111 protein-coding genes and 1 riboswitch (2 of these 112 running past the window's edge) are annotated in these 113181 nt (G+C 61.0%); of the genes, 70 read left to right on the top strand and 41 right to left on the bottom strand.

All coding sequences use genetic code 11. The features are described from left to right. The 15 genes from KKO72_RS04840 to KKO72_RS04910 all read left to right on the top strand — a co-directional run. Window positions 1–207, top strand: partial view of a cobyrinate a,c-diamide synthase gene (locus tag KKO72_RS04840; protein WP_214935988.1) — the 3' end only. Its footprint begins 1137 nt before the window's first position; the window shows 207 of its 1344 coding nt (coding positions 1138–1344); its start codon lies off the left edge, out of view; it ends in the stop codon at window positions 205–207. Continuing rightward, window positions 204–1052 (top strand): ABC transporter substrate-binding protein, encoded by an 849-nt coding sequence (locus tag KKO72_RS04845; protein WP_371736819.1) that lies wholly within the window; start codon window positions 204–206, stop codon window positions 1050–1052. Before KKO72_RS04840 ends, KKO72_RS04845 begins: the two co-directional genes overlap by 4 nt. Further along, window positions 1045–1689 (top strand): bifunctional adenosylcobinamide kinase/adenosylcobinamide-phosphate guanylyltransferase, encoded by a 645-nt coding sequence (locus KKO72_RS04850; RefSeq protein WP_214935990.1) that lies wholly within the window; start codon window positions 1045–1047, stop codon window positions 1687–1689. The genes KKO72_RS04845 and KKO72_RS04850 overlap by 8 nt, the downstream gene beginning before the upstream one ends. Beyond that, the gene (locus KKO72_RS04855) at window positions 1689–2594 is read left to right on the top strand and encodes an ABC transporter substrate-binding protein (RefSeq protein ID WP_371736825.1); all 906 of its coding nucleotides are present in this window, start codon (window positions 1689–1691) and stop codon (window positions 2592–2594) included. The genes KKO72_RS04850 and KKO72_RS04855 overlap by 1 nt, the downstream gene beginning before the upstream one ends. Before the next feature lie 11 nt (window positions 2595–2605). Beyond that, window positions 2606–3670: an iron ABC transporter permease gene (locus tag KKO72_RS04860; protein WP_214935992.1), complete on the top strand. Its 1065-nt coding sequence runs from the start codon at window positions 2606–2608 to the stop codon at window positions 3668–3670. Beyond that, window positions 3667–4443 carry an ABC transporter ATP-binding protein gene (locus KKO72_RS04865; RefSeq protein ID WP_371736820.1) on the top strand — a complete coding sequence of 259 codons (777 nt, stop codon included), beginning with the start codon at window positions 3667–3669 and terminating at the stop codon, window positions 4441–4443. Before KKO72_RS04860 ends, KKO72_RS04865 begins: the two co-directional genes overlap by 4 nt. Before the next feature lie 4 nt (window positions 4444–4447). Beyond that, window positions 4448–5017: a cob(I)yrinic acid a,c-diamide adenosyltransferase gene (gene cobO / locus KKO72_RS04870; protein WP_214935994.1), complete on the top strand. Its 570-nt coding sequence runs from the start codon at window positions 4448–4450 to the stop codon at window positions 5015–5017. Window positions 5018–5068: 51 nt separating this feature from the next. After that, window positions 5069–5539, top strand: a complete 471-nt coding sequence (locus KKO72_RS04875) for a hypothetical protein (RefSeq protein ID WP_214935996.1) — start codon at window positions 5069–5071, stop codon at window positions 5537–5539. Between the two features lie 49 nt (window positions 5540–5588). Next, window positions 5589–6626 (top strand): biotin synthase BioB, encoded by a 1038-nt coding sequence (gene bioB, locus KKO72_RS04880; RefSeq protein ID WP_214935998.1) that lies wholly within the window; start codon window positions 5589–5591, stop codon window positions 6624–6626. 5 nt (window positions 6627–6631) lie between these two features. After that, window positions 6632–7675: an adenosylcobinamide-phosphate synthase CbiB gene (cbiB, locus tag KKO72_RS04885; protein ID WP_214936000.1), complete on the top strand. Its 1044-nt coding sequence runs from the start codon at window positions 6632–6634 to the stop codon at window positions 7673–7675. Beyond that, complete coding sequence (locus KKO72_RS04890; RefSeq protein WP_214936002.1) at window positions 7672–8694, top strand: aminotransferase class I/II-fold pyridoxal phosphate-dependent enzyme; 1023 nt, start codon at window positions 7672–7674, stop codon at window positions 8692–8694. Before cbiB ends, KKO72_RS04890 begins: the two co-directional genes overlap by 4 nt. Continuing rightward, window positions 8691–10190 (top strand): cobyric acid synthase, encoded by a 1500-nt coding sequence (locus tag KKO72_RS04895; RefSeq protein ID WP_214936004.1) that lies wholly within the window; start codon window positions 8691–8693, stop codon window positions 10188–10190. Before KKO72_RS04890 ends, KKO72_RS04895 begins: the two co-directional genes overlap by 4 nt. A gap of 20 nt (window positions 10191–10210) precedes the next feature. Next, window positions 10211–10403, top strand: a riboswitch (cobalamin riboswitch). 46 nt (window positions 10404–10449) lie between these two features. Next, window positions 10450–11538 carry a nicotinate-nucleotide--dimethylbenzimidazole phosphoribosyltransferase gene (gene cobT, locus KKO72_RS04900; RefSeq protein ID WP_251140454.1) on the top strand — a complete coding sequence of 363 codons (1089 nt, stop codon included), beginning with the start codon at window positions 10450–10452 and terminating at the stop codon, window positions 11536–11538. A gap of 436 nt (window positions 11539–11974) precedes the next feature. Continuing rightward, on the top strand, window positions 11975–12817 hold the full coding sequence (locus tag KKO72_RS04905; protein WP_214936008.1) for an adenosylcobinamide-GDP ribazoletransferase: 843 nt from the start codon (window positions 11975–11977) through the stop codon (window positions 12815–12817). Next, a complete protein-coding gene (locus KKO72_RS04910; protein ID WP_214936010.1) occupies window positions 12814–13392 on the top strand; it encodes a histidine phosphatase family protein in 579 nt (192 codons plus the stop codon). Before KKO72_RS04905 ends, KKO72_RS04910 begins: the two co-directional genes overlap by 4 nt. Before the next feature lie 15 nt (window positions 13393–13407). On the opposite strand, the gene KKO72_RS04915 is transcribed toward KKO72_RS04910, so the two are convergent. The 3 genes from KKO72_RS04915 to KKO72_RS04925 are packed head-to-tail and all read right to left on the bottom strand — an operon-like array spanning window position 13408 to window position 15690. Further along, on the bottom strand, window positions 13408–14241 hold the full coding sequence (locus tag KKO72_RS04915) for an HDOD domain-containing protein (RefSeq protein ID WP_214936012.1): 834 nt from the start codon (window positions 14239–14241) through the stop codon (window positions 13408–13410). 5 nt (window positions 14242–14246) lie between these two features. Beyond that, window positions 14247–14885, bottom strand: coding sequence for an endonuclease III (gene nth, locus KKO72_RS04920; protein ID WP_214936014.1), 639 nt, complete (start codon window positions 14883–14885; stop codon window positions 14247–14249). A gap of 4 nt (window positions 14886–14889) precedes the next feature. Next, window positions 14890–15690, bottom strand: a complete 801-nt coding sequence (locus tag KKO72_RS04925; protein ID WP_214936016.1) for an HDOD domain-containing protein — start codon at window positions 15688–15690, stop codon at window positions 14890–14892. Window positions 15691–15823: 133 nt separating this feature from the next. Here KKO72_RS04925 and KKO72_RS04930 point away from each other — a divergent pair, with 133 nt between their 5' ends. Beyond that, entirely contained in the window at window positions 15824–17017 is a 1194-nt protein-coding gene (locus KKO72_RS04930; protein ID WP_214936018.1) for a PLP-dependent aminotransferase family protein, read from the top strand. A 33-nt stretch (window positions 17018–17050) separates the two neighbouring features. Here KKO72_RS04930 and KKO72_RS04935 read toward each other — a convergent pair whose 3' ends face one another. Next, complete coding sequence (locus tag KKO72_RS04935) at window positions 17051–17914, bottom strand: amidohydrolase family protein (protein ID WP_180127933.1); 864 nt, start codon at window positions 17912–17914, stop codon at window positions 17051–17053. A 114-nt stretch (window positions 17915–18028) separates the two neighbouring features. On the opposite strand from KKO72_RS04935, the gene KKO72_RS04940 reads away from it, so the two are divergent. The 10 genes from KKO72_RS04940 (at window position 18029) to KKO72_RS04985 (ending at window position 30005) form a co-directional block, all read left to right on the top strand. Then, a complete protein-coding gene (locus tag KKO72_RS04940; RefSeq protein ID WP_214936021.1) occupies window positions 18029–18811 on the top strand; it encodes a crotonase/enoyl-CoA hydratase family protein in 783 nt (260 codons plus the stop codon). Between the two features lie 55 nt (window positions 18812–18866). Next, window positions 18867–20768, top strand: a complete 1902-nt coding sequence (locus tag KKO72_RS04945) for a feruloyl-CoA synthase (RefSeq protein ID WP_214936023.1) — start codon at window positions 18867–18869, stop codon at window positions 20766–20768. Between the two features lie 80 nt (window positions 20769–20848). Further along, window positions 20849–21634, top strand: coding sequence for an SDR family NAD(P)-dependent oxidoreductase (locus tag KKO72_RS04950; RefSeq protein ID WP_214936025.1), 786 nt, complete (start codon window positions 20849–20851; stop codon window positions 21632–21634). Between the two features lie 69 nt (window positions 21635–21703). Beyond that, window positions 21704–22837, top strand: coding sequence for an ABC transporter substrate-binding protein (locus KKO72_RS04955; protein WP_214936027.1), 1134 nt, complete (start codon window positions 21704–21706; stop codon window positions 22835–22837). 82 nt (window positions 22838–22919) lie between these two features. Beyond that, entirely contained in the window at window positions 22920–23957 is a 1038-nt protein-coding gene (locus tag KKO72_RS04960) for a branched-chain amino acid ABC transporter permease (protein ID WP_214936029.1), read from the top strand. A 1-nt stretch (window position 23958) separates the two neighbouring features. After that, window positions 23959–25755, top strand: coding sequence for an ATP-binding cassette domain-containing protein (locus KKO72_RS04965; protein WP_214936031.1), 1797 nt, complete (start codon window positions 23959–23961; stop codon window positions 25753–25755). Window positions 25756–25776: 21 nt separating this feature from the next. Further along, window positions 25777–26523 carry an ABC transporter ATP-binding protein gene (locus KKO72_RS04970; RefSeq protein ID WP_214936033.1) on the top strand — a complete coding sequence of 249 codons (747 nt, stop codon included), beginning with the start codon at window positions 25777–25779 and terminating at the stop codon, window positions 26521–26523. A 140-nt stretch (window positions 26524–26663) separates the two neighbouring features. Continuing rightward, a complete protein-coding gene (locus KKO72_RS04975) occupies window positions 26664–27782 on the top strand; it encodes a porin (RefSeq protein ID WP_214936035.1) in 1119 nt (372 codons plus the stop codon). A gap of 17 nt (window positions 27783–27799) precedes the next feature. After that, window positions 27800–29509: an acyl-CoA dehydrogenase family protein gene (locus tag KKO72_RS04980; protein ID WP_214936037.1), complete on the top strand. Its 1710-nt coding sequence runs from the start codon at window positions 27800–27802 to the stop codon at window positions 29507–29509. Window positions 29510–29549: 40 nt separating this feature from the next. After that, the gene (locus tag KKO72_RS04985) at window positions 29550–30005 is read left to right on the top strand and encodes a MarR family winged helix-turn-helix transcriptional regulator (RefSeq protein ID WP_214936234.1); all 456 of its coding nucleotides are present in this window, start codon (window positions 29550–29552) and stop codon (window positions 30003–30005) included. A 61-nt stretch (window positions 30006–30066) separates the two neighbouring features. On the opposite strand, the gene KKO72_RS04990 is transcribed toward KKO72_RS04985, so the two are convergent. From KKO72_RS04990 to KKO72_RS05000, 3 genes are all read right to left on the bottom strand, one after another. Continuing rightward, window positions 30067–31692 (bottom strand): diguanylate cyclase domain-containing protein, encoded by a 1626-nt coding sequence (locus tag KKO72_RS04990; protein ID WP_214936039.1) that lies wholly within the window; start codon window positions 31690–31692, stop codon window positions 30067–30069. A gap of 154 nt (window positions 31693–31846) precedes the next feature. After that, entirely contained in the window at window positions 31847–33640 is a 1794-nt protein-coding gene (locus KKO72_RS04995; RefSeq protein ID WP_214936041.1) for an N-acetylglutaminylglutamine amidotransferase, read from the bottom strand. Beyond that, complete coding sequence (locus KKO72_RS05000; RefSeq protein WP_214936043.1) at window positions 33640–34950, bottom strand: hypothetical protein; 1311 nt, start codon at window positions 34948–34950, stop codon at window positions 33640–33642. The genes KKO72_RS04995 and KKO72_RS05000 overlap by 1 nt, the downstream gene beginning before the upstream one ends. Before the next feature lie 300 nt (window positions 34951–35250). On the opposite strand from KKO72_RS05000, the gene KKO72_RS05005 reads away from it, so the two are divergent. Continuing rightward, a complete protein-coding gene (locus KKO72_RS05005; RefSeq protein WP_214936046.1) occupies window positions 35251–35724 on the top strand; it encodes a low molecular weight protein-tyrosine-phosphatase in 474 nt (157 codons plus the stop codon). 97 nt (window positions 35725–35821) lie between these two features. Here the strand turns inward: KKO72_RS05005 and KKO72_RS05010 are convergent, their stop codons facing one another. The 3 genes from KKO72_RS05010 to KKO72_RS05020 are packed head-to-tail and all read right to left on the bottom strand — an operon-like array spanning window position 35822 to window position 37866. Continuing rightward, window positions 35822–36379 carry a hypothetical protein gene (locus KKO72_RS05010; protein WP_251140455.1) on the bottom strand — a complete coding sequence of 186 codons (558 nt, stop codon included), beginning with the start codon at window positions 36377–36379 and terminating at the stop codon, window positions 35822–35824. Between the two features lie 21 nt (window positions 36380–36400). Further along, the gene (locus tag KKO72_RS05015) at window positions 36401–37087 is read right to left on the bottom strand and encodes an alpha/beta hydrolase (protein WP_214936048.1); all 687 of its coding nucleotides are present in this window, start codon (window positions 37085–37087) and stop codon (window positions 36401–36403) included. Further along, window positions 37084–37866: a class III extradiol ring-cleavage dioxygenase gene (locus tag KKO72_RS05020; RefSeq protein WP_214936049.1), complete on the bottom strand. Its 783-nt coding sequence runs from the start codon at window positions 37864–37866 to the stop codon at window positions 37084–37086. The genes KKO72_RS05015 and KKO72_RS05020 overlap by 4 nt, the downstream gene beginning before the upstream one ends. Before the next feature lie 116 nt (window positions 37867–37982). Here KKO72_RS05020 and KKO72_RS05025 point away from each other — a divergent pair, with 116 nt between their 5' ends. Further along, window positions 37983–38882, top strand: coding sequence for a LysR family transcriptional regulator (locus tag KKO72_RS05025; protein WP_214936051.1), 900 nt, complete (start codon window positions 37983–37985; stop codon window positions 38880–38882). Between the two features lie 94 nt (window positions 38883–38976). Next, entirely contained in the window at window positions 38977–40371 is a 1395-nt protein-coding gene (locus tag KKO72_RS05030; RefSeq protein ID WP_214936053.1) for a DUF3422 family protein, read from the top strand. 47 nt (window positions 40372–40418) lie between these two features. Here the strand turns inward: KKO72_RS05030 and KKO72_RS05035 are convergent, their stop codons facing one another. After that, window positions 40419–41411 (bottom strand): cytochrome-c peroxidase, encoded by a 993-nt coding sequence (locus tag KKO72_RS05035; protein WP_214936055.1) that lies wholly within the window; start codon window positions 41409–41411, stop codon window positions 40419–40421. Between the two features lie 187 nt (window positions 41412–41598). Between KKO72_RS05035 and KKO72_RS05040 the strand changes: the two genes are divergently transcribed. The 3 genes from KKO72_RS05040 (at window position 41599) to KKO72_RS05050 (ending at window position 44161) form a co-directional block, all read left to right on the top strand. Next, on the top strand, window positions 41599–42504 hold the full coding sequence (locus KKO72_RS05040; protein ID WP_078366140.1) for a hydrogen peroxide-inducible genes activator: 906 nt from the start codon (window positions 41599–41601) through the stop codon (window positions 42502–42504). A 192-nt stretch (window positions 42505–42696) separates the two neighbouring features. Continuing rightward, entirely contained in the window at window positions 42697–43647 is a 951-nt protein-coding gene (locus tag KKO72_RS05045; RefSeq protein WP_214936057.1) for a ZIP family metal transporter, read from the top strand. Window positions 43648–43666: 19 nt separating this feature from the next. Next, window positions 43667–44161 (top strand): Dps family protein, encoded by a 495-nt coding sequence (locus KKO72_RS05050; RefSeq protein ID WP_214936059.1) that lies wholly within the window; start codon window positions 43667–43669, stop codon window positions 44159–44161. A 5-nt stretch (window positions 44162–44166) separates the two neighbouring features. Here KKO72_RS05050 and KKO72_RS05055 read toward each other — a convergent pair whose 3' ends face one another. After that, window positions 44167–44520 carry a hypothetical protein gene (locus KKO72_RS05055; RefSeq protein WP_214936061.1) on the bottom strand — a complete coding sequence of 118 codons (354 nt, stop codon included), beginning with the start codon at window positions 44518–44520 and terminating at the stop codon, window positions 44167–44169. Here KKO72_RS05055 and KKO72_RS05060 point away from each other — a divergent pair. Next, a complete protein-coding gene (locus KKO72_RS05060) occupies window positions 44519–44764 on the top strand; it encodes a hypothetical protein (RefSeq protein ID WP_214936063.1) in 246 nt (81 codons plus the stop codon). The two genes, KKO72_RS05055 and KKO72_RS05060, sit on opposite strands and share 2 nt — an antisense overlap. A gap of 230 nt (window positions 44765–44994) precedes the next feature. Here KKO72_RS05060 and KKO72_RS05065 read toward each other — a convergent pair whose 3' ends face one another. The 12 genes from KKO72_RS05065 to KKO72_RS05120 form a co-directional block, all read right to left on the bottom strand. Beyond that, entirely contained in the window at window positions 44995–45294 is a 300-nt protein-coding gene (locus KKO72_RS05065) for a FeoC-like transcriptional regulator (RefSeq protein WP_214936065.1), read from the bottom strand. A gap of 18 nt (window positions 45295–45312) precedes the next feature. Next, window positions 45313–47652: a Fe(2+) transporter permease subunit FeoB gene (gene feoB, locus KKO72_RS05070; protein WP_214936067.1), complete on the bottom strand. Its 2340-nt coding sequence runs from the start codon at window positions 47650–47652 to the stop codon at window positions 45313–45315. Beyond that, complete coding sequence (locus KKO72_RS05075; protein ID WP_078366134.1) at window positions 47649–47882, bottom strand: FeoA family protein; 234 nt, start codon at window positions 47880–47882, stop codon at window positions 47649–47651. The genes feoB and KKO72_RS05075 overlap by 4 nt, the downstream gene beginning before the upstream one ends. Window positions 47883–47918: 36 nt before the next feature. Further along, window positions 47919–48257: a FeoA family protein gene (locus KKO72_RS05080; protein ID WP_214936069.1), complete on the bottom strand. Its 339-nt coding sequence runs from the start codon at window positions 48255–48257 to the stop codon at window positions 47919–47921. A 153-nt stretch (window positions 48258–48410) separates the two neighbouring features. After that, window positions 48411–49673, bottom strand: coding sequence for a DUF1513 domain-containing protein (locus KKO72_RS05085; protein WP_214936071.1), 1263 nt, complete (start codon window positions 49671–49673; stop codon window positions 48411–48413). After that, window positions 49627–50832, bottom strand: a complete 1206-nt coding sequence (locus KKO72_RS05090; protein WP_214936073.1) for an imelysin family protein — start codon at window positions 50830–50832, stop codon at window positions 49627–49629. Before KKO72_RS05090 ends, KKO72_RS05085 begins: the two co-directional genes overlap by 47 nt. A gap of 57 nt (window positions 50833–50889) precedes the next feature. After that, window positions 50890–52269, bottom strand: coding sequence for a di-heme oxidoredictase family protein (locus tag KKO72_RS05095; RefSeq protein WP_214936238.1), 1380 nt, complete (start codon window positions 52267–52269; stop codon window positions 50890–50892). Window positions 52270–52681: 412 nt separating this feature from the next. Then, window positions 52682–52990 carry a DUF2149 domain-containing protein gene (locus tag KKO72_RS05100; RefSeq protein WP_214936240.1) on the bottom strand — a complete coding sequence of 103 codons (309 nt, stop codon included), beginning with the start codon at window positions 52988–52990 and terminating at the stop codon, window positions 52682–52684. A gap of 2 nt (window positions 52991–52992) precedes the next feature. Then, window positions 52993–53469 carry a MotA/TolQ/ExbB proton channel family protein gene (locus tag KKO72_RS05105; protein ID WP_251140456.1) on the bottom strand — a complete coding sequence of 159 codons (477 nt, stop codon included), beginning with the start codon at window positions 53467–53469 and terminating at the stop codon, window positions 52993–52995. A gap of 11 nt (window positions 53470–53480) precedes the next feature. Beyond that, complete coding sequence (locus KKO72_RS05110) at window positions 53481–54401, bottom strand: ChaN family lipoprotein (protein WP_214936075.1); 921 nt, start codon at window positions 54399–54401, stop codon at window positions 53481–53483. After that, window positions 54398–58450: a cobaltochelatase subunit CobN gene (cobN, locus tag KKO72_RS05115; RefSeq protein ID WP_251140457.1), complete on the bottom strand. Its 4053-nt coding sequence runs from the start codon at window positions 58448–58450 to the stop codon at window positions 54398–54400. Before cobN ends, KKO72_RS05110 begins: the two co-directional genes overlap by 4 nt. 9 nt (window positions 58451–58459) lie before the next feature. Next, entirely contained in the window at window positions 58460–60691 is a 2232-nt protein-coding gene (locus tag KKO72_RS05120; protein ID WP_214936077.1) for a TonB-dependent hemoglobin/transferrin/lactoferrin family receptor, read from the bottom strand. A 195-nt stretch (window positions 60692–60886) separates the two neighbouring features. Here KKO72_RS05120 and KKO72_RS05125 point away from each other — a divergent pair, with 195 nt between their 5' ends. After that, entirely contained in the window at window positions 60887–61228 is a 342-nt protein-coding gene (locus KKO72_RS05125; protein ID WP_214936079.1) for a c-type cytochrome, read from the top strand. Between the two features lie 192 nt (window positions 61229–61420). On the opposite strand, the gene KKO72_RS05130 is transcribed toward KKO72_RS05125, so the two are convergent. Then, window positions 61421–62626 carry an imelysin family protein gene (locus tag KKO72_RS05130; RefSeq protein WP_214936081.1) on the bottom strand — a complete coding sequence of 402 codons (1206 nt, stop codon included), beginning with the start codon at window positions 62624–62626 and terminating at the stop codon, window positions 61421–61423. Between the two features lie 301 nt (window positions 62627–62927). Between KKO72_RS05130 and KKO72_RS05135 the strand changes: the two genes are divergently transcribed. From KKO72_RS05135 to KKO72_RS05165, 7 genes are all read left to right on the top strand, one after another. Then, window positions 62928–65135, top strand: a complete 2208-nt coding sequence (locus KKO72_RS05135; protein ID WP_251140458.1) for a TonB-dependent siderophore receptor — start codon at window positions 62928–62930, stop codon at window positions 65133–65135. Between the two features lie 5 nt (window positions 65136–65140). Beyond that, complete coding sequence (locus tag KKO72_RS05140; RefSeq protein ID WP_214936085.1) at window positions 65141–65821, top strand: Fe2+-dependent dioxygenase; 681 nt, start codon at window positions 65141–65143, stop codon at window positions 65819–65821. After that, a complete protein-coding gene (locus KKO72_RS05145) occupies window positions 65818–66969 on the top strand; it encodes an alpha-hydroxy acid oxidase (protein WP_214936087.1) in 1152 nt (383 codons plus the stop codon). Before KKO72_RS05140 ends, KKO72_RS05145 begins: the two co-directional genes overlap by 4 nt. Before the next feature lie 156 nt (window positions 66970–67125). Continuing rightward, window positions 67126–67809, top strand: a complete 684-nt coding sequence (locus KKO72_RS05150) for an energy transducer TonB (protein WP_251140459.1) — start codon at window positions 67126–67128, stop codon at window positions 67807–67809. 29 nt (window positions 67810–67838) lie between these two features. After that, window positions 67839–68555 (top strand): MotA/TolQ/ExbB proton channel family protein, encoded by a 717-nt coding sequence (locus KKO72_RS05155; RefSeq protein WP_214936089.1) that lies wholly within the window; start codon window positions 67839–67841, stop codon window positions 68553–68555. Window positions 68556–68557: 2 nt separating this feature from the next. Beyond that, a complete protein-coding gene (locus KKO72_RS05160) occupies window positions 68558–68968 on the top strand; it encodes a biopolymer transporter ExbD (RefSeq protein WP_214936091.1) in 411 nt (136 codons plus the stop codon). Continuing rightward, window positions 68968–69177 carry a hemin uptake protein HemP gene (locus KKO72_RS05165; RefSeq protein WP_214936093.1) on the top strand — a complete coding sequence of 70 codons (210 nt, stop codon included), beginning with the start codon at window positions 68968–68970 and terminating at the stop codon, window positions 69175–69177. The genes KKO72_RS05160 and KKO72_RS05165 overlap by 1 nt, the downstream gene beginning before the upstream one ends. A gap of 62 nt (window positions 69178–69239) precedes the next feature. Here the strand turns inward: KKO72_RS05165 and KKO72_RS21355 are convergent, their stop codons facing one another. Next, a complete protein-coding gene (locus KKO72_RS21355; protein ID WP_214936095.1) occupies window positions 69240–70490 on the bottom strand; it encodes a DUF2325 domain-containing protein in 1251 nt (416 codons plus the stop codon). 192 nt (window positions 70491–70682) lie between these two features. On the opposite strand from KKO72_RS21355, the gene KKO72_RS05175 reads away from it, so the two are divergent. The 4 genes from KKO72_RS05175 (at window position 70683) to KKO72_RS05190 (ending at window position 74985) form a co-directional block, all read left to right on the top strand. Beyond that, window positions 70683–71690, top strand: coding sequence for an extracellular solute-binding protein (locus KKO72_RS05175; protein ID WP_214936097.1), 1008 nt, complete (start codon window positions 70683–70685; stop codon window positions 71688–71690). 33 nt (window positions 71691–71723) lie between these two features. Next, complete coding sequence (locus tag KKO72_RS05180; protein WP_214936099.1) at window positions 71724–73373, top strand: iron ABC transporter permease; 1650 nt, start codon at window positions 71724–71726, stop codon at window positions 73371–73373. Between the two features lie 5 nt (window positions 73374–73378). Further along, entirely contained in the window at window positions 73379–74446 is a 1068-nt protein-coding gene (locus tag KKO72_RS05185; RefSeq protein ID WP_214936102.1) for an ABC transporter ATP-binding protein, read from the top strand. A gap of 71 nt (window positions 74447–74517) precedes the next feature. Beyond that, a complete protein-coding gene (locus KKO72_RS05190; RefSeq protein WP_214936106.1) occupies window positions 74518–74985 on the top strand; it encodes a PaaI family thioesterase in 468 nt (155 codons plus the stop codon). Window positions 74986–74995: 10 nt separating this feature from the next. On the opposite strand, the gene KKO72_RS05195 is transcribed toward KKO72_RS05190, so the two are convergent. Then, entirely contained in the window at window positions 74996–75964 is a 969-nt protein-coding gene (locus tag KKO72_RS05195) for a LysR family transcriptional regulator (RefSeq protein WP_214936109.1), read from the bottom strand. Window positions 75965–76126: 162 nt separating this feature from the next. On the opposite strand from KKO72_RS05195, the gene KKO72_RS05200 reads away from it, so the two are divergent. Both KKO72_RS05200 and KKO72_RS05205 read left to right on the top strand, forming a co-directional pair. Next, window positions 76127–77197, top strand: coding sequence for a YeiH family protein (locus KKO72_RS05200; protein WP_251140460.1), 1071 nt, complete (start codon window positions 76127–76129; stop codon window positions 77195–77197). Between the two features lie 123 nt (window positions 77198–77320). Further along, entirely contained in the window at window positions 77321–77848 is a 528-nt protein-coding gene (locus KKO72_RS05205; protein WP_214936115.1) for a hypothetical protein, read from the top strand. 145 nt (window positions 77849–77993) lie between these two features. Here the strand turns inward: KKO72_RS05205 and KKO72_RS05210 are convergent, their stop codons facing one another. Then, window positions 77994–78152, bottom strand: a complete 159-nt coding sequence (locus KKO72_RS05210; protein WP_214936118.1) for a DUF3309 family protein — start codon at window positions 78150–78152, stop codon at window positions 77994–77996. Then, window positions 78149–78721, bottom strand: a complete 573-nt coding sequence (locus tag KKO72_RS05215; RefSeq protein ID WP_214936121.1) for a bacterioferritin — start codon at window positions 78719–78721, stop codon at window positions 78149–78151. Before KKO72_RS05215 ends, KKO72_RS05210 begins: the two co-directional genes overlap by 4 nt. A 211-nt stretch (window positions 78722–78932) precedes the next feature. On the opposite strand from KKO72_RS05215, the gene KKO72_RS05220 reads away from it, so the two are divergent. Further along, window positions 78933–80498, top strand: a complete 1566-nt coding sequence (locus tag KKO72_RS05220; RefSeq protein WP_214936124.1) for a PAS domain-containing methyl-accepting chemotaxis protein — start codon at window positions 78933–78935, stop codon at window positions 80496–80498. Between the two features lie 81 nt (window positions 80499–80579). On the opposite strand, the gene KKO72_RS05225 is transcribed toward KKO72_RS05220, so the two are convergent. After that, on the bottom strand, window positions 80580–81932 hold the full coding sequence (locus KKO72_RS05225) for a sigma-54-dependent Fis family transcriptional regulator (RefSeq protein ID WP_214936126.1): 1353 nt from the start codon (window positions 81930–81932) through the stop codon (window positions 80580–80582). 238 nt (window positions 81933–82170) lie between these two features. Here KKO72_RS05225 and petA point away from each other — a divergent pair, with 238 nt between their 5' ends. The 8 genes from petA (at window position 82171) to rlmD (ending at window position 90025) form a co-directional block, all read left to right on the top strand. Continuing rightward, a complete protein-coding gene (gene petA / locus KKO72_RS05230) occupies window positions 82171–82797 on the top strand; it encodes a ubiquinol-cytochrome c reductase iron-sulfur subunit (protein WP_214936128.1) in 627 nt (208 codons plus the stop codon). A gap of 259 nt (window positions 82798–83056) precedes the next feature. Next, window positions 83057–83674, top strand: a complete 618-nt coding sequence (locus KKO72_RS05235) for a hypothetical protein (protein ID WP_214936130.1) — start codon at window positions 83057–83059, stop codon at window positions 83672–83674. A gap of 3 nt (window positions 83675–83677) precedes the next feature. Continuing rightward, the gene (gene ccoG, locus KKO72_RS05240) at window positions 83678–85120 is read left to right on the top strand and encodes a cytochrome c oxidase accessory protein CcoG (protein ID WP_214936132.1); all 1443 of its coding nucleotides are present in this window, start codon (window positions 83678–83680) and stop codon (window positions 85118–85120) included. Between the two features lie 145 nt (window positions 85121–85265). Then, complete coding sequence (locus tag KKO72_RS05245) at window positions 85266–86054, top strand: sulfite exporter TauE/SafE family protein (protein ID WP_214936134.1); 789 nt, start codon at window positions 85266–85268, stop codon at window positions 86052–86054. A gap of 39 nt (window positions 86055–86093) precedes the next feature. Then, the gene (gene surE, locus KKO72_RS05250; protein WP_078366106.1) at window positions 86094–86867 is read left to right on the top strand and encodes a 5'/3'-nucleotidase SurE; all 774 of its coding nucleotides are present in this window, start codon (window positions 86094–86096) and stop codon (window positions 86865–86867) included. Next, a complete protein-coding gene (locus KKO72_RS05255; RefSeq protein ID WP_214936136.1) occupies window positions 86867–87661 on the top strand; it encodes a protein-L-isoaspartate(D-aspartate) O-methyltransferase in 795 nt (264 codons plus the stop codon). The genes surE and KKO72_RS05255 overlap by 1 nt, the downstream gene beginning before the upstream one ends. A 13-nt stretch (window positions 87662–87674) precedes the next feature. After that, the gene (locus KKO72_RS05260) at window positions 87675–88529 is read left to right on the top strand and encodes a peptidoglycan DD-metalloendopeptidase family protein (RefSeq protein WP_214936138.1); all 855 of its coding nucleotides are present in this window, start codon (window positions 87675–87677) and stop codon (window positions 88527–88529) included. A 56-nt stretch (window positions 88530–88585) separates the two neighbouring features. Further along, window positions 88586–90025, top strand: coding sequence for a 23S rRNA (uracil(1939)-C(5))-methyltransferase RlmD (gene rlmD / locus KKO72_RS05265; protein WP_214936142.1), 1440 nt, complete (start codon window positions 88586–88588; stop codon window positions 90023–90025). 50 nt (window positions 90026–90075) lie between these two features. On the opposite strand, the gene KKO72_RS05270 is transcribed toward rlmD, so the two are convergent. Continuing rightward, window positions 90076–90420, bottom strand: a complete 345-nt coding sequence (locus KKO72_RS05270; protein ID WP_214936144.1) for a hypothetical protein — start codon at window positions 90418–90420, stop codon at window positions 90076–90078. A 132-nt stretch (window positions 90421–90552) separates the two neighbouring features. After that, window positions 90553–91248 (bottom strand): Bax inhibitor-1/YccA family protein, encoded by a 696-nt coding sequence (locus KKO72_RS05275; protein WP_078366102.1) that lies wholly within the window; start codon window positions 91246–91248, stop codon window positions 90553–90555. Window positions 91249–91433: 185 nt separating this feature from the next. Between KKO72_RS05275 and KKO72_RS05280 the strand changes: the two genes are divergently transcribed. Beyond that, window positions 91434–91841, top strand: coding sequence for a heme-binding protein (locus KKO72_RS05280; RefSeq protein WP_214936147.1), 408 nt, complete (start codon window positions 91434–91436; stop codon window positions 91839–91841). Between the two features lie 15 nt (window positions 91842–91856). Here KKO72_RS05280 and KKO72_RS05285 read toward each other — a convergent pair whose 3' ends face one another. Both KKO72_RS05285 and KKO72_RS05290 read right to left on the bottom strand, forming a co-directional pair. Beyond that, complete coding sequence (locus tag KKO72_RS05285; RefSeq protein ID WP_214936150.1) at window positions 91857–92378, bottom strand: energy transducer TonB; 522 nt, start codon at window positions 92376–92378, stop codon at window positions 91857–91859. Window positions 92379–92600: 222 nt separating this feature from the next. Continuing rightward, window positions 92601–93422 carry a pyruvate, water dikinase regulatory protein gene (locus KKO72_RS05290; RefSeq protein WP_214936153.1) on the bottom strand — a complete coding sequence of 274 codons (822 nt, stop codon included), beginning with the start codon at window positions 93420–93422 and terminating at the stop codon, window positions 92601–92603. Between the two features lie 222 nt (window positions 93423–93644). On the opposite strand from KKO72_RS05290, the gene ppsA reads away from it, so the two are divergent. From ppsA to dnaB, 7 genes are all read left to right on the top strand, one after another. Next, entirely contained in the window at window positions 93645–96038 is a 2394-nt protein-coding gene (ppsA, locus tag KKO72_RS05295) for a phosphoenolpyruvate synthase (protein ID WP_214936156.1), read from the top strand. Between the two features lie 48 nt (window positions 96039–96086). After that, window positions 96087–98390, top strand: a complete 2304-nt coding sequence (locus KKO72_RS05300) for a VC_2705 family sodium/solute symporter (protein WP_214936160.1) — start codon at window positions 96087–96089, stop codon at window positions 98388–98390. A 116-nt stretch (window positions 98391–98506) separates the two neighbouring features. Further along, window positions 98507–98872, top strand: coding sequence for a 30S ribosomal protein S6 (gene rpsF / locus KKO72_RS05305; RefSeq protein WP_078366096.1), 366 nt, complete (start codon window positions 98507–98509; stop codon window positions 98870–98872). A gap of 22 nt (window positions 98873–98894) precedes the next feature. Further along, complete coding sequence (gene priB, locus KKO72_RS05310; RefSeq protein ID WP_214936163.1) at window positions 98895–99191, top strand: primosomal replication protein N; 297 nt, start codon at window positions 98895–98897, stop codon at window positions 99189–99191. A gap of 29 nt (window positions 99192–99220) precedes the next feature. Continuing rightward, a complete protein-coding gene (gene rpsR, locus KKO72_RS05315; RefSeq protein WP_011464487.1) occupies window positions 99221–99505 on the top strand; it encodes a 30S ribosomal protein S18 in 285 nt (94 codons plus the stop codon). Between the two features lie 12 nt (window positions 99506–99517). Next, the gene (gene rplI, locus KKO72_RS05320) at window positions 99518–99970 is read left to right on the top strand and encodes a 50S ribosomal protein L9 (protein ID WP_078366094.1); all 453 of its coding nucleotides are present in this window, start codon (window positions 99518–99520) and stop codon (window positions 99968–99970) included. A 178-nt stretch (window positions 99971–100148) separates the two neighbouring features. Further along, entirely contained in the window at window positions 100149–101558 is a 1410-nt protein-coding gene (gene dnaB, locus KKO72_RS05325; protein WP_214936166.1) for a replicative DNA helicase, read from the top strand. A 93-nt stretch (window positions 101559–101651) separates the two neighbouring features. Here dnaB and KKO72_RS05330 read toward each other — a convergent pair whose 3' ends face one another. The 3 genes from KKO72_RS05330 to KKO72_RS05340 all read right to left on the bottom strand — a co-directional run bounded on the left by KKO72_RS05330 (window position 101652) and on the right by KKO72_RS05340 (window position 104488). After that, on the bottom strand, window positions 101652–103340 hold the full coding sequence (locus KKO72_RS05330; protein WP_214936168.1) for a PhoH family protein: 1689 nt from the start codon (window positions 103338–103340) through the stop codon (window positions 101652–101654). Window positions 103341–103532: 192 nt separating this feature from the next. After that, window positions 103533–104018, bottom strand: a complete 486-nt coding sequence (locus KKO72_RS05335; protein ID WP_078366091.1) for a peroxiredoxin — start codon at window positions 104016–104018, stop codon at window positions 103533–103535. A 101-nt stretch (window positions 104019–104119) separates the two neighbouring features. Further along, complete coding sequence (locus tag KKO72_RS05340; RefSeq protein WP_214936170.1) at window positions 104120–104488, bottom strand: Mth938-like domain-containing protein; 369 nt, start codon at window positions 104486–104488, stop codon at window positions 104120–104122. 129 nt (window positions 104489–104617) lie between these two features. Between KKO72_RS05340 and KKO72_RS05345 the strand changes: the two genes are divergently transcribed. The 6 genes from KKO72_RS05345 (at window position 104618) to KKO72_RS05370 (ending at window position 110781) form a co-directional block, all read left to right on the top strand. Continuing rightward, window positions 104618–105844, top strand: a complete 1227-nt coding sequence (locus KKO72_RS05345) for a pyridoxal phosphate-dependent aminotransferase (RefSeq protein ID WP_078366089.1) — start codon at window positions 104618–104620, stop codon at window positions 105842–105844. 78 nt (window positions 105845–105922) lie between these two features. Then, on the top strand, window positions 105923–107272 hold the full coding sequence (locus KKO72_RS05350; RefSeq protein WP_214936172.1) for a homoserine dehydrogenase: 1350 nt from the start codon (window positions 105923–105925) through the stop codon (window positions 107270–107272). Beyond that, on the top strand, window positions 107272–108699 hold the full coding sequence (gene thrC / locus KKO72_RS05355) for a threonine synthase (protein ID WP_214936174.1): 1428 nt from the start codon (window positions 107272–107274) through the stop codon (window positions 108697–108699). The genes KKO72_RS05350 and thrC overlap by 1 nt, the downstream gene beginning before the upstream one ends. A 16-nt stretch (window positions 108700–108715) precedes the next feature. Then, window positions 108716–109954 carry a gephyrin-like molybdotransferase Glp gene (gene glp, locus KKO72_RS05360; protein ID WP_214936176.1) on the top strand — a complete coding sequence of 413 codons (1239 nt, stop codon included), beginning with the start codon at window positions 108716–108718 and terminating at the stop codon, window positions 109952–109954. Next, window positions 109951–110202 carry a MoaD/ThiS family protein gene (locus tag KKO72_RS05365; protein ID WP_214936179.1) on the top strand — a complete coding sequence of 84 codons (252 nt, stop codon included), beginning with the start codon at window positions 109951–109953 and terminating at the stop codon, window positions 110200–110202. Before glp ends, KKO72_RS05365 begins: the two co-directional genes overlap by 4 nt. Window positions 110203–110292: 90 nt before the next feature. Beyond that, a complete protein-coding gene (locus KKO72_RS05370; RefSeq protein WP_214936183.1) occupies window positions 110293–110781 on the top strand; it encodes a molybdenum cofactor biosynthesis protein MoaE in 489 nt (162 codons plus the stop codon). Between the two features lie 31 nt (window positions 110782–110812). Here KKO72_RS05370 and KKO72_RS05375 read toward each other — a convergent pair whose 3' ends face one another. The 4 genes in view from KKO72_RS05375 to KKO72_RS05390 are tightly spaced (at most 13 nt apart) and all read right to left on the bottom strand, a layout consistent with a single transcriptional unit that may run on beyond the window. Further along, a complete protein-coding gene (locus KKO72_RS05375; protein WP_214936186.1) occupies window positions 110813–111133 on the bottom strand; it encodes a DUF3325 domain-containing protein in 321 nt (106 codons plus the stop codon). Further along, window positions 111126–112808: a PepSY domain-containing protein gene (locus KKO72_RS05380; protein ID WP_214936251.1), complete on the bottom strand. Its 1683-nt coding sequence runs from the start codon at window positions 112806–112808 to the stop codon at window positions 111126–111128. Before KKO72_RS05380 ends, KKO72_RS05375 begins: the two co-directional genes overlap by 8 nt. A 13-nt stretch (window positions 112809–112821) precedes the next feature. Beyond that, window positions 112822–113145: an iron uptake protein gene (locus KKO72_RS05385; protein WP_214936189.1), complete on the bottom strand. Its 324-nt coding sequence runs from the start codon at window positions 113143–113145 to the stop codon at window positions 112822–112824. Continuing rightward, window positions 113145–113181, bottom strand: partial view of a TonB-dependent receptor gene (locus KKO72_RS05390; RefSeq protein WP_251140461.1) — the 3' end only. Its footprint extends 2411 nt past the window's final position; the window shows 37 of its 2448 coding nt (coding positions 2412–2448); its start codon lies off the right edge, out of view; the stop codon is at window positions 113145–113147. The genes KKO72_RS05385 and KKO72_RS05390 overlap by 1 nt, the downstream gene beginning before the upstream one ends.

Here is a 113181-nt window from a genome sequence, read left to right on the forward strand (position 1 = left end):
GGACACACCTTCCATTACTCGACCACCGAAACCGCTTTGCAGCCGGTGGCCCGCACCGCCCGGCCCGATACCGACCCCTTGCCTGACACGGGTGAGGCGCTGTGGCAACTGGGTAGTGTGCGTGCCAGCTATTTCCATGCCTGGTTTGCCTCCTGCCCGGAAGCGACGGTAGAACTGTTTTCGCCGCCCGAAGGAGCAGTTTGGTGACGGGTCAAGCTACGCTGGCTTCCCAGGCGCCCGCCTGGGCTCAAGCGCCGCTGGGTCCGCAGCGCATCGTCTGCCTGACCGAAGAAACAACCGAGTGGCTCTACCTGCTGGGGCAGGAACACCGCATTGTGGGCATCTCGGGCTACACCGTGCGGCCAGCGCGGGCGCGCCAGGACAAGCCGCGTGTGAGCGCTTTCACCAGCGCCAAACTCGACAAGATTCTGGCGTTACAACCCGACTGCGTGCTGGGCTTTTCCGACATGCAGGCCGACATCGCCAGCAGCCTGGTGCGCGCCGGGGTGCAGGTCACCATCTTCAACCAGCGCAGTGTGGCGGGCATCCTGGACATGCTGTTTCAGCTGGCGGCGATGGTGGGTCAGGCTGAGCCGGGCCGTGGCTTGATGCAAAAAATGCAGCAGAACCTGCTTGATACACAAGGGCTGGCGGCCAATTTGCCTCGCAGGCCTCGGGTGTTTTTTGAAGAGTGGGACGAACCGCACATCAGCGCCATCCAGTGGGTGTCCGAGCTGATGGGCATCGCGGGCGGTGACGACATCTTCCCTGAGTTGGCGGTTCAGTCATTGGGCAAACACCGCATCATTGCCGACGGTGCCGAGATCGTGTCGCGCAACCCCGACATCATCATCGGCTCCTGGTGTGGCAAGAAGTTTCGCCCCGATAACGTGGCGGCGCGTGTCGGCTGGAGCGAGGTGACGGCGGTCAAGACCGGGCAGTTGTTCGAGATCAAGTCGTGCGACATCCTGCAACCCGGCCCGGCCGCGCTGACCGATGGTGTGGCGCAGTTGCATCGCATCATGTCAAACTGGAGCCGTCAGTATGGTTGAGACCTTTTCCATTGCCCGCAGCGAACTGATCCTGGGTGGTCAGAAAAGTGGCAAAAGCCGCCGCGCCGAGCTGCTCGCGCGAGACTGGCTGGTGCAGAGCGGTGAGCACCGCGCCGTGATGCTGGCCACCGCCCAGCCCTGGGACGAGGAAATGCGCCAGCGCATCCTGCGCCACCAGGCCGACCGGGCCGAGCGTGTGCCCGGCATGTCCACGGTGGAAGAACCCCTGAAACTGGCCGAAGCGATTGCGACCCACAGCCGTGCGGACACCCTGATCGTGGTCGACTGCCTGACCTTGTGGCTCACCAATACCATGATGCCCGCTGATGCCCCTCTGGCCACAGACACCGCCGTGGCCGAGGCCAGCCCGGCATCTGCCCAAATTTTTATGAGAAATAACCCTCAAGCCCTTAGCCATCAAGAGCAGGTAGCTCTTCTTTTGGAAGCGATCCGGCAGGCACCGGGTCCGCTGGTGCTGGTGGGCAACGAGATTGGTTTGGGGGTGATCCCGATGGGCCGCGAGGTGCGGGCCTTTGTGGATGCGCTGGGCCTGCTCAACCAGGCGGTGGCTGGAGTTTGCCAGCGCGTCACCCTGTTGGCGGCCGGTCTGCCCCTGACTTTGAAGGACGCTGCATGATGTTGAAGTTTTGGCGCCGTGTCCCACACGGGCTGATGGGCCTGCTGGTGTTGGCCTGCTGCGGCCTGGGTGTGGCCCAGGCGTACGAGGTCACCGACGACCGGGGTGTGACGGTAAGTTTTGCCCAGCCGCCACAACGTGTGGTCAGCTTGCTGCCCTCGCTGGCTGAGACCGTGTGTGAGCTGGGCCAGTGCGCCCGTCTGGTGGGCGTGGACCGCTACTCCAATTACCCGGCCAGCCTGCAAAGCCTGCCGCAAGTCGGCGGTGGGCTGGACCCCAACATCGAGGCCATCGTCGCCCTGCGCCCGGATGTGGTGTTGATGGCTGTGTCCTCGCGCGCCAGTGAGCGCCTGCGTGCGCTGGGCCTCAAGGTGCTGGCCCTGGAGCCAAAAACCCATGCCGATGTGCAGCGTGTGGTGTTGAAACTGGGCGAGGTTCTGGCGGTGCCCGATGCTGCCAAAGTCTGGCGCGCCATCGATGCCGGGGTATCGGCGGCGGCCCAGTCGGTGCCGGCCTCGGCCAAAGGCACGCGGGTGTATTTTGAGGTCAACCAGGGGCCGTTTGCGGCTGGTGAGTCCTCGTTCATTGGTGAAACCCTGACCCGCCTGGGGGCGAAAAACATTGTGCCCGCCAAGCTCGGCCCGTTCCCCAAGCTCAACCCCGAGTTCATTGTGCGTGCCAACCCGGACCTGATCATGGTGGGTGCGCGCAACGCCGCAGGCCTGACGCAGCGCCCGGGCTGGCAAGGCATCCGTGCGGTGCGCGACAACCGGGTGTGTATTTTTGATGCCGAACAGGCCAACACCCTGGTGCGCCCGGGCCCGCGCATGGGGGAGGGCGCGCGGCTGATGGCGCAGTGTCTGAGTGACAAGGCGCCCAAGCAAGCGGCGGGGGCTAAGCGGTGAGGCAGGGCCGCATGTCGTTTCTGGTGGCGCTGTTGCTGCTGCTGAGCCTGGCGCTTTGTGTGCTGGGTGTGTGTGTGGGCAGCACCGGTTTTGAGAACCTGATCGGCCCGCTGCTGCACCCGGACATCGACCCGACGGCCACCGCCATGGCGCAGCAGATTGTGGTCGACATCCGCCTGCCGCGCACCCTGGGTGCCTGGGCGGCCGGGGCCCTGCTGGGGCTGGCCGGGGCGGTGGCGCAGGGCCTGTTTCGCAACCCGCTGGCCGACCCGTATCTGCTGGGCAGCGCTTCCGGTGCCTCGCTGGGTGTGGCGCTGACCTTGGCGGTGCTGGGTGGCAGCGGCGGCATGTTGGCGGGCGCCAACATGATGAATGGTGGCGAGGTCAGCGCGTTTTCCGGCAGCCTGCTGGTGCGCCTGGGCCTCACCGGTGCCGCCTTCTGTGGTGCGGTGCTGGCGGTGCTGCTGACACTGGCCTTGTCGCGCGGCGTCCAGCACACGCTGCGGCTGCTGTTGGCCGGTGTGGTAGTTGGGGTGGTGCTGGGTGCGGCCACACAGATGCTGCTGCTGCTGTCGCCCGACTCGCTGCAGGCCATGCAGGCCTTCATGTTGGGCTCGACCGCGTTCATTGGCTGGGCCGCCTGTGCCCTGATGGCCGGGGTGTGGCTGCTGTGCGTGTTAGCGGGTGGTTTGTTGGGCCGTGTGCTCGATGGCCTGAGCCTGGGTGAAGCCACAGCCCACAGCCTGGGTTTGCCGCTGGGCAGCCTGCGCATCGCGCTGGTGGCTGTGCTAGCGCTGGCCACCGGCACCGCCGTGGCGCAAACCGGGCTGATCGCTTTTGTTGGCCTGGCCGCGCCCCATCTGGTGCGCTCGGTCATCAAAACCACCCATGGCCGCCTGATGCTGCTGGCCAGCCTGATGGGGGGCGTCTTGTTGCTGGCCGCAGACACCTTGGCGCGTTGGCTGATTGCGCCGCAGGAGTTGCCGGTCGGTGTTTTGACGGCGGTGCTGGGTGGCGGCTATTTGTTGTGGTTGATGCGCCGCAACAGCGCTGGTTTTGCCGGAGGTGCCCAGTGACAAGTGCTGCATCTTCCATAGCTATTCAGGCAAGCAGCATCAGGGCAAACATCGGAAATACCGAGATACTGCACAACATCACGCTGGGTTTGCCACAAGGCCGCTGGACCAGCATCGTCGGCCCCAACGGCGCGGGCAAATCAACCCTGCTCAAGGTGCTGGCCGGGCTGATACCCCACAGCGGCACGGTGCAGCTGCTGGGGCACGATCTCCACAGTTTGGCTCACCGCACCCGCGCCCGGCAACTGGCCTGGCTCGGGCAAAACGAGTCCTCTGGCGACGATTTGACGGTGTGGGACGTGGCCCTGCTGGGCCGCCTGCCACACCAGGCCTGGCTGGCCGGGCCCAGCCCGCAGGATCTGGCAGCGGCAGAAATCGCCCTGAAATCGACCCAGGCCTGGGACTGGCGCCATCGCAGCCTGGGCCAGCTCTCGGGTGGTGAACGCCAGCGGGTGCTGCTGGCGCGCGCGCTGGCGGTGCAGGCGCAGGTGCTGCTGATGGATGAACCGCTGGCCAATCTGGACCCGCCGCACCAGGCCGACTGGCTCGGTGTGGTGCGCTGCCTGCTGGAGACCGGTGTGACGGTGGTCAGTGTCCTGCACGAAATTTCCATGGCCTTGCACGCCTACGAGATGGTCATCATGGCCTGTGGGCGTATCACCCACCAAGGCGCCTGTGCCAACCCAGAGACGCACCGTGCGCTGGAAGCCGTGTTTGACCACCGCCTCACCATTCACCCGCTGGCCAATCAGTGGGTGGCTTTACCGAATTAACACCATGCAAACCGAAACACCCCCCACCGACAAGCGCTACGAAAAACCCGAGGGCGAACGCCGTGGCCTGGTCATCGTCAACACCGGTGACGGCAAAGGCAAAAGTACCGCCGCCTTTGGCCTGGCACTGCGCGCCCATGGCCGAGGCAAGGCCGTGAAGATTTTCCAGTTCATGAAAGTGCCCTCGGCGCGGTTTGGGGAACACCGCATGTTTGAGCAGCTCGGTATTCCGATTGAAGGCCTGGGCGATGGCTTCAGCTGGAAAAGCCAGGACCTGGAGCACTCGGCCCAGCTGGCACGTGACGGCTGGCTCAAAGCCAAAGCCGCCATCCTGAGCGCTGACTACTTCATGGTCACGCTCGACGAGATCACCTACCCGCTGATCTACGGCTGGTTGCCTTTGGACGATGTGTTGCAGACGCTGCGCAGCCGTCCCAAGGATGTGACGGTGGTGCTGACCGGGCGGCGTTGCCCGCCTGAGATCATTGCGCTGGCCGACACTGTGACCGAGATGACCCTGGTCAAACACGCGTTTCAGGCCGGTGTGCCGGCGCAGCGTGGGATTGAAGACTGAGCGACGACTGAAACACAACAGGCGCTGCTTTTTCAACAGGACACAAACCTCATGAACTACATCACCTGGTTCCTGGACCACGACCAAAAGCACCGCAGCATTGTGGACAGGCTCAAGCAGGATGGCTTGTCCTCTGAGCAGATCATGGATTACTTCGAGTTCAGCAACATGCTGGCCAAGGAGCCGGACTTTTGCCTGCTGTATGCCGAGGGCAAGAAGTGCCACAACATCGCCTACCTCAACTGCTACATGTGTGCCTGCCCGTTTTTCAGGTTCAACGACGAGGGTGTGCCCGACGGCGAGGGCATTCTGGTCAAAAGCCAGTGCGCCATCCACTCCACCAAGTCAGACCGTTTTGTCTACCAGGGTGTGGCGCATCTGGACTGCTCACGCTGCACCGTGCCCCACACCCGGACCTTCATCAAGAACAACTTCAACGAGGCCTGGCACGAGATGATGAAAAATTGTGCCCCACCCGAGCCAGACGCCCACGCGCATGACGTGGTTTCGGCGGCGCGGTAGTGGCTTTGGCCCGTGACGGCTTTCTTTGAACAACTTTTTTGCAAATCCCATGACCCAAACCACCACTGACTTCACCACCAGCCCGTTGCACTTTCACGCCTGCCTGGACCAACACCCCGAGCGCCCCGCCTCTGGCCAACCGGTCTGGACGGTGGAGCAGGTGCTGGCGCTGTTTGATCTGCCGTTCTCCGACCTGATCTTTCAGGCCCAGACGGTGCACCGCGCCCACTTTGACCCGAACCTGATCGAGCTGGCCACACTGGTGTCGGTCAAAACCGGCGGCTGCCCGGAAGACTGCAGCTACTGCCCGCAGTCGGTGCACTTTGACACCGGTGTGCAGGCCAGCAAACTCATGGGCGTGGAGACGGTCCGCCAGGCCGCTGTGGCCGCCAAAGAAGCCGGGGCCAGCCGTTTTTGTATGGGTGCCGCCTGGCGTGCGCCGAAAGACCGCGACATCGAAGCAGTGGCCGAACTGGTGCGCACCGTCAAAGCCACCGGGCTGGAAGCCTGCGCCACCCTGGGCATGTTGTCGAACGGCCAGGCCCAAACGCTGCGCGACGCCGGGCTGGATTACTACAACCACAACTTGGATAGCGCCCCCGATTTTTACGGCGACATCATCTCCACCCGCGACTACCAGGACCGCCTGGACACCCTGGCGCGGGTGCGCGAGGCGGGCATCAGCGTCTGTTGTGGCGGCATCGTGGGCCTGGGCGAATCGCGTTTGCAGCGTGCCGCACTGGTGGCTGAGCTGGCCAATTTATCGCCGTACCCGGAGTCGGTGCCGATCAACCACCTGGTCAAGGTGGCAGGCACACCGCTGGCTGACCAGCCGGACCTGGACCCGCTGGAGTTTGTGCGCACCATTGCGGTGGCACGCATCACCATGCCGATGGCACGGGTGCGTTTGTCGGCCGGGCGTCAGAGCATGGGTGACGCGGTGCAGGCCCTGTGTTTTGTGGCCGGTGCCAACTCGATTTTTTACGGCGACAAGTTACTGACCACCGACAACCCGCTAGGCAGTGAAGACCAGGCCCTGCTGGCACGTCTGGGGCTGCAAACCGGCAAACCAATGCCCAGAGCCTGATAAGCATGAGTCTGCTCGTTCCCGCCCTGGCCATGCTGCTGGCTTTGCTGGTTGACCGCTGGTTCGGCGAGCCACCGCTGCGCTTGCACCCGGTGGTGTGGATGGGCAATTACTTGGGCTGGGCCGGGGGGCGTTTGCAGCGTGGTTTGCGCTCGGCCGTGCCGGTGGTGGTGAGCAACGCGCCGCTGGCAGCGCGTGAAGAGGCTGCAGATTACAAGGCCTTTTGGCTTGGGGCCCTTTATTGGACAGGGGGACTAGCTCTGTTTACCGTAGCGGCCGTGTGGCTGGAGAACATGCTCAGGATGCTCGGACGCTGGGCGGCAAGCCTGGTCACAGACGCTGGCATCGCCGGGTGTTTGGCCAGCGCAGTGGTGGTTGTGTTGTTGGCACTGCTGCTCAAACCCATGCTGGCCTGGGCCATGCTCAAAGGTGAGGTGTTGGCGGTAGAGGTTGCTTTGGGGCAGTCTTTGCAAGCCGGGCGCGACCGCCTGAACTGGCTGGTCAGTCGCGACACCACCAGCCTGAGTGAGGCCGAGGTGCGTGAAAGCGCCATCGAGTCGCTGGCCGAGAACCTCAGCGACTCGGTGGTGGCGCCAATTTTCTGGTTTGTGCTGCTGGGTCTGCCCGGGGCGGTGGCCTACCGCTTTGCCAACACGGCGGATGCGATGTGGGGCTACAAAGGCATTTACAAAGGCCAGAACTGGGAGTGGGCCGGCAAATGGGCGGCACGCTTCGACGATGTGCTGAACTGGCTGCCGTCCCGCCTGACCGGGCTGCTGCTGGCCCTGACTTGTGGTCTGCGTCTGAACAGCTTGCGGCGTGAGGCTATCAAAACGCCGTCGCCCAACAGCGGCTGGCCGATGGCCGCGATGGCGCTGGCTTTGCACATCCACCTGGGCAAACCGGGTGTGTATGTGCTCAACCCTGGGGGAAAGGATGCGTTGGCCGTGCATACCGGCCAAGCTGTCGTGTGTGCATCCAAAGTGCTGCTGGCCCTGATACCTGTTGCGCTGCTAGCTCTTTATTTCAGAGCGATCATTCTTTCATGACACACATACCACACAGCTCCTGGACCCATGGCGGCGCCGATGCCCTGGGCGCGGCGCGCTTTGATTTCTCGACCAACAGCAACGCCTGTGGCCCGTGTCCGCAAGCGCTGGCAGCGGTGCAGGCGGCAGATGCCAGCCATTACCCCGACCCGGCCTACACGACCCTGCGCCAAAGCCTGGCGGCCTTTCATGGGGTGGCGCCTGAGCGGGTGCTGCTGGCCAGTAGCGCCAGTGAGGCCATCTTTCGGCTCACCGCCTGGGCGAAGCAACAGGGTGTGGGCAGCGTGTGTCTGCCCGACCACCATTACGGTGACTACGCGCGCGCTGCCCAGGCCTGGGGCTTGTTGCACCGTGATGACCCGACGGATGCCTTATGCTGGGCCTGTGAGCCGTCGAGCCCGCTGGGCCAGTCCCATGAACCCTGGTTTCTGGACACAGCGCGGTTCACGGTGTTGGACCGCGCGTATGCGCCTCTGCGGCTCAGCGGCGAGGCATCTTTGAACGCAGCTCAGCTGGACCAGGTCTGGCAGCTGTTCACCCCCAACAAGGCACTCGGTCTGACCGGTGTACGTGCAGCGTATTTGATAGCGCCTAGCCCTTTTGAAACAAGGGATGGAGGCCAAAAAGACCTGGATTTTGAGCGACTCAAGCTGATGGCGCCCTCGTGGGTGCTTGGTGCCCACGGCGTCGCCTTGTTGCAATCCTGGGTATCCCCTGAAGTGCAAGCCTGGTTGGCCGACAGCCTCACATGTTTGCGCGACTGGAAAGCCCGGCAGATCGACCTGTTGCAACAGCTGGGCTGGCAAGTGGCGCCCAGCGAAGCCAACTACTTCTGCGCCCGGCCACCTGTGCCGATGGATCTGGCGACTCTGCGCCAGCACGGCATCAAGCTGCGCGATGCCACCTCCTTTGGTCTGCCCGGCTGGTACCGGCTGGGCGTGCTGGCACCACAGGCGCAGGACGCGCTGGTGGCCGCGCTGACCAACACAACAACAACGATTTTGGAAACCTCCACATGACCGCCAAATGCATCATGGTCCTGGGCACCACCAGTGGCGCCGGCAAAAGCTGGCTGGCCACCGCACTGTGCCGCTACTACGCGCGCCAGGGTCTCAAAGTGGCGCCGTTCAAGGCGCAGAACATGAGCAACAACGCCAGGGTGGTGAATGGCCAGGGCGAGATCGGTTCCGCCCAGTACTTCCAGGCCCTCGCCGCCAAGGCCGTGCCTGATGTGCGCATGAACCCGCTGCTGCTCAAGCCCGAAGCCGACACCCACAGCCAGGTGGTGCTGATGGGCGAGGTCAGCGCCGAACTCACCGCCTTGCCCTGGCGCGGGCGCAGCCTCAAGGTCTGGCCACAGATTGCCGCCGCCTTGGACGCCCTGCGCGCCGAGAACGATGTGGTGGTGATCGAGGGCGCTGGCTCGCCCGCCGAGATCAACCTGTCGGGCAGCGACATCGTCAACATGCGGGTGGCGCAGCATTGCAACGCGGCTTGCCTGCTGGTCACTGACATCGACCGCGGTGGCGCCTTTGCCCACCTGTACGGCACCTGGGCGCTGCTGCCGCCCGAGCAGCGTGGCCTGATCAAAGGCTTTGTGCTCAACAAGTTCCGTGGCGACGCCAGCCTGCTGGCACCGGCGCCGCAGATGCTGCAAGACCTGACCGGCATTCCGACCGTGGCCACGCTGCCGATGTGGTGGCAACACGGTCTGCCCGAGGAAGACGGTGTGTTTGATGACCGCTCGGTCGCTAAAGGTTCGGTCAACCTCACCGTGGCTGTGGTGGCTTACCCGCGCATCAGCAACCTGGACGAGTTCCAGCCGCTCAAGAACATCCCCGGTCTGCGTCTGAAGTGGGTGCGTTCACCGACCGAGCTGGCGGGCCTGAGCACGTCTGACTGGATCGTGTTGCCTGGGTCGAAGAGCACCAGTGCTGACCTGGCCTGGCTGCGTTCCCAAGGGCTGGACGCCGCCGTGGCCCAACATGCCGCGCGAGGTGGGGCGGTGCTGGGTGTGTGTGGGGGTCTGCAGATGCTCGGTGAGGCGCTGATTGACACCCATGGGGTCGACGGCAACGCACCGGGTCTGGGCCTGTTGCCGCTGGTCACACAGTTCGACATGGCCAAAACCGTGCAGCACACCCACAGCACCTTTGCCACCCACATGCTGGGCCAGCAAACGGGCGCTGCGGCCAACCCCTGGGCGGCGTTGGCGGGTGTGTCGGTGTCCGGCTACGAAATCCACCATGGTCAGACCAGCCAGCACCCGGCCATGGCGCAGGCCGGTGACGTGGCGCACGCGGTGTTGCCCGATGGCTTGGGCTGGCAAAACGCGGCGGGCAATGTGCTGGGCATTTATTTGCACGGCCTGATGGAGCATCCGGCGGCGTTGCAGGCGCTGTTTGGCGCACGCCTGAGTGGCCCTGTGCCCACACTGGAAACGGTGTTTGAGCGCATGGCCGACTTTGTTGAAACCCATTTTGAGCCGGGGGCGCTCGACAGCCTGGTGCGCTGAAAACAGGCCTGCGCGGGCTGCTATGATTCTGCGCTTCAGGTGCCCGCAGGCTATTGGCCTGCAGGAGAATCGGGAAGACGGTGTAAATCCGTCGCGTGCCCAACGCTGTAAGGCTGATGCCCTTCACAAATAACCACTGGCTGCCAGGCCGGGAAGGTGTGACGGGGCAGATGACGCCAAGCCAGAAGACCGGCCTGATGTTGTTATGGGTGCTGCAAGGCCGGGCAGCGCCTCCACCATTCACGCACAGGGGACTGCTTTGAATACCACTCTTCCCGTCCTGACGGACATCTCTTCGCCTGCTCTGACCACGGCACTGCAGGCCAAAATCAACAACAAAACCAAGCCACTCGGCTCTTTGGGCCGGATTGAAGATCTGGCGCTCAAGCTCGGCCAGATCTTGGGCACGGACAACCCGGTGCTGGACCAAGCCCAGATGGTGGTGTTTGCCGCCGACCACGGTCTGGTGGCACGGGGTGTGTCGGCCTTCCCCAAAGAGGTGAGCTGGCAGATGGTCGAGAACTTCCTGGCCGGTGGCGCAGCGGTGAGTGTGTTCTCCAAACAGAACGGCATCGCCCTGAACGTGGTCGACTGCGGTGTGGACCACGACTTTCTGGCCGGTTTGCCATCGGACGCACAACGCCCGGGCTTGATGGTGCGTAAGGTGACGGGTGCCGAAGGTGGCACTGCGGATGCTTCGGTGCAGCCCGCCATGACCATCGCTCAGTGCCAGCAGGCCTTACAAAACGGCATGGACATCGTCAAGAGCCTGCCCGGCAACGCCGTGCTGCTAGGTGAAATGGGCATTGGCAACACCTCGGCCGCATCGCTGTTGCTGGCCCGCCTGACCGGGCTGGACATCGATGTCTGCACTGGCGCTGGCACCGGCCTGGACGCCCCGGCGGTGCAACGCAAGGCGGCGGTGCTGCGTGAGGTGTTGACCCGCCATGCGGGTGTGACCGAACCGCTGGAAGTATTGGCCGCTATCGGCGGGCTGGAGATTGCCACCATGGTGGGTGCGGTGATGCAGGCCGCGCACGAGCGCCGGGTGGTGGTGGTGGACGGCTTTATTGCTACCAGTTCGATCCTGGTGGCCCATGCCCTGCAGCCGCTGGTGTTGCAGCGTTGTGTGTTTGCCCACCGCTCTGGTGAGCGCGGCCATGAGTTCATGTTGCAGCATCTGGGTGTACAAGCCTTGCTGGATCTGGGTCTGCGTCTGGGTGAAGGCTCAGGCGGTGCGTTGGCCTGGCCGTTGCTGCAGTCGGCCTGCACCATGTTGCGCGAGATGGCGAGTTTTGCGTCGGCTGGTGTGGCCGAGCAGGAGAACAAAGACAGCGTCAAGGTGTAATCACGCGTGTTGCGCTGCCAGCTGACCATGAGCCATGGGCTGTTTCTTTGGTAACTGGCCTTTGACAGCGCAACGTCAACCACAAAACCAGGCGGGGATGGGCTCAAGGTTTGGGCCGATTTTAAAAAGCGAAGCGTCATGAGGCCCGGGCCTTGAGCCTGTCCCCGCCTGCGCGTGCTGAGGGTTTTGTCTTTTTGAAAGCAGGCATACCAAAGACCGGTCTGTGGCCTAAACCGCGCCGCGGGCAGGGCGGACGCCGAGGCCTCATGACGCTTCGCTTTTTAAAATCGGCCTCGACATCCGCCCTACCCACGACCCTTGGCATGGGTGGACATGATGCTCATCGATGCTCAAACCTAAACCACGGTCAGTGTCACAGCCTGCGCTTTTGCCACTGCCGCACAATTCTTCACTTCAGGTCACCTTGGACTTTGCCATGACCCAATTCATTCGCCACTACCTGCTGAGCCTGCAGTTCTTTACCCGTATACCAATCACCGGGCGTTTGTCGGACTGGGTGGGTTACAGCCCGGCCATGCTGCGGGCCAGTGCCGGGCATTTTCCCGGTGTGGGGGTGCTGGTGGGCGGGCTGGTGGCCGCAGCGACCGCCGGGTTGCTGATGGCCTTGCCCGCCACCGGCTCGGCACCGCTGGTGGCGGCGGCGCTGGGCACGGTGCTCTCGGTGTTCATCACCGGCGCCTTCCATGAGGACGGCCTGGCCGATGTGGCCGACGGCCTGGGTGGCAGCCTTGACCGGCAACGCGCGCTGGACATCATGAAAGACTCGCGCGTGGGCGCTTTTGGGGCCATCACCGTGGTGCTGGCGTTGCTCTCCAAGGTGACGCTGCTGGGCCTGCTGGGCGACGTCAGTGGCCCGCTGATGGTGGTGGCGCTGTTTGTGGCACATGTGGTGTCGCGCACCTGGCCGCTGCTGACCATCCGGCTGCTCCCACATGTGGGCAATACCGCCACCTCCAAGTCCAAGCCGCTGGCCGATCAGATCAGCCCGGGTGCGCTGGTGATTGGGCTTTTATGGTGTTTTATGGCCTTGGCCCTTACTACATATGGGCAAATAGCTACTGACTTCATAGCGATTGACCTGGAGACAGACAGCCTGCTGCTGGCTTTTGCCAACGGGCTGCTGGCCTCCCTGGTGGCTTGGGGGCTGATGACACGCTGGTTCTGGCGTCGCCTGCAAGGTTTCACCGGCGACTGTCTGGGTGCCACCCAGCAGGTGTGTGAACTGGCGTTTTACCTCGGGCTGGCGGTGAGTTTGTGAACTTGCTATTGCTGCGCCACGCCCAGCCGTTGGTGGCGCCCGGGGTGTGTTACGGCGCGCTGGATGTGCCAGCGGATCTGGCCGCCACCCAGCAGGCGGCGCAGACCCTGGCGTCGGGTTTGCCGCCGGGTGCTCAGTTATGGGTTTCGCCGCTACAAAGATGCGAGCTACTAGCCCAGACGATCAAAGGGCTCAGGCCGGATGTGACATGTATCACGGATGCCCGGTTGGCCGAGATCAATTTTGGTTGTTATGAAGGCCAGCCCTGGGCCGACATTCCGGTGGCAGCCTATGAGGCCTGGACAGCTGACTTCTGGCAACACCGTTTTGGTGGCATGGAGAGTCTGGCCGATGTCATGGCGCGTGTGAGCAGCGCCTGGCAAGAGGTTTTGCTGGCAAATCAAGCGCCGGTCTGGGTCACCCATGCGGGCGTGATCCGGGTGGCCAGCTTGCTGGCGCAAGGGGTGCAGCGTGTAAACCGGGCACAGGACTGGCCGAAGGTCGCGCCGGGTTTTGGCCAGAGTGTGGTGTTGTCCCTGTCGCCGTCGGACAGTCTTGCCCCTGGCGCGCCCTGAAGTCGATCAGCTCAACTACAAAAACATCGACACATCCGCCACCGCGCCGGCATCGGGCTGGGTGGCCAACAGAGTGATGCTGTCCAGTGCCAGGGTCTGCAGCAGCAGGCTGGGCAGTTCTGCCGCACTCTGGCAAGTCACCGAGTCGTTGTCGGCCAGCCGCGCCGCCAGATGCAGCACGGCGGCCAACCGCGACAACTCAGGCGCTGCGAGCGGCTGCGCACAGTGGCGCAGGCCGCGCACCAGGGCCTGCGGCAGATCCCAGTGTTGTGCCAGTTCGGCGGTCACTTCACCTTCGTCAAAACCGACCAGACGACGCTGGAGCTGCCAGCGTTCGGCGCTGGTCATGCCAGGGGTGTCCAGTCCCTGCAGCAGATCCGGGCGGGCCTGCACCACACTCAGATCTCCCAGGCGCAGCAGCATGCCGCACAGCCAGGCCTCCTGGTCGTCCACCTCACACAGCTCGGCCAGCCACTGCGCGTAGCCGGCGCAACGCAGGCTGTAACGCCAGAAGGCCAGGCGGTCCAGGCCCGGCGGAAACGGGCTGGTTTGCGCCATACACAGTGACAGCGCGCGGGCCCGCACCTTGGCCAAACCCACCACCTTGACGGCACGCTCCAGGGTATCGACCTGGCCCGACAGGCCAAACAGTGCGCTGTTGGCCATGCGCAGCAGGTTGGCGGTCAGGGTGGGGTCTTTTTTGATGATGCGGCAGATCACAAAGGTGTCGGCCTGCTCGTTGTTCAGGGTCTGGATCAGTGCCTGGCCCACCTCGGGCATCACCGGCCAAACCACCGATTTGGTCAAGCTGTTGAGGTCGGCAAAGGGTGTGCGGTCAGACGCAGTCATGGTGTTTATCCGCTTTGGGTTTTGGGGCTGAAGTCGCAGCAGGGCGCCACCGCACACTGCCAGCAGCGCGGTTTACGCGCCTGGCAGACATAACGCCCGTGCAGGATCAGCCAGTGGTGGGCATCGACCAGGAAAGCCTGGGGAATGCGTTTGAGCAACGCTTGTTCCACCGCCAGCGGTGTTTTGCCCGGCGCCAGGCCGGTGCGGTTGCTGACACGAAAGATGTGCGTGTCCACGGCCATGGTGGGTTCACCAAAGGCCACGTTGAGCACCACATTGGCGGTTTTGCGGCCCACGCCGGGCAGGGCTTCAAGTGCCTCACGCGTGCGCGGCACTTGGCCGCCGTGCTGGTCAATCAGCATTTGGCAGGTTTGCAGCAGGTGTTTGGCCTTGCTGTGGTACAGGCCGATGGTCTTGATGTAGCCCTCCAGCCCCTCCAAGCCTAGGTCAAGCATCTTCTTCGGTGTGTTGGCCACCAAAAACAGGCTACGCGTGGCTTTGTTGACACTGACATCGGTGGCCTGGGCCGACAACAGCACGGCGGCCAGCAGCTCAAACACGCTGGCAAATTCCAGCTCGGTCTGAGGCTGCGGGTTGGCGGCGGCCAGGGTGGCAAAAAAGGTCTGAATTTGAGCGGGCTTCATGGGCTTAATGCAACTGCAAAAAGGTATCGGGCGCGGGGAAGGTGGCTTTCATCCAGCGCACCTCCAGGCCCAGGGTGTTGATCACGTCATTCGGCAGCGCATCTACTGCCAGTTCGTCAGCATCCGGCGTGTCAGCCAGCAGCCCGGCCAGGTTCACGACTGCGCCTAGGCGCGAATAAGCCTGTTCCACCAGCGGGTCGTAGGCGCGTTCCAAGGCTTGGACGATTTGCATCGGAAAGTTCCAGCGGCGCGCCAGCTCGGCGGTGATTTGTCCTTCGGAGAAACCAATCAAACGCTTTTCGCGTTCCCAGCGGGCACCGGGCGGATGGGGTAGGCGTTCGATCTCGGCCAGCGCCTGCGGGTTGGCCTGGCCAATCAGCAACTCGCCCAGGCGCAGCATCATGCCGGTCAACCAAGCCTGCTGGCCATCCATCTCCAGTGGGGCTGTCAGCCATTGCGCGTAGGCGGCGCAAGCCATGCTGTGACGCCAGAAGGCAGGAAGATCCAGCCCTGGTAGTGGCTCGAAAGCATCGCTCATGCAGGCGCTCAGGGCCAGCGTGCGCACTTGTGCTAGCCCCACCATCTGTATCGCCTCGTCGATGGAATACACACCACGCTGCAGACCGAACTGGGCGCTGTTGGCCAGCCGCAGCAGGCGTGCGCTCAAGGCCGGGTCGCGGCTGATGAGGTCGTGCACCTCGTGCAGACTGGTGTTGTCGTCATTAAGCGTCTGAATCAGTCCATGTGCCACTTCGGGCATCGAGGGCAGCCTGACCGCGGCAAAAAAAGCATCAAGACTGTGCATCGGTGTTCCTGTGAGCGGTGGCTTGCATATCGGTCACAATTTACCCCAATTACGGGTTGCCAAGTGGCGCAAGCTGCGGCGGCCACGGCCACAGAATCACTTATTGACATCTATTTCCTGAAAGTTTTGCGCTATGCAATTTGCCGACCGCCTCCAGAACGTTGAAACCTCCGCCATCCGTGAACTCTTCAAGCTGCTGGGCAAACCCGGCATCATCAGTTTTGCCGGTGGTTTCCCCGACCCGGCTTTGTTTGACGCTGAAGGCATTGCCCAGGCCAGCGCCGCGGTGTTGGCCAACCACCCCGGCCCGGTGCTGCAATATGGCGCGACCGAAGGCTACGGCCCGCTGCGCGAGGGCATTGCTGGTTTTATGGCGGGCAAGGGCGCCACGGTGGCGCCTGAGGGGCTGGTTGTCACCACCGGCAGCCAGCAGGCACTCGACCTGCTTGGCAAATGCATGATTTCCCCGGGCGACAAGGTGATTGTGGAGGCGCCTACCTTTTTGGCCACCATCCAGTGCTTCCGTCTCTATGGCGCCCAGGTGATTGGTGCACCGATTGATGCCAACGGTGTGGATGTCGACAAACTCGAAGCCCTGATCGAAGAACACCAGCCGAAACTGGTTTACCTGATCCCGACCTTTGGCAACCCGAGCGGCGCCACCCTGAGCCTGGAACGGCGCAAACGCATTCTGGAGATTGCAGTGCGCACCCAGACGCTGGTGGTGGAAGACGACCCCTACGGCGAGCTGTACTTTGATGCGGCGCCACCACCAAGTCTGCTGGCGCTCAGCAACCAGGTGCCCGGCAGCCGCGATTGGCTCGCGCATTGCGGCAGTTTCAGCAAGATTTTGAGCCCTGGCCTGCGTGTGGGCTGGCTGATTGCACCGCCCGAGCTGCTGGCCAGGGCGGTGATGTGCAAACAGTTCAGCGACGCCCACACCAGCAACCTGACCCAGGCCATTTGCGCCCAGTACCTGACGATGGATCGCCTGAATGACACGCTGGCCGTGGTGCGTAAAACCTATGCCGAGCGCGCCCGCGTCATGGCGCAGTGTTTGAAGCGTGACCTGGGGGATGCGATTGACTTCAACGCGCCTCAGGGTGGCATGTTCTTCTGGGCGCGCCTGACAGGTGCCCACGGCAAATCAGCCAACGCCGCCGACTTTGCCAAACGCGCCATCGAGCAGCTGGTGGCTTTTGTGCCCGGCGCGCCGTTTTACGCGCATGACCCCGATGTGGCCACGCTGCGCCTCTCGTTTGCTACCGCAGATGTGGCCAAGATCGAGGAAGGCATTGGCCGCCTGAAGCTGGCGCTGGGTCAGTAAACCAACCCCAGCGTCTGGTCCTGGTGAATACGCTCAGGCCAGGCCCAGCAAACGCACCGCGTTGTCTTTCAAAATCCCGGGCATCACTTCGGGTTTGAAGCCTGCGTCTTCAAAGTCTTTCATCCAACGCTCAGGTGTGATCAGTGGGTAGTCGCTGCCAAACAGGATGCGATCTTTGAGCAGGGTGTTGGCGTATTGCACCAGCTGCTTCGGAAAATACTTGGGGCTCCAGCCCGAGAGGTCAATCCAGACATTGGGCTTGTGCGTGGCCACACTCAGCGCCTCGTCTTGCCACGGAAAACTCGGGTGCGCCATGACGATTTGCATGTCGGGGAAATCCACCGCCACATCGTCCAGGTGCATCGGGTTGCTGTAGGCCAGGCGCAGGCCACCGCCGCAGCGCATGCCGCTGCCAATGCCACTGTGGCCGGTGTGGAAGATGGCGGGCATCTTGTGTTCGGCAATCACCTCGTAGATCGGCCAGGCCATCTTGTCGTAGGGGTGGTAACCCTGCACCGTCGGGTGGAACTTGAAGCCCTTGATGCCGTACTCCTCAATCAGCTTGCGCGCTTCGCGTGCGCCCATCTTGCCCTTGTGTGGGTCGATGCTGGCAAAGGCCATCATCATGTCCGAGTTGGCTTTGGCAGCCTCGGCTACTTCTTCGTTGGGCACCCGCCTGCGGCCCATCTGCGACTCGGCGTCCACGGTGAACATCACCAGGCCAATTTTTCGCTCCCGATAGTAGGCAATCGTCTCCGCAATGGTGGGCCGACGGCTGTTGCGAAAGTACTTGTCGGCGGCGCGGTCGTATTCCTCTCCATAGTTGTCAAACGGGTTCCAGCAACTCACCTCGGCATGGGTGTGGATGTCGATGGCAACCAGGTTTTTGTAGTCCATGAAAGTCTCCTGAAATGTTGTCTAACTAGGGGAAACACTTAGAAAAATGGCCGAAAAGGCACTTGATTGTAATTATATTTAATAACCATAATCCAGCCATCGAAAGTCCTGACCATGACCAAAAAAGACATCCAACTTGAACTGTACGGCGACACTTCCGAGGTCGCCGTGATCCGCCTGACACGGCCTAAAAAACGCAACGCGATCAACGACGGCCTGATTCTGGCGATTCGCGATCTGTTCGAGAAGCTGCCCAAGAGTGTGCGCGCTGCCGTCATCGATGGCGAAGGTGAACACTTCTGCGCGGGCCTGGATTTGAGTGAATTGCAGGAACGTGATGCGGCCCAGGGCGTGTTCCATTCCCGCATGTGGCATGCCGCGCTGGAGCATGTGCAGTATGGCCCGGTGCCGGTGGTGGCCGCTTTGCACGGTGCGGTGGTGGGCGGTGGTCTGGAGCTGGCCAGTGCCTGCCATATCCGTGTGGCCGACGAGACCACGTTTTATGCGCTGCCCGAAGGTTCACGCGGCATTTTTGTCGGCGGTGGTGGTGCGGTGCGTATTCCGCGCTTGATTGGCACGGCGCGTATGACCGACATGATGTTGACGGGGCGTGTCTACAACGCACAGGACGGCGAGCGTATCGGCCTGGCGCAGTATCTGGTGCCCACCGGCACCGCCTTTGACAAAGCGCTGGAGTTGGCGCTGCGCATTGCCAGCAACGCCCCCATGACCAACTACGCGTTGACCCATGTGTTGCCGCGGATTGCCGATCAGCCCGCTGACCAGGGCTTCATGACCGAAGCCATGATGGCTGCCATTGCCCAGAGCGCCCCCGAGGCCAAAGACCGGGTGCGAGCCTTTCTGGAAGGGCGGGCCGCCAAAGTGCAGAAGGCCTGAGCCCGCAGCCGCTGACCTCAAAAAACAAAAAAACGAGACCCGAGCGAGACCCCACATGACCCCAGCAAAATACCGTCCCCTGACGTTTGGAGTGACCCGTGTTGTCTTGCGTGACGGCGTGCCGGGTGTGCGTTATCTGCGTGCCGAACAGCCGCTGCAAGGCTACCCTGCACGCATGACGGACCGCCTCCAACACTGGGCGCAGGTGGCACCAGACCGCACGTTCCTGGCGCGCCGTACCAGGCTGGCGGATGGCCAAACCGGTGACTGGCAGCATGTGACCTATTCACAGGCCTGGACGGCGGCACGCAGCATTGCCCAGGCGCTGATCAACCGCCATCTGAGTGACAAACACCCGGTGCTGATCCTGTCGGGCAACGACCTGGAACATGCCTTGTTGTCGCTGGGTTGTCTGGTGGCGGGTGTTCCTTTTGTGCCTACCTCGCCAGCCTACTCACTCATTGGCTCGGACTTTGGCAAGCTGCACCACGTGCTGCGCACGGTGACCCCGGGCTTGGTGTTTGCCGCCGATGCCATGCAGTTTGGCAAAGCGATCTTGGCTGAAGTGGATCCCAATCGGGAGGTGGTCTTGACCCGTGGCCAGATCGAGGGGCGCAGCAGCACCACCTTTGCCGAGTTGCTGGCCACACCGGTGACCGACCAGGTGGATGCCGCCATGTCAGCCACCGGGCCCGACACCATCGCCAAGTTTCTGTTTACCAGCGGCTCCACCAAACTGCCCAAGGCGGTGATCAACACCCACCGCATGTGGTGCGCCAACCAGCAGCAGATGGCGCAGTCCATGCCGGTGTTGGCCCAAGATCCCTTGGTGCTGGTGGACTGGCTGCCCTGGAACCACACCTTTGGTGGCAACCACAATTTCGGTATGGTGCTCTACCACGGCGGCACGCTCTATATTGACGACGGCAAACCCACGCCCGCGCTGATGGCGGAAACTCTGCGCAACCTGCGTGAGATTTCACCCACGGTGTATTTCAATGTGCCCACCGGTTTTGAGGCGATTGCCAACGCCATGAAGACCGATGCCCAGTTGCGCAAAACCCTGCTGTCGCGCGTCCAGATGTTTTTCTACGCTGGGGCCTCGCTGGCACAACCGATCTGGGATGCATTGTTTGAGGCGCAAGAACGGGAAATTGGTGAGCGCATTGTCATGACCACCGGCTTGGGCATGACCGAGTCCGGCCCGTTTGCCATTTTTGTCACCAACCCCCACATCAAGGCGGGGGACCTGGGAGTGCCAGCCCCCGGGGTGGAACTCAAACTGGTGGATGTGGGTGACAAAACCGAGGTGCGTTACCGCGGGCCCAACATCTCGCCGGGCTACTGGCGTGCACCGTTCGAGACCGCCGAGCACTTTGACGAAGAAGGCTACTTCTGCTCGGGCGATGCGGTCAAGTGGATTGACGAGACCGATGTGCACCAGGGGCTGAAGTTTGATGGCCGCATTGCCGAAGACTTCAAGCTCGCCACCGGCACTTTTGTCAGTGTCGGGCCGCTGCGGGCCAAGATCATCGCGGCCGGTGCGCCCTACATCCAGGACGTGGTGCTCACCGGCATCAACCTCAAAGAGGTGGGTGCCATGGTGTTTCCAACCCAGAAAGTGCGGGAACTCAGTGGTCTGGCAAACAACGCACCGATGGCCGAGGTGTTGGGCAGCGCACCGGTGCTGGCACATTTCCAGCGCGTGGTGGATGACCTGGCCAAAAGCGCTACCGGCAGTTCCAGCCACATCGCCCGTTTGTGCCTGCTGGCCGAGCCACCCACCATTGAGAGCAGCGAGGTCACCGACAAAGGCTCGATCAACCAGCGGGCAGTCCTGACCCACCGCGCCCAGACTGTGGCGCAATTGCATGACGACAGCCTGCCCACCATCCTGAAACCTCAGCCAGTCCAAAGCAAGCACAGGAACCAGCAACAAGTGTTGACCAGCAATTAGCAATGAAAAATGCCTCTAGCCCTTATCAATCAAGCGCTTATAGCTATGAAAAATAAAGCATTTCAACCAAGGAAACCCGCATGAAGATTGAAGGACAGGCTGCACTCGTCACGGGCGGCGGCTCCGGCCTCGGGGAAGCCACCGCACATGAGCTGGCCCGCCTGGGCGCCCGGGTGGCTGTGCTTGATGTGAATCTGGCCGCTGCCCAACAGGTCGCCACCACCATCAATACCCGTTACGGCGACGGACGCGCCATCGCCTGCCAGTGCGACATCACCCACACCGAGAGCCTGCAGGCGGCGCTGGACCAGGCCACAGCGGCGCAGGGTCCGGCCCGGATCCTGATGAGCATTGCCGGCATCGGCACCGCCAAACGCATCATTGCCAAAGACGGCACAGCCGCGCCACTGGAAGACTTTGTGCGGGTGGTTAACGTCAACCTGGTGGGCAGCTACAACGTGGCGCGCCTGTTTGCCGCGGCCTGTGCCAAGCTGGCGCCGCAAGAAGACGGTGAGCGCGGTGTGATGGTGCTGACCGCCTCCGTGGCCGCTTTTGACGGCCAAGTTGGCCAGGAGGCCTATAGCGCGTCCAAGAGTGGTGTGGTCGGCATGACGCTGCCGCTGGCGCGTGACCTGGCCCAGCACGGCATCCGGGTCTGCACCATTGCCCCGGGTCTGTTTGCCACGCCGCTCATGGCCACCTTGCCTGAAGCGGTGCAACAGTCGCTGGCCGCCAGCATTCCTTTTCCGGCGCGTTTGGGTAAACCGCTGGAGTTTGCCCAGCTGGCCACCCACATCGTGACCAATGGCCATCTCAATGGCGAAGTGATCCGCCTGGATGGCGCACTGCGCCTGGCACCCCGTTAACCCCCGTCAGCACAATAAAAACAGCCTTTCCTTCCTCAGCTTGACAACAGACCCTTTGGAGACAAACCCATGAAACTGATCAAAACCCTCATCACCACCGCGACCGCCACCCTGCTCAGCAGCGCCGCCCTGGCCGACATCACCATTGGTGTTAGCCTGCCTTTGACCGGTCCGGCCTCCGGCCTGGGCATTCCGCTTGGCAACCAGCTCAAGCTGTGGCCCAGCAGCATCGCGGGTGAAAAAGTCAAACTCATTGTTCTGGACGATGCTTCCGACCCCACCAACGGTGTCAAAAACGCCAAACGTTTTGTGACCGAGGACAAGGCCGACCTCATCATGGGCTCTGCCGCCACACCGGTGGCGATACCGATGGCGGCCGTGGCGGCTGAGGCCGACACGGTGCAGCTGGCGTTTTCACCCGCTGTGTTGCCGCCTGGCAAAGACGGCTGGACCTTTCGGCTGCCGCAGTCCAACAACGTCATGGCCCATGCCTTGGTCAGCCTGATGAAAAAACAAGGGGTCAAAACCGTGGGCTTTCTGGGTTACACCGATGCCTACGGTGAGAGCTGGCTCAAGGATTTCACGGCCGAGGCTGACAAAAACGGCATCAAGGTGGTGGCCACCGAGCGTTTTGCCCGATCCGATGCCAGTGTAATGGCGCAGGCCTTGAAATTGACCGCCGCCAACCCGGATGCGATGTTGATCGTGGCCTCGGGCAGTGGTGCCGCCATGCCCCAGATGGCGGTGGTGGACCGGGGCTACAAGGGCAAGATTTACCAGACCCATGCGGCCGCTTCGCGCGACCTGATGCGTGTCGGTGGCAAAGCGGTGGAAGGCGCCTATGTGGTGTCTGGTCCGGCGGTGATTGCCGAACAGCTGCCCGACAGCCACCCCTCCAAAAAACCGGCCGTCGACTTTGTCCAGCAGTATGAAAAAGCCTATGGCCCGGGCTCACGCAACCAGTTTGCCGCCCATGGTTTTGATGCGCAGATGGTGCTGGAAAAAGCCATTCCGGTGGCCCTCAAAAAAGCCAAACCTGGCACCAAAGAGTTTCGCACTGCCTTGCGCGACGCCCTGGAGACGATGGGGCGCACGGTGATCTCCCAAGGCGTGTTGAATTGGACCAAAGATGACCACTGGGGTTACACCAACGAGACCGGTGTGATGCTCAAGGTGGTCAACGGTGACTGGAAGGTTGAATAAGCCGTTGCCCTCCAGCTCGCAGGGCTGGAGGCTTTTCCAGCCGGGTGGTGCCGGGCTCTCTTTTCATTTTTTCTAGGTCGTCATGGACTTTTCAATAGCCAGCATTTTGATGCTCGATGGTTTCACCAACGGCGCGGTGTATGCCTTGCTGGGTTTGGCCACAGTGCTTGTGTTTTCGGTGACGCGAGTCATCTTCATTCCCCAGGGTGAGTTTGTCGCCTATGGCGCACTCACCCTGGCGATCTTTCAAACCGGCAAAGTGCCGGGCACGGTCTGGCTGCTGCTGATCATGGCGGCGTTGGCCGCGCTGCTCGATGCCCGCCTGAGCTGGCAGCACAGTGGGGATTTCAAACGTGCCGCCAAAGCGGCGCTGGTCACGCTGGCCGCGCCGGTCGTGGTGTCTGGTCTGGCGATCTGGGCGGCACCGTTGCAGTTGCCCTTGCTGGTGCAGGCCTTGCTGACGGTGGCGATCGTCACCGCCTTTGGCCCGCTGGTCTACCGGCTGGCCTACCAGTCGCTGGCCGATGCCAGCGCGCTGGTGTTGCTGATTGTGTCGGTGGGTGTGCACTTTGCCTTGACGGGTCTGGGCCTGCTGTTTTTTGGCGCCGAAGGTTTTCGCAACCCCTCGTTCTGGGACACCCGCCTGAACCTCGGGCCGTTGGTCATCAGTGGGCAGGCGATCATCATCATGCTGACCTCACTGGCCCTGATCGTGTTGCTGTACCAGTTCTTCAGCCGCACGTTGTACGGCAAGGCGTTGCAGGCCACGGCGGTGAACCGCCTGGGCGCCCGGCTGATGGGCATCTCCACCCATGGTGCGGGTCAAGCCAGCTTGGCCATGGCGGCGCTGATTGGTGCGTTGTCAGGCCTGTTGATTGGCCCGACCACCACGGTGTTTTACGACTCCGGTTTTCTGATCGGCCTCAAAGGTTTTGTGGCGGCGGTGATGGGTGGCCTGCACAGCTACCCGCTGGCGGCGCTGGGTGCGCTGTTTGTGGGCTTGGCCGAGTCGTTTGGTTCGTTCTGGGCCAGCGCCTTCAAGGAGGTGATTGTGTTCACCCTGGTGTTGCCCATTCTGCTCTGGCGCTCGGTCGCTGACGGCCACTCAGAGGAGCATTGAGATGCAGCTCACCACACAACTTCAGCACTTGGCGCACAACGCCAACCTTCAGCGTGTGCTGGTCGTAGTTGGCATGCTGCTGTACGCCGTGTCACCAGTGCCCGAGTTCTGGATCACCCAGCTCAACTACATCGCGCTTTACAGCCTGGTGGTTCTGGGCCTAGTGTTGCTCACCGGCATTGGTGGGCTCACCTCGTTTGGCCAGGCCGCGTTTGTCGGCATCGGGGCTTACACCAGCGCCTATCTGACCGTCAACATGGGTTGGTCGCCCTGGCTCACGCTATGGGCCGGTTTACTCATCACTGGCATCAGCGCGTTGCTGGTGGGCTGGGTCACGTTGCGTATGTCGGGCCACTACCTGCCTTTAGCAACAATAGCCTGGGGCTTGTCGCTGTATTACCTGATGGGTAACCTGGATGCCTTGGGCAAGTACGACGGCATTTTGGGCCTGCCCGCGATCACCTTGTGGGGTTGGGACATCAGCCAGGGGCGCAGCTTTTTTGTGTTGGCCTGGGGTTTGGTGCTGTTTGGGGCGTTTGCGTTGCTGAACCTGATGGACTCCCGCACCGGGCGCGCCATCAAAGCGATGCGTGCCAGCACTTTGATGGCCGAGGCCATGGGGGTCCATACCCTGCGCCACAAGGTTGGTATCTTTTTGATAGCGGCGCTGTTTGCCAGTCTGTCGGGCTGGTTGTTTGCCCACTTTCAGCGTTCGGTCAACCCATCTCCCTTTGGCCTGAAGATGGGCATTGAGTACCTGTTCATGACGGTGCTCGGTGGCGCCGGTTATGTTTGGGGTGCCATCAGTGGTGCGGTGATGACCAAGCTGCTGGAAGACGAGTTGCAGGTTCTTTTACCCAAACTGCTGGGCACCAGCGGCAGCTACGAGGTGATTGTGTTTGGCATCGTGCTGGTGCTGGTGTTGAAGTACCTGCCCGATGGGGTTTGGTCGCTGGTTGGTCGCTTTTTGCCCAAGCCGGCTCGGGTGCAAGACTGGCACAACGCGGCCCCGCTGCCTGAGCGCAGCAAACCCGCACCAGGCGATCTGGTGCTTGAAGTCAAGGACATCCGCAAACAGTTTGGTGGCCTGGTGGCGGTGAAAGACATTGGTTTTTCCATCCAGGCGGGCCAGATCGTCGGGCTGATTGGCCCCAATGGCGCAGGCAAGTCCACCACCTTCAACCTGATCACCGGTGTGCTGGGCCTGAGCGCGGGTGAGGTCAAGTTCCGCGGGCAGACCATCAGTGGCCTGTCCTCGCGCGAGATTGCGGCGCGCGGCATGAGCCGCACTTTTCAACACGTCAAGATGATTCCCGAGATGACGGTGTTGGAGAACGTGGCACTGGGCGCACAACTGCGCGGCCACAAAAACGCCTTGTCGTCGATGCTGCGCCTGGATCGGGCCGAGGAGCAAAGCCTGCTGCGCGAAGCGGCACGCCAACTCGAGCGTATTGGCATGGGCCACTCTCTGCATGAACAGGCCGGCAACCTGGCCATGGGCCCGCAGCGTTTGCTGGAAATTGCCCGCGCCCTGTGCAGTGACCCGGCCTTGCTGCTGCTTGACGAGCCCGCTGCAGGTTTGCGCCACAAGGAAAAGCAGGCGCTGGTCAATGTGCTGCGGCAATTGCGCAGCGAGGGCATGAGCATTTTGCTGGTGGAGCACGACATGGACCTGGTGATGGATGTGACCGACCACATCGTGGTGATGGAGTTTGGCACCAAGCTGATGGAGGGCACCCCCGAAGAGGTGCAGCAAAGCCCCAAGGTGCGCGCCGCCTACCTCGGCATGGAACATTGAACCCAGCTTGAAAGCCACACCATGAACCCACCTGTTTTAACTGTTACAGGCCTGCGCGCCGGTTATGGCCGCGCCGAGGTGTTGCACGGCATCAACCTGCAAGCGCCCCAGGGCAGTGTGATCACCGTGATTGGCCCCAACGGTGCGGGCAAGTCCACGTTTTTGAATGCCTTGATGGGCGTCTTGCCTGCCCAAGGTTCTCTGGTTTTTAACGGCCAGCCTATCCATGGGCTGTCGCTGGAAGAGCGCGTGATGCTGGGTATGGCCCTGGTGCCAGAGAAACGCGAGTTGTTTGGCAGCATGTCGGTCGAGGACAACCTGGTGCTCGGTGCGTTTCGCCAGGTGCGCCTCAACAACCCCAAGTGGCGGGACCAGATGGAGGTGGTGTACCAGCTGTTTCCACGCTTGAAAGAACGCTGCCAACAGGCCGCTGGCACCTTGTCGGGGGGGGAACGTCAAATGTTGGCGGTGGGCCGGGCCCTGATGTCGCGCCCAAGCCTGTTGATGCTCGATGAGCCCAGCCTGGGCTTGGCCCCGCTGGTGGTCAAAGAGATTTTTCGCACCATTGATACCTTGCGCCAGACCGGGGTCACCACGCTGCTGGTAGAGCAAAACGCCCGAGCCGCCCTGGAGACGGCGGACTTTGCCTATGTGCTCGAGATGGGCGAGATTGCCCTGAGCGGCCCCGCCAAAGACCTGGCCACCGATTCACGCGTGATCGACACCTACCTGGGTGCGGCGCGCAAAAAATACACAGCGGCTGCTTAGCCCCACACCGATTTCAGCAGAGGCAAAAACAACACATGCAACGAATGACACGGGTCGGCTGAAAGACCCTGTTGCTCACCACAACAAACATTCAGAGACTGTGTTTGGCCAATCCCACCACTATGAATTAGGAGACACGCATGAAGAAGATTGCAAGTTTGCTCAGCCTCACCGGACTGGTTGTTGCGGGTGCCGTTCAGGCACAAAGCGTCACCATCTACGGCATGATGGATGTCGGTATCGAATCGGTCAGCAAGGTCAACGGGGTGGGCACCTTGAACCGCATGCCGTCCAACACCGGCATGCTGCCCTCACGCTTGGGTTTTCGTGGCAAAGAGGATCTGGGTGGTGGTCTGAGCGCCATCTTCACGATGGAGATGGGTTTGGCCCCGGACACCGGCGCATCGGGCCAAGGCGGGCGCCTGTTCGGGCGCCAGTCGACGGTGGGGTTCAGTGGTGACTGGGGTGCGGTGACACTGGGGCGCCAATGGACCATGCTGTTCTGGACGCTGCTGGACTCGGACATTGTGGGGCCATCCGTTTATGGGCTGGGTTCGCTGGACAACTACATCCCCAACTCCCGCATCGACAACTCCATCGCCTACAAAGGCAAATTCGGCGATGTGACCCTGGGCGCCACCTACAGCTTGGGGCGTGACACAGTCAATGCCGGTCCGTCACCGGCGGGTACCAACTGCGCTGGCGAAAGCGCCACCGATGCGCAGGCCTGCCGGGAGTGGTCAGCCATGGTCAAGTACGACACCGCCAGCTGGGGTGCGGCGGTGGGCTACGACACGCTCAAGGGTCGCACACCTGCCAGCGTCAGCGATACCCTGTTGCCCGCTGGCCTGACCAGCAGTGGCAAATCAGACGCCCGCTTGTTGCTCAATGGTTATGTGAAGTTCTCCGACCTGAAGCTCGCCGGTGGTGTGATCCGTCGCACCAATGACGGCACGACCATCCGGCCCAAGAGTGACCTCTGGTACGTGGGGGCCTCTTACCCACTGACACCAGCCCTGACCCTGGATGGCACCTATGCCAAGCTCAGCTACAGAGACGTCAGCAACTATGACTCCTCACTGATTGCGGTACGAACCCTCTACAAGCTGTCCAAACGCACCACCTTGTACGCACAGTTGGGCAAGGTCGACAACGAGAGTCTGGTCAATGTGTCCGTCAGTGGGGGTGCTGCGGGTAGCAACCCGGCCCTGGGTGGCTCCCAGACCGGTGTGATGCTCGGTGTCAACCACACGTTTTAAGCCAGGATCACCAGAACATGCACTACCAGCCACCTCTGTCCGATATCCATTTTGTTTTGGATGAGGTGCTGCAAGCGCCTGCGCAATTACAGGCACTGGCTGCTTTCTCCGAGGTGGATGCCGATCTGATGCACCAGGTGATGGAGGAGGCCGGCAAGTTCGTGGCCGAGGTGGTGGCACCCTTGAGCCGCAGTGGCGATGAACACGGTTGCCGCTTTGAAGCCGGGCGAGTCAGCACACCCGCTGGTTTCAAGGAGGCTTATACGGCCTTCTGGCAAGCTGGCTGGCCGGCCCTGGCCTGTGCGCCAGAGGATGGCGGTCAGGGTTTGCCCACCGTGCTGCAAGCCGTGTTGTACGAGATGCTGAGCGCCGCCAACCACGGTTGGACCATGGCGCCCGGCCTGTTACACGGGGCCTACGAGTGCATCAAACACCACGCCAGTGAGAAACTCAAAGCGCTGTACCTGGGGAAAGTCGCCAGTGGCGAATGGCTGGCCACCATGTGCCTGACCGAACCTCAGGCGGGCAGTGACCTGGGGCTGGTGAGCACCCGGGCCGTGCCCCAGCCTGATGGCAGCTACCAGTTGCGTGGCACCAAGATTTTTATCTCAGGGGGTGAACACGATCTGAGCGAGAACATCGTCCATCTGGTGCTGGCACGTCTGCCTGATGCACCACCCGGCCCGAAGGGTTTGTCGCTGTTTCTGGTGCCGAAATTTTTGCCAGACGGCATGCGCAGTGCTGTCCACTGCGAGCGGATTGAAGAAAAAATGGGCCTACACGGCAGCGCCACCTGTGTTTTGCGCTTTGAGGCTGCCACCGGCTGGATTGTGGGTGTGCCAGGGCGCGGTCTGAACGCCATGTTTGTCATGATGAACGCGGCCCGCCTGCATGTGGCGCTGCAAGGCATCGGTTTGCTGGATGCCGCCTGGCAGAAAGCGGCAGCCTACGCCCAGGAGCGCCGCCAGATGCGAGCACCGGGTCGTCGCACATCCGCAGCACAAGCGGATCTGATCATGGAACACCCGGCCATGCGGCGCATTTTGGACACCCAGCGCGCCTGGATAGACGGTGGCCGCGTGCTGGCCTACACCACCGCGCTGGAGTTGGACATGGTCAAACACCACCCCGATGCACAGCGCCGCGCCGCAGCCGAACGCTGGTGCAGCTTGGTGACCCCGGTGCTCAAGGCGGCCTGGACCGAGCAGGCCTTCAAGGGCAGCAGCGAATGCCTGCAGGTGTTTGGCGGCCATGGTTATGTGCGTGAGTGGGGCATTGAGCAAATCGTGCGTGATTCGCGTGTCAGCATGATCTACGAGGGCACCAACGAGATTCAGGCGATTGATCTGCTGGTGCGCAAGGTGCTGGCCGATGGCGGGGCCGGCTTGACGGCTTTGCTGGCGTCATTGGTTGATCTTGAAAATGAGAGCGATCAAACCTTGTATTCATTGAGCTGGCAGGTCAAAACACTGACAGCGCTGACGCAGCAGCTGGTGGCGGCCAGTGCGGCAGACCCGGCATTGGCCTACTGGGTGGCTGATGACTACCTGCGCGCGCTGGCCTTGACACTGCTGCAGTGGGCCTGGTTGCGTATCCGGCAGGCACGGCCAGGCGACGCTGATGCGGCCGATGCCACGCGCTGGCTGAACCCCGCAGCGGCGCTGCAGCACTGGATCCTGCCCGAATTTGCCATGCGGCTGAGCATCATCAAGGCCCGGCTGGCCTAGTTGGTTATGCTCAAAGGTTTTGAGTTGCTGCAGTCTGATGATGGACGACGAAGACCCGATTCCTTTTGTTGACAAGGTCAACACCCGCTACCTGGAAACCCTGGTGGGCTACAACGCGCGCCGGGCCGCACTGGTCATCATTGCTGAATTCATGGAACGCATGGCGGTGTATGAGTTGCGCACGGTGGACTTCTCGGTGCTGTCGCTGATCACCCACAACCCGGGCATCACCTCCAAACAGCTGTGCAACACCCTGGGCATTCAGGCCCCCAACCTGGTCAGCATGGTCAATGCCCTGGAACAACGCGATCTGATCAAACGCCTGCCGCACCCCAACGATGGCCGCGCCATGGGGCTGCATCTGACCGAGCTGGGTGAACAAACCGTGCGTCGCGCTGAAAAAACAGCGGCCGAACTGGAGCGCGATGTCACCGCCAAACTCAGCCCACAAGAACGCAAAACCTTGTTGGCGCTACTCAAGAAAATCTACAAGTAGGCTAGGCGCGGCTGGCTCAGTCCACCGGTTTTCTACGGAAAATATGTCTCTAGCCCTTTTCTTAACTAGGCTTGTAGCTATTGAAAAAGTAGTGGTCGACAAGCTCGGTGGCCGAGTGTTCCGAGAAGCAGATGCGGTTGCGCCCCTCGTTCTTGGCCTGGTACATGGCGGCATCGGCCCATTTGGTGAGGTCCTGGGCGCTGGCGCGGCTGCTGGCGCTGCTGAACACCATCACCCCAATGCTGGCCGTGCAGCGGTGCTCCACCCGCAGCGCCGGGTTGCTGGTGTCCTGCAGTGGCAACGAGTAGGGCTTGGCCATGGCGGTCTTGATTTTGAGCGCCACGGTTTCGGCGAACTGGCGTGATTTCTGCCAGTCGGTGTCGAGCTCGGTCAGCAGCACCACAAACTCGTCACCGCCAAAACGGGCCACCGTGTCCATCTCGCGCACGCAGGCTTTGAGGCGCAGGGCCGCTTCCTTGAGCAGCAAGTCACCCACGCCGTGGCCATAGGTGTCGTTGAGGGGTTTGAAGTTGTCCAAGTCCAGGAACATCAGCGCACCAAAACCACCACTGCGCCGGTTGGCGTTGATCGCCTGGCTGAGCCGGTCGTCGAGCAGGCGCCGGTTGGGCAACTGCGTGAGGGTGTCGTAAAAGGCCAGCTGGCGGATTTCGTGCTCCAGCAGTTTGCGCTGGGTGATGTCGCGGATTGAGACATGCACCGCCGGTTCACCATCAAACTCGATGGCCGTGCCGCGCACCTCGACATCAATCGGTGAGCCGTCCAGTTTGATACAACGTGCCTCGGCTGGGCTGGAGGGGGCTTCATCACCGCCCAGGCGCAACATGCGCGTGCGCTGGCTGTCCAGGTCAACCGGGTGGATCAGATCGGTGGTGTGTTTGCGCAGCAGACTGTACAAATCGGGCGCACCAAACAGCTTGAGCGCCGCCGGGTTGGCATACATGATCTGGGTATGCCGGTGCACCAGAACCGCATCTGGCGTCCATTCGATCAAGGTGCGGTAACGCGCCTCGCTGTTTTTCAGCGCAATGCGCATGTGTTTCTGTTCGGTGATGTCCTGCACAATGCCCAGCGCACTGACCGCCTGGCCACCCGGCTCGTACTCAAGTTCACCTTTGTGGCGCACCCAGTGTTGCTGACCGTTGACCAGGATGCGGTGTTCCCCATCAAACGTCCCTTGTTTGAGGGCGTCTTTCCAGGCGCTTTTGACGTCGGCGCGGTCCTCTTCGTGCACCAGGCCGAGGTAATCCTCAAAACGGATGTGGCTGCCCGCAGGCAGGCCCAGAATCTTGCAGCCCTGGGGCGAGGGTGTGATGTCGTCTGCCGGAATGTCGCTGGTCCAGCTGCCCATGTTGGCGACGTTCTGGGCGCGCTCCAGCAGATCGGTGTTTTGTTCCAGCAGGGCGGCGTAGTCGGCGAGCTCTTCACCCATGGCATTGAGCTGGGCAATCTGGCGACGGTTGGCCCGGCTGATGAACACCAGCAGACCGGTGGTCAGGCCCATCACCAGCAACGTCACCGGCGCCAGAAAGTCCAGTCTGGCACTGGCTGTGCGGGCTTGCAGCAGCATCAGCACCAAGCCCAAACCTGCCACCAGCGCCGCCATGGCGTACACCAGCAAGGCCCAGCCTGCTTCGCGGTCAGCGGGAGTGCCGATCGGCTTGCTCATGGCAGAAAATCTTCAAAATTCGGCAAGATGTCACGTTTTTGCCCTAATTATTAAATCCGGTGGCGCTCGCGGCTTGTTCCTTTTTGAGCTAGGAAAAAACTTGACCTGGGTCGGATTCTAAGTGGCAACATTCCTTGCCGGGCGGCTTTTTGCGTCAGCTCACCAGCGGGTCCACATGCACTTGCAGCCACCATTCCAACAGCGCCAGATGCCATAACTTGCTGCCGTTGATGCGTGTGAAAGCATCGGGGCCTTCGGGCTCGGCCAGCAGTTTCTCGACATAGTCACGCTGGTACAGGCCGCGTTTGAGGCAGGCCTCAGACAGCAAAATTTCGCGCATCTTGTCCAGAAACGCACCACGCACATAACGCAGCGCGGGCACCGGAAAGTAGCCTTTGGGCCGGTCGATCACGCTGTCAGGGATCAGCCCGCGTGCAATCGCCTTGAGCGGGTATTTGCCACCTTCTTTGAGTTTGAGTGCGGGCGGCATGCTGGCGGCCAGTTCCACCAGCTCGTGGTCCAGAAACGGTGTGCGCACCTCCAGGCCCCAGGCCATCGGCATGTTGTCCACACGTTTGACCGGGTCGTCCACCAGCAGGGTGGTGGCATCAAAGCGCCAGACCTCGTCCAGAAACGCATCGGCGTCGGGTTTGGTCAGCTCAGCCGCCACCAGCTCGGAGGTCACATCCCCCACCTGGAAGGCGGGTGTGATCATCTGCAGGTACTCCGCGTGGTCGCGGTCAAAATAATGCTGGCTGAAGCGCTCCAACGGTGTGCCCTGTGCTGCATCCATCTGCGGGTACCAGAAGTAGCCGCCAAACACCTCGTCAGCACCCTGGCCCGACATCACCACCTTGACGTCTTTCGAGACCTTTTCACTGAGCAGGTAAAACGCGATCACATCGTAGCTGGCCATTGGTTCGGTCATCTGTTCTACCGCCTCTGGCAGGCGGGTGAGCACCTCGCTGTTGGGAATGCTGTACTGCTTGTGCCGGGTCTTGAAGTGAGCTGCCACCTGGTCCGAGAACTCAAACTCGTCGGCCTTCTCAGTCCCGTTGCCCATGTCCTCAAAACCAATCGAGAAGGTGCGCAAGTCCTCGACATGGTCGGCCACCAGGCCCACCAGCAGGCTGGAATCGAGCCCGCCCGACAGCAGCACGCCCACCGGCACGTCAGCGGCCAGTAGGCGCCTATCCACACTCTTGGCCAATGCATCGCGGGTGGCGGCCAGCCATTGGTCCTCGGACACCTCTTGCTTTGGGCGGGTGGCGTCCAGCGTCCAGTAAACCTGCTGGCTCTGGCTGCCGTCCGGGTTGATCAACATCGTGGTGGCCGGGGGCAGTTTGCGCACCCCCTTGAGCACGGTGCGCGGTGCGGGCACCACGGTGTGCAGGGTGAAGTGGTGGTGTAAGGCCACCGTGTCCAGTGTGGTGTCGACTCCACCACCGGCCAGAAGCGCGGGCAGGCTGGAGGCAAAACGCAGGCGCTCACCATCCTGTGCCAGGTACAGCGGCTTGATGCCAAAACGGTCACGCGCCAAAAACAGCTCGCCCTTGCGTTGGTCCCACAGGCCAAAGGCAAACATGCCCTTGAAACGTGTCACGCACTGGTCACCCCAGGCGTGGTAACTCTTGAGGATGACCTCGCTGTCACCTTCGCTGAAGAACTGGTAGCCCAGGGCCTGCAGCTCGGTGCGTAGTTCGCGGTAGTTGTAGATGGTGCCGTTGAACACCAGCGCCAGCTCCAGTGCGCTGTCCACCATCGGCTGGTTGGCGTGGCTGGACAGGTCGATGATCGACAGGCGGCGGTGGCCAAAGGCCAGTGGGCCATTGCTGTAAGTGCCCGCGTTGTCCGGACCACGGCGTGCCAGCTGGTCCGACATACGACCGATGGCGGTCATGTCGGGCGCGCGGCCATCAAAACGCAGTTCACCACAAATACCGCACATCAGTTGCTCTCCGAATCGGGCACCACAATGACCGGGGCGAAGCCGCCGCCGGGGGTGCGAAAGTTGGTGGTTTGCCCGCTGTACATGCGGGCGGCCAGCAGTTGAACCTGGCCGGCATAGGCATAAGCGCGGATGTCAAATTTGAGGTCGGTGGGTTCACCGTCAACCTCGATTTGCCGCTCTGACGGTGGCACCAGCGCCTGCGCCACAAAGTCGCCCGCCAGAATCTCGGCCCAGACGCGGCGTGTGAGTTTGTCACCCCGGTAAGCGGCCTTGGCGCCGTAACCCGCCACGGGTTTAAAAAACAGTTGGCGCCGCTGCGCCCAGAGTTCGTCGGCACGCTCGGGCGTCAACAGCCGGGTGCTGGGCACGCTGGTGGCCAGCAGCTTGCGGTCGGCCGCGTTGACGCCCCAGGCGGCCAGCAGGCTGTCTTGGCTCAAGGCAATCAGGTTGCGTTTGTTGGCCAGCAGGGCATGGGTGTTGGGGTGGGGTGTCAGCACCACCGCACCGGCTTCATAGGCCAAGCGCAGCGCCTGGTGGGCCGGGTCTTCGAGGTAGAAGTCGGTCAGGCGGTTGTAGACCAGATCTACCACCGTGCCCTGGTACAGCAGCTGGCCACCTTGCCACAACAGTTCACTCGGGTCGGCCACCATAGCCTGCAGCCCCTGCTGGGCAAACAGTTGGCGAAATAACTCGAATTCGGGTGCGAGGTACTGCGCTTGCGGTGCGCTGTCGACAATCAGCACGGTGCGCCAGGGCAACGCGCCGCGCTGCAAGCGCCACTCGGTGGCAAACATCTCGAACAGCTCGGCCTTGAGGTTGGCATCCCCGGCGCAGGTGACAAAGGCCGGGTCCAGCTCGGTGCAGCAGGCCTCTTGCGCGCGCGCCAGCGCGGCGCTGAGCAGCAGGCCACCAGCGTTGGTGTTGACCTCGATCAGCTGTGGCCCGCGTTGGCTCAGGTGAAAGTCATACCCCATACACACACTCTGCGGGCCCCAGACATGCTGGGCAATCGGGTTGGCACGGGTCAGCGCCTGGGCCTGGTAGCCTGGCAGCTTGGCTACACGTTCAATAGCAGCCACCACTGACGATATCTGGGCTTGCACCTGTTGTGAGACAAAGACCACGCTGCTGGAGAACAAATGCGGCCGGGTCTGCTGGATTTGTGCGGTGATTCCGCGCAGGCTGGGGTCGGCTTCCAGCTGAACCCGCAGGCGCTGGGTGTTGAGCGTGCGGCAGAAGCAGTCGCGGTTCAGCGCTTCGGCGCTGCTCGCGCTCAGGGTGGGATCAGGGGGGAGGGTGGTGGTCATGTCAACGCAAACTGCGGGGTGTCACGGCCTGAAGCTTGGTGGCAGGTCGCGCCGCTGGCGAGCCCGGGCTTCAGAAGTGATCATGGGTCGATTTTGCCTGAGTCCCGATACCCGATGACCAGGCTGCGCCTTGATGACCGTCGTATCGGGCGGTTTTTGCTGCTGGTCGCCTCAAGGGCTGCCAAAGCGTCGGCTCGCTATACCAATCATAGTGTTCGCCCCTTTTTGCAAAAGGTCTAGAGGCCTAAAAGGCTTGTGAACTGCGGCACAATGGCGCCCTTGACATCATGAGAGACCAGCATGCCTTACGGAATTTTGTTTGTGTGTATGGGCAACATCTGCCGCAGCCCCACCGCCGACGGTGTGTTTCGCCAGAAAGTGGCCGAACAGGGCCTGGGTCAGCAGGTGCGGGTGGACTCGGCCGGCACCCACAACTACCACCCCGGCAGCCCGCCCGATAGCCGCGCCCAGGCGGCAGCAGCCAAGCGCGGTTACGACCTGTCCAGCCTGCGCGCCCGCCAAATCAACGCTGCGGACTACACGAGCTTTGACCTGATCCTGGTGATGGACCAGGACAACCTGGCCGTGCTGCAAGACGACTGCCCGCCCGAGCAGCAGCACAAGCTGCGCCTGCTGACCGAGTTTTGCCAGGTGCACAAAGCATCTGTGGTGCCCGACCCGTATTACGGCGGTGCGGACGGTTTTGAACACGTACTGGACCTGGTGGAGGACGCGTGTGAGGGGCTGTTGGTGCATGTGAAGCGCCAGCTGTGAGGTGCTGACCCCGCGAGCCTGGGGCGTCACCAGATCAAGTGCGACGATAAGTCAAACTGTGCTCTAGCCCTCATAAAACAAGGGCTGAGTGCTATGTTTACTGAGTTGCCTGCGTGTCTGTTTGCAGCACCGTGATGGTCTCAAACCGCAGGTGGTGCATGAACTCGCGCAGGATCAGCAAGCTGGCGGCAAAGGAGGTGCTGGTGGGCAAGTTGTCTGACGATATTGGTCGTCCGAGTGAGCGCTGCGCCAGCCGATCAAAACAACGCTCCATCGCGTCCAGTGACAGCTGCATACGCTCCCCTGCGGTCACACCAGACAGCAAGGCGATCTCACGGATGCTGGCATCGCAGGTGACCAGCGTGGCCCCGGTTGTCACCAGCGGCAGGGCGCGGGTGACCTCGTCTTCGACGGTCATGATGGCGTTTTCCAGTTCCAGCGGGCTTGGTGGGCTGTGTCGGAAATGTTCGCGGGCGGTGGACTCGGCGCCGATGGCCAGCGTCAGCCGGGCCGCTGGTTCCGCGCTCTGGCCGACGGCGACACCGGACTGCTCGTCGCCAATGTGCAGCAGCACCAGGGGGCCTGTGGTGGGGGGCTGGGCGCGTGCGGCGGCAAACAGGCGGCTCAGGTGGGTGTCAAAGTCAGGGTGTGACATGGTTGGCTTTCAGTGCAGATCTCACATGATGCTGGCCAGCCAGGCCAGAAAGTCGGCATGCACCGCTGGGCTGATGCCGTGGCCGATGGGGTAGAGCCGCAGTTCGTGTTGTACACCCAGGCTGGTCAGCAGTTCGATTGACCGGTGCGCCCAGGCTACGGGCAGGGTGGGATCGAGTTGACCATGGCTGACAAACGCCTGGAGCTGTGTGAGTTGCTCGGGGCTGGCCAGGTGCGGCGCCAGCTCGGGCAGGATGCGCCCGGACAGCAGGCCAAACCCGGCCACCAAGTCGGGCTGGCTCAGGGCCACACTGGCGCTCAGGATGCCGCCCTGGCTGAAGCCGGCGATCACCGTCTGGGCCGCTGTGATGCTGTATTGGCGCTGCAGCTGCTGCACCAGTTCGATCAGCGCCAGGCGGCTGCGTTCGGCCGCTTCGGCGTCGATCACGGGGCCAGTGCCCGTAAAGCTCAGGCGGAACCAGGCAAACTGGCCCGGGCTCAGCGTGATCGGGCCGCGTACCAGGACCACCAGGGTGTCCGGCGCCATGCCTTGCGCCAGCTCCACCAGGTCGGTCTCCCGGCTGCCCAGTCCGTGTAACAGGATCACCAGGCCTTGGGGCTGCGCGGGTACTGGCTGCACCAGCCGCAAAGACAGGTCGGATGCCGTGTTGGTCTGCAGCTCGCTCGTGTGGGAGGGGGTGGTGTTCATGCTTGTGCTCCCCACACATAAGACGCCATTGACAACACGCCGTGTTCGATGCTGTCGTCGATCAGCTGCGCCGGGTCGTTGCCACGGGCTGCGTACGCCACCAGCATGGGCAGGAAGTGCTCCTCGGTCGGGTGGGCGCGCTGGGCGTGGGGGGCCAGGTCACGGTAGTGGCGCAGGGCGTTGGTGTCCTGGGCCAGCACGGCTGCGTGCACCCAGCTGGCAAACTCCTGCACATAGGGTTCCGCCTGCGTGGCATAGGGGCTGAACTCGTAGAGGTTGTGGGTCATGCTGCCCGAGGCCAGGATCACAACGCCCTGGTTACGCAGCGGTGCCAGAGCCTGGCCGAACTGCAGCGCCTGCGCGGCGTTCAAGCTGCGGGGCATCGAGACCTGAAACACGGGCACATTGGCAGTCGGCAACAAATGCATCAATGGCACCCAGGCGCCATGGTCCAGCCCACGCTGGTCGTCGGTGCTGGTGGCAAAACCGGCTTCACTCAGAAGGCGGGCCGCCTCCAGGGCAATGTCGGGTTGGCCGCTGGCGGGGTACTGCAGTTTGTAGAGCGCGGCCGGAAAACCACCAAAGTCGTGCACGGTGCTTGGCTGGGCCGTGGTCATGACCTGCACATCGCGTGTCTGCCAGTGGGGGGACACCACCAGCACGGCCTTGACATCGGTGAGCTGCTGGCCATGGGCTTGCAGACGCGCACCCAGTGTGCCGGGCTCGAGGGCAAAGGTGGGCGCGCCATGTGAAATGAAGAAAACAGGGGCTGTGGTCATGGTGTCTTCCTGAAGGTTCTGGCGCGACCTCGCGTCAGTCATAGGAGGACTTTATTGAATTTGAATCAGAAGATAAATAGCGATAATTTAGATAGATTGTTTCACTTGGAGGGATAGTGGACCGTTTCCTGGAAATGCAGACCTTTGTGGGGGTGGTGGATGCGGGCAGTTTTGTCAAAGCGGCAGACACGCTGAATTTGTCCAAGGCCGCTGTGTCGCGTTATGTGCTGGATCTGGAAACCCGTTTGGGTGTGCGCCTGTTGCATCGCACCACGCGGCGCCTGTCGCTCACCGAGGAGGGGCAGGTGTTTCACGCCCGCTGCAAGGCTTTGCTGGCCGGGCTGGAGGAGGCCGAGGCTGAAATCACCTCGCGCAGTGACCTGGTCAGCGGCTTGCTGCGCCTGAGTGTGCCGGTGACCTTTGGTGTCCTGCATCTGGCGCCGCTGTGGGGCCTGTTCAAGGCGCAGCACCCCAAGCTCAGGCTGGACATCACCTTGTCCGACCGGGTGGTGGACTTGGTGGAGGATGGTTATGACTTGGCGGTGCGCATTGGCCGGCTGGAGAGTTCGACCCTGGTCAGCCGCCAGCTCAGCAGCACCCGACTGGTGTTGTGTGCTTCCCCAGCCTACCTGGCGGCCCATGGCACACCAGGGCATCCAGCTGAGCTGGCCGAGCATGCGGTGATTGCCTACAGCTACTGGTCGGGCAGGGATGAATGGTCTTTTGATGGGCCGCAGGGAGAGCTGCGTGTCAGCACCCAGCCCTGTATTCGCACCAACAGTGGCGACACTTGTCGCGCTGCCGCGCTGGCCCACCAGGGGGTGATCCTGCAACCGGCTTTCCTGGTCGGGCCCGATCTGGCAGCAGGCACGCTGGTGGAGCTGATGCCGCAGTACCGTGCCGGGGAGTTGGGCATTTACGCGGTGTATCCAACCCGCCAGCACCTGTCGGCCAAGGTCAGGCGCCTGATTGATTTCCTGGTGGCGCAGCTGGCCGGGTGTGGACCCGACTGGTGAGTTGTGGTGTGGACGGCACCATTCGGGGTTTTTTGCGGTGTTTGGCACTGGTCTGTCATCTGCGAACTGACAAAAGCCCTGCAAAATAGCTTGTATGCACGACCCAGACACACCCTCCACCGGATTCCTGCCGCCTGACGCCAGTCAGCGCGCGGTGTTGCACAACGAGGTGCATGCCCGGCCATCGGCCCGTATCCGCCTGCCTGCGCTGGTGGTTGATGTGGCGGTGTTGCACGAGGGTGTGACACGCGACATGGCCTGGGAGCATCTGCGCCAGCTGCCGGGTCAGTCTGGTTTGGCAGCGGCGTGTTTACAAGACAACTTCTTGCGCCTGCGCCTGGCGGACTGCACCTTCAAATGGGAGCGCCACAACGAGTTCTCGCGTTACACCATCGTCCAAGCCTTGCCGCAGCACGCTTTGCTGGATGCGGTGGAGCCGGATCTGATGTCGCACCTGGCCGTGCCTGCACCGTGGTTGCGGCAGATCCCGGGGTGTACCGTGTCGGCGATCCAGCTGGTGATGCTCAATGCGCCGCTGGACGATGCCCAGGCGCTGATGGCACAGGCCATGCGCTGGCTGGGTGCCCGCACGGTGGTGGCGTCCTTGATGGGCAGCAACGCCTTGAACGCAACGGCGGCGCCGGGGCCCACGGCGCAGGCACGGGGTTACCAGCATCCGGCTGGGCACTCCTGGGCCTTGACCCAGTTCAAATTGCAGGAAGACGGGTTCGAGCGCATGCTGGTGATTGCCCCAGAGGGCACCAGCCAAACCCGCGCCGGGCGCATTGCCGGGCGTTTGCTGGAGCTGGAGATTTACCGGCTGATGGCCTTGCGTGGCCTGCCGGTGGCCAAGGCTTTGGGGCCGATGTTGACCCAAGCCGAGAACGAGCTGGCCTCGATCACCGCCCGGTTGGAGAACAAGACCGCGTCTGACCAGGAGTTGCTGGACACCTTGGTGTCGCTGGCGGCCCGTGTCGAGCGGGCCACGGCAGAGCACATCTATCGGTTCTCTGCCAGCCAGGCCTATTACACGTTGGTGGGGCAACGCCTGACCGAGCTGCGAGAAAAAGCCATTCCGGGCACCCAGATGATTGGTGAGTACCTGCAGCACCGCCTGTCGCCCGCCATGGCCACGGTGGCCGCCACCGCGCGGCGCTTGTCCTCGCTGTCGGGGCGGGTGGCGCGTGCCAGCGATTTGTTACGCACACGGGTGGACATTGCCACGGAGGCGCAGAACCACGAGTTGCTGGCCAAGCTCAACCGCGGCCAGGAAATGCAGTTGCATTTGCAAAGCACGGTGGAGGGGCTGTCGATTGCGGCGATTTCTTATTACGTGATCAGCCTGTTGCTGTATGGCGGCAAGGCCCTCAAGGCCGCCGGGCTGCCGATCAACCCCGAAATGGCCGCTGGTGCGCTGGTGCCGGTGGTGTTGTGGGTGGTGTGGCGTACCACCCAGAAAATCCACGCCAAGCTGGTGGCCAAACATTAAAAAAGGGGCTTCAAGCCCCTATTTTCAAAGTGTCCTGACGGATCGTCTTATTTGGAGAACGGTGTCGGGCGCGGAGTTTTGTCGCTGGACGGTGGCAGGATCGGCAAGGCAAAGCTGGGCTGGTCACCGGTCAGGGTTTTCAGGAAGGCCACCACCTTGGCATTTTCATCCGCTGTGAACTTCTTGCCCAGTTGCAGGCGGCCCATCACATCCACAGCTTCTGGCAGGGTGTTGACCGCGCCGTCGTGGAAGTAGGGGTAGGTCATTTCCACATTGCGCAGGGTCGGCACCTTGAACATGAAACGGTCCACGTCTTTGCCGGTCACCGCACTGCGGCCTTCGGCCCCACCTGTGGACTTGTAAGGCTCCACCACACCCATCTTCTGGAACGAGGCGCCCCCTACAGCCGGGCCGTTGTGGCAGGCCACGCAGCCACTTTCTTTGAACAGCTTGTAGCCTGCCAGTTCTTGCGGGCTCAGGGCATCACTCTTGCCCAGCAGCCATTGGTCAAAACGCGAGTTGGGGGTGACCAGGGTCTTTTCAAACTCGGCAATCGCCAAAGTGACCTGATCGATATCCACCTTGTCCTTGCCAAAGACTTGTTTGAACTCGCGCACATAGGCCGGAATCGACTCCAGCACACCAATGGCCAATGTGTGGGTGAAGCCCATTTCACCCGGGTTGGCGATCGGACCACCGGCCTGGGCTTTCAAATCGGCGGCACGACCATCCCAGAACTGGGCCAGGTTCAGGCTGGAGTTCAGCACCGTGGGTGCGTTGATCGGGCCTTGTTGCCACTTGTCACCGATCGACGTCGGAATGTTGTCAGTGCCGCCCATCGACAGGTTGTGACAGGAGTTGCAGGAGATAAACCCTGACTTGGACAGTCGGGGGTCAAAATACAACTTCTTGCCCAACTCGACCATGCCGATGTTGATTTGGGCCGGGGGTTTGATGGGTTGGATCAGTTCCTGTGCCGCCCCGTAGAGCGGTGCTAGACCCAGAGCGCTTACTGCTGCTGCAAGAATGCGTCGTTTCATTTTTGTGTCCTTGAAGTTGAGAGTTGTGCCCGAAATTAGATCCAGATCAATAGAAGTTGTAATAGCTGGCACCGGCCCACTTTAACCATGGCGAGAGTGTGGCCTAATGACGTAAGTCAATGATTTATAACATTATTTTGACTATACATGCGATAGTGTTTGCCTATATCCCTCTCTTCAAGTACCCATGAAATTGTCTGCCTTGCGTTATCTGGTGGCTTTTGCCGACCAACTCAGTTTCAGCCGCGCGGCTGAGCAGTGCCGCGTCTCCCAACCCAGCCTGAGTGTGGCTTTGCAACGTCTGGAAGACGAGCTGGGTGTCACCCTGATCGAGCGCGGCAAACACCATGTGGCGCTGACCGAGGTGGGGGAGCGGGTGGTAGCCCAAGCGCGGATCAGCTTGGAGGAAGTGGATCGCATCGAGTCCGTGGCGCAATCGGGCAAGGACCCGCTGGTGGGTAGCTTTCGCCTCGGTGTGATTCACACCATTGCGCCGTATCTTTTGCCTGATCTGATTCCGGCCTTGCGCCAGGTGGCGCCGGGTCTGACGCTCTACATCGAAGAAAGCATGACCGCGTTGCTGGCCGACTACCTCAAGTACGGCACGGTGGATGCGGCCATTGTGGCGCTGCCCTTTGATGTTCCCGGTGTGGACACCCAGGTTTTGTATGACGAGGTGTTTGAGGTGGTGGTGCCACGAGACCACCCGTGGGTCGGGCGCAGTCACATCAGCACCTCGGAGATCGGCGCCGAGGATGTGCTGGTGCTCAAGGCCGGCAACTGTTTTCGCGAACAGGTGCTCGACGCGTGCCCGGAGATCAGCCACACCGATGCCTCGATGCGCCAGGGACACTCGATCGAAACCATCCGTGCCATGGTGGCCTCCGGTTACGGTGTGTCGGTGTTGCCCAAAAGTGCCTTGTCCGACCTGTACAAATCGGACCTGGTGGTGTCGATTCCGTTTGAAGAGCCTGCCCCCCTGCGCCGTATTGCGCTGGCCTGGCGGCGCAGCTCGGTGCAAGACACCGTGGTGGATGCCCTGGTACAGGCGGTACGCATCATGAACAAGCCTGCTTACCACGTGGTTGTGTGAGTGCTGGGTATCATGAGATACGCCAAAAGAGTGGCGGTCATTGGTATTGGCTATGTCTGGCATCCAGACAATCCATTGGTGTCTTGGGGCCTGACGTCGTACAGTGAGTCTTCGCAGCTTTTTGACCTGTTTTCAGGAGATTCACCGTGACCCCAACACCCCGACCTGTGCCTGTGTGCGCCGGAACTTCTTATGCCTGAACAAACTGCCGTTTTGACACCATCCGCCCCGAGCTCTTCCGATTGGCGACTGAGTTTGTGGGCCCATGTCCGTGCTCACCGTGTTGCGGCTTTGGGCCTGGGCTTAGCGTTGTTTGGTGTGCTGGTGTTGCTGGTACAAAGCCTGTTGCAACTCGCGACCGTTGAGCTTGGCGCGGGCCTGCGTTACGCCATGCTGGGCGGTGCGGCCGGCTTGGCTGCCACAGCACTGGGCGCCTTGCCCGCCTTGGGTTTACGCAGTGTGCCGCAGAAGCTTGAAGACAGCCTGCTGGGTTTTGCCGCAGGCATGATGCTGGCGGCCAGTGCTTTTTCGCTGTTGTTGCCCGGCCTGGAAGCGGGTGCGGACATCCTGGGTAACAAACCGCTGGGTGCTGCGGTGGTGGTGTTGGGTATGGCGCTGGGGGTGTTGCTGATGCTGGGGCTTGACGAGTTCACACCCCATGAACATGAACAAACCGGGCGCAGCGGCCCGGTTCCTGAGCGATATGACCGGGTCTGGCTGTTTGTGTTTGCCATTGCCTTGCACAACCTGCCCGAAGGCATGGCCATTGGGGTGAGTTTTTCACAAGGCAATATGAGTGTGGGTTTGCCTTTGACCACCGCGATTGCTTTGCAGGACATCCCGGAAGGACTGGCGGTGGCCTTGGCCTTGCGCAGCGCGGGCTTGACACCGCGGTTGGCGGTCTTGGTGGCGGCAGCCAGTGGGCTGCTGGAGCCGCTGGGGGCGTTGCTGGGGGTGGGGTTGTCAAGCGGGTTTGCGTTGGCCTACCCGATCGGGCTGGGTCTGGCAGCGGGGGCGATGCTGTTTGTGGTGTCCCACGAAGTGATCCCGCAAACCCATCGCAATGGCCACCAGACACCAGCTACCATCGGTTTGATGATCGGTTTTGCCCTGATGATGGTGCTCGATACCGCCCTGGGTTGATTTTTATAGGAGAAAGATGATGAGCAAGAAAAAACTGAGTTTGCCCAATATGGACATCGGTATCGATGCCAAACAACGTGAGGCCATTGCCAAAGGTTTGTCAGCCCTGCTGGCCGACAGTTACACCCTGTACCTGATGACCCACAACTTTCACTGGAACGTGACCGGGCCACAGTTCAACAGCCTGCACATGATGTTCATGGGGCAGTACACCGAGCAGTGGAACGCTCTCGACATCATTGCCGAGCGCATCCGCGCCCTGGGCTTCCCGGCACCCGGTACCTACAAGGAATACGTCAAGCTGGCGTCAATCAAGGAGGTGGACGGTGTGCCCAAGGCCACCGACATGATCCGCCATCTGGTGGCGGCGCAAGAAGCCACAGCACGTACCGCCCGCAAGCTCTTCCCGGTGGTGGATGCTGCCAACGACCAGCCCACGGCCGATGTGTTGACGCAACGCATCGACATCCACGAGAAAACCGCCTGGATGTTACGCAGCCTGCTGGAGGAATAAGTACCTCAGTGCCAACGTGCAGCTGCCGGCAATTGGATGCTGAGACAGCCTGCACGTAAAGCGCGTTCAATGGCAGGATGCCAGCCGTGCTCTGACAAATGAAGAAGTAATGCTCTGTGGGTAATGCGGGCGTGCCAGAGCGCCGCCTGTGACCAGGCTCGGTCTGTTGTTGCACCGGCAATGAACAACAGCAGTTTCTGGTGGATGTCGGCCAGTGTTTCTGCGACCCGGTTCAAGTCACCTTCGGTGCTGAGCAAATCGGCCAGTTGCAGGTGCTGGTTAACCAGGTTGGCCAGGCATTCCTCGGCGCCAGACGTTCTGTGGCCGGCAGGGCCATGGTGCGCTGTGAGCCAAGCCATGTGGCAACGCCTGAACGCCAGGCTGATCTCACCCTGGCTGTCTGTCAAACCGCCTGGAGGCAAGGGCACAGGCCAAGTTCTCAAGCTTGTCAATGAGGTGCGATCTGATGGCGCTGATGGGCGCAGTGGCAAGCTTGACATCGTGAGTCCTCTCAAGAAAAAGGTCTGGGAACTGTGGCTTCTTTGCTTATTTAATGATAACTATTCTTATTTAAAACGCAAGCTCTATCTTGAGCGCTATTGAAACTTTGGCGCTATTTGAGGCTGAACTCGCCGATGCTGTAAAAGAGGGTGAGCGCAGTCACTGAGCGATCTCTGCGTGAGACATCGCTCAGCACTTCAGTGCTTGGTGGGAAGCTTGGTGCGCAATGCACCCAATCGCATGTTGGGAGGCTGCAAGGGGGCGGGAACATCCCGCAGCAGACCAAGAGGGTGGACCTGAGGATGGTGTGTCTGACACCATCGTGGTGCAGGTCAGCCGTGGCTGGCGCAGGTCTGTATCGGGGTGCTCGGGGTTGCCAGCCGGTTTGGCGTGGACAGATCGGCTGGGGCCGAGCCTGTCCACTCATAGATCTCCACGGTGCCAGGCTGGCATTTGCCGCAGCCACCGCTGCAGGGGGTGCCACTGGGCAGACGGCTGACCCTGCCCTTGCGTTCGAGCATGCTCAGCATGTTGCGCAGGGCCTCTGCATCGGTGTCCAGCCCGAGCGCCATGTCGTGCAGACTGGCGCGCCGGTGTTGCTGCAAATAGGCAGTCAGGCGTGAAATGATCATGGTCTTGTCTCCGTTGGTTCAGGCCGTGCGGGTCAGGCTTGCCGTTGGTCCGGGTCTGGCAGGTTCACGCCCCAGGTAACGCATCACCGCCAGCACCACCGCAAACACCACCAATACACCGCTGATCCAGGCCAGCGAGACACCCGGGTGGCGCTCGTAGATGGCAGCCTGGTAGGCGATGGTGGACAGACCATAGGCCATGCCGGTTGTCCAGGCGGCCACAAACAGGGTCCAGCGGGTGCCACTTTCCTGGTACACCACCGCAATCGCTGCAGTGCAGGGGAAATACAGCAAAATGAACAACAGGTAAGCAAACGCACCGGCAGCACCGTCAAAACGCGCGGCCATGGCACCAAAGGTGGCCACAGAGACCTCTTGCTCCTCGGCTACAGCGGCCTGATCGCTGACATCACCAATGTCCAGCCCCAGCGGGTCAGCCCATTTGCCCAGCGCGTCGCTCAGATTGGTGGGCACGGTGGCCCAGGCGTCTGCCAGACCACCCAGCATGTCATAGGGTTCGGCCTCTTCAGGCTCGTCCCCAGCCGCTTTGGCGTCACTCTCCGCCAGGGCGCTGTAGGCGGCGTTGAGCGTACCCACCACCGCTTCCTTGGCGAGTACGCCGGTGAAGATGCCCACGGCCGCGGGCCAGTTGTCGGCGTTCAGACCCAGCGGTGCGAATGCCGGGGCAATGGTGCGCCCGACTTCGGCCAGGGCCGATTTGTCGCTGTCTTCGTTGCCAAAGCTGCCATCGGTGCCCACCGCGTTGAGGAAGTTGAGTACCAGCACCATCGGCACCACAATGCGCCCGGCCTTGACGATGAAGGCCTTGAGCCGGTCCCAGGTGTGGTGCAGGATGCCTTTGAGTGTGGGCAGGTGGTAGGGTGGCAATTCCATGATGAACGGTGCCACATCACCCTGCAGCAATGAGTTTTTCAGGATCAAGCCAGTCAACACGGCCACTGCGATACCAATCAGGTATAGGCCAAACACCACGTTTTGCGCGTTGCTCGGGAAAAACGCCGCCGCAAACAACACGTAGACCGGCAAGCGTGCGCCGCAGGACATGAACGGTGCCATGGCAATCGTCAGCAAGCGGTCACGCCGGTTCTCGAGCGTGCGGGTGGCCATCACGGCTGGCACATTGCAGCCAAAACCCACAATCAACGGCACAAAGGATTTGCCCGGCAGGCCGACCCAGCGCATGAAACGGTCCATCACAAAAGCGGCGCGCGCCATGTAGCCCGAGTCTTCCAGCACCGACAGGAACAGGTACAAAAAGCCGATCACCGGGATGAAGGTGGCTACCGTCTGGATACCACCACCGATGCCGTTGGCGATCAGCACGATCAGCCATTCTGGTGAACCCAGGTGGGTCATCAGCTCGGTGGTGCCGTCCACCAGCACCACCTTGGCGGCTTCGTCAAAAAAGTCAATAAAAGCGCCGCCGATGTTGATTGTGAACAGGAACATCAGGTACATCAGCACCAGGAAAATCGGGATGCCCAGTGCCCGGTGCAAGACCACTCGGTCAATCCGTTCAGAGGCATCACGCGTGAGTTTGCTGGTGGTCTTAACCACTGTTTGCGCCACCCGGTTGGCCAGGCCATAACGTGCGTCGGCCACCAGGATGTCCAGGTCGTCACCCAGCATTGCCGCAAACTCGCGGGCCTGCGCCGTGATCTCCGGTCCAGCAGTTTTTTGCGCCAGATCGTCGCCACTGAGCAGTTGCACCGCCAACCACTCAGCGCGGGCAGGCAGTTTGCCAGGCAGGGCACGGATCTGGTGCGCCAGGGTCGTCACTGCCGTTTGCAGGGCGTCTGAATACACCACCTGGGCGCTGGCGCGTGGCTGTTGTTGTGCCGCCTGGCTGATGGCCGTCTTGAGCTCGGCGATGCCGCTGCCTTTGCTGGCCACCACCGGCAGCACCGGGCAGCCGAGCTGTTCAGCCAGTTTGGCCACGTTGACCTGCATGCCTTTGGCGGCGGCCATGTCGGTCATGTTGAGCACCAGCAGCAGCGGCACACCCATCTCGATCAGCTGGGTGGTGAGGTAGAGGTTGCGCTCCAGGTTGGCTGCATCAACGATGTTGACCACCAGGTTGGCTTCGCCATTGTGCACAAAGTCGCGGGCGACCCGTTCGTCGAGCGACACCTCACCGTCCACCACATCAAGTGAATAGGTGCCAGGCAGGTCAATCACCTCCACCTCGGTGCTGCCAAGTTTGTAGGAACCGCTCTTTTTTTCAACGGTGACACCGGGCCAGTTGCCTACATGCTGGCGTGAGCCGGTCAAGGCATTGAACAGGGTGGTTTTGCCGCAATTGGGGTTGCCCACCAGGGCCAAAGTAAATTGCGTCATGCCAGTTTCTCCACCAGCAAGGCCTTGGCCTCGTCTTTGCGCAATGACAGGGCAAAGCCGCGCAGCCGGATCTCCACCGGGTCGCCCAAGGGGGCCAGGCGGGTCAGGCTGATCGACACGCCGGGGGTGATGCCCATCGACAGCAGTTTGCGGCGGTAGCTGGCGCCGCCCTCGCCATAACCCAATATCCGGGCGGTATCACCGACCTGCAGGTCGCTCAAGCTTGTCATTGTTTCTGCTCCTAAAAATGAAAAATCGCCACGGGTTCAGACGGCAGCCACCAGCACCCGGTGCGCCAATCCCGCACCCAGGGCATACCTGCTCTCACCACGCTGCACCACCAAACCGCCACCTTGTTGCTGCACCACACGGATTTCTGCACCTACGTTGAGTCCGATCTCGGTCATGCGCCGGTCCATGCCGCTGCCACGCAAGGCCGCCACCCGCAGCAACTGGCCCGGTGTGGCCATGCTCAATGGGAAGGTGGCTTGGGCGCGGCTGCTGCTGGCGTGCGTCGCCTGGCCCACAGCTGCCGCAGTTGGCCCGTTGGACGCGGCTTGGAACAGGGCGGCATCGTTGCCTGGCAGGGCGCTGGAAGTGAACATGGTGCTTTCACGGGCTGGTGGAATGACTGGCATATTAATAGGAATGATTCGCATTGTTTGTGACAAAGATCAAACAAGCCACAACTATTGACCCGGCTCAAGGTGGTTTGGGGCACGTGCCGGGCACCCTGCTCAAAGCTGCTGTTTGAGCGCTCAGACGTGGAGCCAGTGGTTGTCGACCCGGCCGTTGGCCCAGGGGTGCAACTGGCCGGGCAGGGTGGTGTTGGCCTGATTGACCTCTGCGCTGGTGGCCACACGCATCACACCCGCACGCCCACCAACCCAGACCGAATTGGCGTCTACCGCCAGGGCGCCGGCCTCGGCCAGCGGGGTGCTGCCCAGATACTGACCATCCAATGCATAGCGAGCCACCACCTGGCCCCGGGTGGCGCTGACCAGAAACTGCGCCTGGGGTCCCCGCCTGGCCACGGTGACGTCCCCGCCATAACCCGCGAGGGCCGGTTGGCCTGTGGCCAAAGACAAGGCGCCGTCGGCTTGATCGGCCCAGCTCAGCCGGGCCAGCAGCGGTGCGGCGGCTTTGAGGGCCGGGTCGTCATGTTCGGCCTGCAAGGCAATGCCCAGGGTGGGTGTGCTGCTGGCCTGGCTGGGGTCGGGCAGGGCCCAGGCCAGGTGGCGCAGGCTCAGGCGCGGGTCGGGCAAACGCCACTGGCCCAGTCGCTCACCGGTGTCGGGGTGCAGGCAGCAAATGCTGGGGTCCATCTGCTGCAGTTGGCGTTTGACACGCCCGGTTTCGACGCTGGTGTCGATGCCACCATTGGCGACAAACAACATGCCAGCCAAAGGATGTTTTTTTGCTATTGATTGGGTAGCTGGTAGCCCAAGTACAGCATGGGGATCCAGCCCAAAAGTCTTGTATTCGGTCTGCAGCTGCAGGCTGCGGGCGTCACGCACCCCCAGCAGGCCCTGGCCGTTGTTGGTGTCGATTTCGGTGGTGTAGATGCGCAAGCCGTCCGCACTCACCAGCACATGGCCGCTGAATACCCGGTCACTGGCTTGCCACAACCACTGGGCGGGTTGGCCAGGCGTCAGTCGGATCAGCCAATCGCCCGGGCGACGTGCGGCGACCAGCAGGCTGCCGTCGGGCAGCAGGGCCAGGCCGTGGCCCCGTGTGGGCAGTTCCAGCTGGTGCAGCGTTGTCAGTTGGCCGCTGGCATCGAGCTGCAGCCAACCGGCGAAATGCTGGCTCTGTGAGTTGTCCCAGCAGGCGGCAAAACGCTGCCCGCTGGGGCGCTTGTGTGCTGTGTGGCTGGCCGTGGCGCCAAGTGCTGACCCCAGCGGCAGCAGTGTCAGGGCGCTCAGGCCAAGGCTTTGCAACGCTGCGCGGCGTGTCAGCGCCTGGATGGGCGGCTCAATCCCCATCGGCATCGGAGAAACCCAGCGCAATGTCGAGGGCACTGGCCACCTCGTTCTGGAACAAGACGGTGACGGTTTTGAGTGCAGCGGTCAGTGCCAGCAGTTCGCGCTGCTCGGCTGCACGCGAGCTGGCCTGTGCGGGCAACTGGTCGATGCGGGTGCTGACCGCATCCAGCGCCTGGGCCCAGCGTTGGGCCAGCGCGATCTGGCCCTGGCCCAGCAGCAGTGCCTCAATCGGCACCAGCGCCTGGCCTGGTGTGGGTGGTTGGGTCCGTTGTGCCTCGCTCAGCCGTCCTTGGGTCAGCAGGCTGTGCCATTGGGCGCGCCAGCCTGCCAGATTGGTCTCGCGCCCCATGCGGGCGAATTGCGGGCTGCTGTTTTTGCGTGTCTCACCCAGGGTTTGTGCGGTTTTGAGGGGTTTCTCCAGATGGGCCCAGCGCAGGCGCTCCAGCCCGCCCAGCCACTGGTTGACCCACTCGGCCATCGCGATGGCAGTGTCGTCCGGGGTCTGCTCCCAGTCTTTGGCTGCCCAGGTGGCCAGTTCCGTTCCCAGCTCCGTGGCCTCGACCTGCACGCCCTGCGCCAGCAGGCCCAGGTAGCGGCAGCTGGCCTCAGAAGGGGTGATCGACCCGCTGCGTTGGCCTGCTGCCACTGGCCGCCACTGTGTCATCAGCAGCTCCATGGCGGGCAAACCTTTGGCGAGGGTGCCCACGGTTTCCATGTCGGCCAGGGTCTGCGGCGCTTTGGCGAGCGCTTTGGTAAGCAGCTCTGGGCGGGTTGGCCAGAAGTCGATCTGGCGTTGTGAGCGGCGGGTCAACATCGGCCCGACCGCAGGGGTGGACAGGGTTTCCCAGGCCAGCATGGTGTGTTGCCATTGGGTGTGCAAGCTGGTCCAGGCGGCTTGCCGGGCACGCAACGGAGTCCCAGGTGTGGGCAAGCTCTGGCAATACTGCTGGGTGGCAGCCACCAGGGCCTCGGCCTCGGAGGCAAAACGCTGAGACAGCGGTGGTAAATGTTGGCTGTACAGGCCCTGCATCACCTCGGCGGGGGAATACATGGGCATCAGTACCAGGGTTGCCGATGGTGTGGCTGCGTGGCTGGCCACGGTCAGCAGGGCGCTGCCGAGTGCCAGCGCCAGCCTGCGCGCAGGCCCGTTGCCTGGTGTCAAGGGCAGACCTTGATGGGGTGTGGTTTGATGCATCAAATTGGCCTCCGGCCCTTTTTCAATAAGGGGATATAGCTCTGAAATAAAGAGCATTTAGAGCGATTCCACAAACTTCACCAGCGCCGCACGTTGGGCGCGGCTCATCTGCAGGACCTGCTGTTGTGCCGCCTGCGCCTCGCCGCCATGCCACAACACCGCTTCGAGCACCCCATTGGCCCGGCCATCGTGCAACAGCCGGGTGTGGCCGTTGACCGCCTGGATCAGGCCGATGCCCCACAGCGCCGGGGTTTTCCACTGGCTGCCACTGGCGGCAAAGTCGGGCCGGCCATCGGCCAGGCCCGGGCCCATGTCGTGCAACAGCAGGTCGGTGTAGGGCCAGATGGTCTGGCCGTTGAGGGTCGGGCTGCTCATGCTGGGGTTGGGCCCCTGGTGGGTGGTGTAACTTGGGCGGTGGCAACTGGCGCAACCGGCCTGCTCAAACAGGGCCTGGCCCTGGCGCACCTGCGGGTCCTTGATCTGGCGCCGTGCCACCGGGGCCAGCACCGCCTGGTAAAACACCACGTCCTCGAGCGTGGGCTGGTCGATCTCAAAAGCGCCGCCGTGGCCGCCACTGGTCGCTTGCAAACAATCTTTCTGAACCGGTGTGCAGCCCTCACCGGGTGCCCAGACCGAGGTGATGCCGATGTCGCCGCGGAAGGCACCCGCCGACTGGTGGGCGATGCTGGCCACATTGGCCTTCCAGCCAAAACGCCCGATCATCTCTTTTTGCGCCACCGCGTCCCACACCCGGTTGACCTGGCCTTTGATGGGGCCGGGGCTGGCCGCCTGGTCGGCGGCGTTTTGCAGGATGTCGGCCTCGGTAATCGCCTCCAGCAGGCCAATGCCCATCAGCTGCGGCGCCACACGCGGGCTGACCAACACCTTGGGTGACATCGGGCCATAGGCCAGCTGCCTGAAGCCATACACCGGTTGCTGCAGGGTGTAGCGGCTGCCGTCGGCAAAACGGCCACGCACGGGGGTGGTGCGCAACGTGACCTCACCCTCGGGGCGCACACCTTGCACGGCGGCATTGTTGAACTGGCCGCCATAGGTCGGCTCGGGCAACACCCCTTCGTGGGGGTCGGCCACACCGGGCACCGACAGGCGCATCAACAGCCCCACCGGCTGCTCATGACGACCACCTTTGACCTCGGGTGGGCGGCCCCGGCCATCGAGCGCGTGGCAGCCGCCGCAGGAGCGCGCGATGAAATGCGGCCCCAGACCATCACGCACCTTGGTGGAGGCGGGCGCCTCGACCCAGTTGCGCTTGAAAAACGAGTTGCCAATCGCAAAACGGGTGCGTTCCTCGTCGCTCAGGTTGGCTGCGGGCAGAGAAAACGCGTTTTTGCCATCCACCCACACGGTGGTGGCGCCGCCTGTGAGTTCTCCGGGGGGGGGGCTCGTGTCGGCCGCGTGCAGGGGGGCAGCCAGCATCAGCCCAAGCGTCGCCGTGAGTAGCAGAGGCTGGGCCTCGGTGGTGAACGGCCAGCGCGTGGCTGGAGCAGTAGCTGAGGTCAAAGAAAGGTGCATGAGACTGGGCTTGGTGTATTTCAAAATAAATAGCTGCTAGCCCTATTTAAATAAGGGCTAGAGGCACTTTTGGCTTGTAACTCTGGCAGACCCGCACGGCGCCCGACCACACGTCTGGTGTGACGGTGGGGCACCAATACAGGCAGTGAGGTTTCATGCGGGCGGGTCGATGAGGGTGACAAAACGGTTTGCCAGCCACAACGGGCAAGAAGTGGCTTGACCACAGTATACAAACAAGAACCGTTCTCATTGAAGGCGATGCCAGGTTGGTCAGCAAGACCAGGCACCGCCGCCCAGCCGCTTGTCAACTCGAGGCTTACTCCGGCACGTAGACGATGCCGCCGTCTTTCATGCGGTAGGCGGTGCCGGCTTTGGCGCCTTCACCCTGGCCGATCTGGCCGCTGGCTTTGTAGCGCTCGATCTTTTCGCCCTTTTTCACCATCATCTCCATGGTCGGTTTGCCTGCATCGGTGATCACGGTCACGTCACGCTGGCTGAAGTTGTTGAGCATCGGGTTTTGCGCCACGGTGATCAACAAGGCGGCGATGATCACCAGAAAGATGTCGATGATGTTGACCACCGACAGGATCGGGTCATCGTTCTCGGGTTCGTGCAGCAGCTTCAGGCTCATGGCTTGGCCCTTTGCTGCAGGATCACCATTTCTTCAGCCAGCCAGCGGCGGCGCACGTTGGACACCCAGTAGGTGATGCTGGCCGCAATCAGCGCCAGAATCACCGCCGAAAAAGCCACCGTGAGGCTGCCTGACACCTGCGCCAGGTTGCCATCGGACAGGGATTTGAGGGCAGGCCCCATCGGGATCATGGTGCCCACCAGGCCCAGCATCGGCGCAATGCGGCTGGCCAGGCGCTCGGGCTCCAGCAGTTTGTGGGCAAATAAGTCCAGCTCATCTTCGCTGGCTTGCGGGAACTTCTCGGCGTGGCGCAGCAGCGGGAAACCTCGACCCTGCTCGGGCTGGCGCCGCTGCAGGGCCTGCACCACAAAGGCGCCCAGCGCGTAGAGCGCGTAGACAAACAGCAGGGCCACCAGCCCCAAGACAGGCAGCAAAAACAGCTGGCCAATTTGGTACATCAACAGTTCAATCATGGTGCTTTCTTTCATTTGGATTCTGGGGGCTGGGCTGGCGCGGCGGCTGGGGCCACCAGGCCGGTCAGGGGTTTGGCGCAGGCATCTGGCCGGGGTGTGGCGGCGGTGAACCACAGCAGGTCAAACCCCGCGCTGTCGTAGTCACTGGCGCTGAGCTGGCCGTCAACCACCTCTACAAAAGTGATGCTCAGAGCCCGGCTGGGTTCGGCAAGGTACTGGGGCACAGCGCGGTCGCTGCGCACATGGCCCGCGCCAGCCACCAACACCACCGGGCCGGGCACGCTGTCCAGCACCTGGGCCATCTGCAGGTCACGTGCCCGTTGGGCTGCCACGATGCGGGCCAGCAGTTGGGGGTTGGGGCGATGCCCACAGTGGCCTTCAACCACGTCGTCTTCCAGGTGGGCCATCTGGGTTGCAGACAACACCGGCAACTCGGGTGCCACTTTGCCCAGGGCGATGTTGCGTGCGTCAGCGCGCGACAGGTTGGCCGCCAGCAATGGCCAGTGCTGTTGTGCGGCGTGGTTGATGAGTGCCTTGTACATCGGCCAGCGCCAGCCCTCGCGATTGAGCCGACCCGCGTCGGCCAGGGCTTCGGCATCGGTGGTGCCGGTGTTTTGCGCTGCGCTCAGGGCACTCTGGTGTTGGACATCGAATTGCTCCAGCGCCAGGGCGGGTTGTCGCCCCTGGTCTGCCAGCGCTTGCAGCACCTGCAACTGGCGCGCATGGTGGATGGCGCTGTCGTGTTTTTCACCGAGCAAGACATAACGGGTGGCGCCCGCGCGTTGGTAGGCTTGTTGGGGACTGATGAACTGGCCCGCCCGCACATCCCAGATGCGGTCCGTCAACACATGGCTTGGGTTAGCTTCGGGGGGCGGGCTGGCACAGGCCGTCAGTATCAGGCTCAAAGTGAGCAGGGGTAACCAGGGTCTCATGGTGTTCTCCATTGTTGCCAGGCACCGGCCAGCGGTGCCAAAAATAATAGCGATAGTGCGAGTAATAACAAGGGCTCCAAGGCATTTGGAGCCTCCGGCTGAACCGGCTCCAGTTTCAAACCGGTGATCTGGGGCGGCACAGGCGCAGGTGCCGGTTGGGGAGCGGGGGCCGCAGCTGGCGCAGCGACGGGTCGGTCCACAGCGCGAGGGGTCGCGGGGCTCATCAAGGCCTCCTGGGGCACTTGAGATTGGCTCAGTCCGTAACCTGGCAGGCCCACAAACTCCTGCAGGCTCCGGTTGTCGGTGCGCACGTCAAAGCGCTGCGCCAGGTCCTTGTAGCGTGCCTTCAACTCGTCCACGGTGGCGCTGTCGGCCTGCCAGTAGCCCTGGCGTGCCATCTCCAGCATACGTTCCATCATCTGTGCCAGGGCATGTGGGTTGTTGCGCTCCATCCACTGTGTGATGCCCAGTTGGTGTTTGTCGCGCACATACACGTCGGCAAATTCCTGCCACTGGTCATCACGCACGATCTCGCGCGCCACGGTGGTCCAACCGGTGAAGTTGTTGAGGCTGTCGAGCATCTGGGTGGTGCCGGCATAACCCTCTTGCATCAGCGCCTGGATATGGCCGGGGTGGAAGTTGCGGGTGGCCAGCTCCTTGGCCAAAAAGCTGGCGGCATCTTCTGCCTTGCCGGAGCCCGCACCACGCAGGTTCGAGATCAACAGCTCAGGCGCTTTGCCGTCGATGTAACGCACAGCGGCGGCAATGCCCCCCAGGTACTGGAACGGGTCGTCGGTGGTGAGCATGCCGTATAGGTTGGAGCTGCGTGCCAGCACCGCCGCCTGGGTGCCTTTGAGCTGGGTGGCGTACAGGTTGACAGCTGTGCTGCCATCGGCCCCGGCGGCACTGGCCAGATCGGAACCACTTTTGCCCCAATCGGCCTCATCCGGGCCATAGGCAAACTGCATTTTGCGCAGGTACAGCTCGGCCATTTTGCGGTCACCTTCGGCCTGGGTTTTCCAGGTGTCGGTTGCAAGTGCCGCATCGTCCAGGCCGGAGCCGTAGTTGCCGGAGGCGCTGGCGAAAATCCGGGTTTCGGCAGCTTTCTGGGCGGCCTCGGTGCGCCAGCCCTGCGCTGCCAGTTGCCCGGCCACCGTGCGGGTGTTGTTGGCCACCGCGTTGTCGGCCTCGTTGGTGGCCTGTGCGGCCAGTTGCGCCGCTCGCGCCAGCTGTTTCAACACGTTGGGAAAGTGGTCGCGGTACAGGCCGGTGGCGGACAACACCACGTCGATGCGCGGTCGACCCAGGGTCTGGCGTGGCACCAGCTTGACGTCCACCACCCGTCCGCCCGCATCCCAGACCGGCTCGACACCCAGCGCCCAGAGGGCCTGTGCTTCGAGCAGCCCCTGGTGGCGCATGGTTTCGACCGACCAGAGGGAGAAGGTGAATTTGGAGGGTGTCACACCGGTTTTTGATTTGTGCGCCGCCACCAGTTTGTCCAGTGCTTCCTGGCCCGCCTTCCAGGCGGCCTGGGTTGGCACGCGAGACGGGTCAAAGCCGTAGAGGTTGCGCCCGGTGGGCAGGCTATCGGGGTTTTTGATTGGGTCGCCGCCGTAAGAGGTGGCGATGTGGCGACCGTCCAGCGCCGCCAGCAGGCCCCGGGTTTCACCTTCCGCCTGCAGGTCGGTAAACCAGCGTTGGCCTTGGGCCACCATGGCTTGGAGTTTGGGCGGCAGGGTGTCCACGGCTGCGCCTTCCACCAGGTGGCGGCGCAACAGTTGGTAGGGCGCGGTCTGTGCTATTTTGCTGAAGTCAGCCACGATGGCCTCGTCCGCGTCTTGTGTTGTGCCGTTCAGATGCATGGCAGTGGCTTCCCAGAACGGTGCCCCCAGCATCATCAACACGGTGGCCAGTTGGCCATGTTCGCCCGCACCTTTGCCAAAGGTATGCAAACCCAAGGGTTGTGCGGTTTGGGCCAGCTCGTGCAAATGGTCGTGCAGGGCGTTGACAAAGGCGGGAAATTCCTGCGCCATGCGCGTCTGGCCCCAGCCCATGTCCAGGTCAATGCGTTCCTTGACCACGGTCGCCATCAGCTGGGCGCGCAACTGCTCTTTGACCACACCTTCGTCCTGGGCCAGCCAGGCGTGTAAATCGTCGTGCAACTGGGTCAACACCGAGTGCAGCCCGGCCGGGGCAAACGGCGGGGTCTGGTAGCTGATGTTGACTGCGCGGCCACGCCGTTTGGTCTGCACCGCCTCGCCAATGTTGTCCACGATGTAGGGGTAGATCACTGGCACATTGCCAATCGCCAGCAAGGGGTAGTCGTCCACCGACAGGCCGCGCTCCTTGCCGGGTAACCACTCTTGGGTACCATGGGTGCCGTAGTGGACCAAGGCATCGGCCTTGAACTGCTCACGCATCCACAAATAGCCCGCCATGTAGGAGTGCGGCGGTGCCGCGCTGCTGGAGTGGTAGATGGCCTTGTTTTTGGCGTACACCCCATCACTCACCGGCTCGCCACGGGGTGGTTGCGGCAGGATGCTGATGTTGCCGAGTTTCAGGCGTGGAATCGCAAAGTAGGTTTTGCCATTCCGCTGCACCAGAAACACCGACTTGTCGGGGTGGCCCACCGCCGTGACCCAGGCCTCGCGCTGCGCGTCGGGCAGGCTGGCCAGCCAGGTTTTGTAGGTAGCCAGCGGCATCAGTTCAGCCAGGCCGTCGCGTACCAGCGCGTCCATTTCTTCGGTCACAGTGCCGGGACGGTAAAAGGGTTTGAGCAGGCGCTGCATCTGGCGCGTCAGCGTGGTCGCATCGGGTGTCTCGGTGCGGTAACCTGCTGCCTGCATGGCCGCCAGGGTGGCTTCCAGGCTGGTGGGCAGGTTCATGAAAGAGGCGCCCAGGTTCTTCTCGCCCGGGGGATAGTTCCAGAACATGATCGCCACCTTTTTGTCGGCATTGGCCAGACGGGTCAGGCGGGCCAGGGCCAGGGCTTTGCCGACCACCGCCGCCGTTTGTTCGGGGATGGCTTGCACCTGTTCGCTGGTTTTGTTGGTGGCAGCGGCCACCATCACATCCAACACACCGGCATATTCAGGCTGCGACAGGTAAAAGGGTACGTCCATGAGGCTGATGCCCACCGGATCTTGCGCCCACGCGTCTGCATCCGCTTTTCGGTAAGCCATGGCCTGGATCACCGGGATGCCCAGCTTGTCAAACTCGGCGCGGCGGCCTTCTGGATTGAGCAAAATCTGGGTGCTGATCAGCACGTTGGCCAGTGCTTGACCTTCGGGGACCAGCAGCTGGGTGATGGCGCTGTTGTCCATCACCGGGCTGTAGAAGGCCAGCGGGACCGCACCGGCGGCTTCGATGCGGGTGATCAGGTCGTCGATCAGACCGGTTTGTTCTGCGGCGATGGACTGCTGGTGAAACGCAATCGCCACCACTGGTTTGCCCCGCACATCACCCCTCCAGCGCAGGTAGGCTGCGGTGTTGTCAAACACCAGTTGGGGCGCCTTGGGGTGGTAGATGGCTGTGGCGGCAAACACCTGGGGTGGGGCCAGGTAGTGCCAAGGTCGGTGTACCAGATGGGCGGCCAGGGTGGCAAAAAAGCCCGCGTTGTTGGCACGTCCACCGTTCACGTAATAGGCGTGCAGGCGTTTGGCCAGGTCGTCGGGTAGGTGTTGCCATTGCGGCTGGCTGGTGTGTAACCACAACACCGGTGTTCTGGCCAGCGCCAGGGCGGGCAGTGCGTCTTTCACTTTGGCGGATATGGCCTCCTGGATGTGGTCGCGCGGTGCGTCAAACATCACCACGTCAAAGCCTTTCCAGAGACCTGCATCCACACTGGTGAGTTTTTCAACAAACCTTGCTTCGACCTGGATGCCATAAGGCGCTGCCACTGCCGACAAAGCCCGAAACTTGCCGGGTGTGATCGGGCTGCTGGTGACAAACAGCACCGATGCGGCGAAGGATGTCAGTGGCAAACACAGCAAACAACACCAGGCCAGCAGCCGCAGCGCCATGCGCTGGGCAAGTGATAAACAACACATCAGCTGAGCTTAAAAGCTATGGGTCAGGCTGACCGTGAAGTTGCGACCGGGCTGGCTGTAGGCATCCACCACATTGCTGCTGGCACTCAGACTGCGGACATCGGCCCATTCGACGTATTTACGGTCAAACAGGTTGTTGATGCCTGCTGTCAACCGGGTGGCTTTGCTGAACGCGTACCAACCAGAGACATCCATCACCGAGTAACCGCCGGGTGTGTAACCGCTGGCGTTGGGGTTGCGTTTTTTGCGATCAACGGCTTTGAACACACTCTCCACACCCCAGCTGGCGCCATGGGTGTAGCGCAGCCCCAGCACCAGTTTGTCCGGGTCAATGGTGTCCAGAGGTTTTTTCACACCATTGTTGATCGAGTCACCTTCGGCATGGGCGTAGGCCGCCGAAACTGTCCAGCCTTTGGCAAAGGACCAGTCCCCACGGAATTCGACACCTTGGATGGTGACATTGTTGAGGTTGATGCTTTGGTACACGTCGGGTGTAGGCCTGGTGTTGTCCGTGATCAGCACATTGCTGGCGATGAAGTCCTTGTATTTGCCGCGAAAAGCACTGACGCTGTAGCGGCGCGTGGCATCACCGCCGCGCAGGCCCACTTCAAGGGTGTCACTGGTTTCTGCCTTGAGGTTGGGGTTGCCGATGGAGGTGTAGGGATCTGTCGCTGTCAGGTTGGTTACACCACCATTGACCTGGCTGGCTTTGGGTGCACGAAAGCCGTGGGCGTACTGGGTGAAGAAGTTGGTCATGGGTGCCAGTCGCCACACCATACCGAGTTTGGGTGAAAGCGCGGAGTCACTCAGTTCGGACGGTGTGGTCTGGTTGTTGACCTGGTAGAGCGCGCTGGTTTTGGGTGAGAGCTTGAAGCTGTCGTAGCGCAAACCGGGGGTCACACTGACCGCGCCCAAGTTGATCTCGTCCTGCACGAAGGCGCCAAAGGTGCTGTAGTCGGTGTCCGGGAAACTGGTGTTGTTGACAAACGCGGTGCCACTGCTGTTGTAGCCCTCTTTGACCAAGGCCACCTGGGTCTGTGCTACATCCAGTCCATACACCATTCTGTGGGTGATGTCGCGCCCGGCGCTGCTTTCGAACTGGATGCTGCCGCCCACCGTGTCTTCCGAGTAGTCGGTGTCACGGGTGCGCACCAGGGGATTGGTGGAGCGGGCCTCAAAGCCGTATTGGTGGTTGACGGAGCGCTGGCCATAGACGCTGGTGCGCAGGACATCAAACCAGGTCGCTCGGGTGGGGCTGTACTGGTAGTCGATCTTGGCCAGATCACGGGAGATGTTTTCCCGCGCATCCACTTGTGTCAGGGTAGCAACGGTGAACGGGTCACCAAAAAAGCTCAGGATGTTGGTGTCGTTCTGCCGGTCCAGCGTTTCCATGGTCAGCTTGACCTGGTGACCACCGCCTGGGTTGATGATCAGTTTGGACAGCAGGTAATCCACCTCGGTGTCGGACGGGTTGGGCGTGGTGCGGTTCAGGTTGGCCACATCGTTGGTTCCCATGTTGTCGGTTTCGTGGCCACGCCGGAAGCTGGTCAGGACCATGCCTTGAACGGTGTCACCCTTGAAGGCAAAACTAGGAGCCACTTGCACCGAGTTGTCTGCCGATGCATAAGCGGTTTTCAGGTTGAACTGGGTCGTATTGCCCAGGGTCAGCAGGTCGGACGGGTCCTTGGTCAGGAAACTCACCGCCCCGGCCAGCCCGTCGGAGCCAAACTGGGTGCTCGATGCACCGCGCAAGATCTCCACACGCTTGTAACCTTCGGACTCCAGCGTATCGCCGCGTCCGGCGGCGTAAGGCCCACTTTCGTAGGTGGCTGGCAAGCTCACGCCGTCCACCTGCAGGCGTACTTGGTCACCCTCCAGGCCTCGGATGTTGACCCCCTCGTTGCCACCGCGGCCGGTGTTGTAGAACACGCCAGAGGCCCGGTTCGGCTGGGCTCGCACCGAGACACCCACCTCGTTTTTGAGCAAGTCCTCCAGGTCGGTCGGATTTTGGTTGGCGATGTCTTGCGCGGTGATGGTGGTGATGGTGGCTGGCACATCATCGAGTTCTTGCTCGACCCGGCTGCCGCTGACCACCACCACTTTGAGCGTGGCAGATGTTTGTGCCTGTGGTTCGTTGGCCAGTGCGGTTTGCCCCCAACTTGCGGCGGTGCCCCAAGCAAGCCCCAGGCACAGGGAGAGTTTGGTCAGTGAAAAATCACCAGAAGTACGCCAATTCGCCATGAAACATCCTTTAAAAAGTGTGTGATGTGGCTGGCTCTGCTGGTGCGCATCGTCGGGCAATCTGTGAGCGATGAGCTGGTCTGGCTTGGCTTGCTAGATAAGCCTTTCATTATATATGAGAAGCATTCGCATTTAAGATAAGATGGTTATCCGATGCTCAGACGGAGCGTTTTCTTTCATGCATGGAGACACACAATGAAAACAAGCAGCTTATTCCTGTGGGTTGGCGCTGGCCTGCTGTTGGCTGGAGCCGCCCAGGCAGACGAGGCTCTGGCCAAAACCAAGGGTTGCCTGGCCTGCCACACGGTCGAGACCAAGGTGTTGGGGCCGGCCTACAGGGCGGTGGCCAAAAAATACAAAGGCAAAAAGGACGCCGAGGCCACCCTGACGCAGCACATTCTCAAAGGCACACCGATGCCTGCGGGTATGGGGTGGCAAAAGGAAGGTCAAGCCAGCTTGCCGTTCATGCCGGCCAATGCGTCGGTGAGTCCGGCCGATGCCAGCAAACTGGCCAAGTGGATTCTCAGCCTTCAGTAGAAGGTATTGAACACCCGCCCATGAGCTGGCGCGGGTGTTGTTGAAGGCGTCAGAGCAGGGTGCCGGGTTGGACAACTCCATCCGACTGTCGGTGCAGGAATATTAAAAACAATAGCTTCAGGCCCTTATGGAATAAGGGCTGGAAGCTAATTTCTTATATAAGTTCCGGCTGCGATGGCAGGCGGGCCTGCATCACGGCTCGACCAAGGTCAGCTTCTTGATGCCCACCGCACCGGCGGCAGCCACCAGGTCTTTGCTTTGCTGGGTCAGGCTGGCGATGGTTTTCTGGATGCGCTGGCGGCCCGGGGCGTCTTTGGCGCCCATAATTTCGCGATCAAAGGGCGCCTGGATGGCCTCAGCAGCGGCTACCGACTGGGCGATTTGTTGTGAGGTTTTTTCGGCCAGTGCCGCGTCGGTCAGCGCGGTCAGGTCGCGCAACGAGGGGCCGCTGACCACGGTGCCGTCCAACCGTTTGTAACTGCCCAGCCAGACGTTCTGGATGCCTTTGGCGTTGGTGACAGCGTCACGGTGGGTGTTGTCAGAGAAGCAGGAGTGTTCGTCTTCCTGGTCCTGGCTGTTGAGCGCCACTTCCAGCCGTTCACCGGCGAGTTCACCGCGCGACAGCGAACCCAGACCAACCAGCATCTTGCGCACCGACTCCTTGCCACCTTTCTCGAACTTGGCGCGGTAGTTGTTTTTGACATCGGGCGCCCAGGCCTTGACCAGGTTGGCGCTGTCATCCACCAGCAGGTCCATCACGGTTTTCAGGTACAGGCGGCGGCGTTCGGCATTGGGGGCTTTGCCATCCACAAAATCCTCAAAACTGCGTGCACCCGGGCCAGTTTCGGACAAGTCCTGACCCCACAGGAAGAACTCGACCGCGTGCCAGCCGGTGGCAATGTTTTCTTCGCCGCCACGCTCGTTCTGGGCGATCAGGTTTTTGCGGTTGATGGCAAATTTTTTGTTGTTGATCAGGCCTGCGTTGGGTTTGCCTTGGACCGAGTCCACAAAGGACTCATCCATGGGCCAGGCGTTCATGCGGCCTTCCGGGCCACTGTCGCTGTCGATCGGTCCACCGTAGAAACGAAAGGCCTCTGTCTGGCCGTAGGCTTCACGAGCGGCCAGCCAGGCTTGTTTGGCTGCGTCTTGCGTCGTGCTCGAAGGCGTCGCCAAAAAGCTGTTGACCGCTGTTTGCAGTGCCAGGGCTGCCTGATGCACGTCTTGGTAGTTGGCGTGCACCAGTGTGGCGTATTGCGCCACCACGGCGGCGTGGGTCGCGCTGGTTTGGCTGCTGGCAGTTGCAGCAGCGGTCTGGGCTGTCGCAGTTGGCAACAAGCCGGGAGCAGTCAAAGAGCCCAGGGCGAGGGCCGCAGCCAGAGACAGGGAATGAAGTTTCATGAGGGTCCTTGTGGTGATTGATCAGCGTATGATATTTCACAATAAGAACGATTCGTATTTGTGATAGACTAAATTTTCGGCGACTGCCTTCATCCCCCTGCGGTCAGCCTTCACCAGCCAGTCAAGTCACGTCACCGTCCTGTGGTGACTGTGTCCTAGCCAGCCAACACCCCATCAGGTACCACACGCTATGACACAACCACATCCAAAAATCCCTAAAAAAAAGCCTGTAGCCCTTATGGTAAAAGGGTGTAACGCTACTAAAGCTATAGTTAATCCGCAGCTTCTGCCTATTGGTGCCATGTTGTTGGCGGGTTCCATGAGTGCGCTGGCGCAGGAAGCCACCACGGAACATGACAAAACCCTCAAGCCGGTGGTGGTCAAGGAGAAGGCTGAGGCGCCTGAAGGCCGTGACTCGGTTCGCGCCACCCAGACCACCATCGGCAAGGGTGTGCAGCAACTGCGCGATATTCCCCAGTCGGTCACCGTGGTGACCGAGCGGCTGATTGATGAGCGCAATCTGGACACTGTCAAAGAGGCTTTGAAGGTGACAGCAGGCATCTCGTTCCAGGCGGCGGAGGGCGGAGAGGAAGACATCAAGCTGCGTGGCTTTTCACTGGCCTCGACCGGCGACATTTTTGTGGATGGCATGCGTGATCCGGCTTTTTATGAGCGTGACACCTTCAGTCTGGATCGTATGGAGGTGATGCGTGGCTCCGCCTCGATGCTGTTTGGCCGTGGTTCCACCGGTGGCGCAGTGAACTTGGTCAACAAGGCGCCGACTCTGTTTGGTGACAACCAGGTGGATGTGACCGTGGGCAGCCACAACCACCGCCGTGTGGTGGGTGACTTCAACATCCAGACGGCCGACGATGCCGCCTTGCGCATCAACACCATGGTCACCGAGGCCGACAACAACGGTGCTGGCAGCAGTTTGGACAAGAAGGGTATTTCAGCCACCTACCGCTGGAACATTGGTGAAAAAGACGAATTCTCTGCCAGCCTTTACCACCTGGACAACAACAATGGCATGAACTACGGCATGCCGTGGATTAAACCCACGGCAACTTCTCCCGCCAGTTCAACCACCACCTTGCCATTGGATCCGACCGCGTATTACGGCATGGCCAGTGATTACAACGCGGGCACCGCCTCCACCGCCACCTTCACCCACACGCACCGTTTTGATGCTGACAGCACGCTCAAAACCCAGATTCGCAAGGGTGAATACACCCGTGATCAGCGGGCGGGTACGGTGCGCTTGTGCCAGGGCAGCACCAACCAGGCAGGTGTTTACACCCCTAACGCCGCTTGCCCGACGGTGACCAATGCCAACCTGAGTAATTTCAGCAATGCCACCGTGTTGACGCGTGGCACCCAGCTGAAGATTCAGGACATGGACACCCTGTATGCCCAAAGTGACTACCAGACCAAGTTCCAGGCCTGGGGTTTGCAGCACGAATTGTTGACCGGGGTTGATGTGGCGCGTGAAACCAAAGCGGTCTACGGTGCCCGCTCGGCCACGCAGGGTGGTGTGGTGCCAACCAAACCCTCTACCACTGTGGGGACACCGGACGATGGTGCCTGGGTGAACGAGGCATCTCGGGTGCTGCGAACAACCAGTGACTACACCTCCAGCGGCTGGGGTGCCTACATGCAGGACTTGGTTGAAGTTGCGCCACATTGGAAGGTGCTGGCCGGGCTGCGGTTTGACCATCTGAGTGGCGACTACACCAGTTACAACCTGTCCAACTCCAATGTGGCTTCGCAAGCCAGTTACCAGATGAAGGTGTCGGAGCTGAGCAAGCGTGTGGGGTTGTTGTACCAGCCCAATGATCTGCACTCCTACCACTTCTCGGCAGCCACCTCGTTCAACACCTCCGGTGATGCGTACTCTCTGGGGGCGACCAATGCCAATATCCCGCCCGAGCAGAGTGTCAACATCGAGTTGGGAGCCAAACTCGATACCGAAGACCAGCGCTTCACCACCCGGGTTGCGGTGTTTCGCTCTACCAAACTGCATGAGCGCAACACCGATCCGCTGGTCGATCTGGTGACGCTGTCGGGCAAACGCCATGTGGCCGGGGCGGAGATTGACGTGGCGGGCAGGCTCACGCCGCAGTGGGAAATTTATGCCTCGTACATGTGGATGCCGGTGGCGAAGATTGACGTCGGTGTGGCGGGCTCGGAAGGTCAGGGCACACGCCCCTCCAACACGCCTTACCACAGTGGCTCGTTCTGGAACACCTACCAGCTCAACGCCCAATGGCGTGTCGGGGCTGGCATCAACTTCCGTGGCCGTCAGACACCGATCCGCAACCCCGGCTGGGAAGTGCCCAGCTGGGTCACTGCCGATGTGATGGCTGAGTACAAGATGAACGAGAAGGTCACTTTCAAGGCCAGTGTCAGCAACATCACCAACAAGCTGTACGCTGACCAGCTGTACTCCGGGCATTACATTCCCGGTGCGGGCCGCCTGATCCAGGTCACTGGCAGCTTCAAGTTCTGACGACCATGTTGCTGACGCTGCCTCATATCCTGACGCCTGACGAGGTCAGCAACGTGAGCGAGCTGCTGGCCAGCGCGCCCTGGGGGGATGGGCGCGCCAGCGCGGGTGAGCAGGCAGCGCTGGTCAAAAACAACCAGCAGTTGCCACACGACTGTGAGGCCGCGCAGCAGATCCGGGCGTTGGTGCTGCGCGGGCTGGACCGCAGCAGCACTTTTTTCTCGGCGGCCTTGCCCAAGCGGGTGTTCACGCCCCGTGTTAACCGTTATGGGGGTGAGAGCAACTACTACGGTAACCACATCGACAACGCCATCCGGGCGCTGTCCAATGGTCAGAAGGTGCGCACCGATGTGTCTTGCACGGTGTTCTTGAACGACCCGGACGACTACGACGGTGGTGAACTCACCATTGCCGACACCTATGGTGAACAAACGGTGAAGCTGCCTGCAGGGCACGCGGTGCTGTATCCGGGCACCAGCCTGCATCAAGTCAAACCCGTCACACGTGGTCACCGGATGGCTTGTTTTTTGTGGATCGAGAGCATGGTGCGCAGCGATGAACAACGCCGTCTGTTGTTTGAGCTGGACATGAACCTGCTGCGCCTGCGCCAGCAACATGGTGAAAGTGACGAAACCACCGCACTCACCGGGGTCTATCACAACCTGCTGCGTGGCTGGGCGGACACATGAGCGAACAAACGCCTGCGCTGGCAGGGTTGCCTGCGGGTGTGGTGAGTCTGGCAGACCACGAGGTTTTGGCGCGCAGCCGACTCGATGCCAATGCCTGGGCCTATTTCAGTGGTGGCGCTGCTGACGAGTTGAGCTTGCAAGCCAATGTGGTCGCGTGGCAACAACAGCTGCTGCAACCCAGGGTTTTGCGTGATCTGAGTGGCGCACATACCCAGGTGGCCTTGCTTGGGCGCACCCTGGCACACCCGATTTTTTTGGCCCCAGTGGCCTACCAGCGTATGGCGCACCCGGACGGTGAAGTCGCCACCGCCTGCGCCGCTTCGGCCCAGCAGGCGGGTTTGGTGCTGAGTACCCAGGCCAGCATCCGGCTCGAAACCGTGGCCCAGGCGGTGGTGAGGGACCCGGAGCGTGGCCCCTTGTGGTTTCAGTTGTACCTGACGCCGGACCGGGCTTTTAACCGTGAACTGGTGCAGCGCGCCGAACGGGCAGGGTATGAGGCACTGGTGGTGACCGTGGATGCCCCGGTGAATGGCGCCCGTGACCGCGAGCGGCGTGCTGGCTTTCATCTGCCGCCAGGGGTGTCTGCGGTGAATCTGGCGGGGTTGCCACCCGCACCCGCCTCGACTCAGGTGCCGGGGCAAAGTGCTTTGTGTGGCGGCTTGTTACAAGTCGCCACTAGCTGGGCCGATATCGAGTGGCTGTTGTCTCAAACCAAATTACCGGTGCTGCTCAAAGGTGTGATGCACCCGGACGATGCACGCCAGGCGGTGCAACTGGGTGTGGCGGGCCTGGTGGTGTCCAACCACGGTGGGCGCACGCTGGACACCGCACCCACAACCGCTGCCGTGTTGCCGCGCATTCGCCAGGTGCTGGGCGCCGATGTTCCCTTGCTGGTGGACGGTGGCATTCGCCGCGGCACCGATGTGCTCAAAGCCGTGGCGCTGGGTGCCAACGCGGTGTTGATTGGTCGCCCCTACATCTATGGCCTGGCCAATGCCGGTGCTTTGGGTGTGGCGCACGTGCTGCGTCTGTTGCGTGATGAACTGGAAATCGTCATGGCTTTGTGTGGCTGTGTCCGTTTGGAGCCGGGTTGTGATTGTTTGTTTGTGCCTGAAGGGGCTGCGCCCGCTGTCTGGGTCCGCAAATAACAAGAAAATGCTTGACCGACGTCATGTAATGCGAATTACTCGTATTTATAATGAAAGTTGTTATTTACTTCGAAAGGGCTGTTTCATGAACACACTTTTCATTCTTGGGGGCAGTGCGGTCATGGTTTTTGTGGCGGCGGCCTGGGTTTTGCGCAAATGAGGTCTTTGACACAGCGTCGCTCAACCTGGTTGTCGATGACGGCCGCAGACCGGCGACCTTTTGTGGTGGTGGCCTATGTGCTGGTGTTTCACGCGCTGGCCTTGTGGGCGCTGCAAAGTGGCTTGTTGCGTCAGGCGGTTGAGATGGTGGTGCCGGTACAAATGCTGAGTGAGTTCGTTGAGCCACCTGCACCCCGTGTGATGCCGCCTGCGCCGCCAGTGGTGGTCAAACGACCGGTGACACAAACCAAAATCCCCGTGGTGCCACAAACACTGGCCGTACGGACCGACACCCCGGCGCCTGAAGCCTGGACGGTGCCGGTTGTACCCGTTGCGCCACCGGCACCCATCGCAGCCCCCGTGGAGTCGCCGACACCGGCACCTCCCGCACCTGTGAGTGTGGTGTTGCCTTCCAGTGATGCGGACTATTTACAGAACCCTAAGCCGGTGTACCCCTTGGCCAGCAAGCGCCGTGGTGAGCAGGGTTTGGTGATTCACAGTGTGTTGATTGGTACCGATGGCCTGCCGGTGAGTGCCCGATTGGTGAAGTCCAGTGGGTTTGATGCACTGGATCAGGCTGCTCTGACCGCAGTGATGCGATGGCGTTACATCCCGGGCAAACGCAATGGCGTGCCCACCACCATGTCTTTTAACGTGCCCATCAATTGGGTGCTTGAGTAACTTAGTTTTTTTAATCAGGAGTGTTGTCAATGGAATCGCAATTCGGCATCGTCAATGTCTGGACCCAGGGTGACTGGGTGACCAAGGGGGTGGCTGTGCTGTTGCTGCTGATGTCAATGGCCAGCTGGATCGTGATTGCACTCAAAACGCTGGACATCATCAAATACCGCAAGCAGGCCAGACAGGCGGTGGACTTCTGGCACAGCGAAGACTTTGCCGCTGCCTTGGATAAACTGGGTTCGGATCCGTCGGACCCGTTTCGCCAGATCGTTCTTGAAGGTCGGGAAGCTGCCGCACACCACCGCAACAGCAAGGTGCATCTGCATGACAGTCTGGATGTCAGCGACTGGGTGACACGTTGCCTGCGCAATGCCATGGATGAGATCACGGCACGCCTGCAGTCTGGCTTGGCGATTCTGGCGTCGGTGGGGTCAACCGCACCTTTTGTGGGTCTGTTTGGCACGGTGTGGGGCATCTACCATGCGCTTCTCAGTATTGGTATGTCGGGTCAGTCGACCATCGACAAAGTGGCCGGTCCGGTGGGTGAAGCCTTGATCATGACGGCGTTGGGCCTGGCGGTGGCGATTCCGGCGGTGCTGGGTTACAACGCCCTGGTGCGTGGCAACAAGGCGATCCTGAACAAGCTGGGCAGCTTTGCCCATGATCTGCACGCCTTCTTTGTAACGGGGGCACGGGTGAATTCGACCGGTGCCAGCAATGTTGTGGTGATGAAGAAGGGGGCCTGAGCATGGCTTTTGGAACCCAATCCGATGCAGACGATGTGATGAGCGAGATCAACATGACACCGCTGGTGGATGTCATGCTGGTGTTGCTGATTATTTTCATCATCACCATTCCGGTGATGAAGCACTCGGTCAATGTGGACTTGCCGGTTGCAGCCAACCAGCAGCAAGTGGTTTTGCCGCAGACCATTCGGCTCAGTGTGGACGCGCAGGGCCAGTACTACTGGAACGAAGCCCTGGTAAGTGAGTCTGCTTTGCCGGGTTTGTTACAAACCGAGGCCGCGCGTGAGCCGCAACCCGAGTTGCACTTGCGGGGTGACAAGGCGGTGCGTTATGAACGTGTGGCGCAAGTGATGGCGGCCGCACAGCGGGCAGGCTTGCGCAAAATCGGTTTTGTCACGGAGCCCGGGCAGTGATGGCACAGCAGTCTGCTCACGATACCCAGGCAGGGGTTGCCGCCCAACCTTTGGGGGCACAGTCTGCCAACCTGCGTGGTCTGGGCTCGCCAGCGCCTGTGTCCAGCGCCGCAGTATTGCGTGGTTTCAGGTCGGTGCCGATCGAGCATGAGGGTGTGATTTACCGCCTGCAGGTCACCAAACTGGGCAAACTTATCCTGACCAAATAAGCCAGCACCAAACCCAGGCCGTCAACGGTCTGGGTTTGGTCAATCCATCCGGGTGCAGCAACTCATGCCACAGCGGTGTGCTGTAACTCCGACAGGGCGCGTTTGAGGCTGGCAGTACCTGGGTTTTCCACAAACAGGCATTGTTTGCCGGTACGTTTGCAGTGGTCTTTGACGCGCCAATAGGCGTTGTGGCTGATACAACCGGTCTGGCAGATCACCAGATCGGCCGCTGCCAGCGTGGTGTCGAGTTTGGTCAGGCTTTCTTCTTCACCACCATCGTGGTGGGCAAATCGGGCGCCAACACTTTCAATGATGTCGCGGTACTGCGGCACACTGGCTGTGCGCCCACCCACACACAATACGGCACGGTCCTCCAGTTGGACGGGTTTGAGAGGGGCAGATGCTGCATCCGTGAGCGCTGCGTCGGTCTGCGGCGCCAGGCGTTTGAGTTCAGCAGCCTGGATGTCGATCACGCGGCTGTTGCGCTCATTGTCCTGTTGTGCCTGCTGCAAGGCACGTTCCAGGGCCTGGATCTGTTTGGCTTGTTGGGCCAGGTCCGCCGCCTGTTTGGTGCGGCATGCCAGGTCTGGCACCGAGGCCTCCAGGGCACTCAACTGTTGTTGCAAGCTGGCCAGGCGGGTGTCACGGGTGATCACTTCGGTGCGCAGCTGTAAAACTTGGTCTTGCAGCATCTTGAGGCGGTTCGCCCCCTCGCTGGCCAACTGGCCGATGCGTTGTTGCGCATTGGCCAGCTCACGTGTCAGCGTGGTGTTGTGATCTGTCAGGGTTTGCAGGCGTTGCAGGTCAGCGCGTTGTGCGGCACCCACCTGGTGTTGCAGCATGTGCACTTCACCGAGGATCTGGCGCTCCAGGTCAGTACTGCAGCGCGGATGTGTCAATGCGGCCCAGAGCGGGCCAGCCAGGTCTTTTTGTGAAGCCTCATTCCACCAGTGGCCCAGCGCCTCGGTGGTTTTGACGCTGGCGGCCTGACGTATTGCCAGGGCATATCGCTGCTCCAGTTCGCGCTGCATGCCTTCGGCCAAGGGGGTGCGACTGCCACATTGCCCCACGGCGCCAGAATGCAGGGCGTAATCGGTGTCGACGTTGTGCCCGCGAAATGTCTTGTTCACCACCCGCCGCAGGACCGGAATCGGCAGGCAGACACCAATCACCGGGCAAAACGCGCGGTCTTCCAGTTCCCACAGCTTGCGTCGGCGTGAGCCTGTGGTGGTCTGAACGGTCGCAGCTGTTTCGACAGCTGGATTGGCCTGCTTGGTGGCGGTATGGTCAGCGATGGCGTGGGTTTGGCACACAAGGCTCTCCTGTTTCTGGGTTCACGAAGCGGGTGGCTGGCACCTTGCACCTTAGGGGGCAGGTTGCATTGGTTTAAATGAGAGTTATTCCCATTGGCGATGGATTATGCATGATTTCCCTACAAGTGATAACTATTCGCATTCGATGTAAGATGAACGCTCTGTCAACAACTTGCTGAAGGACCTTCCGACATGACATTTCCGCCACTGATGGCCGCCGTTGTTCTGGCCGCTACTGCATTGAGTGCATCCGCCGAAGACGTGGTGGTGTATTCCGCCCGCGCCGAGCAGTTGATCAAACCGCTGTTTGATGCCTACACCCGTGACACCGGTGTTCAGATCAAGTTCATCACCGGTGCCGAAGGCCCGCTGATGGAGCGCCTGAAGGCTGAGGGGCAGAACACCCCCGCCGACATGTTGCTCACGGTGGATGCCGGCAACTTGTGGCAAGCGTCGCACCAGGGTCTGTTGCGCCCGGTCCAGTCCAAGGCCTTGCAGGACAACGTGCCCGCCCACCTGCGCGACCCGGGCAACGAGTGGTTTGGCCTGTCGGTGCGCGCACGCACCATTGTTTACAACACCACCATGGTGAAGCCGTCCGAGCTGTCGACCTATGAAGACCTGGCTGACCCCAAGTGGAAAGGGCGCCTGTGCCTGCGCACTGCCAAGAAGGTCTACAACCAGAGTCTGGTGGCGATGATGATCACCGAGCACGGTGAACCCAAAACCGAGGCGATTGTGAAAGGTTGGGTCAACAACCTAGCCACCGCACCTTTTGCCGATGACACCAAGGCCATGGAGGCGGTCGCCAACCGCCAATGTGCGGTCGCGGTGGTCAATACCTATTACTATGGCCGCTTGATGGCGACCCAGCCCAAATACCCGCTGGCGATTTTCTGGCCCAACCAGAACCTGACGTCCAAAGAAGCGGGTGTCCACGTCAATGTGTCTGGCGCGGGTGTGACACGGCATGCCAAAAACCCGGCTGGCGCACAAAAGCTGATCGAATGGCTGTCGTCAGATCGGGCACAAAACTTGTTTGCCGACAACAACCTGGAGTACCCGGTGAACCCCAAGGTCAAGCCTGCGGACACCGTGGCTGCCTGGGGCAGCTTCCAGCCGAACCTGATCAATGTGAAAGAAGCGGGTAGTCTGCAGGCGCAGGCCGTCAAGCTGATGGACCGCGTCGGTTACAAGTGATCCGGGGTGTCTGTGCCTGAGGGCAGTATCTCCTTGCCGACCGCATTCACTGCGGTCACCGCCCCCCAAAAGCGCTTTCGGGTCGACGGCTGGGTCCTGTTTGCGCTGCTGCTGGCCGCGCTGGTCTTGGTGCCGGTGGCGGTCAGCCTGTCGTCGTTCGCCCGGATCGACGGCTCAATCCTGTCGCACCTCAGTGAGTTTGTGTTGCCGGAGCTGCTGGTCAACACCTTCTGGCTGTTGTTGGGTGTTGGCTTCGGGGTGACGCTGCTGGGGGTGTCACTGGCCTGGCTGGTGGCCATGTGTGAGTTTCCGGGGCGTCGCCTGTTTGACTGGGCGCTGCTTTTGCCGCTGGCGCTACCTGCCTATGTGACGGCCTTTGTCGCCATCGACTTGCTGGACTTCAGCGGCCCGTTGCTGAGTTGGTTGCGTGAAAGCTGGGGCATCACCGGCCTGCCTGAAGTGCGTTCTCGCGGCGGGGTGGTGATGGTGCTTTCGTTGGCGCTTTACCCCTATGTTTACCTGATCTCTAAAAACGCCTTTGCCACCCAGGGGGCGATGGCCTTGGAGGCGGCGCAGTCGCTGGGTTTGTCGCGCACGCAAGGTTTTGTCCGGGTGGCGCTGCCGATGGCGCGGCCATGGATCGTGGCTGGCCTGATGCTGGCACTGATGGAGACCCTGGCCGACTTCGGCACTGTGGCTATTTTCAACATCGACACCTTCACCACCGCCATCTACAAGGCCTGGTACAGCCTGTTTTCTTTGCCAGCGGCCGCCCAACTGGCCTCGGTACTGATCTTGTTTGTGCTGGTGGTGGTGGTTCTGGAGCAGCGTTCACGCGCCCAGATGCGTTATGCGGCGGTGGGGCGCAGCGGTGTATCGCGCCGCATTGTGTTGTCACCGGTCATGGCTGCGCTGGCTTCCCTCTACTCGGGGCTGGTGCTGCTGCTGGCGTTTGGGGTGCCGGTGGCCCAACTGGTGGTGTGGACGCTGGATGTGGCGGTGCAAGACCTGGACGCCCGTTATTGGTCTTTTGCCTGGCACTCCCTTATATTATCTGGGCTGGGTGCTCTGTTAGTTGTAGTGTTCTCGGTGCTGCTGGCGTATGCCGGTCGCCAGCGGCCCAGCGCCTTGATGCGCTGGACGCAGCGCCTGGCCACGCTGGGTTACGCCTTTCCGGGTGCTGTGCTGGCGGTGGGGCTGTTCATTCCGGTGGCGGCTCTGGACAATGTCTTGATTAACCTGGCGCGTGACTGGTTTGGTTTTCAGGGCACCGAGATTTTCAAAGGCTCTCTGCTGGTGATGTTGCTGGCCTATCTGGTGCGTTTCTTGGCGGTGGGTTTTGGCCCGATGGACAGTGGGCTGCAGCGCATCACCCGCAATGTGGATGAAGCGGCCCGCAGCCTGGGCACGCGCACCAGCCGACTGCTGGCGCGGGTGCACCTGCCGATGTTGCGCGCCAGCCTGAGCACCGCCGCTGCGCTGGCTTTTGTTGACATCATGAAAGAGATGCCGATCACCCTGATGACCCGCCCGTTTGGCTGGGACACGCTGGCGGTGCGGGTGTATGAGATGACCTCCGAGGGCCAGTGGGAGCGCGCGGCGCTGCCGTCGCTGGCGATTGTGCTGGTGGGGCTGGTCCCGATTTTGTTTTTGACCTGGCGCGCGGATAACCTGCGCTGTTGATCTTTATGCCTGAATTGTTGCTTCAAGCGGTGTCGCAGTCTTACGGCACCCGCCCGGTCATCACCGACCTGAGTTTTTCCCTGGAGAAGGGTGACATCGGTTGCCTGCTCGGGCCATCGGGCTGTGGCAAAACCACCGCGCTGCGCTGTATTGCGGGCTTTGAGCCGATCCAGCAGGGTGAGGTGGCCATTGGCAACACCCTGGTCAGCCGACCCGGCTGGATGCTGGCCGCCGAACAACGTGGTGTGGGCATGGTGTTCCAGGACTACGCGTTGTTCACCCATTTGACGGTGGCCAACAACGTCGCTTTTGGCCTGCACGGCCAGTCCAAGGCTGCTGCGGCGGCGCGGGTGGCAGAGCTGCTGGCGCTGGTGGGGCTGAGTGGCCAGGCTAACCAGTTCCCGCACCAGCTCTCAGGCGGGCAGCAGCAGCGGGTGGCCCTGGCGCGTGCGCTGGCGCCACGCCCGCGTCTGATCCTGATGGACGAGCCGTTTTCCAACCTTGATGTGGAGTTGCGTGAGCGCTTGTCGATTGAGGTGCGTGACATCCTCAAACGTGAAGCCAGCACTGCGCTCATCGTCACCCACGACCAGCACGAGGCGTTTTCCCTGGCCGACTGGGTGGGTGTGATGCACCAGGGCCGCATCCAGCAGTGGGACACGCCCTACAACCTGTACCACCGACCGGTCAACCGTTTTGTCGCCGACTTTGTCGGGCAGGGTGCTTTTTTGCCGGGTGAGGTGTTGGGCCAGCAGCAGGTGTCGATTGAACTGGGTGTGCTGGACGCCCGGGTGCCGGTGTCATGCCGCCCGACGGTCGGCCCGGACGGAACCCACAGTTGTCTGGTGGACGTGTTGCTGCGGCCCGATGACATCGAGCATGACGACAGCAGCCCGTTGTTGGCCAGGGTCGAGAGCAAGGCGTTTCGGGGGGCCGAGTTTTTGTATGGTTTGCTGCTGCCCAGCGGCCAACGCGTGTTGTCGCTGGTGCCCTCGCACCACAACCACGCGGTGGGTGAACAGATTGGCATCCGCCTTGCGGCGGACCATGTGGTGGCCTTCCCGGCCGATTGACTCGTTTGGGTGCCGGGGCGCTGGCTGCTACATTTGGCCCGCTGTTGCCCCTAACCCTTGCAGGATGCCCCATGAAAGCTTTTCAAGAGTATTACCCTGACAACCTGTCGCACTGTTATGGCTGTGGTGCCAACAACGAGCATGGTCACCGTATCAAAACCTATTGGGATGGGGATGAGACAGTGACCCGTTTCACCCCCGAGCCGTATCACACCGCTGTGCCGGGTTACACCTACGGCGGCTTGCTGGCCTCGCTTATCGACTGCCACGGCACCGGCACTGCTGCAGCGGCGATGTACCGGCAAGAGGGTCGGGCGATGGACAGCCTGCCAGCGTTCCGGTTTGTGACCGGCTCTCTGCATGTGGACTACCTCAAACCAACCCCGATCAACGTCACGCTGGAGATTCATGGCCGCATCAAGGAGATCAAGGGCCGCAAGGTGGTGGTAGAGGCGACGGTCTACGCCGATGGTGTAGCCACCGCCCGGGGTGAGGTGGTGGCGATCCAGATGCCGGACAACTTCGGTGCAGCGGCTTGACACACAGCGTTCAATAACTTGGGGCCAAAGCCGCACGCGCAGTGGCATACAGGTTGGCCTGCGTCACAAAATGGCGCAGCGCCGGCGTGTGGCTTTTGTCCCGGTGGACCACCAGGTAACACTGGCGACGCATGCTTGGCAAAGGGCTGGTGACCACCTGCAGCCGCCCGGTCGCGATGAAGTCTGCCACCACCCAGTGTGACAGGCAGGCCACGCCCAGGCCCTCGGCAGCAGCCAGCTTGATGGCTTCTGAGCTGCCCAGCACCAAGCTGCGCTGGTAAGAGTTCAGGTAGGGCAACAGCAGCTGGTCGGTGCTCTCGCGGGTGCCTGAGCCCTGTTCACGCAGTAACCAGACCCGCTCGCGCAAGGTGTCGAGCGACACGGTGGACACCTCGGCTGTTTGGGCATTTGCATCTTGCGGGTCAATCTCGCGCGGAGTGTCCGGGGCGCTCACCAACAGCAGTTCATCCTGCAACCAGGGGGTCATGTTCAGTGTGGGTTGGTGTGCGGGCCCTTCGATCAGGCCCACATCCAGCTCAAAGGCCGCGACCGCATCACACACCACCTCCGTGTTGCCAATCAGCACATGCGACTGCCAGGCGCTGGTTGGCGCAGCTGACTGCTGCAGAAACTGGCGCAACAAGCTTGGCAGCACATAGTTGCCTATGGTGGTGCTGGCGCCAATGCGCAGGGTGTGTGCCTGGGCCAGACCATCCTGGGCGCTCTGCTCAATGGTGATGGCTGCATCCAGCAAGGCTTGTGCACGAGGCAGCAGGGCGCGGCCGTTGTTGTTGAGCAGCAGGCGCTTGCCACTGCGGTCGAACAGGCTTTGTGACAGCAGGCGCTCCAGCTCGTTGATGGCCGAGCTGGTGGCCGACTGGGACAGCGCCAGGTGTGTGCTGGCTGCTGTGGTGCTGCCACAGCCCGCCACGGCCGCAAAAATCTGCAATTGGCGCAGGGTCAGACGCAAAACAGACATGGTGTGGGTGGGTTGTATAGCGATTGGATAGCTAATTATTAGCTGAATAAGCTGTTTTACAAATAAATAGCGGCGTCCTACAGTCGCTGAACACTTGTTTTCCCGTTCAGCAACACCATGACCCGCAGCGACTTGGCACAGCTTGCCCATCCCCTGATACCCATGACACACATACGCCCAGTTCTGCAGCGTTATGCGCCGGGTGTGTTGCTCAGCGGCGCCTTGGCCGGTGTGGCGATGGCATTGGGTCAGCTGGACTGGCTGCGCAAGCATGGCCTGAGTGCCCTCAGTCTGGCGATCTTGCTGGGGATCTTGCTCGGCAACACGGTGTATGGGCGCTTGGCTGCGCCCTGTGCGCCCGGTGTGACGGTGGCCAAACAAAAGCTGCTGCGCCTGGGCATTGTCCTGTACGGCCTGCGCCTGACGCTGCACGATATCGGTCAGGTGGGCCTGGCCGGGGTGCTGATCGATGCGCTGGTGCTGGGCTCGACCTTCACGCTGGCTTACCTGTTGGGCACACGCTGGCTAAAGCTGGAGCCCAACGCAGCCATCTTGATCGGTGCTGGCAGTTCGATTTGTGGTGCGGCAGCGGTCATGGCGACCGAGCCGGTGCTGCGGGCCCGCGCCGAACATGTCACCGTGGCGGTTGCCACGGTGGTGGTGTTTGGCACGCTGGCCATGTGGGTGTATCCTTGGCTGTTTGCGCTGAACCAGCACTGGCCGGTGGTTGGCGGAGGTGTCCATGGTTTTGGCCTGTACGTTGGATCGACCATTCACGAAGTGGCCCAGGTGGTGGTGGCCGCCCACTCGGTGGACAGCGCGGCAGCCGACACGGCCGTCATCACCAAAATGGTGAGGGTGATGATGCTGGCCCCGTTTCTGATGGGGCTGTCAGTCTGGCTGGCGTGTCATCAGCGCCCTGCACCGCAGCCTGACCCGCTTTGTGAAGCGAGGGGCAGGTGGTCAAACATCAGCATTCCGTGGTTTGCCTTCGCTTTCATCGCCGTGGTGGCCTTCAACTCCCTGCAGTGGCTGCCGCACCCGGTGGCGGTGTGGGTCACTGAGGTCGACACGGCCTTGCTGGCCATGGCGATGGCCGCCCTGGGTTTGACCACCCACTTGTCGGCCGTTCGCCAGGCGGGATTCAAACCTTTGCTACTGGCAGGTGTGCTGTTTGTCTGGCTGGTGCTGGGCGGTGCTTTGATCCATCGCGTGGTGTTGTCGCTGCTGTAGTGCTGGCTTGGGGGCTTTTCTGGGCGTTGCTTGGTAGAGCGTCAGCACGAGGAGGTAAGCTCTGTACACGCCCCACTTTAGGCCGCGTCATAGTCCTTCTTCATCATTTTTTGAGCGATGTCCATGTTTCCATTTGTTCCCGCGGCCCAGTCCACGCGGCGTGCCTTCAGCGCGCTGATGGTCACCAGCCTGCTCGCCGCAACCGCTGGCCTGCCCACGGTGGCAAGCGCACAAACCGCATCCACCGTGCAGGTGGGCCAACGTGTGCCTGCGCTGGCACTCAAAGACCAGCACGACAAGCCATGGCAGATGGACACCGACACCCGTTTGCTGATGTTTTCGGCCAGCCGCCAGGCCTCCAACCTGGTGCAGGAGGTGTTGCACAAGCTGCCGCCAGACCAGTTGACCCGCAAAAACGCGGTGTATCTGGCCGACATGGGCAAGATGCCCGGGATCATCACCCGAACCTTTGCGCTGCCTGCGCTGAAGAAATTGCCTTACCCGATCGGTGTGTCCACCGATGAGGCCACACTCGCCGCCTGGCCGCGCCAAGCCGATGCGGTGACGCTGATTGAGCTGGACCAAAACCAGGTCAAACGCATCAGCTTTGTCAGCACCGAAGCGGATCTGCGCGCTGCGCTGGAACGCTGATTTTGTGAAAAATTGCCTTCTGACCGTTGATTTATAAGAACAAATAGCTATCTAGTTGATAGCTATTTCTTGAAATATTTCGGTGATGACCTCGCATGAGGCCTGTATCTGGCTGGGCTTGGCTCAGCCGCTGTTCACACCGGATTCAGATCCGCCCCAGCACCAGCAAGATCACGATGATCAGCACCACCAACCCGATGCCGCCGCTGGGTCCATAACCCCAGCTTCGGCTATGCGGCCAACTGGGTATCGCGCCAATCAGCATCAGGATTAGAACAATCAGAAGAATGGTGCTGATGCTCATGGCTTGTCCTTGGTTTGGGTTTGGGAAGGGGCGGGTGGTAGCCCGTCCAACAGGTCAGCCAGCTCGTCGGCGTGTTCTTCCTCGACCGCCAGAATCGACTCCAGCAGGCGCCGTGTGGTCGGGTCCTGGTCAGACAGGTAAACGATGTCACGGCGGTAGCTGTCGATGGCGATGCGCTCGGCAATCAGGTTTTCAGAAATCATGTCGGACAGGTTCTTACCGTCCGTGTAGTCGGCGTGGCTACGTTCCAGCAAGGTGGCTGGCGAAAAATCAGGTTCACCGCCGAGCTGCACGATGCGCGCCGCAATCTGGTCGGCATGGCCCATTTCCTCGTTGGCGTGTGCCAGAAATTCGGCGGCCACAGCCTGGGAGTGGATGCCGCGCGCCATGAAATGGTGGCGGCGATATCGCAGCACACACACCAGCTCAGTGGCCAGGGCTGCGTTGAGCCGCAGCAACACCTGCGGGCGATCAGCGGCGTAACCCGGTGTGACCGCACCTTGTTCAATGTGGATGCCCGCTTGCTGCCGCAAACTGTCGGGCCGGGTCGTTTGGGTGGGGTGGTTCATGGTGTCCTTGTGTATTGGCTAAAAACAAGCCGATGGTGGCTGTGCCGGAACGGGCTGTCTGTGTGATGTCGCACAAATGCCGCAGGCCATCGCGTTGTGACTGTGGTGTTTTGGCAAAAATGAACCCGTTTGATATAGAACAAACCTAGGGTTTACACGCTCCCTGATAGTCGCGGTTCTGTGTTTGTCGTTGCCACAAGTTGTTTCAAGAATGAAAATAAACCTTCCTGTCACCCAGCGTGAGTTTGAGCTTGAAGACGGCGTCACGCTGGTGTCCACCACCGATACCAAAGGCATCATCACCCACTGCAACCAGGCATTTGTGCAAGCCAGTGGTTTTGACTACACCGAACTGCTGGGCCAGCCGCATGACATCGTGCGCCACCCGGATGTGCCACCCGAGGCGTTCAAGGACTTGTGGGGCACCATCGGGCGTGGCAGGCCGTGGTCTGGCATTGTCAAGAACCGCCGCAAAAACGGTGACCACTACTGGGTGCAGGCCAACGTGGTGCCGGTGATGGAAAACGGCAAACCCTGCGCCTACATGTCGGTCCGGCTCAAGCCCACACGTGCGCAAATCCAGGCGGCCGAACAGGCCTACGCACTGCTGCACGCCCAGCGCGCCAGCGGCAAGGTCCGCGTCAGGCTGCATGCGGGTGGTCTGCGCCAAGTGGGCTGGCGCGACTGGGCGGGCAAATTGCACCGCATCACGCTGAGCCAGCGCACCGGCCTGGGGTTGTTAATGATCCTGGTGCTGGCCTTGTTGCCCACCTGGGTGTTGGCCGGGCAAGATGTCCAGACCTTGCTGGCGGCCCAGGGGGCTGCGGGCTTGGTGGGTGCTGGTTTGTTCTGGGCCTGGTTTCGCCGGGCCCTGGTGCACCCCATCAACAAGGCCACTCGTTTGGCCAATGACCTGGCCTGCTGTAACCTCAATGGCCAGATTGACTACAACAACACCAGCCCGCTGGGGGCGTTGATGCGCCGTTTGTGGCTGAGCAACCTCAACATGCGCGCCATCGTGGCCGATGTCCGCGCCGAGGTCAGAGGCGCCAACCTGGCGGCACAAGACATCCATCAAGGCAGTGTGGAGCTGTCCACCCACACCGAGACCCAGGCCGGTGAGGTCGAAAAAACGACCTCGGCCGTGCGCGAGATTGCCAACACCGTCCAACGCACCGCCGACACCGCACATGCCTTGTCGACCCTGAGTACCAATGCCAGCGCCATGGCCAGCGAGGGTGCGCGGGCGATTGACCAGGTGTCGGCCTCGATGCATGCCATCGAGTCCTCGTCGGACCGCATCACCGAGATCATTGAGGTGATTGAGAAACTGGCCTTCCAAACCAATTTGCTGGCGCTCAATGCGGCGGTGGAGGCCGCCCATGCGGCCGAACATGGCCGTGGTTTTGCCGTGGTGGCCGCCGAGGTGCGGGCCCTGGCGCAGCGCAGCAGCACCGCAGCGCAGCAGATTCGCCAGCTGATCCACGATTCGGTCGAACAGGTGTCACAGGGCACCCTCACGGTGGACGTGGCCGCCACCACCATCCGCACGGCGGTGGATGCGGTGTGTGAGGTGTCGGCCCGGCTCGGCGAGATCACTCAAGCCACCCAGGACGAGGCCGCCGGGGTGACGCAAATCAGTGAGGCGATGCACTTGCTGGATGTGGTCACCCAGCAAAACGCAGAGTTGGCCCAACAGGCCAGCGCTGACTGCGAGGGCTTGACGGCCCGCGCTGACACGCTGGTGCGCGCGGTCAAGGTCTTCCAGATGCGCTGAAGCCCAGAAATTTGAAAAAAATGGCCTCTAGCCCTTATTAAAAAAGGGCGAGTAGCTATATTCTTGGTAGTGTTTCAGGGCTCAGGTCAGCGCCAGGGCTTTGAGCTTGCGGTACAGCGAGCGTTCGCTGATGCCTAAGCGCGCCGCCAAATCGGCGCGGCTGCCAACATGGGCGTTCACCAAGTCTTGCAGCATGGCGCGTTCGACCGATTTGAGTGTGCCGGCGGCGGCTGTCGGCACAGCGGTGCCCGTCAGTATCGCACTTGGGCTGTTCAGGTTCGGCGGCGAGAAAACGGTTCGCGGGCGCCCACCTGACTGCAGGGCCTGTTCGACGTGGGAGGCCTCCAGCACCTCGCCATCACACATCAGCGCCGAGCGCTCCAGCAGGTTACGCAACTCGCGCACATTGCCGGGGTAGTCCTGTTGCTCCAGCAGGCTCAGAGCTGCCGGGCTGAGCTGGAGATTGCGTGGCCCGGCCACCCTTTGCAGCAGTGCCTGGGCCAGCAGCGTTATATCGTCTCGACGTTCGCGCAACGCGGGCAGATGGATCGGGAAGGTGCTCAGGCGGTAATACAAATCCTCACGGAACTTACCCTGGGCCACCATCTCGTCCAGATGGCGGTGGGTGGCTGACACCACCCGGATGTCCGCATGGCGTTGCTCGGCGCTGCCGACGCGCCGGTAGGTGCCGGTCTCCAGCAGGCGCAGCAGCTTGACCTGCATGGTCAGCGGGATGTCGCCCACCTCGTCCAGGAACAGTGTTCCGCCGCTGGCTGCCTCGACCAGCCCGCCACGGGCTGTATTGGCACCGGTGAAGGCGCCGCGCTCGTGGCCAAACAGTTCGGACTCGAACAGGTTCTCGGGCAGGCTGGAGCAGTCCACCGCCACCAGCGCGCGTGCCGCACGCGGGCTGGCCTCGTGCACCGCCTGTGCCAGCAACTCCTTGCCGGTACCGGACTCCCCCAGCAACAGCACCGTGGCCATCGACGGCGCCACCCGCGCCACCATCGTCAGCATCTGCTGGAACGGTGCCGATCGGCCAATCAGCCCCTGGGTTCGGGATTGGCCCTGCGCCACCCGCAGCGGCTCCATCTTCTCGATGAAAAACGCTTGTTCACCGTCGGCGTTGAGCAAGGGTGCCAGTTCGATATTGACATATTCCTCCCCTTTGGCGCTGTGGTGCAGGTGCAGCACCCGTTCACGCTGGCCCGACTCGCGCGCCTTGAGCAGGGGACAGGATTCACCGGCCTGGTCACACGGCAGATGGAAGTGGTGCGACACCTCATAACAGGTGCGCCCGACCACGCTGCGCTCCGGGCTGAACTGGCGCCGGTAGGCGGCATTGGCGGCCAGGATGCGGTATTGCGTGTCAAACAGGATGTGTGGCTCGGGCAGCCCCTCCAGGAAAGACATGAGCTCAGGCAGTGGTTTCATCAGGTGGGTTCAGCGCAGGGTGTGGTGTGTTTGTGAGTGTATGCCAGCTGACTGCCAGTCTGTCAAATCTGGCAGTGTTTCCCCCGGGGTGGAACCTGATTGTTTTGATCAACTTTTTAAGTGCTTGAAATAGAAGGGGTTTTTGAATTTCTTGGCGTGGCACGTTTATTGATACCCAACAGGGGAGTACCTGATTTATCGGGTGCTGCTTTCCCTTTTTGTACTTCAGGAGAATGTGATGTCTGCTTCCAACACCTTTGAAGCGCTGGCTGCCAATGCCAGTGATCATGATGCCGAGCGTCGCAGCATGGTGCTGTTGACGGCGGCGGTGGCCGGGGTGGCTACGGTGGGCGTGGCCATTCCCCTGGTCGCCAGCTTTTCTCCGAGTGAGCGGGCGCTGGCCAGCGGGGCCGCCGTGGAGGCCGATATCTCAGACTTGGCACCGGGCGCCATGAAAACTGTGGAATGGCGCGGCAAACCGGTCTGGATCGTGCGCCGGACCGAAGAAACGCTGGCTGACCTGGCCACACTGGATGAGCGGCTGGTGGACCCCAGGTCAGAGGTCAAGAGCCAGCAGCCCGCTTATGCCCAAAATACCAGCCGTTCGATCAAACCCGAATATCTGGTGGCAGTGGGCATTTGTACCCACCTGGGCTGCTCACCCAGCGCTGTGGCCAAGGGCACGGCCAACCCAGGGGTGGGCCAGGACTGGAACGGCGGCTTCTTCTGTCCCTGCCACGGGTCGACCTTTGATTCGGCCGGACGTGTGTTCAAGAACAAACCCGCCCCCACCAATCTGGAGATCCCACCCCACAAATACCTGTCAGACAGCCGGCTGCTGATTGGTGAAGGCGAGCTTGCCTGAATCTGAGCCAATGGCCCGTTTGCTGTGGCCATTAGATTGCTGACATTTTTGGCAGTCTGTTCTGACAAATAGCGCTTTGTGACAGGCGCGCTCGTCGTGCGTGGGGCGCGGGTGTTGGCTAAGTGCTTGATTCTGTTGGGCGCTGGTTGCGTGCGTCCGCTGGCACGTTTCTTGATTTATGTCTAGAAAATGACATCGGCGGCCATGATCAACAACACACCAGACAGCCACCAGCGCCAGCCGCTGCGGGGTGCATGACATGTACTTTCGCATCCTCAATGACAGTGACAGCGGCGAGTTCAGTTACCTGCTGGCGGACCACACCCAAGACGCGGTTCTGATTGACCCGCGCGCACGCGATATCCCGGTGCTGTTGGCCTTGTTGGCCGAGCGTGACCTGCGCTTGCGCTGGGTGTTGCGAACCCATCAGCATGATGCGTTGCACCCGCATGAGCCTGGTCTGCTGACCAAGCTGGGGGCACCCCTGGTTCAGGGCGAGGTGGCGCAGACCTCGCTGCCGTTTGGCGAGGGGATGATCCGGGTACTGGCTACCCCTGGTCACACCCGCGGCTGTCTGAGTTTTGCCTGGCGCGACCGCGTGTTCTGTGGCGGGCTGTTGGCGGTCACGACCTGTCCCCATCAGTCCTATCCGCATGCGCCGCAGGACCTGTGGGACAGTGTCATGCAAAAAGTTTTTACACTCGCTGACGAAACCTTGCTGTTTGCCGGGCATGAACAGCATGCGCGAGCGGTGAGCACGGTGCTGGAGCAACGGCGTTGGCATCCCTATTTTTCAGGCCTGACCCGTGACGAATTTCTGGCACAGATGGATGCGCTGTCGCAGCGCAGCGTGCCGCCCCCATTTTTTGAGGAATGACGAATGAATGCCGAATTGAAGAATGAGAAGAAGGTGATACCCATCACCCCGGTGCCAACCGAGCCCGAGGCACAGCTGGTATCTTTGTATGCCGCCCACGAAAAAATTTACCCGCGCAGTGTCAAAGGGGTGTTTTCCAACTGGCGCTGGATCATGGTGTGGGTGACGCAGATCATCTTCTACGGTTTGCCCTGGGTAGAGTGGGGCCAGCGCCAGGCCGTTCTGTTTGACCTGGGGGTGCGTCGTTTTTACATCTTTGGTCTGGTCTTGTATCCGCAGGACTTCATCTACCTGACCGGTTTGCTGATCATTGCCGCTTTGTCACTGTTCCTCTTCACTGCGGTGGCGGGTCGGTTGTGGTGTGGTTATGCCTGTCCGCAGACGGTCTACACCGAAATCTTTTTGTGGGTTGAGAAATTTGTGGAAGGGGACCGCTCGGCCCGCATTCGCCGGGACGAAGGCCCGATGACCGCCGAGAAACTGGGTCGCAAAACGGCCAAACACCTGATCTGGGTGCTGATCGGGGTCTGGACCGGGTTCACCTTTGTGGGTTATTTCACGCCCATGCAAGCCATGATGAGCCAGTTGGCGAACCTGGACTTTGGTCCCTGGGAAACATTTTGGGTGCTGTTTTACGGTTTTGCCACTTACGGCAACGCCGGGTTCATGCGGGAACAGGTCTGTAAACACATGTGCCCCTATGCCCGTTTCCAGAGTGCGATGTTTGACAAAGACACCCTGATCGTGACCTACGACGCCGAACGTGGCGAGCCGCGTGGTGCACGCTCCAAGAAGGCAGACCCCACCAAGCTCAACCTGGGTGCCTGTGTCGACTGCAGCCTGTGTGTGCAGGTCTGTCCGACCGGCATTGATATCCGCAAAGGATTGCAGTACGAATGTATTGGCTGTGGTGCCTGTGCCGATGTGTGTGACACCGTCATGGACAAGGTCGGCTACCCGCGTGGTCTGGTCAAGTACTCGACCGAAAACGCCATGCTCAACAAGTGGACACAGAAGCAGACACTGCGTCATGTGTTCCGGCCGCGCATTCTGGTGTACACCGGTATTTTGCTGACGATTGTGTTGGCGATCATGGTCAGCCTGTTCACCCGCACACCGTTCAAGGTGGACGTGGTGCGTGACCGCGGTGTGATGGCGCGCGTGGTGGAAGCGGGCAAAACCGAAAACGTGTACCGCTTGCAGGTGATGAATGCCACCGAAAGTGGCCAGCGTTATCGCTTGTCGGTGGAAGGCCTGCCGGGTTTGGTGCTGACCTCGGAGGAAACGGTCAGTGTGCCCTCGACCGAGGCGCGGACCGTGCCGGTGCGTGTCCAGTTGCCATTTGAGGGTGCCAAACCCGGCTCACACGAGATCCACTTCAAGATTGAGTCGCTGGACAGCCCGGGTGTATTGCTTGAAAAGTCCACCTTCCTCGTGCCAGAGTAAGCGCCACTTTGTACGTGTTTGTCTTGTTGTCAGCTGTTGTCATCGGCGCCCATCTGGCTGAGCTGGGTGGCCATGGGCGGGTGACATCGTTCTGGCTGATGCCTGCTTCCGTCATGGCGACAACCCAAGGCTAAGTGTGGCGCAGATGATGTGGGTTGCATTGTTGGGCACGGTGATCGGCCTGGTGTTGGCCTTCACTGGCGCAGGGGGTGGCATTCTGTCGGTGCCTTTGCTGGTGTTTGGACTGCATCTGTCGGTGCAGCAAGCAGCCCCCATCGGGATGCTGGCGGTGTTCGCCGCGGCCTCGCTGGGGGCCGTCTTGGCCTGGCGTGAAGCGCTGGTGCGCTACCGTGCTGCGGCCTTGATGGGCGCAGCGGGTATGGTGATGGCTCCGTTCGGCGTTTTTCTGGCGCAACACATCCCCAATCGGCCTTTGATCGTGGCTTTCTCCGCCGTGCTGTTGTACAGCGCCTGGCGCAGTCTTGCTGCCCCAGCCACCACCCAGGCGCGAGCGCCTTGTGTGCTGAGCTCCGTGGACCAGCGCTTGATTTGGACACGCCCGTGTGCCCAGGTGTTGGCGGGCACCGGCCTGTTGTCGGGTTTGCTCAGTGGTTTGCTGGGGGTCGGCGGTGGTTTTGTGATCGTGCCAGCCCTGTCGCGTTACACCAATCTGAGCATTCGCAGTGTGCACGCCACCTCGTTGGCGGTGATGGCGCTGGTGTCTTTGAGTGGCGTGGTGTCTGCCACTGCACACGGTGCCATGAACTGGGCCATTGCGCTGCCGTTTGCCGCTGGCGCCATCGTGGCGCTGCTGGCTGGCAGGCGGTTGGCCAGCCGGGTCCACCCCACGCGTCTGCAACAAGTGTTTGCCTGGTTTTGTGTCGGGGTGGCGGTGTTGATGCTGGCCCGGGCGGGAGGTCTGCTGCCGGTGTGAGGGCGCCACTTACAATGGTTTCAGACACAAGGTGGACGCATGAAAATTCTGATATCAAACGACGATGGCTTTCAGGCACCGGGCATCGTGGCCTTGTATGAGGCCCTCAAAGACGTGGCCGAGGTCGAGGTGGTGGCCCCGGAACACAACAACAGCGCCAAGTCCAATGCGCTGACGCTGCATTCACCCTTGTATGTGCACCGGGCGGCCAACGGGTTCCGGTATGTCAATGGCACACCGGCCGACTGCCTGCACATCGCCCTGACGGGGCTGCTGGACTACCGGCCGGACCTGGTGGTGTCGGGCATCAACAACGGCGCCAACATGGGTGACGACACCATTTACTCGGGCACCGTGGGTGCGGCGATGGAAGGTTACCTGTTTGGCATTCCCTCGATCGCCTTTTCCCAGGTCCAGCGTGACTGGTTGCACCTGGACGCCGCGGCCCGCAAGGCACGTGACCTGGTGCTACAGATGTCGCAGCAGAATCTGCTGGGCAGCAGCGCCTGGCTGCTCAATGTCAACATCCCCAACTTGCCCGAAGATCAGTTGGGCCATGTCAAGTTGTGCCGTCTGGGGCGGCGTCATGCGGCTGAGCCGGTCATCACCCAACTCAGCCCACGCAATGAAACCATGTACTGGATCGGTGCCGCTGGCGCGGCCAAAGACGATGCCGATGGCACCGACTTTCACGCCACCGCACAGGGCCATATCGCGATCACCCCCCTCAAGATCGACCTGACCGACCACGACAGCCTGGGCTACTGGGCGCAGACTGCCGCGCGCCTGGCTGCGGGCATGGGGCCGGGTTGATGACGAGCCATCGTCAGGCGGGTGTCAAAGCCCGGCCAGGCTTTCCGGCGCGTCTGGGGCCAATCCAGACCGCAGTACCACCGCCACCAGCTGTAAGCCGGTTGGCCAGCCACCGTCCCGCACCTGCACCGACCGGGCTGGGCATGGATTCGAGTGCGGTGCGTTTGAGCATGGTCAACAAACTGGCGCAACAAGGCATCTCGGACAAGCGTGTGCTGGTCGCTTTGGGGCAGGTGGAGCGGCACCGGTTTGTGGATTCCGCGCTGGTCAACCAGGCGTATGAAGACACCAGCCTGCCGATTGGGCTGGGCCAGACCATTTCCAAGCCGGGTGTGGTGTCGCGCATGTTGGAGCTGTTGCTGCAGGGCCAGACTTCTCGCCTGGGGCGGGTGCTGGAAATCGGCACTGGCTGTGGTTACCAGGCCGCTTTGCTGAGTCATTTGTGCAGCGAGGTGTATTCGATCGAGCGGCTGCGCGGTTTGCATGACAAAGCACGCGACAACCTGCGGCCTTTCCGTCTGGCCAATGTGCATTTGTTGTTTGGTGACGGGATGCTGGGGTATGCCAAGGGTGCCCCGTACGCAGGCATCATTGCCGCTGCAGGGGGTGAAGCCTTGCCAACTTGCTGGCTGGATCAGTTGGCGGTGGGCGGGCGCTTGGTGGCGCCAGTGGCGGCTGGAGCGCAGAGCCCCGGGCGCCAGGCTTTGGTGGTGGTTGACAAGACCCCACAAGGCCTACGCCAGACCGTGATGGAGGCGGTTCATTTCGTCCCTTTAAAATCGGGTATTGCATGACAGGATGTTTATGATGCGTGAGTTTCGACGAATTGGTTGGGGGATGGGTCTGGCGTTGTTGACGCTGGTGCTGGTGGGTTGTGGTTCAAAGACCCTCAACCGCGCACCGGTGGAGGACCGACCGCTCAGGCAGGGCGCACCCACTGCGCCTACTCCGACCGTGATAGCGCCGGTCAATCAGCCACCAGGTTTTGAGAATGCGGGTAAGCCGGGCTACTACACCGTCAAACCCGGCGACACCTTGCTGAGAATCTCCCTGGAACATGGCCAGAGCATGCAGGAGGTGGTGCGCTGGAACCAGCTAGAAAACCCCAACCGCATCGAGGTGGGTCAGGTGCTGCGTGTGGTGCCACCCGTCAGCAGCGAAGTGGTGGTTAAACCGGTCACCAAACCACAGGTGGTCGCCACACCCGCGTCGGCACCCCAGGCTACGGCCTCCGAACCCGCAACTCCGGCATCGGCGCCAGCCAGTGCCGCGAGCAAGCCAGCCCTGGCAGAAGACGACATCAACTGGATCTGGCCCGCCAACGGCACGATTTTGGCCGGATTTGACGATGTCAAGAACAAGGGTGTGGACATTGGTGGCAAGGCTGGAGAACCCGTCTTGGCTGCCGCCGACGGTCGGGTGGTGTACGTGGGCGCTGGCCTGCGTGGTTATGGCAACCTGATCATCCTCAAACACAACAACGTCTATCTGACCGCTTACGCCCACAACCAGACCTTGCTGGTCAAGGAAGACCAGTCGGTGCTCAAGGGGCAGAAGATTGCCGAGATGGGCAGCAGTGACGCCGACCGTGTCAAGCTGCACTTTGAGGTGCGCCGCCAAGGCAAGCCGGTTGACCCCACCAAATACCTGCCAGCCCGTTAAGTGGTGTCCCGGCTCGGCCGGGCTTGACGTTGCACGTCATTTTTTGCCTTGATTCCATGACAGATACAAACGAAACAACCGCTGTGGCGGCATATCCTGACCATTGGCTGCAGGTCGAATCCCTCGACCTGGACGCCCAAGGTGTGGCCCACAAGGCCGATGGCAAGGTGGTTTTTATTGAAGGTGCTCTGCCTTTTGAGTGGGTCAGCGCCAACATCAACCGCCACAAGAACAACTGGGAGCAGGGCACACTGACCCAGATCCATCGCGCCTCATCCCAGCGTGTGCAGCCCGGTTGCCCGCATTTTGGCCTGCACACCGGCGCCTGTGGTGGCTGCAAGATGCAGCACTTGCACAGCGCCGCGCAGGTGGCGGTCAAACAACGTGCCCTGGAAGACAACTTGTGGCATCTGGGCAAAGTCAAGCCCGAGCAGATGCTGCGACCGATCGAGGGGCCGACCTGGGGCTACCGCTACCGGGCTCGTTTGTCGGTGCGTTTTGTCCGCAAAAAAGGCACGGTGTTGATTGGTTTTCATGAGCGCAAAAGCCGTTATGTGGCTGACATGGCGGTCTGCCCGGTGTTGCCACCGCAAGTCAGTGCGATGCTGATGCCATTGCGCGACCTGATTGGCTCACTCGACGCGGTGGAAACCTGCCCGCAGATTGAGCTGGCTTGTGGCGACAAGGTGATTGCCCTGGTGCTGCGGCATCTGGAGCCCCTCAGCCAGGCAGATTTACAGCGCTTGCGTGTTTTTGCGGCAGCCAACCCGCCGGTTCAGTGGTGGCTGCAATCCAAGGGCCCGGAGACAGTGTGTCTGCTCGACGAAGGGGGCGAGGCGCTGTCTTACGCGTTGCCTGAGTTTGGCATCACCATGCCGTTTAAACCGACGGATTTCACCCAAGTCAACCCGCAGATCAACCGGGTGCTTGTGTCGCGGGCTTTGCGTTTGCTCGATGCACAACACAACGAACGTGTGATTGACTGGTTTTGTGGTTTGGGCAACTTCACCTTGCCCATCGCCACCCAGGCGGCGGAGGTCTTGGGCATTGAGGGCAGCGAGGTGCTGGTCGCACGCGCGCTTCAGAACTATGAAGAAAATCGTGCTCAAGCCCTTATCAATAAAGGGCTATGCACTACTTCTTTTGTAGCTCGCAACCTGTTTGAGATCACCCCGGAGATGTTGGTGAAGGACGGCGTGGCGGACAAATGGCTGGTGGATCCGCCGCGTGAAGGTGCGTTTGCTCTGGCGCTGGCCTTGGCCGAACTGCACCGGCAACGCCTGGGTACCTCCGAATTGCCACCGACCCCGGGTGCTCAGGCCTGGACGCCACCCAAACGCATTGTGTATGTGAGTTGCAATCCGTCGACCCTGGCGCGGGATGCAGGTCTGCTGGTGCATCAGGCGGGTTACCGCTGCACTGCTGCAGGTGTGGTCAACATGTTCCCGCACACAGCGCATGTGGAGAGCATGGCCGTTTTTGACTTGGCCGCGTAAGACGCGGGTTTGTTGACGGGCTCACCTTGTGTACCTGGGCAAACCAGGTGTCACTTGGTTTTGGCTTTGGCCTTTGGTTTGGGTTCTTCGATGACTTCTTCGACCGGTGCTGAGGCCGCTGCCGCAGGTGCCACAATCTCGGCGCGCTGACCTTCCAGCTTGTTTTCCCGCATATAGGCGTCCATTTCCAGCCAGCCTGCGTAAATGGCCGCCTTGTTGACCCCTTTGTTCAGGGCATAACAGTCTTCGATGCCGCGCAGGCCATTGCGGCAAGCGGCACCAACGGCTTTGGCTTCTGCCTCTTTTTGGGCAATTCTGGGGTCCGGCCCCAGGCCCAGCAGGTCGCAGCCGACCAGCAGCAAGGCCACACAAAGGATCAGCAAGCGTCTGGACATAGGGTGAAGCGCAAAAGGGGAGTGAATCGGCAAAGGGTGATTTTGATTCAACCACGACGCCCCATCCACAAAACAAGAAAAAAGGCCCGGATGGGCCTTTTGTTCTGACGCTTGGGGCGTGCGGGGAGCAGATCAGTCGCGTTCGCCGCCCATGATGCCCAGCAGGGCCAGCAGGCTCTGGAACACGTTGATGATGTCCAGATAGAGTGCCAGAGTGGCGCTGATGTAGTTGGTTTCACCGCCGTCGATGATGCGCTTGAGGTCGTACAGCATGTAGGCGCTGAACACACCAATCGCCATCACCGAGATCGCCATCATGCCTGCGGTGGAGCCCACAAACACGTTGATGATGCCACCCACCATGATAGCCAGTGCACCCACAAACAGCCACTTGCCCATGCCGGAAAGGTCACGTTTGATCACGCTGGAGAGGCTGGCCATGGCAAAAAACACACCGGCCGTGCCACCAAAGGCGGTCATCACCAGTTCCGGACCATTCTTGAAGCCCAGCACCATGGCAATCATGCGCGACAACATCAGACCCATGAAAAAGGTGAAACCCAGCAGCACCGGCACACCAGCGGCCGAATTCTTGGTTTTCTCAATGGCGAAGATGAAACCAAACGCCCCACCCAAGAACAGGATCAATCCCAGACCACCACCCAAAGATTGGGTGATGCCTGTCGCGACACCTAACCATGCACCCAAAACGGTTGGCACCAGGCTGAGTGCCAGCAACCAATAGGTGTTGCGCAAGACGCGGTTGCGCTGTTGTGCACCAGCGTTCAAGCCGTAGCTGCGGTCAATCGATTGAATGTGATCGGTCATACCAATACTCCTTTACTGCCGGAAAACATGAAGACGCGCAGAGTTTAAGCGTGGGCAGGCACTCTTTCCAAAAAAGCGGATGCAAGTTCCTACTTTTCGTGAGGCTACTTGTGACCTGAACAGAGGCACAGCGCTGCTTGAACGCCGTTATGCTTGACGTTTTAGCTCATGAAAAAGTTCTGTTGATGAAAACCAAAATGTTTCTTGAAATGTCCGATGTCAAGCAAATTGCTGCAGCTGCTGAAGCCGAGGCGCTGCGCAACCAATGGGCGGTGACGATTGCCATCGTGGATGACGGTGGCCATTTGTTGTGGTTGCAGCGCCTGGACGGTGCACCCGCATTGACCGCCCACATCGCGCCAGCCAAGGCCCATACTGCCGCCTTGGGTCGGCGTGAGAGCAAGGCCTATGAAGACATCGTGAACGGGGGGCGCACTGCCTTCTTGAGTGTGCCTGCGGTAGACGGTTTGTTGGAAGGTGCAGTGCCGATCCTGAAGGATGGGTTGTGCCTGGGTGCGGTGGGTGTCAGCGGTGTCAAGTCCAGCGAGGATGCACAAATCGCACGAGCGGGTATTGCCGCTTTGGCCCTCTGACCAACACGGTTGTGGCTAGTTGGGCAGCCTGAAGCTGATCGGGACATCAAACCACATGTCCTGTGCCTGCCCGTCTACTTTGCCGGGCACATAACGCCAGGCCAGAACGGCTCTCAAGGCCGACTGGTCCAGGCGTTCAAATCCGCTGGATTGAACAATTTCACCCCGCAACGCTAGGCCGTTCCTGCCAATCAACACCCGCACCATGACCTTGCCGCTTTCTCGTAGTCTGAGGCTCAGTGCAGGGTAGGGCGGCTGCGGGTTGTTCAGGTAATCTGCCTGGCTGGATGGCAAGTGCACCCCGCTTGAAGATGTATTTCTGCCGCCAACCGTCGATTCGGGCGTCGAGGCCGCCGTGGGGGCGGCGCTGTCGGCTTTAGCCTGTGACCCATGCTCTGCATTGGCTCCGGTCTGCAAGGGGATGGGGGCGTTGCTGTCTCCCCTTGGCGTAGGTTGTGCTGCCTGCACCACAGGGGTTGTCCGGTTGCTGACGGGCTTGGCGGCTGGCGGGCGCTTGTCGCCAGGGGCCTGGGACATTGGTGCTGGCAGTTTCTCTGCGGGAGAGGGTTCCAAAATCTGTCGCGTCTGTACAGGTGCTGGTGCCAGGTCTGGCTGGTCCGGTGAGTTCAATCCCCACCAGCCGATCAAAACCAGGTGGCCACACAACACCCCGCAGCTGAGTAAAAAGAGCTTCAATCTGATGCAAGGGTCTTGGGTGTGGCGGGCGCAGGCCCGTGGCCAGGGCAAACCGCAGTCTGTTCAGTAAGTCAATCGCTCCGGGCGAAGCTCTTGCAAAATGGTGGTCGAGATTTCCTCGATCGATTTGGTGGTGGTGGATAACCACCGAATGCCGGACCGCCGCATCATGGCTTCCGCTTCCTTGACCTCGTGGCGGCAGTTGGCCAGAGAAGCGTATTTGGAATTGGGTCGACGCTCGTTGCGGATCTCGCTAAGCCGTTCGGGTTGGATGGTCAGACCAAACAGCTTCTTGCGCTGGGCTTTGAGCACGGCGGGCAGGTCCTGGCGCTCAAAGTCCTCCGGAATCAGAGGGTAGTTCGAAGCTTTGAGTCCGTATTGCATGGCCAGGTACAGCGAGGTTGGGGTTTTGCCACTTCGGCTGACGCCGATCAGAATCACGTCGGAGCCTTCCAGATCGCGGTTGGATTGGCCATCATCGTGCTCCAGGGAAAAGTTGATGGCTTCGATGCGGGACTGGTACTCCTCGCTTTTGCTCGAGTCACTGAATCGCCCAATACGGTGGTTGGATTTGAGGCCCAGTTCTTCTTCCAATGGGTGGACAAAGGTGCCGAACATGTCCATCAGCATGCCGCTGCAGTTGTCGGAGATGACCCGCAGCACCTCGGTGTTGGCCAGCGTCAGAAAAACAATGGGGCGCTTGTTGTCAATCATGGACGCATGGTTGATCTGTCTGACGACCGTGTGTGCCTTGTCCACACTGTCAGTGAACGGCAACCTGACCCGGTGCAGATTCGCCTCAAATTGGTTCAGGATGGCATTGCCAAAGGTTTCGGCGGTGATGCCGGTGCCATCAGAGACAAAAAAAACAGTGCGGTTTGGCATGTGCAGGCTGGCTCAGGTTGGGTGACTTGCGCAATCTGTCAATTTCAGTCTCTTCAGCGGGCTGACTCGGCGTCGCGCAAGCCTACAATTCTTATTATCGGATCGATTTGCCGCGCAGCGCCCCACCGAGAACACCACAACAGACGGAAATGGGCTGCGCGTTGACCACTGTGCGCAAAACACGGCGGTCATGACCAGTTTTTTAACTTCTGGAGTTTTATCATGACCGCGCTTTTTGCATCGACCGATTTGGTCGTCCCCTTTGAGAACTTGAGAATGACCGATGTGGATTCGGTCGGCGGCAAAAATGCCAGCTTGGGGGAGATGATTTCCAATTTGCCCACAGGTGTCAAAGTACCCACCGGCTTTGCCACCACGGCACATGCCTTCCGGGAGTTCCTGGCCCATGGCAATCTGAGTCAAAAAATTAATGACCGTTTGGCGGGCTTGGATACCGATGATGTCAATGCCTTGGCCGTGGCTGGAGCTGAAATTCGTGCCATGGTGGAAAGCCAGCCTTTTCCGGCAGATTTCGAGCGTGATATCCGTGCGGCTTTTACGGTGTTGTGTGGTGACAACCCCTCTGCATCGTTTGCGGTGCGCTCGTCGGCCACTGCCGAAGATTTGCCCGATGCCTCTTTTGCAGGCCAGCAGGAAACATTCCTCAATGTCACCGGCATTGAAGAGGTACTGCACAAGATGCGCGAGGTGTTCGCTTCACTGTACAACGACCGTGCCATCAGTTACCGGGTTCACAAAGGTTTCGCCCATGAACATGTGGCGCTCAGTGCGGGTGTTCAGCGTATGGTGCGTTCTGACTTGGGGGCTGCCGGTGTGATGTTTACCCTGGACACCGAGTCAGGGTTTGAAGATGTGGTGTTCATCACCTCGAGTTATGGTCTGGGTGAGACGGTGGTGCAGGGTGCGGTGAATCCCGATGAGTTTTATGTCCACAAACCGATGCTCAAGGCGGGGAAGCTCGCGCTGATCCGGCGCAATCTGGGCTCCAAGCTGATCCAGATGCAGTTTTCAACACCCGAAGAAAAAGCCACCATGGGCAAACTGGTGAAAACCACGGATGTCCCGACCGAGCTGCGCAACCGCTACTCACTCACCGATGCCGAGGTCCAGAAGTTGGCCAGTTACGCCTTGGTCATTGAGGCCCACTATGGCCGGCCGATGGACATTGAGTGGGGCAAGGACGGAATTGATGGTGAGCTCTACATCTTGCAAGCGCGTCCGGAAACCGTCAAAAGCCAGGCTTTGGGTAAGGTGGAGCACCGCTACAAGCTCAAAGGCAAAGGCGTTGTGTTGGCCGAGGGGCGTGCCATTGGGCAAAAAATCGGCACCGGCCCGGTCAAGGTGGTCTACAACATCAGCGAAATGGACCGTGTGCAGCCCGGTGATGTGCTGGTGACTGACATGACCGACCCCAACTGGGAACCGGTGATGAAACGCGCCTCGGCGATTGTGACCAACCGTGGCGGGCGCACCTGCCATGCCGCCATCATCGCGCGTGAGTTGGGGATTCCCGCGGTGGTGGGCTGTGGTCATGCCGATCAGGTGCTCAAGGACGGCATGCTGGTCACCGTGAGTTGCGCCGAGGGGGACACTGGGTTCATCTATGACGGCCTGTTGGAAACCGAGGTCACCGAAGTTCAGCGTGGTGCGATGCCCGAGATCCCTGTCAAGATCATGATGAATGTGGGCAACCCACAGCTTGCATTTGATTTTTGCCAGTTACCCAATGCCGGTGTGGGTCTGGCACGGCTCGAGTTCATCATCAACAACAACATTGGTGTGCACCCGAAAGCCATCCTGGACTATCCCAATATCGATGCCGATCTCAAAAAAGCGGTGGAGTCTGTTGCGCGTGGCCATGCGTCGCCGCGCGCCTTTTACGTGGATCGGGTGGCTGAAGGTGTGGCCACCATTGCCGCGGCTTTCTGGCCCAAGCCGGTCATCGTGCGGCTCTCTGATTTCAAGAGCAACGAGTACCGCAAGCTGATTGGTGGCAGTCGGTACGAACCCGAAGAAGAAAACCCGATGCTGGGTTTTCGCGGTGCCGCGCGTTATGTCAGTGCTGACTTTGGTGAGGCCTTTGCGATGGAGTGTGAGGCACTCAAACGTGTGCGCGAAACCATGGGGCTGGTCAACGTGCAGGTGATGGTGCCGTTTGTCCGAACCCTGGGCCAAGCCAAGAAGGTGACCGAGTTGCTGGCCGAGCACGGGCTCAAACGTGGCGAGTTGGATCTCAAGCTGATCATGATGTGTGAGATTCCCAGCAATGCCATCCTGGCCAATGAGTTTCTGCAGTACTTTGATGGCTTCTCGATCGGTTCCAATGATCTGACCCAGTTGACCTTGGGTCTGGACCGAGATTCCGGCCTGGAGTTGTTGGCCAAGGATTTTGATGAACGTGACCCGGCGGTCACGGCCTTGATCAGTCAGGCGATTGCTGCTTGCCGCGCCCAGGGCAAGTACATCGGGATCTGTGGCCAGGGCCCCAGCGATCACCCTGACTTTGCTGTGTGGTTGATGCAGCAAGGTATTTCCTCGATTTCGCTGAACCCGGACACCGTGGTTGCCACCTGGCAAAGCCTGGCCAGTCAATAGCAAACACCTAGAGAACTTGGCACCACCGGGTGCCATCATCTCCAGCAGATGAGACCAGAGCTGCCCCTGCCTGAAAGCCAACCCATAGCCAGCTTCACACGCTTGCAGGCTTGGCTTTTGCTGGTTTGGTTTCTGGGCTCATTTGGCATCGTCTTTTTTGCCCACGATCTTCAACACAGCTTGGTTGGCTGGCCGATTTCGTATTGGTTTGCGTCGCAGGGCAGTCTGTTGATTTTTATCGTTATCGTGGCCGTTTATGCGCGTCTGGCCAACCGTGCAGATGGCGCTCAAGAGTTTGTTGACCCGGATTTCGGCAGGTACACACGGCGCATCCACAAACGGTTTTTGTTTTATGTGCTCATGTTCCTGTTTTTTGTGTTGGCCCTCGGACTGGCTGAACGCATCGGACTTAAAAGGATCTGGGTTGGCGCCATTTTTTTGTTTGCCACAGTTTTTCTTTATGCCCTGATCGGCATCTACGACCGCACCTCCAGAGCGTCTGAGTACTACGTGGCTGGGCGGCGCATCCCGGCCATGTACAACGGCATGGCAGTTGCCGCAGACTGGATGAGTGCGGCTTCCTTCATCAGTATGGCGGGTGGCTTGTATTTACAGGGTTTTTCCGGCTCCGGTTCTCAGCCAGGTGGCTTGGTGTATGTGCTGGGCTGGACCGGCGGGTTTTGCCTGGTCGCGCTCTTGGTGGCACCTCATTTGCGCAAGATGAACCTCTACACGGTGCCCGATTTTTTTGGCCGCCGGTTTGGTGGGCGTTGGCCTCGCATCATTGCGGCCTGGTCCGCCGTGTTGTGTTCGTTCACTTATGTGGTGGCGCAAATCTATGGGGTGGGCTTGATCACCTCGCGTTTGACCGGGGTACAGTTCGAAATCGGCATTTTGCTGGGCTTAGGTGGCGTGCTGGTCTGCTCGTTCCTGGGTGGCATGCGTGCGGTGACCTGGACCCAGGTGACCCAGTATGTGGTGCTGATCCTGGCTTTTTTGATCCCGGTCTCCTGGCTGGCTTACAAACAGCTTGGCAACCCTATGGCGCCGGTTGTTTATGGTCAGCAACTGCCCAAAATTGCCGAGTTGGAGCGACGTTTGATGGCGTCCCCGGCCGAGCAGGAGGTGGTCAATGAATATGCACGACGAGCAAGAGACTTTGCCCTCAAGCTCAATAACCTGCCGCAGTCACTGGAAGCTGAAAAGAAGTGGCATCGAGACAAGATTCAAAGCCTGACTCTGGCACATGCAGACGAGGCCCAGATCGTGGCCGCCAGGCGCGCGCTGGCCGCACTGCCGCGTGATGAAACCAGCGCTCGCGACAAATGGACTCGGGCCATGTACGACAACCTGGAGCGCGCCAAACCCTTGGCAGGCATGTCAGAGCAGACGCATCCGTTTGCCGGTGATCCCCATGGCACACCCGATGAACAAGAGAGGTTTCACACCTCTCGGCTGAATTTCCTGGCGCTGATGTTTTGTCTGATGGTGGGCACTGCAGGCCTTCCGCATCTGCTGACACGGTTCTACACCACCCAGTCGGTGATCGAAACCAGAAATTCGGCCACCTGGTCCTTGGTGTTTATTGCACTCTTGTACTTGGCTGCGCCAGCCTTGGCAGTTTTGGTCAAGTTTGAGATCATGGGCCATCTGGTCGGGCAACGCTTTGATGATTTGCCGTCCTGGATTTCCCAGTGGGCCAGGCTGGACCCGTCGCTGATATCCGTCAGTGACATCAACGGTGATCAGATCCTGCAGTTTGCCGAACTCAGGCTGGGGCCAGACATCGTGATGTTGGCCACCCCCGAAATCGGTGGTTTGCCGTATGTCATCTCGGGACTGGTGGCGGCGGGTGGGCTGGCCGCCGCTCTCTCTACCGCAGACGGTTTGTTGCTCACCATCGGCAACGCGCTGGCCCACGACTTGTTTTACCGCGGAAACAGTGAGACCTCGGGGGCGGTCAGTCGGGTCATGCTGTCCAAGTTTTCGCTGTTGCTGATGGCTTTGCTGGCAGCCTATGTGGCCGCTCAAAAACCTGCAGACATCTTGATCCTGGTGTCGGCATCGTTCTCTCTGGCGGGCGCTGCTTTTGTGCCGGTGATGATTCTGGGGATCTTCTGGACCGGTGTCACCCGTTGGGCTGCTGTCAGCGGCATGCTCAGCGGTTTGGGTGTCACGGTGTATTACATGCTCATCAATGCGCCAGGGGTACGTGCCTACTGGGGCTGGCAGGGGTCGGGCCTCTGGTTTGGTATTGAGCCCATATCTGCTGGTGTATTTGGCATCACTGCAGGGGTGGTTATGACGCTGCTGGTGAGTGCGCTGACACGCTCCGTGAAATCGGCTCACTGAGCCAGGCAGCCAGGCTCAAACAAAAAGCTATAATATTTGGCTTACCTTGCCACACCCCAATCAGACGCTGGGGGTGGCTTTTCGCCTCTTTCGAGGTACTTCCACAAGGAGTCTCAATGCGTCATTATGAAATCATCCTCATGATCCACCCGGATCAGAGCGAACAAGTTCCCGCCATGCTGGAACGCTACAAGGGCATGATCACCGCTGGTGGTGGCAAAGTGCACCGTGTCGAAGACTGGGGTCGCCGCCAGTTGGTCTACATGATCAACAAGCTGGCCAAAGCGCATTACCTGTGTGTCAACATCGAAGCCGATCAGGCCGTCATGGCTGAACTCGAACACGCCTTCAAGTTCAATGACGCGGTGTTGCGCCATCTGACCGTGTTGAAGAAAAAAGCCGAAACCGGCCCCTCTTCCATGATGAAGACGGTCGAGCGCGAAGACGCTCGCAAGACACAGCAAGCCGAATACCAGGCTTGAGACCTTTGTTAACCAGCTTGCAGTGAGCCTTGCCAACCACCTTCACCTGACAGCCAGCGTTCTTGAAATCGAGGTTTTGAGGTACACGCCGTCCGGAATTCCTGCTCTCAACTGTCGTTTGGAGCATGCATCAGAGATGGTTGAGGCGGGTCAGTTAAGGCAAGTCAAGGCAGTCATGAAATCGGTGGCTTTTGGTGCAGTTGCAGAACAACTGGCCCGACAAGACATCGGTAGCAGCTGGAATTTCAAGGGTTTTGTGGCGACGCCGCGTGGTGCAAAACACGTTGTGTTCCACATCCAAGAATTTGCTCAAGAGTAACGCATTTCAAAATATTTAAGGAGTCCATCATGGCCGGACCAAAACGTTTCAACAACAAAGACAAGCGCCCAAAGCGCCCAGCGCAAAACCTGCTGTTCAAGCGCAAGCGCTTTTGCCGCTTCACCGTGACCGGTGTTGAAGAGATCGACTACAAAGACATCGACACGCTGCGTGATTTCATTGCTGAAAACGGCAAGATCATCCCCGCACGCCTGACCGGCACCCGTGCCATTTTCCAGCGCCAGCTCAACACCGCCATCAAACGCGCCCGCTTCTTGGCCATGTTGCCTTACAGCGATCAGCACAAGATCTAAGGACTACCTACCATGCAAATCATTCTGCTCGACAAGGTGGTGAACCTTGGCAATCTCGGTGAAATCGTTAAAGTCAAAGACGGTTACGCCCGCAACTTTCTGATTCCGTCTGGCCGCGCCCGTCGCGCCACCGAAACCGCCAAGAAAGAATTTGAAGTCCGCCGCGCTGAGCTCGAAAAAGCGGCTGCCGCCAAGCTGGCTGAAGCACAAGCCTTGGGTGAAAAGCTGGCAGGCACCACCTGCAAGCTGACCCAAAAAGCCGGTGTGGATGGCCGTTTGTTCGGTTCGGTGACCAATGCCGACATCGCTGAAGAGCTGACCAAGTCCGGTTTTGCCGTGACCAAGGCTCAGATCCGTATGCCGCTTGGCCACATCAAAGTGGTTGGCGACAACACCGTGGGTGTGGCCTTGCACACCGACGTGGTGGTGGACATCACCGTGTCGGTCTACGGCGAAACCGCTTAAGCCGCAGACGCTGCTTGACAAAGCCGCCCGGGTGCAAACCCTGGCGGCTTTTGTATTGGTGCAATCACCGTTTGTGCCTTTGCACAGCTTGTGCACAGTTTATACAGACGTCACCCCCAGCTTGTTACTCGACACCCCAACCATCACGGCTTAGTATTCAAGCTTCAAGGAATCTCCCATGTCTGCTGTTTTTCCCGCTCTTCAAGATGACCTGGTCCCAGACCGCCAAGTGGCGCAGCTGCGTATACCGCCGCACTCCATTGAGGCTGAGTCCAGTGTACTGGGCGGGCTGTTGCTGGATAACGCTGCTTGGGACCGGGTGAGTGATGTGCTCACCGAGCAAGATTTCTACCGCTATGAACATCGTGCGGTGTTCTCGGCGATGACCGTGCTGATCAACGCTTCCAAACCTGCCGACGTGATCACGGTTTTTGAGCAGTTGCAGAGCTTGGGCAAGGCCGAAGAGGTGGGCGGGCTCAGTTACCTGAACGCGTTGGCGCAGTATGTGCCCAGCGCTGGCAATATCCGTCGTTACGCCGAGATCGTGCGTGACCGCTCGATCCTGCGCAAACTGGTGTCCACCAGCGAAGAAATCTCGGCCAACGCCTTCAACCCCAAGGGTCGACCGGTGGCGTCCATCCTGGACGAGGCAGAACAGAAGATTTTCAACATTGGCGAGGAGGGCTCGCGCACCAAGCAAGGGTTCCAGAGCATGGACACGCTGGTGGTGGATTTGCTGGATCGGGTCCAGGAGATGGCCGACAACCCGAACGACGTCACCGGTGTGCCCACCGGGTTTTATGACCTGGATCGCATGACAGCGGGGTTGCAGGCGGGTGACTTGGTGGTGTTGGCTGCGCGTCCGTCGATGGGGAAGACGGCGTTTGCCATCAACATCGCCGAGCATGTAGCCATGAACGAGGGCCTGCCAGTGGCGGTGTTCTCGATGGAAATGGGGGCGGCGCAGTTGGCGGTGCGGATTGTGGGCTCAATCGGACGCATCGACCAGGGCCACCTGCGCACCGGCAAACTCACCGACGACGAGTGGCCGCGCTTGACCGAGGCCATTGAAAAGTTGCGCACCATTTCCTTGAACATTGATGAAACTGCGGGTCTTACGTCCAGCGAACTGCGGGCCAACGCGCGCCGCCTGGCGCGTCAGTGTGGCCAGTTGGGCCTGATCGTGGTGGACTACTTGCAGTTGATGAGTGGCTCCAATGGCAGTGACGGTGAAAACCGAGCTACTGAGCTGGGTGAAATCTCGCGGGGTTTAAAAATGTTGGCCAAGGAGCTCAAATGCCCCTTGATTGCTCTGTCGCAGCTGAACCGAAGTGTGGAGCAGCGCCCCGACAAACGCCCGATGATGAGTGACTTGCGCGAGTCCGGCGCCATCGAGCAGGATGCCGACATCATCATGTTCATTTACCGCGACGATTACTACAACCGCGAAACCTCCAAAGAGCCTGGTGTGGCCGAGGTGATCATTGCCAAGCAGCGTAACGGCCCGACCGGGACTGTCAAACTGGCATTCCTGAAAAACATCACAAAGTTCGAGTCTTTGGCCAGTGGCGGCACTGGCGACTTTTAGGCCAGCTGGCACGGGTCTGCGCAGACCCGTTCAGCTTTCTTACATCAAAACGGCCTCTAGCCCTTACGTTGTCAGGGCTAGTAGCTATTCAATTTAAAGCACTTCGCTGGCAAAGTCGGCCAGCCGAGAGCGTTCACCCCGGGCCAGGGTGATGTGGCCGCCATGTGCCCAGCCTTTGAATTTGTCCACCGCATAAGTCAGGCCCGATGAACCTTCGGTCAGGTAGGGCGTGTCGATCTGCGCGATGTTGCCCATACAAATGATCTTGGTGCCTGGGCCGGCGCGGGTGATCAGGGTCTTCATCTGCTTGGGGGTCAGATTCTGGGCCTCGTCGATGATCACGTATTTGTTCAGGAAGGTGCGCCCGCGCATGAAGTTCATGCTCTTGACCTTGATGCGGCTGCGGATCAGCTCGTTGGTGGCGGCACGGCCCCATTCACCGGCGGCGGTGTCGGTTTTGCCCAGCACTTCCAGGTTGTCGTCGAGCGCCCCCATCCACGGGCCCATCTTCTCTTCTTCGGTGCCGGGCAGGAAACCAATGTCTTCGCCGACGCTGACGGTGGCACGCGTCACGATGATTTCGGTGTAGCGGCGTTCATCGAGCACCTGTGTCAGACCCGATGCCAGCGCCATCAGCGTTTTGCCGGTGCCAGCGGTGCCGGTCAGGGTGACAAAGTCGACCTCGGGGTCCATCAGCAGGTTCATCGCGAAGTTCTGCTCGCGGTTGCGGGTGGTGATGCCCCAGACCGCATTTTTCAGGTGGGTGAAGTCGCGCAGGGTTTTGAACACCGCCACTTTGCCCCGGATTTCTGTCACCTTGGCGTACAGGCTGGGTTCACCGGGTGATTCGAAGTAGACAAACTGGTTGACCAGCAGCTGCGGCACCACCGGGCCGCTGATGCGGTAGAAGGTGTGGGCACCCTGTTGCCAGCTCTCCACCGATTTGCCGTGGGTGGTCCAGAAGTCAGAGGGCAGGGCATAAGCGCCCGAATACAGCAGGTCACCGTCCTCCAGGGTTTTGTCGTTCTGGTAGTCGTCGGTGGACAAGCCCAGCGCGCGGGCTTTGACCCGCATGTTGATGTCCTTGGACACCAGCACCACCTCGCGCGGTGCGTGTTGTTTGCGCAGGGCTTCGACCACACCCAGGATCTGGTTGTCGGCCTTGCCCTGGGGCAGGCTCAGAGGCAGGTCGTAACTGAGCAGCTGCGTCTGGAAGAACAGGCGGCCACGCGCTTCGGTGTGGCCGGTGGCATCTAGCGGCAGGCCGCTGGTGATGTCGCCACCCTGGTGTTCGGCCAGTGCGTCCAGTGACCGGCTGGTCTGGCGGCCGTTGCGCGCCACCTCGGTCATGCCCTTTTTGTGGGCGTCCAGCTCTTCAAGCACGATCATCGGCAGGAAGATGTCGTGCTCTTCAAAACGGAACAGGCAACTCGGATCGTGTAGGAGCACATTGGTGTCGAGCACAAACAGGCGGGTGGGTCCCTCAAAACGCTTGGATTTGGCGCGGGAACGTTCCACCGGTTTGGGAGCGGCGGGGCGCACAACTTCGGGTGTGGTTACGGGCCGATCTGCCTGGATGGGTTGCGCTGCTTTGCTGGTCCGGCTGCGGCTGGGCGGTGTGGCTGTGGCCGGGCTGCTGGTCAGGACTTCGGCCGCCTTGACCGGTTCGGGCACTTCGGCGCTGACCGTGGCTTTTTGCTTCGGGCGCGTCTTGGCGGGTGTTTCATACTCTTGTTGTGACAGCAAGGCGGCGCGTTTGGTAGGAGCAGAGGGCAAGGGCATGAAAACTCTCGAAGTGATGAGGTATGGGGGCTAAAAGCAAAACAGCCGCCATGTCACCAGGGCGGCTGTTTCAAAGCGAGTTGGCGTGACTGTCAACAACATGCAAATCATTATGCACGAGCTGTCTGACAACGACGCCGGACGGTGTGTTTTGGCAGGTCCTGTCTCCAGGGTTTGGCAAAACCGGTGGTATCAGGCCGCGATGGCGGTCTTTTTGAGGTTCTTGACCGCTTCCAGCACCTCGTCCACATGGCCGGGTACTTTCAGGCCACGCCATTCTTCCTTGAGGGTGCCGTCGGCACCGATCAGGAAGGTGCTGCGTTCGATGCCCTTGACCTTCTTGCCGTACATGATCTTGTTTTTGACCACACCAAACATGTGGCACATCTTTTCTTCGGTGTCGGCGATCAGCTCAAACGGCAGCTCCAGCTTCTGCTTGAAATCGTCGTGTGACTTCATGTTGTCGCGCGAGACACCAAACACCGTGGCACCGGCCTTGACAAAGTCTTTGTACTTGTCGCGAAACTGCATGGCCTCGGTGGTACATCCAGGGGTGTTGTCTTTGGGGTAAAAGTACAAAACGACGATGTGGCCGAGGTGGGACGTGTTGGTGACCCGGATACCGCCTGTGGCATTGGACTCGAATTCGGGGATGGGTTTATTGACAACAATCGCCATGGTTCTTCAATCTCGTGTGACAGGATGCGTCAGTCTCTCAAGTCGCGGACACTATCCTTTTTTTATAGCGCTGCTGCGCCCTCGACTGCCAACTGCGGATTTTAACGCATTAGCAGTGCAACCGCGACATATCGCCCCTCGGCGGCCAAGATGTTGTAAGTGCGACAAGCCGCCTGGGTGTCCATGGTTTCCAGGCCAATTTGTCGCTGCATCAAGGCTTGGGTCAGGCTCGGGTGGACAAAACGCAGGCGTTCACCGCTGCCAAAAATCACCAGCTCGGGCTGCCATTGCGCCAGTTGCTCAAATACCTCGGTCGTGATGTCTTCAAAGCGGCTGCAGGGCCAGTCCAAACGTTTGCCGCGCGAGTCCAGGATGATGCTGTGTGTGATTTTTTCGCCGCCTACCTGTACCCAGTCAGGGCCGTAGGCGTTGATGGACTGGAAATGCGGCTTGTCGGGATGTATTTTCATGGGTCTTTCGGGGTGTCAGGCCGTCTGGGGCGCGCTGGGTTACCGGTGCTGGGGCCTGCGCCGTGGAAGCGCAAAGACTTGTGGTCAAATTATAGGTTTCGCCCAAGTGCAGCCACTCCCGGAGGGACTTTGAAAACCATACGCAAATCAGCCAAGCTGGCCAATGTGCTTTACGACATCCGCGGTCCGATCATGGATGCGGCGCGCCAGATGGAAGATGAAGGCCAGAAGATCATCAAGCTCAACCTGGGCAACTTGGCGGTGTTTGGTTTTGATGCGCCTGAAGAGATCCAGCAGGACATGATCCGCAACCTGCCCAATTCGGCGGGTTATTCGGACAGCAAGGGCATTTTTGCGGCACGCAAGGCGGTCATGCACGAAACCCAGAAGCAGGGTATTGTGGGTGTGACGCTCGACGATATCTACCTGGGTAACGGAGCCAGCGAACTCATCACCATGGCCACCAACGCCTTGCTCGACAACGGCGACGAGTTGTTGCTGCCGATGCCCGACTACCCGCTGTGGACCGCATCGACCAGCCTGTCGGGTGGCACACCGGTGCATTACCTGTGTGACGAGGCCAATGGCTGGATGCCAGACCTGGACGATATCCGCGCCAAGATCACACCCCGGACCAAGGGCATCGTGGTGATCAACCCGAACAACCCGACCGGCGTGTTGTACAGCGATGAACTGCTCCAGGGCATTGTGACCATCGCGCGTGAACACGGCTTGGTGATTCTGGCTGACGAGGTGTATGACAAGGTGCTTTACGACGGTGTCAAACACACGGCGTTGGCCAGCCTGTCGACCGATGTGCTGACACTGACTTTCAACTCGCTCTCTAAGAGTTACCGCTCCTGCGGTTACCGCGCTGGCTGGATGGTGGTCTCGGGCAACAAGAAGGCCGCCGGTGACTACATCGAGGGTTTGACCATGCTCTCGAACATGAAGCTGTGCTCCAACGTCCCCGGCCAATGGGCGATCCAGACCGCACTGGGGGGGTACCAGAGCATCAACGACCTGGTGTGTGAGGGTGGTCGCCTGCGCCGCCAGCGCGACCTGGCCTACGAGCTGATCACCGCCATCCCCGGCGTGAGCTGTGTCAAGCCTGAGGCTGCGCTCTACATGTTCCCCAAGCTGGACCCGACGCTGTACCCGATCACCGACGACCGCCAGTTTTTCCTCGAATTGCTGCGTGAAACCCGGGTGATGCTGGTGCAGGGCACCGGCTTCAACTGGCAGCAGCCGGACCATTTCCGCATTGTGTTTTTGCCACATGAAGAAGATTTGCGTGTGGCGATTGGCCGCATTGCCAAGTTTCTGGAAGGCTACCGCAAGCGGCACAGCAACTGACGCACTCTTTTTTTAAGAGCTACTCGCGCTTATTAAATAAGGGCTAGAGGCCAATTTAACCTGTAACTTTTGAAAATTATGAAACCTATTCAAGTTGGTCTGCTCGGCATCGGTGTTGTGGGCTCTGGTGCGTTCAATGTGCTGCGGCGCAACCAGGAGGAAATCAAACGCCGCGCCGGTCGCGGTATTGAGATCACGATGGTGGCCGACCTGAACGTGGCGCGTGCCCAGGAGCTGGTTGGCCCCGGTGTGACCGTGGTCAGCGACGCCCGCGCGGTGATTGCCAACCCGGACATCGACATCGTCATCGAACTCATCGGTGGCTATGGCATTGCCAAAACCCTGGTTTTAGAGGCCATTGCGGCTGGCAAACATGTTGTGACCGCCAACAAGGCATTGCTGGCAGTGCACGGCACCGAAATTTTTGCCGCTGCGTCTGCCAAAGGTGTGATGGTGGCGTTTGAGGCGGCCGTGGCAGGTGGCATCCCGATCATCAAGGCGCTGCGCGAGGGCCTCACAGCCAACCGCATCCAGTGGGTGGCCGGCATCATCAACGGCACCACCAACTTTATTTTGAGCGAGATGCGCGACAAAGGCCTGGACTTTGCTGTGGCACTCAAAGAAGCCCAGGCACTGGGTTACGCCGAGGCCGACCCGACCTTTGACATCGAAGGTGTGGACGCAGCGCACAAGGCCACGCTGATGGCCTCCATTGCCTTTGGTGTGCCGGTGCAATTTGACAAGGCCTATGTGGAAGGCATCACACAACTGGGCGCTGCCGACATCAAGTACGCTGAGCAACTGGGCTACCGCATCAAGCTGCTGGGCATCACAAAGCGCCGCCAGGGCGACGTGACCAAACGCCAAGCCGATGGCATTGAGCTGCGCGTGCACCCCTGCCTGGTGCCAGCCAAACGCCTGATCGCCAATGTGGAAGGCGCCATGAACGCCGTGGTGGTCAACGGTGATGCGGTGGGCAACACGCTCTACTACGGCAAGGGCGCCGGTAGTGAGCCTACCGCCAGCGCAGTGATTGCCGACCTGGTCGACATCACCCGCCTGCACACGGCGGATGCGGCGCAACGCGTGCCCCATCTGGCGTTCCAGCCCAACGCCATGAGCGATCTGGTGGTGTTGCCCATGAGTGAGGTGGTCACCAGTTACTACCTGCGCCTGCGGGTGGCCGACGAGACTGGCGTGTTGACCAAGGTCACGGGCATCCTGGCCGAGGCCGGCATCAGCATCGACGCGGTGTTGCAACGCGAAGCAGATGAAGTCTGTGGCGAGTCCCAAGTGCCGCAAACTGACGTGATCATCCTGACCCACGACTGTGTCGAGGCTTGCATGAACGCCGCTATCGCCCAGATGCAGGCGCTGCCAACCGTCTTGGGGCCCATCACCCGCATCCGCAAGGAGGAACTGGCCTGATGAACTACCTCTCCACCCGCGGCGACCACAGCCCCAAGCGTTTTTGTGACATTCTGCTTGAAGGCCTGGCGCCCGATGGCGGCCTCTATCTGCCTGAGTCCTATCCCCAGGTGGATGACGCCACCCTGAGCCGTTGGCGCAAGGTTTACCACGTGCAGGGTTACGCCGAGCTGGCGTTCGAGATCCTGTCGCTCTATATCGACGACATTCCGGCCGACGACCTGCGCGCGATCTGCGCCAAGACTTACACCGCCGAGGTGTTTGGTACCGGCGAGATCGTGCCGCTGCGCCATTTGGACAACGGCATCTGGCTAGAGGCCTTGTCCAACGGCCCGACGCTGGCGTTCAAGGACATGGCGATGCAGCTGCTGGGCAACCTGTTCGAGTACGAGCTGGCACGTCGCGGTGAACAACTCAACATCCTGGGCGCGACCAGTGGCGACACCGGCAGCGCCGCCGAATACGCGATGCGTGGCAAAAAAGGCGTGCGTGTTTTCATGACCAGCCCGGCCGGTCGCATGAGCCCGTTCCAGCAGGCGCAGATGTTCAGCCTGATGGATGAGAACATCATCAACATCGCGGTTGAAGGTGTGTTTGACGACTGCCAGGACATGGTCAAGGCGGTCAGCAACGATCTGGACTTCAAGCGCCAGTACAAGATTGGCACGGTCAACTCGATCAACTGGGCGCGGCTGCTGGCGCAAGTGGTTTATTACTTTGCCGGTTATTTCCAGGCCACGGAAACCAACGACCAGAAGGTCAGCTTCACCGTGCCGAGCGGCAACTTCGGCAACATCTGCGCAGGCCATGTCGCGCGCATGATGGGTTTGCCGATTGCCAAGCTGGTGGCGGCCACCAACGAAAACGACGTGCTCGACGAGTTCTTCAAAACCGGGGTCTACCGCGTGCGCGCCAGTGCCGACACGCATGAGACCTCCAGCCCGTCGATGGACATTTCCAAGGCCAGCAACTTCGAGCGTTTCATTTTTGACCTGCTGGGCCGCGACGGCGCGCGTGTCAAAGCGCTGTTTGGCGAGGCCCTGGCGCGCAGCGGCCAGTTTGACCTGAGCCAGCATCCGGCCTTCAACGACATCCGCCTGCGCTACGGTTTTGTCAGCGGCAAAAGCACCCACGCCAACCGCCTGGCCACCATCAAGGAGAGTTTTGAGCAGCACGCGATGGTGATCGACCCGCATACCGCCGACGGTGTCAAGGTGGCGCGTGAGCAGTTGCAAACCGATGTGCCGATGATCGTGCTGGAGACCGCCTTGCCGATCAAATTTGCTGAAACCATCGTCGAAGCCACGGGCCGTGAGCCGGAGCGCCCGGCTAAGTTTGACGGCATCGAGGCTTTGCCCAAGCGGGTGATCACCATGGCGGCCGATGCTGCCGCCATCAAGCAGTTGATCCGCAGTCGCTGCGTCTGAAGCCGAGCCAGCCACTGTGCGCCCACCTTTGAAACCGCTGGACGAGGCACTGGCGGAGTTGCTCGATTTTGCGCACCCCCTGGACGGGGTGGACTCCATCTCCACCTTCGACGCCGATGGCCGGGTGTTGGCGCAAGACCTGGTGTCTGCCCTGCAGGTGCCGCCCCATGACAACAGCGCGATGGATGGGTATGCCCTGCGTTGTGCCGATCTGGCCGCGGGGGAGGCTTTGCTGGTGTCGCAGCGCATCCCTGCGGGCAGCAGCCCTGAGCCCTTGGCCGCGCAAACGGTGGCGCGACTCTTCACTGGTGCGCCGTTGCCACCCGGTGCGGACGCGGTGGTGATGCAGGAAAACTGTCAATTGCAAGAGAACGGCTGTGTGTTGGTCAACGGACCAGTGACGCTTGGCCAATGGATTCGCCGCAGCGGTGAAGACATCCAGCGAGGCGCTACCATACTCTCGAAAGGAGAGCGTCTGACCCCCGCATCACTTGGGCTGGCGGCCAGTATTGGTATGAACCAGCTGCAGGTGGTGCGCTGCCCCAAGGTGGCGTTGTTGTCCACCGGTGACGAGCTGGTCATGCCCGGCGAGGTGGCACCACAAGACATGCGCCCCGGCGCCATCTACAACTCGAACCGTTTTGTGCTCAAGGCCTTGCTGACCCGCCTGGGTTGTGAGGTGACCGACCTGGGTATCGTGCCTGACCAGCGCCAAGCCACCATCGACGCGCTGGCCGCCGCCGCGCAGCAGCATGACCTGATCCTGACCAGTGGCGGTGTCTCGGTGGGGGAAGAAGACCACGTCAAACCCGCCGTGCAGGCGCTGGGCCAGTTGAACCTGTGGCAGATCGCTATCAAGCCCGGTAAACCCTTTGCTTATGGCCAGATCACCCGGGATGGAGTGACGGGGCAGGGTGCCCATTTCATCGGCCTGCCGGGCAACCCGGTGTCGGGGCTGGTGACCTTTTTGATGTTGGTGCGGCCGTTTTTGTTGCGACTGCAGGGGGTGACCCAGGTTGCTCCGCTATCTATAGTGACTACCTCAGGATTTACCTGGTCTAGAGCCGATACACGCCGAGAGTTTCTGCGAGCGCGACTGAACGCGGTGGGTGCGTTGGAGCTGTTTCCCAACCAGAGCGCGGCGGTGTTGACCTCGGCGGTCTGGGGGCATGGTCTGGTCGACAACCCGCCCGGCCAGACCATTGCGCCCGGTGACACAGTGCGTTTTATCCCGTTTGCGGCCTTGTTGTCATGAAGATCACCGTGAAGTATTTCGCCTCGATCCGCGAAGCCATTGGTACCGGCGTGGAAGTGCGCGAGACACAGGCCAATACCCTGGGTGCCTTGCGCGACGAACTGATAGCGCTGGGGGGTGACCATGCCGAGAGTTTGGCGCGTGGCCGTGCTGTGCGGCTCGCGCTTAACCAGATCATGGCGAACGAGGCAGAGGCTTTGACCGAGGGCGCCGAAGTGGCGTTTTTCCCGCCGGTGACCGGGGGCTAGCGCTTGGCCAAGTTGGTCTCTGGTGTATCGGCTGGTGCGCTATTAAAAATATATCTGTCTGCCCTTTATCCATAAGGGCTGGAGGCCATTTTGAAGCAAAACCCTGCAAGGGTATCGATTCAGACCCAAGATTTTGACGCCACGGCCGAACTTGCCGCCCTGCGTGCAAAGGATGGCCGGGTTGGTGCGGTGTGTTGTTTTGTTGGCACCGTGCGTGACCACACGGCGGGCCAACCAGGCCAGATCAGCAGCATGGAGCTGGAGCACTACCCGGGCATGACCGAAGCCGCGATTGAGGCCATGATCGATGCCGCTGCGGCACGCTTTGACATCCTGGGCGCCCGTGTCATCCACCGCATTGGGTTGTTGCAGCCGCTGGACCAGATTGTGCTGGTGGCCGTGACTTCTGCCCACCGGGGTCAGAGTTTTGCCGCCTGCGAGTTCCTGATGGACTACCTCAAGACCCAGGCACCGTTCTGGAAAAAGGAAACCACGCCCGATGGCTCGCAGTGGGTCGATGCCCGCGTCAGCGACGATGCGGCGCTGGCCCGCTGGGGCATTGACGCACGCAACAGCTGAGCTTGGGCCAGCCAGCGCGCCCCCACTCCGATCAGCGCCTGACCCGCAACACCAGCATCCGCAGCCAGGGCGCCCGCCAGGCGAGCACCTGTGTCATCAAGCTGGCGGACGCCGCCAGCAGCATGAGCCAGACCAGCACAGCCATCGACGGCCGGTCGGCGACGAAGCAGAGCACCGCTGACAGCAGCAGGCCCGTCCAGCCGAGCAGGCGCAGCCGCTGGGTGGCTCGGGCGGTCAACACCGCCTGATGGCCAAAAGTCTGCTGCCAATGCACCTCCAGGCTGAGTGCCAGCCAGCCCATGCCGGTGAACGACAACACTGCCGCCAGGCACAGCGTCAGCGCCTCAGCCATGGGCCACCTCCGCAGTGAGCTGTGACAAGTGCGCCTGGTCACGTTGCGCCAGTTTGCGTGCCACCCAGACGGCGATGCCGGCCGAGGCCAGCAGGCTCAGATCCACACCAGCCACCGCCCAATACGGCTCGCCGACCATGGTCTTGAACAGATGGTCACCCGTGCTCAGCCAGTTCAGCACAACGGCGGCCAGGGCCAGCAGGGCAATGCCCCAGCACTGCTCTCGCCAAGCAGGGTTCCTCTTTGCCTGCGCCACCGGTGCGCTGCGCACAAAGGCGTGCAACATGGCCAACACCCAGAGGCCCCAGAAGGCCAGTTGCTCCCAATCGCCTTTGCCCACCAGATGGCTTGGCAGCACTCGGTTGACCACCAGCATGCCAACAGTGGCAATCACCATGCCGGTGACCGTTGTCACCGCCAGCGCATCAACGACGCGGCTGCCCTGGCTGCCGGATTCGGCGTGTTTTCTTTTGCGCTTTTCGACGAAGAAGATGAAGCCGGTGGCAATACAAACGCAGCCCAGCAGGCCACCGAGCACGTAGAGCCAGCGCAGCAGCCAGTGCCTGAAGTGTTGCAGATGCAGGCCGGTGAGGAACTCGTTGATACCACCCACCGCGCTGGGCGGCGGTTCCTCACGCAGCACCTCGCCGGTGCTGGCTTTGAAGTGGATGGCCTGGCCGACCAGCGCGACTTGGTCGCTGCCAGCACGGTACAGGCTGACGTAGCCGTTGCTGTCGCCCAGGTGTTCGATGAAGAGCAAGCCGACTTCACCTGGCATGTCGCGCGCCGCCCAGCGCCGCTTGGCCTCCAACACCATCGCATCGACCGACGCCAGCGGCGCCGCGACACCCGCTGGCTCGTGCGGCAGTCCGGTGCGCCGGGCCTCCAACACCTCGTGCTGTTCGTGCAAGGGCTTGAGCAAGGTGTGGCCAACCGGGAAGTAAACCGTGCTGGCAAAGATCACCAGCCCGGTGAGGGCGAAGAAGAAGTGGAAGGGTAGGGCGAGCACGCCGCTCAGGTTGTGCAGGTCCAGCGCACTGCGCTGGGTGCGCTTCCAGGGGCGGAAGGTGAAAAATTCGCGAAAGATCTTGCGGTGCATGATGACCCCGCTGACCAGCGCCACCAGCATGCTGAACCCGGCCAGACCTACCAGCCAGGAGCCTATGTTCTGCCACGACCAGTTCAGCTGGTAATGCATGGGGTAGAACCAGCCGCTGCCGATCTTGAGCTTGTCGTCGGGCAGGAACTGGCCCGAGCGCGGGTCGATGGTCGCCCAGCCATTGACGTGTGCGTGTTCGTCGGTGTCGTCCTTCAGTTTGTTGGGCACGTCGAACTCGCCGCCGATGGCCAGCACCGGGTCACGGTGTGTGGTGTAGGCGTAGAGCGAGGACATGGGCATCGTATCGGGGTGTGGTAGGGTGCCGATGACGCGCTGTTGCGTCGCCACCATGTCATCCGGATGCGGTTTCAGTTGGGCATAAACCGGCTGCAATACCTTGTCAAAACTGGGCATAGGCTGGGGCTCGAAGCGCGTTTCGGGAATTGCCCAGCGGTCGATCTCGCGATCAAACACCGACAAGGCACCAAAGAAAAAAGCGACCATCAGCACAAAACCCAGGACCAGGCCCATCCAGGTGTGCAGCCATGTCATCGATTGGCGGAAGTGGGGAGACATCATCGAACCTCCGTCAGGAAAGGAGAAGCTGCTGCCAACCCATGGCCGCAGCAGTCATGCACAGTGCACCACCACCCAGTACCGCCCAAACACGGGTGAGCTGGGTGGCAGCAAAGGCCCACAGGAACAGGCCCAGGAAAACCAGGAAGGCGAGCAGCAGCAGCGCTGTCTCGGCTTCGTGGAAATCCACCCCCAACGCCACCAGCGCGGCCACCCCCAGGGCGGTGAAGCCCCAGGTAAAGGCGTAGCTGCCGAGCAATGCAGCGGCAAGGCGGTGAAGAATAATCAGCTGTGTACGCCCGCGTGGGGCGGCGTCTTGAGGTGTGGGTTTCGTCATCAGAGTTTGTAGTCAAGCGAAACCATCAGGTTTCTG

The organism is Rhodoferax sp. U11-2br, from assembly GCF_018619435.1.
Taxonomy (GTDB): Bacteria; Pseudomonadota; Gammaproteobacteria; order Burkholderiales; family Burkholderiaceae_C; genus Rhodoferax.

Coding starts and splice junctions, on each gene's coding strand:
- KKO72_RS05125 (WP_214936079.1), top strand. CDS start 60,887: ATGAAAACAAGCAGCTTATTCCTGTGGGTTGGCGCTGGCCTGCTGTTG.
- KKO72_RS04930 (WP_214936018.1), top strand. CDS start 15,824: ATGCAATTTGCCGACCGCCTCCAGAACGTTGAAACCTCCGCCATCCGT.
- cobO (WP_214935994.1), top strand. CDS start 4,448: ATGCAAACCGAAACACCCCCCACCGACAAGCGCTACGAAAAACCCGAG.
- KKO72_RS05350 (WP_214936172.1), top strand. CDS start 105,923: ATGAAACCTATTCAAGTTGGTCTGCTCGGCATCGGTGTTGTGGGCTCT.
- KKO72_RS05385 (WP_214936189.1), bottom strand. CDS start 113,145: ATGACGAAACCCACACCTCAAGACGCCGCCCCACGCGGGCGTACACAG.
- KKO72_RS04915 (WP_214936012.1), bottom strand. CDS start 14,241: ATGACTGCGTCTGACCGCACACCCTTTGCCGACCTCAACAGCTTGACC.
- ppsA (WP_214936156.1), top strand. CDS start 93,645: ATGACCGCGCTTTTTGCATCGACCGATTTGGTCGTCCCCTTTGAGAAC.
- KKO72_RS04960 (WP_214936029.1), top strand. CDS start 22,920: ATGGACTTTTCAATAGCCAGCATTTTGATGCTCGATGGTTTCACCAAC.
- feoB (WP_214936067.1), bottom strand. CDS start 47,652: ATGACGCAATTTACTTTGGCCCTGGTGGGCAACCCCAATTGCGGCAAA.
- cbiB (WP_214936000.1), top strand. CDS start 6,632: ATGAGTCTGCTCGTTCCCGCCCTGGCCATGCTGCTGGCTTTGCTGGTT.
- KKO72_RS04985 (WP_214936234.1), top strand. CDS start 29,550: ATGGACGACGAAGACCCGATTCCTTTTGTTGACAAGGTCAACACCCGC.
- KKO72_RS04975 (WP_214936035.1), top strand. CDS start 26,664: ATGAAGAAGATTGCAAGTTTGCTCAGCCTCACCGGACTGGTTGTTGCG.
- KKO72_RS04955 (WP_214936027.1), top strand. CDS start 21,704: ATGAAACTGATCAAAACCCTCATCACCACCGCGACCGCCACCCTGCTC.
- KKO72_RS05200 (WP_251140460.1), top strand. CDS start 76,127: ATGACACACATACGCCCAGTTCTGCAGCGTTATGCGCCGGGTGTGTTG.
- KKO72_RS04965 (WP_214936031.1), top strand. CDS start 23,959: ATGCAGCTCACCACACAACTTCAGCACTTGGCGCACAACGCCAACCTT.
- KKO72_RS04940 (WP_214936021.1), top strand. CDS start 18,029: ATGACCAAAAAAGACATCCAACTTGAACTGTACGGCGACACTTCCGAG.
- KKO72_RS05160 (WP_214936091.1), top strand. CDS start 68,558: ATGGCTTTTGGAACCCAATCCGATGCAGACGATGTGATGAGCGAGATC.
- KKO72_RS05175 (WP_214936097.1), top strand. CDS start 70,683: ATGACATTTCCGCCACTGATGGCCGCCGTTGTTCTGGCCGCTACTGCA.
- rlmD (WP_214936142.1), top strand. CDS start 88,586: ATGACAGATACAAACGAAACAACCGCTGTGGCGGCATATCCTGACCAT.
- KKO72_RS04905 (WP_214936008.1), top strand. CDS start 11,975: ATGACCCAATTCATTCGCCACTACCTGCTGAGCCTGCAGTTCTTTACC.
- KKO72_RS05260 (WP_214936138.1), top strand. CDS start 87,675: ATGCGTGAGTTTCGACGAATTGGTTGGGGGATGGGTCTGGCGTTGTTG.
- KKO72_RS05330 (WP_214936168.1), bottom strand. CDS start 103,340: ATGCCCTTGCCCTCTGCTCCTACCAAACGCGCCGCCTTGCTGTCACAA.
- KKO72_RS05205 (WP_214936115.1), top strand. CDS start 77,321: ATGTTTCCATTTGTTCCCGCGGCCCAGTCCACGCGGCGTGCCTTCAGC.
- KKO72_RS05005 (WP_214936046.1), top strand. CDS start 35,251: ATGCCTTACGGAATTTTGTTTGTGTGTATGGGCAACATCTGCCGCAGC.
- KKO72_RS05335 (WP_078366091.1), bottom strand. CDS start 104,018: ATGGCGATTGTTGTCAATAAACCCATCCCCGAATTCGAGTCCAATGCC.
- KKO72_RS04935 (WP_180127933.1), bottom strand. CDS start 17,914: ATGGACTACAAAAACCTGGTTGCCATCGACATCCACACCCATGCCGAG.
- nth (WP_214936014.1), bottom strand. CDS start 14,885: ATGAAGCCCGCTCAAATTCAGACCTTTTTTGCCACCCTGGCCGCCGCC.
- KKO72_RS04925 (WP_214936016.1), bottom strand. CDS start 15,690: ATGCACAGTCTTGATGCTTTTTTTGCCGCGGTCAGGCTGCCCTCGATG.
- KKO72_RS05155 (WP_214936089.1), top strand. CDS start 67,839: ATGGAATCGCAATTCGGCATCGTCAATGTCTGGACCCAGGGTGACTGG.
- KKO72_RS05020 (WP_214936049.1), bottom strand. CDS start 37,866: ATGACCACAGCCCCTGTTTTCTTCATTTCACATGGCGCGCCCACCTTT.
- KKO72_RS04980 (WP_214936037.1), top strand. CDS start 27,800: ATGCACTACCAGCCACCTCTGTCCGATATCCATTTTGTTTTGGATGAG.
- KKO72_RS04990 (WP_214936039.1), bottom strand. CDS start 31,692: ATGAGCAAGCCGATCGGCACTCCCGCTGACCGCGAAGCAGGCTGGGCC.
- KKO72_RS05235 (WP_214936130.1), top strand. CDS start 83,057: ATGTACTTTCGCATCCTCAATGACAGTGACAGCGGCGAGTTCAGTTAC.
- rplI (WP_078366094.1), top strand. CDS start 99,518: ATGCAAATCATTCTGCTCGACAAGGTGGTGAACCTTGGCAATCTCGGT.
- KKO72_RS05380 (WP_214936251.1), bottom strand. CDS start 112,808: ATGTCTCCCCACTTCCGCCAATCGATGACATGGCTGCACACCTGGATG.
- KKO72_RS04890 (WP_214936002.1), top strand. CDS start 7,672: ATGACACACATACCACACAGCTCCTGGACCCATGGCGGCGCCGATGCC.
- KKO72_RS04875 (WP_214935996.1), top strand. CDS start 5,069: ATGAACTACATCACCTGGTTCCTGGACCACGACCAAAAGCACCGCAGC.
- KKO72_RS04850 (WP_214935990.1), top strand. CDS start 1,045: ATGGTTGAGACCTTTTCCATTGCCCGCAGCGAACTGATCCTGGGTGGT.
- KKO72_RS05095 (WP_214936238.1), bottom strand. CDS start 52,269: ATGCTGGCTGCCCCCCTGCACGCGGCCGACACGAGCCCCCCCCCCGGA.
- KKO72_RS05010 (WP_251140455.1), bottom strand. CDS start 36,379: ATGTCACACCCTGACTTTGACACCCACCTGAGCCGCCTGTTTGCCGCC.
- KKO72_RS05145 (WP_214936087.1), top strand. CDS start 65,818: ATGAGCGAACAAACGCCTGCGCTGGCAGGGTTGCCTGCGGGTGTGGTG.
- KKO72_RS05270 (WP_214936144.1), bottom strand. CDS start 90,420: ATGTCCAGACGCTTGCTGATCCTTTGTGTGGCCTTGCTGCTGGTCGGC.
- KKO72_RS05015 (WP_214936048.1), bottom strand. CDS start 37,087: ATGAACACCACCCCCTCCCACACGAGCGAGCTGCAGACCAACACGGCA.
- KKO72_RS05185 (WP_214936102.1), top strand. CDS start 73,379: ATGCCTGAATTGTTGCTTCAAGCGGTGTCGCAGTCTTACGGCACCCGC.
- KKO72_RS05040 (WP_078366140.1), top strand. CDS start 41,599: ATGAAATTGTCTGCCTTGCGTTATCTGGTGGCTTTTGCCGACCAACTC.
- KKO72_RS05030 (WP_214936053.1), top strand. CDS start 38,977: ATGCACGACCCAGACACACCCTCCACCGGATTCCTGCCGCCTGACGCC.
- KKO72_RS05110 (WP_214936075.1), bottom strand. CDS start 54,401: ATGAGACCCTGGTTACCCCTGCTCACTTTGAGCCTGATACTGACGGCC.
- KKO72_RS05285 (WP_214936150.1), bottom strand. CDS start 92,378: ATGTCCCAGGCCCCTGGCGACAAGCGCCCGCCAGCCGCCAAGCCCGTC.
- KKO72_RS05135 (WP_251140458.1), top strand. CDS start 62,928: ATGTTGTTGGCGGGTTCCATGAGTGCGCTGGCGCAGGAAGCCACCACG.
- KKO72_RS05225 (WP_214936126.1), bottom strand. CDS start 81,932: ATGAAACCACTGCCTGAGCTCATGTCTTTCCTGGAGGGGCTGCCCGAG.
- KKO72_RS05275 (WP_078366102.1), bottom strand. CDS start 91,248: ATGACCGATCACATTCAATCGATTGACCGCAGCTACGGCTTGAACGCT.
- KKO72_RS05120 (WP_214936077.1), bottom strand. CDS start 60,691: ATGGCGAATTGGCGTACTTCTGGTGATTTTTCACTGACCAAACTCTCC.
- surE (WP_078366106.1), top strand. CDS start 86,094: ATGAAAATTCTGATATCAAACGACGATGGCTTTCAGGCACCGGGCATC.
- KKO72_RS04970 (WP_214936033.1), top strand. CDS start 25,777: ATGAACCCACCTGTTTTAACTGTTACAGGCCTGCGCGCCGGTTATGGC.
- KKO72_RS04855 (WP_371736825.1), top strand. CDS start 1,689: ATGTTGAAGTTTTGGCGCCGTGTCCCACACGGGCTGATGGGCCTGCTG.
- KKO72_RS04945 (WP_214936023.1), top strand. CDS start 18,867: ATGACCCCAGCAAAATACCGTCCCCTGACGTTTGGAGTGACCCGTGTT.
- KKO72_RS05130 (WP_214936081.1), bottom strand. CDS start 62,626: ATGAAACTTCATTCCCTGTCTCTGGCTGCGGCCCTCGCCCTGGGCTCT.
- KKO72_RS05105 (WP_251140456.1), bottom strand. CDS start 53,469: ATGATTGAACTGTTGATGTACCAAATTGGCCAGCTGTTTTTGCTGCCT.
- KKO72_RS05245 (WP_214936134.1), top strand. CDS start 85,266: ATGATGTGGGTTGCATTGTTGGGCACGGTGATCGGCCTGGTGTTGGCC.
- cobN (WP_251140457.1), bottom strand. CDS start 58,450: ATGTGTTGTTTATCACTTGCCCAGCGCATGGCGCTGCGGCTGCTGGCC.
- KKO72_RS05375 (WP_214936186.1), bottom strand. CDS start 111,133: ATGGCTGAGGCGCTGACGCTGTGCCTGGCGGCAGTGTTGTCGTTCACC.
- KKO72_RS05080 (WP_214936069.1), bottom strand. CDS start 48,257: ATGTTCACTTCCAGCGCCCTGCCAGGCAACGATGCCGCCCTGTTCCAA.
- rpsF (WP_078366096.1), top strand. CDS start 98,507: ATGCGTCATTATGAAATCATCCTCATGATCCACCCGGATCAGAGCGAA.
- KKO72_RS04995 (WP_214936041.1), bottom strand. CDS start 33,640: ATGTGCGGTATTTGTGGTGAACTGCGTTTTGATGGCCGCGCGCCCGAC.
- KKO72_RS05165 (WP_214936093.1), top strand. CDS start 68,968: ATGGCACAGCAGTCTGCTCACGATACCCAGGCAGGGGTTGCCGCCCAA.
- KKO72_RS05150 (WP_251140459.1), top strand. CDS start 67,126: ATGAGGTCTTTGACACAGCGTCGCTCAACCTGGTTGTCGATGACGGCC.
- KKO72_RS05075 (WP_078366134.1), bottom strand. CDS start 47,882: ATGACAAGCTTGAGCGACCTGCAGGTCGGTGATACCGCCCGGATATTG.
- KKO72_RS04950 (WP_214936025.1), top strand. CDS start 20,849: ATGAAGATTGAAGGACAGGCTGCACTCGTCACGGGCGGCGGCTCCGGC.
- KKO72_RS05065 (WP_214936065.1), bottom strand. CDS start 45,294: ATGATCATTTCACGCCTGACTGCCTATTTGCAGCAACACCGGCGCGCC.
- KKO72_RS05035 (WP_214936055.1), bottom strand. CDS start 41,411: ATGAAACGACGCATTCTTGCAGCAGCAGTAAGCGCTCTGGGTCTAGCA.
- thrC (WP_214936174.1), top strand. CDS start 107,272: ATGAACTACCTCTCCACCCGCGGCGACCACAGCCCCAAGCGTTTTTGT.
- dnaB (WP_214936166.1), top strand. CDS start 100,149: ATGTCTGCTGTTTTTCCCGCTCTTCAAGATGACCTGGTCCCAGACCGC.
- KKO72_RS05045 (WP_214936057.1), top strand. CDS start 42,697: ATGCCTGAACAAACTGCCGTTTTGACACCATCCGCCCCGAGCTCTTCC.
- KKO72_RS05055 (WP_214936061.1), bottom strand. CDS start 44,520: ATGGCTTGGCTCACAGCGCACCATGGCCCTGCCGGCCACAGAACGTCT.
- rpsR (WP_011464487.1), top strand. CDS start 99,221: ATGGCCGGACCAAAACGTTTCAACAACAAAGACAAGCGCCCAAAGCGC.
- KKO72_RS05210 (WP_214936118.1), bottom strand. CDS start 78,152: ATGAGCATCAGCACCATTCTTCTGATTGTTCTAATCCTGATGCTGATT.
- KKO72_RS05090 (WP_214936073.1), bottom strand. CDS start 50,832: ATGCATCAAACCACACCCCATCAAGGTCTGCCCTTGACACCAGGCAAC.
- KKO72_RS05050 (WP_214936059.1), top strand. CDS start 43,667: ATGAGCAAGAAAAAACTGAGTTTGCCCAATATGGACATCGGTATCGAT.
- KKO72_RS05220 (WP_214936124.1), top strand. CDS start 78,933: ATGAAAATAAACCTTCCTGTCACCCAGCGTGAGTTTGAGCTTGAAGAC.
- KKO72_RS05365 (WP_214936179.1), top strand. CDS start 109,951: ATGAAGATCACCGTGAAGTATTTCGCCTCGATCCGCGAAGCCATTGGT.
- ccoG (WP_214936132.1), top strand. CDS start 83,678: ATGAATGCCGAATTGAAGAATGAGAAGAAGGTGATACCCATCACCCCG.
- KKO72_RS05280 (WP_214936147.1), top strand. CDS start 91,434: ATGAAAACCAAAATGTTTCTTGAAATGTCCGATGTCAAGCAAATTGCT.
- KKO72_RS05215 (WP_214936121.1), bottom strand. CDS start 78,721: ATGAACCACCCCACCCAAACGACCCGGCCCGACAGTTTGCGGCAGCAA.
- KKO72_RS05140 (WP_214936085.1), top strand. CDS start 65,141: ATGTTGCTGACGCTGCCTCATATCCTGACGCCTGACGAGGTCAGCAAC.
- KKO72_RS05060 (WP_214936063.1), top strand. CDS start 44,519: ATGTGGCAACGCCTGAACGCCAGGCTGATCTCACCCTGGCTGTCTGTC.
- petA (WP_214936128.1), top strand. CDS start 82,171: ATGTCTGCTTCCAACACCTTTGAAGCGCTGGCTGCCAATGCCAGTGAT.
- KKO72_RS05000 (WP_214936043.1), bottom strand. CDS start 34,950: ATGACCACCACCCTCCCCCCTGATCCCACCCTGAGCGCGAGCAGCGCC.
- KKO72_RS05290 (WP_214936153.1), bottom strand. CDS start 93,422: ATGCCAAACCGCACTGTTTTTTTTGTCTCTGATGGCACCGGCATCACC.
- KKO72_RS05340 (WP_214936170.1), bottom strand. CDS start 104,488: ATGAAAATACATCCCGACAAGCCGCATTTCCAGTCCATCAACGCCTAC.
- KKO72_RS05255 (WP_214936136.1), top strand. CDS start 86,867: ATGACGAGCCATCGTCAGGCGGGTGTCAAAGCCCGGCCAGGCTTTCCG.
- KKO72_RS04895 (WP_214936004.1), top strand. CDS start 8,691: ATGACCGCCAAATGCATCATGGTCCTGGGCACCACCAGTGGCGCCGGC.
- KKO72_RS05300 (WP_214936160.1), top strand. CDS start 96,087: ATGAGACCAGAGCTGCCCCTGCCTGAAAGCCAACCCATAGCCAGCTTC.
- KKO72_RS05190 (WP_214936106.1), top strand. CDS start 74,518: ATGAAAGCTTTTCAAGAGTATTACCCTGACAACCTGTCGCACTGTTAT.
- bioB (WP_214935998.1), top strand. CDS start 5,589: ATGACCCAAACCACCACTGACTTCACCACCAGCCCGTTGCACTTTCAC.
- KKO72_RS04860 (WP_214935992.1), top strand. CDS start 2,606: ATGTCGTTTCTGGTGGCGCTGTTGCTGCTGCTGAGCCTGGCGCTTTGT.
- KKO72_RS05195 (WP_214936109.1), bottom strand. CDS start 75,964: ATGTCTGTTTTGCGTCTGACCCTGCGCCAATTGCAGATTTTTGCGGCC.